The organism is Providencia sp. (assembly GCF_052096715.1).
In the GTDB taxonomy this organism is placed as follows: Bacteria; Pseudomonadota; Gammaproteobacteria; order Enterobacterales; family Enterobacteriaceae; genus Providencia.
Map to the genome: position 1 here is coordinate 195,800 of NZ_JBQDNB010000003.1, position 92,711 is coordinate 288,510.

General features: G+C 39.3%; 89 protein-coding genes. 41 read left to right on the forward strand and 48 right to left on the reverse strand.

Annotated features, from left to right (window positions below; translation table 11 throughout):
• Positions 1-278: 278 nt before the first annotated feature.
• The 3 genes from ACTH6U_RS04000 to ACTH6U_RS04010 form a co-directional block, all read right to left on the reverse strand.
• Positions 279-779 carry a RidA family protein gene (locus ACTH6U_RS04000; protein WP_294103950.1) on the reverse strand — a complete coding sequence of 167 codons (501 nt, stop codon included), beginning with the start codon at positions 777-779 and terminating at the stop codon, positions 279-281.
• Positions 780-942: 163 nt separating this feature from the next.
• Positions 943-2,361 carry an NAD(P)/FAD-dependent oxidoreductase gene (locus ACTH6U_RS04005; protein WP_441831626.1) on the reverse strand — a complete coding sequence of 473 codons (1,419 nt, stop codon included), beginning with the start codon at positions 2,359-2,361 and terminating at the stop codon, positions 943-945.
• 970 nt (positions 2,362-3,331) lie between these two features.
• Complete coding sequence (locus ACTH6U_RS04010; protein WP_294103948.1) at positions 3,332-3,985, reverse strand: DUF1028 domain-containing protein; 654 nt, start codon at positions 3,983-3,985, stop codon at positions 3,332-3,334.
• Between the two features lie 206 nt (positions 3,986-4,191).
• On the opposite strand from ACTH6U_RS04010, the gene ACTH6U_RS04015 reads away from it, so the two are divergent.
• From ACTH6U_RS04015 to ACTH6U_RS04040, 6 genes are read left to right on the forward strand one after another with little or no spacing between them, the layout of a single operon-like run.
• The gene (locus ACTH6U_RS04015) at positions 4,192-5,751 is read left to right on the forward strand and encodes an ABC transporter substrate-binding protein (RefSeq protein WP_294103947.1); all 1,560 of its coding nucleotides are present in this window, start codon (positions 4,192-4,194) and stop codon (positions 5,749-5,751) included.
• 60 nt (positions 5,752-5,811) lie between these two features.
• Positions 5,812-6,759 carry an ABC transporter permease gene (locus tag ACTH6U_RS04020; RefSeq protein WP_336429210.1) on the forward strand — a complete coding sequence of 316 codons (948 nt, stop codon included), beginning with the start codon at positions 5,812-5,814 and terminating at the stop codon, positions 6,757-6,759.
• Positions 6,756-8,555 (forward strand): ABC transporter permease subunit, encoded by a 1,800-nt coding sequence (locus ACTH6U_RS04025; protein WP_434719784.1) that lies wholly within the window; start codon positions 6,756-6,758, stop codon positions 8,553-8,555. Before ACTH6U_RS04020 ends, ACTH6U_RS04025 begins: the two co-directional genes overlap by 4 nt.
• On the forward strand, positions 8,555-9,358 hold the full coding sequence (locus ACTH6U_RS04030; protein WP_434719785.1) for an ABC transporter ATP-binding protein: 804 nt from the start codon (positions 8,555-8,557) through the stop codon (positions 9,356-9,358). Before ACTH6U_RS04025 ends, ACTH6U_RS04030 begins: the two co-directional genes overlap by 1 nt.
• Positions 9,359-9,403: 45 nt before the next feature.
• Positions 9,404-10,174: a FadR/GntR family transcriptional regulator gene (locus tag ACTH6U_RS04035; RefSeq protein ID WP_294104420.1), complete on the forward strand. Its 771-nt coding sequence runs from the start codon at positions 9,404-9,406 to the stop codon at positions 10,172-10,174.
• A 7-nt stretch (positions 10,175-10,181) separates the two neighbouring features.
• Positions 10,182-11,231, forward strand: coding sequence for an osmoprotectant NAGGN system M42 family peptidase (locus tag ACTH6U_RS04040; RefSeq protein ID WP_441831627.1), 1,050 nt, complete (start codon positions 10,182-10,184; stop codon positions 11,229-11,231).
• A 213-nt stretch (positions 11,232-11,444) separates the two neighbouring features.
• Here ACTH6U_RS04040 and ACTH6U_RS04045 read toward each other — a convergent pair whose 3' ends face one another.
• Both ACTH6U_RS04045 and dsdX read right to left on the reverse strand, forming a co-directional pair.
• A complete protein-coding gene (locus ACTH6U_RS04045) occupies positions 11,445-12,779 on the reverse strand; it encodes a D-serine ammonia-lyase (RefSeq protein WP_441831628.1) in 1,335 nt (444 codons plus the stop codon).
• 12 nt (positions 12,780-12,791) lie between these two features.
• The gene (dsdX, locus tag ACTH6U_RS04050; RefSeq protein ID WP_294103938.1) at positions 12,792-14,129 is read right to left on the reverse strand and encodes a D-serine transporter DsdX; all 1,338 of its coding nucleotides are present in this window, start codon (positions 14,127-14,129) and stop codon (positions 12,792-12,794) included.
• A 220-nt stretch (positions 14,130-14,349) separates the two neighbouring features.
• Between dsdX and dsdC the strand changes: the two genes are divergently transcribed.
• Both dsdC and ACTH6U_RS04060 read left to right on the forward strand, forming a co-directional pair.
• Positions 14,350-15,303 carry a DNA-binding transcriptional regulator DsdC gene (dsdC, locus tag ACTH6U_RS04055; protein ID WP_441831629.1) on the forward strand — a complete coding sequence of 318 codons (954 nt, stop codon included), beginning with the start codon at positions 14,350-14,352 and terminating at the stop codon, positions 15,301-15,303.
• Between the two features lie 126 nt (positions 15,304-15,429).
• A complete protein-coding gene (locus ACTH6U_RS04060; protein ID WP_441831630.1) occupies positions 15,430-16,458 on the forward strand; it encodes a LacI family DNA-binding transcriptional regulator in 1,029 nt (342 codons plus the stop codon).
• A gap of 110 nt (positions 16,459-16,568) precedes the next feature.
• Here the strand turns inward: ACTH6U_RS04060 and ACTH6U_RS04065 are convergent, their stop codons facing one another.
• Genes ACTH6U_RS04065 through ACTH6U_RS04080 form a run of 4 tightly spaced genes read right to left on the reverse strand, consistent with a single transcriptional unit; the run spans position 16,569 to position 20,590 of the window.
• Complete coding sequence (locus ACTH6U_RS04065) at positions 16,569-17,546, reverse strand: NAD(P)-dependent oxidoreductase (RefSeq protein WP_294103932.1); 978 nt, start codon at positions 17,544-17,546, stop codon at positions 16,569-16,571.
• A gap of 11 nt (positions 17,547-17,557) precedes the next feature.
• On the reverse strand, positions 17,558-18,838 hold the full coding sequence (locus tag ACTH6U_RS04070) for an MFS transporter (RefSeq protein WP_294103930.1): 1,281 nt from the start codon (positions 18,836-18,838) through the stop codon (positions 17,558-17,560).
• 14 nt (positions 18,839-18,852) lie between these two features.
• Positions 18,853-19,836 (reverse strand): sugar kinase, encoded by a 984-nt coding sequence (locus tag ACTH6U_RS04075; protein ID WP_441831653.1) that lies wholly within the window; start codon positions 19,834-19,836, stop codon positions 18,853-18,855.
• A 4-nt stretch (positions 19,837-19,840) separates the two neighbouring features.
• On the reverse strand, positions 19,841-20,590 hold the full coding sequence (locus ACTH6U_RS04080) for a sugar phosphate isomerase/epimerase family protein (RefSeq protein ID WP_441831631.1): 750 nt from the start codon (positions 20,588-20,590) through the stop codon (positions 19,841-19,843).
• Positions 20,591-21,113: 523 nt separating this feature from the next.
• On the opposite strand from ACTH6U_RS04080, the gene ACTH6U_RS04085 reads away from it, so the two are divergent.
• Entirely contained in the window at positions 21,114-22,460 is a 1,347-nt protein-coding gene (locus ACTH6U_RS04085) for a phosphoethanolamine transferase (protein WP_441831632.1), read from the forward strand.
• Positions 22,461-22,547: 87 nt separating this feature from the next.
• On the opposite strand, the gene ACTH6U_RS04090 is transcribed toward ACTH6U_RS04085, so the two are convergent.
• The 7 genes from ACTH6U_RS04090 to ACTH6U_RS04120 all read right to left on the reverse strand — a co-directional run bounded on the left by ACTH6U_RS04090 (position 22,548) and on the right by ACTH6U_RS04120 (position 30,789).
• On the reverse strand, positions 22,548-24,020 hold the full coding sequence (locus tag ACTH6U_RS04090; protein ID WP_441831633.1) for an FGGY-family carbohydrate kinase: 1,473 nt from the start codon (positions 24,018-24,020) through the stop codon (positions 22,548-22,550).
• Positions 24,021-24,033: 13 nt separating this feature from the next.
• Entirely contained in the window at positions 24,034-24,897 is an 864-nt protein-coding gene (locus ACTH6U_RS04095; RefSeq protein ID WP_434719793.1) for an L-ribulose-5-phosphate 3-epimerase, read from the reverse strand.
• A gap of 19 nt (positions 24,898-24,916) precedes the next feature.
• The gene (locus tag ACTH6U_RS04100) at positions 24,917-25,951 is read right to left on the reverse strand and encodes an ABC transporter permease (protein ID WP_294103920.1); all 1,035 of its coding nucleotides are present in this window, start codon (positions 25,949-25,951) and stop codon (positions 24,917-24,919) included.
• Between the two features lie 13 nt (positions 25,952-25,964).
• Positions 25,965-26,954: an ABC transporter permease gene (locus tag ACTH6U_RS04105; protein ID WP_294103918.1), complete on the reverse strand. Its 990-nt coding sequence runs from the start codon at positions 26,952-26,954 to the stop codon at positions 25,965-25,967.
• Positions 26,947-28,464 (reverse strand): sugar ABC transporter ATP-binding protein, encoded by a 1,518-nt coding sequence (locus tag ACTH6U_RS04110; RefSeq protein WP_441831634.1) that lies wholly within the window; start codon positions 28,462-28,464, stop codon positions 26,947-26,949. Before ACTH6U_RS04110 ends, ACTH6U_RS04105 begins: the two co-directional genes overlap by 8 nt.
• Before the next feature lie 316 nt (positions 28,465-28,780).
• On the reverse strand, positions 28,781-29,773 hold the full coding sequence (locus tag ACTH6U_RS04115; RefSeq protein ID WP_294109708.1) for a substrate-binding domain-containing protein: 993 nt from the start codon (positions 29,771-29,773) through the stop codon (positions 28,781-28,783).
• 203 nt (positions 29,774-29,976) lie between these two features.
• Complete coding sequence (locus tag ACTH6U_RS04120) at positions 29,977-30,789, reverse strand: DeoR/GlpR family DNA-binding transcription regulator (protein ID WP_336430985.1); 813 nt, start codon at positions 30,787-30,789, stop codon at positions 29,977-29,979.
• 456 nt (positions 30,790-31,245) lie between these two features.
• Here ACTH6U_RS04120 and araD point away from each other — a divergent pair, with 456 nt between their 5' ends.
• Positions 31,246-31,944 (forward strand): L-ribulose-5-phosphate 4-epimerase, encoded by a 699-nt coding sequence (araD, locus tag ACTH6U_RS04125; protein WP_441831635.1) that lies wholly within the window; start codon positions 31,246-31,248, stop codon positions 31,942-31,944.
• A gap of 388 nt (positions 31,945-32,332) precedes the next feature.
• Here the strand turns inward: araD and ACTH6U_RS04130 are convergent, their stop codons facing one another.
• The 7 genes from ACTH6U_RS04130 to ACTH6U_RS04160 form a co-directional block, all read right to left on the reverse strand.
• Positions 32,333-33,376 carry a tyrosine-protein phosphatase gene (locus ACTH6U_RS04130; protein WP_441831636.1) on the reverse strand — a complete coding sequence of 348 codons (1,044 nt, stop codon included), beginning with the start codon at positions 33,374-33,376 and terminating at the stop codon, positions 32,333-32,335.
• Between the two features lie 13 nt (positions 33,377-33,389).
• Positions 33,390-34,220 (reverse strand): PTS system mannose/fructose/sorbose family transporter subunit IID, encoded by an 831-nt coding sequence (locus ACTH6U_RS04135; RefSeq protein ID WP_336430984.1) that lies wholly within the window; start codon positions 34,218-34,220, stop codon positions 33,390-33,392.
• The gene (locus ACTH6U_RS04140; protein WP_336430983.1) at positions 34,217-35,002 is read right to left on the reverse strand and encodes a PTS mannose/fructose/sorbose/N-acetylgalactosamine transporter subunit IIC; all 786 of its coding nucleotides are present in this window, start codon (positions 35,000-35,002) and stop codon (positions 34,217-34,219) included. The genes ACTH6U_RS04135 and ACTH6U_RS04140 overlap by 4 nt, the downstream gene beginning before the upstream one ends.
• 45 nt (positions 35,003-35,047) lie before the next feature.
• Positions 35,048-35,521 (reverse strand): PTS system mannose/fructose/N-acetylgalactosamine-transporter subunit IIB, encoded by a 474-nt coding sequence (locus tag ACTH6U_RS04145; protein WP_294109691.1) that lies wholly within the window; start codon positions 35,519-35,521, stop codon positions 35,048-35,050.
• A 10-nt stretch (positions 35,522-35,531) separates the two neighbouring features.
• The gene (locus ACTH6U_RS04150) at positions 35,532-35,963 is read right to left on the reverse strand and encodes a PTS sugar transporter subunit IIA (protein WP_441831637.1); all 432 of its coding nucleotides are present in this window, start codon (positions 35,961-35,963) and stop codon (positions 35,532-35,534) included.
• A 213-nt stretch (positions 35,964-36,176) separates the two neighbouring features.
• Positions 36,177-37,028: a MurR/RpiR family transcriptional regulator gene (locus ACTH6U_RS04155; RefSeq protein WP_294109688.1), complete on the reverse strand. Its 852-nt coding sequence runs from the start codon at positions 37,026-37,028 to the stop codon at positions 36,177-36,179.
• A gap of 135 nt (positions 37,029-37,163) precedes the next feature.
• The gene (locus ACTH6U_RS04160; protein WP_294109686.1) at positions 37,164-38,654 is read right to left on the reverse strand and encodes a UxaA family hydrolase; all 1,491 of its coding nucleotides are present in this window, start codon (positions 38,652-38,654) and stop codon (positions 37,164-37,166) included.
• 249 nt (positions 38,655-38,903) lie between these two features.
• Between ACTH6U_RS04160 and exuR the strand changes: the two genes are divergently transcribed.
• Positions 38,904-39,665, forward strand: coding sequence for a transcriptional regulator ExuR (gene exuR / locus ACTH6U_RS04165; protein WP_294109684.1), 762 nt, complete (start codon positions 38,904-38,906; stop codon positions 39,663-39,665).
• Between the two features lie 35 nt (positions 39,666-39,700).
• Here the strand turns inward: exuR and ACTH6U_RS04170 are convergent, their stop codons facing one another.
• The 5 genes from ACTH6U_RS04170 to ACTH6U_RS04190 form a co-directional block, all read right to left on the reverse strand.
• Positions 39,701-40,435, reverse strand: coding sequence for a Crp/Fnr family transcriptional regulator (locus tag ACTH6U_RS04170; RefSeq protein WP_294109683.1), 735 nt, complete (start codon positions 40,433-40,435; stop codon positions 39,701-39,703).
• 225 nt (positions 40,436-40,660) lie between these two features.
• Positions 40,661-41,983, reverse strand: a complete 1,323-nt coding sequence (locus ACTH6U_RS04175) for an MFS transporter (protein ID WP_294109681.1) — start codon at positions 41,981-41,983, stop codon at positions 40,661-40,663.
• A 200-nt stretch (positions 41,984-42,183) separates the two neighbouring features.
• Positions 42,184-43,296, reverse strand: a complete 1,113-nt coding sequence (locus tag ACTH6U_RS04180; RefSeq protein WP_294109680.1) for a mandelate racemase/muconate lactonizing enzyme family protein — start codon at positions 43,294-43,296, stop codon at positions 42,184-42,186.
• Between the two features lie 472 nt (positions 43,297-43,768).
• A complete protein-coding gene (locus tag ACTH6U_RS04185; RefSeq protein ID WP_441831638.1) occupies positions 43,769-44,248 on the reverse strand; it encodes a GNAT family N-acetyltransferase in 480 nt (159 codons plus the stop codon).
• Positions 44,245-44,514 (reverse strand): type II toxin-antitoxin system TacA family antitoxin, encoded by a 270-nt coding sequence (locus tag ACTH6U_RS04190; RefSeq protein WP_336430982.1) that lies wholly within the window; start codon positions 44,512-44,514, stop codon positions 44,245-44,247. Before ACTH6U_RS04190 ends, ACTH6U_RS04185 begins: the two co-directional genes overlap by 4 nt.
• 186 nt (positions 44,515-44,700) lie before the next feature.
• Between ACTH6U_RS04190 and ACTH6U_RS04195 the strand changes: the two genes are divergently transcribed.
• Positions 44,701-46,020, forward strand: a complete 1,320-nt coding sequence (locus ACTH6U_RS04195; protein WP_294109677.1) for a polysaccharide deacetylase family protein — start codon at positions 44,701-44,703, stop codon at positions 46,018-46,020.
• A 56-nt stretch (positions 46,021-46,076) separates the two neighbouring features.
• Here the strand turns inward: ACTH6U_RS04195 and ACTH6U_RS04200 are convergent, their stop codons facing one another.
• From ACTH6U_RS04200 to ACTH6U_RS04230, 7 genes are read right to left on the reverse strand one after another with little or no spacing between them, the layout of a single operon-like run.
• Entirely contained in the window at positions 46,077-47,186 is a 1,110-nt protein-coding gene (locus ACTH6U_RS04200) for an acyl-CoA desaturase (RefSeq protein WP_434719800.1), read from the reverse strand.
• Positions 47,176-48,300, reverse strand: a complete 1,125-nt coding sequence (locus tag ACTH6U_RS04205) for a sterol desaturase family protein (RefSeq protein ID WP_441831639.1) — start codon at positions 48,298-48,300, stop codon at positions 47,176-47,178. The genes ACTH6U_RS04200 and ACTH6U_RS04205 overlap by 11 nt, the downstream gene beginning before the upstream one ends.
• Positions 48,297-48,908 (reverse strand): phosphatase PAP2 family protein, encoded by a 612-nt coding sequence (locus tag ACTH6U_RS04210; protein ID WP_441831640.1) that lies wholly within the window; start codon positions 48,906-48,908, stop codon positions 48,297-48,299. The genes ACTH6U_RS04205 and ACTH6U_RS04210 overlap by 4 nt, the downstream gene beginning before the upstream one ends.
• Positions 48,905-50,179, reverse strand: coding sequence for a F390 synthetase-related protein (locus ACTH6U_RS04215; protein WP_441831654.1), 1,275 nt, complete (start codon positions 50,177-50,179; stop codon positions 48,905-48,907). Before ACTH6U_RS04215 ends, ACTH6U_RS04210 begins: the two co-directional genes overlap by 4 nt.
• Complete coding sequence (locus ACTH6U_RS04220) at positions 50,179-50,982, reverse strand: MBL fold metallo-hydrolase (protein ID WP_441828873.1); 804 nt, start codon at positions 50,980-50,982, stop codon at positions 50,179-50,181. The genes ACTH6U_RS04215 and ACTH6U_RS04220 overlap by 1 nt, the downstream gene beginning before the upstream one ends.
• Positions 50,976-51,983, reverse strand: coding sequence for an NAD-dependent epimerase/dehydratase family protein (locus ACTH6U_RS04225; RefSeq protein ID WP_441831641.1), 1,008 nt, complete (start codon positions 51,981-51,983; stop codon positions 50,976-50,978). Before ACTH6U_RS04225 ends, ACTH6U_RS04220 begins: the two co-directional genes overlap by 7 nt.
• A gap of 46 nt (positions 51,984-52,029) precedes the next feature.
• The gene (locus tag ACTH6U_RS04230) at positions 52,030-53,028 is read right to left on the reverse strand and encodes a 3-oxoacyl-[acyl-carrier-protein] synthase III C-terminal domain-containing protein (RefSeq protein WP_294109667.1); all 999 of its coding nucleotides are present in this window, start codon (positions 53,026-53,028) and stop codon (positions 52,030-52,032) included.
• Between the two features lie 1,538 nt (positions 53,029-54,566).
• Here ACTH6U_RS04230 and ACTH6U_RS04235 point away from each other — a divergent pair.
• From ACTH6U_RS04235 to ACTH6U_RS04260, 6 genes are all read left to right on the forward strand, one after another.
• On the forward strand, positions 54,567-54,803 hold the full coding sequence (locus ACTH6U_RS04235) for a helix-turn-helix domain-containing protein (protein WP_294109665.1): 237 nt from the start codon (positions 54,567-54,569) through the stop codon (positions 54,801-54,803).
• A gap of 240 nt (positions 54,804-55,043) precedes the next feature.
• Entirely contained in the window at positions 55,044-55,607 is a 564-nt protein-coding gene (locus tag ACTH6U_RS04240) for a fimbrial protein (RefSeq protein WP_294109664.1), read from the forward strand.
• 82 nt (positions 55,608-55,689) lie between these two features.
• Positions 55,690-58,185: a fimbria/pilus outer membrane usher protein gene (locus ACTH6U_RS04245; RefSeq protein WP_441831642.1), complete on the forward strand. Its 2,496-nt coding sequence runs from the start codon at positions 55,690-55,692 to the stop codon at positions 58,183-58,185.
• Between the two features lie 12 nt (positions 58,186-58,197).
• Positions 58,198-58,926 carry a fimbrial biogenesis chaperone gene (locus tag ACTH6U_RS04250; protein WP_294109662.1) on the forward strand — a complete coding sequence of 243 codons (729 nt, stop codon included), beginning with the start codon at positions 58,198-58,200 and terminating at the stop codon, positions 58,924-58,926.
• 10 nt (positions 58,927-58,936) lie between these two features.
• On the forward strand, positions 58,937-59,488 hold the full coding sequence (locus tag ACTH6U_RS04255; protein WP_294109660.1) for a fimbrial protein: 552 nt from the start codon (positions 58,937-58,939) through the stop codon (positions 59,486-59,488).
• Positions 59,489-59,503: 15 nt separating this feature from the next.
• Entirely contained in the window at positions 59,504-60,469 is a 966-nt protein-coding gene (locus ACTH6U_RS04260; RefSeq protein ID WP_294109659.1) for a fimbrial protein, read from the forward strand.
• Between the two features lie 121 nt (positions 60,470-60,590).
• On the opposite strand, the gene ACTH6U_RS04265 is transcribed toward ACTH6U_RS04260, so the two are convergent.
• Positions 60,591-62,237: a fumarate hydratase gene (locus tag ACTH6U_RS04265; RefSeq protein ID WP_294109657.1), complete on the reverse strand. Its 1,647-nt coding sequence runs from the start codon at positions 62,235-62,237 to the stop codon at positions 60,591-60,593.
• 635 nt (positions 62,238-62,872) lie between these two features.
• Between ACTH6U_RS04265 and ACTH6U_RS04270 the strand changes: the two genes are divergently transcribed.
• The 5 genes from ACTH6U_RS04270 (at position 62,873) to potD (ending at position 67,004) form a co-directional block, all read left to right on the forward strand.
• Positions 62,873-63,067, forward strand: coding sequence for a hypothetical protein (locus tag ACTH6U_RS04270; RefSeq protein ID WP_336430979.1), 195 nt, complete (start codon positions 62,873-62,875; stop codon positions 63,065-63,067).
• Positions 63,060-64,169 (forward strand): spermidine/putrescine ABC transporter ATP-binding protein PotA, encoded by a 1,110-nt coding sequence (gene potA / locus ACTH6U_RS04275; RefSeq protein ID WP_434719810.1) that lies wholly within the window; start codon positions 63,060-63,062, stop codon positions 64,167-64,169. Before ACTH6U_RS04270 ends, potA begins: the two co-directional genes overlap by 8 nt.
• Positions 64,156-65,019, forward strand: coding sequence for a spermidine/putrescine ABC transporter permease PotB (potB, locus tag ACTH6U_RS04280; protein WP_336430978.1), 864 nt, complete (start codon positions 64,156-64,158; stop codon positions 65,017-65,019). Before potA ends, potB begins: the two co-directional genes overlap by 14 nt.
• Entirely contained in the window at positions 65,016-65,807 is a 792-nt protein-coding gene (gene potC, locus ACTH6U_RS04285; protein ID WP_294109653.1) for a spermidine/putrescine ABC transporter permease PotC, read from the forward strand. The genes potB and potC overlap by 4 nt, the downstream gene beginning before the upstream one ends.
• A 147-nt stretch (positions 65,808-65,954) precedes the next feature.
• Positions 65,955-67,004 carry a spermidine/putrescine ABC transporter substrate-binding protein PotD gene (potD, locus tag ACTH6U_RS04290; protein ID WP_434719812.1) on the forward strand — a complete coding sequence of 350 codons (1,050 nt, stop codon included), beginning with the start codon at positions 65,955-65,957 and terminating at the stop codon, positions 67,002-67,004.
• Between the two features lie 64 nt (positions 67,005-67,068).
• Here the strand turns inward: potD and ACTH6U_RS04295 are convergent, their stop codons facing one another.
• Positions 67,069-67,626, reverse strand: a complete 558-nt coding sequence (locus ACTH6U_RS04295) for an NADPH-dependent FMN reductase (protein WP_294109649.1) — start codon at positions 67,624-67,626, stop codon at positions 67,069-67,071.
• A gap of 324 nt (positions 67,627-67,950) precedes the next feature.
• On the opposite strand from ACTH6U_RS04295, the gene ACTH6U_RS04300 reads away from it, so the two are divergent.
• The 18 genes from ACTH6U_RS04300 to ACTH6U_RS04385 all read left to right on the forward strand — a co-directional run bounded on the left by ACTH6U_RS04300 (position 67,951) and on the right by ACTH6U_RS04385 (position 83,198).
• On the forward strand, positions 67,951-68,523 hold the full coding sequence (locus tag ACTH6U_RS04300) for a TetR/AcrR family transcriptional regulator (protein ID WP_294109702.1): 573 nt from the start codon (positions 67,951-67,953) through the stop codon (positions 68,521-68,523).
• A 42-nt stretch (positions 68,524-68,565) separates the two neighbouring features.
• Positions 68,566-69,408 (forward strand): transcriptional regulator, encoded by an 843-nt coding sequence (locus ACTH6U_RS04305; RefSeq protein WP_336430977.1) that lies wholly within the window; start codon positions 68,566-68,568, stop codon positions 69,406-69,408.
• Positions 69,405-69,923 (forward strand): FidL-like protein, encoded by a 519-nt coding sequence (locus ACTH6U_RS04310; protein ID WP_441831643.1) that lies wholly within the window; start codon positions 69,405-69,407, stop codon positions 69,921-69,923. Before ACTH6U_RS04305 ends, ACTH6U_RS04310 begins: the two co-directional genes overlap by 4 nt.
• 700 nt (positions 69,924-70,623) lie before the next feature.
• The gene (locus ACTH6U_RS04315) at positions 70,624-70,902 is read left to right on the forward strand and encodes a BMC domain-containing protein (RefSeq protein WP_294109642.1); all 279 of its coding nucleotides are present in this window, start codon (positions 70,624-70,626) and stop codon (positions 70,900-70,902) included.
• Positions 70,903-70,922: 20 nt separating this feature from the next.
• Complete coding sequence (locus ACTH6U_RS04320) at positions 70,923-71,207, forward strand: BMC domain-containing protein (protein ID WP_294109640.1); 285 nt, start codon at positions 70,923-70,925, stop codon at positions 71,205-71,207.
• 14 nt (positions 71,208-71,221) lie between these two features.
• Positions 71,222-71,500 carry a BMC domain-containing protein gene (locus ACTH6U_RS04325; protein WP_006658501.1) on the forward strand — a complete coding sequence of 93 codons (279 nt, stop codon included), beginning with the start codon at positions 71,222-71,224 and terminating at the stop codon, positions 71,498-71,500.
• Between the two features lie 75 nt (positions 71,501-71,575).
• Complete coding sequence (locus tag ACTH6U_RS04330) at positions 71,576-73,216, forward strand: acetaldehyde dehydrogenase (acetylating) (protein WP_441831644.1); 1,641 nt, start codon at positions 71,576-71,578, stop codon at positions 73,214-73,216.
• Positions 73,217-73,242: 26 nt separating this feature from the next.
• Positions 73,243-73,506 (forward strand): EutN/CcmL family microcompartment protein, encoded by a 264-nt coding sequence (locus ACTH6U_RS04335; protein WP_294109617.1) that lies wholly within the window; start codon positions 73,243-73,245, stop codon positions 73,504-73,506.
• 6 nt (positions 73,507-73,512) lie between these two features.
• Positions 73,513-74,643, forward strand: coding sequence for a 1-propanol dehydrogenase PduQ (locus tag ACTH6U_RS04340; RefSeq protein WP_441831645.1), 1,131 nt, complete (start codon positions 73,513-73,515; stop codon positions 74,641-74,643).
• A 66-nt stretch (positions 74,644-74,709) separates the two neighbouring features.
• Positions 74,710-78,141 carry a choline trimethylamine-lyase gene (cutC, locus tag ACTH6U_RS04345; RefSeq protein WP_441831646.1) on the forward strand — a complete coding sequence of 1,144 codons (3,432 nt, stop codon included), beginning with the start codon at positions 74,710-74,712 and terminating at the stop codon, positions 78,139-78,141.
• An 83-nt stretch (positions 78,142-78,224) separates the two neighbouring features.
• Entirely contained in the window at positions 78,225-79,178 is a 954-nt protein-coding gene (cutD, locus tag ACTH6U_RS04350; RefSeq protein WP_294109700.1) for a choline TMA-lyase-activating enzyme, read from the forward strand.
• Positions 79,179-79,191: 13 nt separating this feature from the next.
• Positions 79,192-79,653 (forward strand): BMC domain-containing protein, encoded by a 462-nt coding sequence (locus tag ACTH6U_RS04355; RefSeq protein WP_336430975.1) that lies wholly within the window; start codon positions 79,192-79,194, stop codon positions 79,651-79,653.
• A complete protein-coding gene (locus tag ACTH6U_RS04360; protein WP_294109611.1) occupies positions 79,650-80,294 on the forward strand; it encodes a phosphate propanoyltransferase in 645 nt (214 codons plus the stop codon). The genes ACTH6U_RS04355 and ACTH6U_RS04360 overlap by 4 nt, the downstream gene beginning before the upstream one ends.
• Positions 80,295-80,308: 14 nt before the next feature.
• Positions 80,309-81,001, forward strand: a complete 693-nt coding sequence (locus ACTH6U_RS04365) for a hypothetical protein (RefSeq protein ID WP_441831647.1) — start codon at positions 80,309-80,311, stop codon at positions 80,999-81,001.
• 63 nt (positions 81,002-81,064) lie between these two features.
• The gene (locus ACTH6U_RS04370; RefSeq protein ID WP_294109608.1) at positions 81,065-81,484 is read left to right on the forward strand and encodes a DMT family transporter; all 420 of its coding nucleotides are present in this window, start codon (positions 81,065-81,067) and stop codon (positions 81,482-81,484) included.
• Positions 81,485-81,507: 23 nt separating this feature from the next.
• Positions 81,508-81,834, forward strand: a complete 327-nt coding sequence (locus tag ACTH6U_RS04375) for a DMT family transporter (RefSeq protein ID WP_294109606.1) — start codon at positions 81,508-81,510, stop codon at positions 81,832-81,834.
• A gap of 187 nt (positions 81,835-82,021) precedes the next feature.
• Positions 82,022-82,357, forward strand: a complete 336-nt coding sequence (locus ACTH6U_RS04380) for a tRNA-binding protein (protein WP_294109604.1) — start codon at positions 82,022-82,024, stop codon at positions 82,355-82,357.
• 127 nt (positions 82,358-82,484) lie between these two features.
• Positions 82,485-83,198, forward strand: a complete 714-nt coding sequence (locus ACTH6U_RS04385) for a helix-turn-helix domain-containing protein (RefSeq protein ID WP_294109602.1) — start codon at positions 82,485-82,487, stop codon at positions 83,196-83,198.
• Positions 83,199-83,592: 394 nt separating this feature from the next.
• On the opposite strand, the gene ACTH6U_RS04390 is transcribed toward ACTH6U_RS04385, so the two are convergent.
• From ACTH6U_RS04390 to ACTH6U_RS04440, 11 genes are all read right to left on the reverse strand, one after another.
• Positions 83,593-84,000: a DUF2628 domain-containing protein gene (locus ACTH6U_RS04390; RefSeq protein ID WP_294109599.1), complete on the reverse strand. Its 408-nt coding sequence runs from the start codon at positions 83,998-84,000 to the stop codon at positions 83,593-83,595.
• Between the two features lie 257 nt (positions 84,001-84,257).
• Positions 84,258-84,593 (reverse strand): helix-turn-helix domain-containing protein, encoded by a 336-nt coding sequence (locus ACTH6U_RS04395; RefSeq protein WP_294109597.1) that lies wholly within the window; start codon positions 84,591-84,593, stop codon positions 84,258-84,260.
• Between the two features lie 17 nt (positions 84,594-84,610).
• A complete protein-coding gene (locus ACTH6U_RS04400; protein ID WP_294109595.1) occupies positions 84,611-85,435 on the reverse strand; it encodes an MrpH family fimbial adhesin in 825 nt (274 codons plus the stop codon).
• 21 nt (positions 85,436-85,456) lie between these two features.
• On the reverse strand, positions 85,457-85,987 hold the full coding sequence (locus ACTH6U_RS04405; protein ID WP_294109592.1) for a fimbrial protein: 531 nt from the start codon (positions 85,985-85,987) through the stop codon (positions 85,457-85,459).
• Positions 85,987-86,478 carry a fimbrial protein gene (locus ACTH6U_RS04410; protein ID WP_294109590.1) on the reverse strand — a complete coding sequence of 164 codons (492 nt, stop codon included), beginning with the start codon at positions 86,476-86,478 and terminating at the stop codon, positions 85,987-85,989. Before ACTH6U_RS04410 ends, ACTH6U_RS04405 begins: the two co-directional genes overlap by 1 nt.
• An 11-nt stretch (positions 86,479-86,489) precedes the next feature.
• Entirely contained in the window at positions 86,490-87,035 is a 546-nt protein-coding gene (locus tag ACTH6U_RS04415) for a fimbrial protein (RefSeq protein WP_336430974.1), read from the reverse strand.
• Positions 87,028-87,609 (reverse strand): fimbrial protein, encoded by a 582-nt coding sequence (locus ACTH6U_RS04420; RefSeq protein ID WP_441831648.1) that lies wholly within the window; start codon positions 87,607-87,609, stop codon positions 87,028-87,030. Before ACTH6U_RS04420 ends, ACTH6U_RS04415 begins: the two co-directional genes overlap by 8 nt.
• A 12-nt stretch (positions 87,610-87,621) precedes the next feature.
• Positions 87,622-88,374, reverse strand: coding sequence for a fimbria/pilus periplasmic chaperone (locus tag ACTH6U_RS04425; protein ID WP_294109584.1), 753 nt, complete (start codon positions 88,372-88,374; stop codon positions 87,622-87,624).
• Between the two features lie 26 nt (positions 88,375-88,400).
• Positions 88,401-91,070 carry an outer membrane usher protein gene (locus ACTH6U_RS04430; protein ID WP_441831649.1) on the reverse strand — a complete coding sequence of 890 codons (2,670 nt, stop codon included), beginning with the start codon at positions 91,068-91,070 and terminating at the stop codon, positions 88,401-88,403.
• Between the two features lie 20 nt (positions 91,071-91,090).
• Positions 91,091-91,624, reverse strand: coding sequence for a fimbrial protein (locus tag ACTH6U_RS04435; RefSeq protein WP_336430972.1), 534 nt, complete (start codon positions 91,622-91,624; stop codon positions 91,091-91,093).
• A 77-nt stretch (positions 91,625-91,701) separates the two neighbouring features.
• The gene (locus tag ACTH6U_RS04440) at positions 91,702-92,226 is read right to left on the reverse strand and encodes a fimbrial protein (protein ID WP_294109578.1); all 525 of its coding nucleotides are present in this window, start codon (positions 92,224-92,226) and stop codon (positions 91,702-91,704) included.
• Positions 92,227-92,711 lie beyond the last annotated feature (485 nt).

The following is a 92,711-nucleotide window of genomic DNA, read 5'->3' on the forward strand; positions in this document are numbered from 1 at the left end:
AGTATACCGAGTAAGCGCAAGGCTATCAGTTTCGAATGAAATACTTGTGCAGTAAAGTTAATTAATTTTGAGTATGTTAACGATAAGCGGGAGAGCTGGAAGCCTTCATTGAGGCTTTAAATGCAGGATGCGAAAAGCATAAAGAATAAACGTAGATTGAAAAAAAACGGCACCTTTATTCTTGAATATAAAAAATCCTATCAATAATTAATAAAGCGAACCGTTTTGAGTTGTACAGCTAAAATGGAGGCTCAACAAGTTGGGCCCCCATTAAAAACTTATTTTTTAGGTGTGCGTACAGCAGTGACTTCAATCTCTACACGCCAAGCTGGATTCGCCAGTTTAGCGACTTGGAAAGTAGAGCGAGCCGGTAGGTTAGTGACTTTTTCAGCTTCATAGAACTTGTTGTAACCTGCCATAAAGCCAGCAAAGTCCATTGCGCCTTTAGTTTCGTCGCCACCGACTAAGAAAACTTGCATTTTAACAACGTCATTCATCGTCAAGCCCATATCTGCTAGGGTTGCTTGAATTTGTTTCAATACGTTGATTGTTTGTGCTTCGGTATTACCGTAAGACGCTAAAACGCCTTCAGGTGCATCTTTAGTGATTTTTGAAGGCACTTTTCCACTTAGGAAAATGATGTTGCTGTTAGCGCTGATTTCTACTGATTCAGAGATAGGAAATCCTTTTACAGGTACGCGTTTAACATCTTCTGCTGCATTCGCACTTGCTACACCTAAGATCAAAGGCAGAGAAAGTAATAAAGTTTTATAGCGCATATATATGTAGCTCCTTAACATTATCAAAGTGTTACTCTTCATATTTCAAGCTGCCGCATTGCTGATTTTATTTACCAACTAGCGACAACTTGAATTATTTTGAGTAGCCGTATGGTTTACTTGTAAAATTTAACAGAAACCCAGTAAAAACCGCGTCATTTTATTAATTAAAACGAGAAAGCTTGTATGGCGTAGGGTCGATAAACGGTTTTTCACCCATAAGCAATTCCGCTGTTAATCGACCTGCTGCTGGGCTTTCTGTCATGCCCCAACCTGTTGCGGTATTGATAACGAGGCCTGGGTATTGCTCGATTGTTGAAATAATTGGAATTTCATCATCAGTCGGTGCAACTGTACCACCCCAACGTTCAACAACTTTAGACTCTTTAAAGACAGGGAATTCATTTCTCAATCTTTCAAGAACCGCATCAAGATGTTCATTGTTTGGTGTGTTTGTTGCTGTACGGAATTCTTCGAATGGTGTTTTTTCGTCTAAATTCCATGAAGTTGCCATCATAAAGGAATTAAATAGATCTTTACCGATAGAGAATTCTAATGGCAGCTCACCACCTTGTAACAGGTGCATGAATCTAGGGCCTAATAAGAAACTATCTTTCACGACTGAGCTAGTGAATATACGTGGTGCAACCGCATAAGTCCCATCTGCTTGTTCACGGAAGTGAATTCCGTTTGGCAGATGTACGTTGCCTTTTGGTGCGCCTGCAACGCCACTAATACGTTGCTGTGACAGGTACACATTCAGTGTCGGTACATCGACACCTAAATTACCCATAAACAGGCGAGACCAGATACCACCTGCTAGCACCACGTTTGACGTTTTGATTGAACCTTTTTCAGTCACAATATCAGAGATTTTTCCGCCCGCAGTTTCGATGCCTCTAACGGCACAATTGGTGTAGATCTTAATACCAATTGATTTTGCATAGTTAGCCATCGCAGGTGTCACAGTTTCAGGGTCAAGACTACCTGAATCCTCTTCAAAACCACCTATTTTCCACGGCGTTTGCGCGTTCACTAGGCGTTTAGCTAGCTCTTCGCCTTCAATCATTCGGGTACGTAATGGTGTATCGAAACCTGGATTTTCCGCAGCGTTTTTGATCCACGCTTTAGAGATTTCAAGGTCTTCTTCGCTAGAAGGGACTTCTACTCGACCTTGAGTACGGTAGCTTGTATCAGCACCGATTTTTTCATTCATTCCTGTCCATTGAATTTTTCCATAGTGGTGTAATGGAAAAATAGCTGGAGCTGTTTTGTAACTAATTATTTGGCTATATGCACGACCTGATTGCTCACCGCCGACAACGCCTTTTTCACAGATAACAACGCTCATTCCTCTTTCGGTAAGATTAATGGCAGTCATTATCCCTTGGAGGCCCGCACCAATAACAACTGCATCAGCTGTTTTTGGTAATGCACCTTCTGTTCCTGCTACCGCTGGTAAGCGAGATGGGGTCGATTCAAAGCGACCTTCTCTGCGTACCATTGGAATAACTGTAGCGCCCCCTGCTAATACGCCAGCAGCACCAACCCCTAATAATAGTTTTCTTCTCGAGATTTTCATCTATAACCTCAATAATAATCTTAGTTTTTATATAGTAAATAATTTCAAAATGCGATTATTATATTATCATATATTTAGCAATTGTTAAGTGAGGTTAGCATTTGTTAATAAAAGTGAGTCAAATGAATGTCTGAGTAAATTGATTTGGTCAGTGCTGTAAAGGGTTTGCAGGCAATTAAGAAATTTCATTCATTAAGTAAATATATTTTTTAAATTGCGACTGTAATTAAATGTGTACAGTTATTTGTGTTATTTTTGACAAAGTATCAGCTGATATTTCATTAAGTTTATTAGGATGGCTAATATTTGTCCTCAGAAGAATATGCTAAATTTAAATTAAGTCACTTAGGAAGGAACAGTTAATTAAATTTGTTATTTTAGAAATGATTAAGCTATTTATTGAAAATTGATGAGTAAGTAGTCATTTAATTTAAATTATACTTCAGCTGTAAAAATACTGTTTAAAATACGAGCATTTATCTGTTTTAATTTAAGGTAAATAAATAACATATTGATTTTATTTGATTAAAATAATAAACCTCATTTATTTTGTTACTATATTAGTTCACTGTTCTTACCATTATTCTATTTGTTTATTTTTCTATTTAGTGCTGATTAGTGAAAAAATTAAATAGTGGTCAAAAATGGCACAAAAAGGTGAATTGTAGTAGTTAATTTGAGTTTTTTATAATTAGCTGAATCGATAATGTTATTTAAATAATAAAAATATAAAGGATAGGGTTATTTATCCTTAGTGTTGATGGGTTTTTAACAATAAAATCAAGAGTCATTGATTCTGTTAAAACGACTATTTTGCATGATAAATGCTCAATTTAATCCTTGGGTTTAATGTGGGGTTGTATTTTAAATGTATTAATCGTTAAGTCGAAAATTTTATTTAACATTAATAATGTAAATCATTAAAGATGATTAATTGAGCAAGCGATACAGACCATTTATTATATTTGACTTAGTTGGTTTCATTCCCAGTCGGAATTTGTGCAAAGAAATTGGCATAATCCTGAGAACGTACACGATGAATAATAGTCGTTAAATGGGATATGGGCTGCTCAGACCAATCTGCTCGAATATCAATATCCGCATATTTACGGTTGTGCCAGATTTTTAATGCTGCGGATCGAATACCGCGATAATCCCCGCCTTCATCTGCACCTGCTTGCATGGCAAGCAAGAGTCTATCGGCAAAATCTAAGTGCGGGTTTTGTTGGTAAGTTGCATAAAGTGCGAATAAAACTTGTTCACTTGCTAACATATTCCCTGCAATGGCTAAATTTGCCTCGGACAAACTACCACACCAAGGTAGACATTCTTGCCCCGTCCAATTTGCACTTCCTCCTTGTGCATCAACTACTATTAGTTGTCGTATCGCGGGGTTAGTGTCATGGCTTAATTGAGTATCAAGGCATGCTTGGGCGGATAGTTTTTCTTGTAATCGCTCAATTCCGTTTATTCCAGCCATTGGATTGGTCATTGCTTGCGTTGCTATTGCACCTAATTGGCTTGCACCATGTAACACTAAGGCGCCAACAGCAGGCCCTCCTGTCGCGGTTACTGCACCAATTTTTCCTGTTTTTGGGCAGCGAGCCACAATAGAAAAAGTCATTTTACACCCTATAAATTAGACATTGATCAAATTTATCATTATAAATTATTGCATGAAAGTTAATTTATCATCATAAATAGAAAAATCGAAATGATAATTAACAAAATAGACACATTTCATGCGATAAATTTCAAACAATAAATTTAACATCATAAAAAGCATGAAAATAAAAACACACAGCGAAAAGTACACCAGGGAAAATCAATATGAGAATGCGTTCGTGCAGTTGGGTAGCCAGTATTTTGCTTCTCTTTGCCTTTTCAACATCAACATGGGCAGTAAAATATAGTGATGTTTTATTGTTGGGTCAGGTTGCAGAGCCTCAATCGCTAGATCCTCAAGTGGCAACGGCGGCAAATGACTCTCGAATACTGGTGAATATTTACGAAGGACTTGTGCGTAATGGTGATGGTTCATTGTCTTTGGAGCCATCTCTCGCACAATCATGGACGGTAAGTGACGATGGGAAAATATACACCTTTAAATTACGTGAAAATGTCAAATTCCACGATGGCAGTGATTTTAATGCTCAGGCGGTTAAATTTACCTTTGAACGGATGCTCGATAATACACATCCGTACTATCACACAGGGCCTTTTCCACTATCATTTTTCTTTTCAGCAATAGATAAAATTGAAACGCCAGATAACCAAACCGTGGTGTTTAAACTTAAAGAGCCGTTTGCGCCTTTTTTATCAAACTTAGCCACCCCTGCCGGATTGATTGTCTCGCCGAGTGCAGTGAAGCAATATGATAAAAATTTTAGTCGTCACCCAAGCGGAACTGGTCCCTTTAAATTTACTGAGTGGATAGCAAATCAACGTGTCGTTGTCGCCGCGAATGAGAATTATTGGGACACTCGCCCTAGCTTGAATTATGTGGTTTTTAGACCGATTACCGATGCGAATACTCGTATCGCAGAAATGCTCTCAGGGGGAATAGATGCCATGGTTGAAGTACCTGCGGATAATGTTCCATTATTTGCAGGAGATAAGCGTTTTCGGTTATATGAAGCCACAGGTCCCCATGTCTGGTATGGCATGTTAAATACGTCATTGCCGCCGTTTGATGATGTTCGCGTTAGGCAAGCGGTCAACTTTGCTGTGAACAAAGACAATATTGTTAAATATATCCTTCAAGGATCTGCGGATGTGTCTGAGGGGCCAATTCCATCTGCTTTTGACTGGGCATTTGATGAAGAAACAACGGCATATCCTTATGATCCAGAAAAAGCGCGAGCATTGATCAAAGCTGCGGGTGCAGAAGGGCAAAAAATTGTTTTCTATGTCACGGAGGGGGGGTCTGGCATGTTAGACCCAATCCCGATGGCAACGGCTATTCAGGCAGATTTAAAAGCTGTGGGATTAGTTGTTGAAATTCAAACTTTTGAGTGGAATACCTATTTATCGAAGGTTAATTCAGGGCTTCAACAAGCCCATATGGCTGAAATGGCTTGGATGACTAATGACCCTGATACGCTACCATTTTTGACCCTTCATTCAGGTTCATGGCCTGATAAAGGCGGTTTTAATTCAGGTTATTACAGCAATAAAGAATTAGATGCGTTATTGGACAAAGCACGAGTGAGTAACGATCTGGCTGAGCGCGCTCAGTTATATCGTCAGGTGCAAAAAATAGTTCATCGTGATGCCCCTTGGTTATTTGTTGCCAACTGGAAACAAAATGCAGTTGCTAGCGAGAGGATTAGCCACTTTAAGCTACAGCCAAATTTTAATTTATTACTCAAAGATGTACGCAAAGACTAATCGATAGGTTGAAGTCTCAAAGGTATCGCGGTCGTGAGTTGATTTTCAGGGGAAAAGCCTATGTGGTTATATTGTTTAAAACGTATTCTTGCGACCATTCCTATCTTGATTGGTCTCACATTAATTGTCTTTCTTATTATGGCGATGATCCCAGGGGATCCGGCTCAAGCATTACTTGGGCCTTGGGCAACGCCAGAAAATGTGGCTAGGGTAAAAACAGAGCTCGGTTTGGATAAACCGCTCTATCAGCAATATTTTATTTGGATGAAAAATTTGCTGTCTGGGGATTTTGGTCGTTCATTTGTATTGAATCGCCCCGTTGCTGATGAAGTGTTGGAGCGCTTTTCTGCCACTCTGATCCTTGGTGGATGTGCGTTATTACTTAGCTCAATTTTAGGTTTATTGGCAGGAATTATTTCCGCTACTCGCCAATTTAGTTGGAGTGATAGATTTATCACTTTAGCAGTGTTACTTGGTATCTCAATGCCTTCATTTTGGATTGGTTTGTTGATGATTATGGCTTTTTCGGTGCAATTACAATGGTTTCCTGCGTCGGGTATGTACTCAATTTGGCAGGGGGGTGGCTTAGGTGACTTATTGCATCATCTTGTGTTACCAGTCATAACGCTTTCTTTAGTCGCAACAGGGGTTATTGCACGGCTTACACGAACGGCAATGTTGGAAGTTTTACGCCTTGATTTTATTCGTACTGCCAGAGCAAAAGGGTTGAGTGAGCGCAAAGTGATTTTTCGTCATGCATTTCGCATGGCGCTAGTGTCGGTGATCCCCGTTATTGGTATTCAAGCCGGATTTGTATTTGGTGGCGCGGTCTATATTGAAACCGTATTTCAGTGGCCGGGGCTCGGAGCAATGCTAGTGAAGGCGGTTGCAACTCGTGATTTGTTCTTAGTTCAAGGTGGGGTATTGATTGCCGCGGCTTCCTATGTATTTATTAATATGTTTGCTGATTTGATGCAAGCATTGCTAGATCCGAGGTTGAAATCATGAGCTCATTAATGACACCGGTTATTCAACATCGCCAGCGCCAGTCAATCGGAGCGCTGTTATTAGCGAATCGTTTAGCCTCCATAGGACTCGCTATTTTACTTGTCATCATGTTTTGTGCGTTATTAGCACCTTGGCTACCCTTAGCTAACCCAGACCAAACGGATTTAGTGAACCGATTACTACCGGTATTTTCCTCAGGGCATGTTTTAGGCACTGATCACCTTGGTCGTGATATTTTATCGCGGTTATTGTGGGGAACTCGAGTTTCCTTAATGGTCGGAATTTCTGCCACTTTAATTGCGGCCGTTTTTGGTACGCTTATTGGTTTAATCGCAGGCTATGTAGGCAATCGAACTGATACATTATTAATGCGTTGTATTGATATGTTGATGGCATTTCCATATATCTTATTAGCATTGGCGATTGTAGCTGTCTTGGGTCCTGGTTTATTAAATGCTTTGTATGCGATTGCCTTAGTCAATATTCCTTTTTTTGCGCGTAATATCCGTGGATTAACCGTAGGGTTGCGAGACCGAGATTTTATTCAGGCGGCGAGACTTTCAGGGAAAAACCATTTTCAGGTGCTATTAACTGAGGTTTTGCCCAATGTGCTACCGATTATCGTTGTGACTATGTCGACAACGATAGGCTGGATGATATTAGAAACGGCGGGTTTGTCATTCTTAGGGCTAGGTACTCAGCCACCGAATGCCGATTTAGGATCAATGTTAGGACAAGGCCGAGCTCAAATGTTTGTGGCACCTCATGTTGCTTTAGTGCCTGGTGTGATGATTTTTCTTATTGTGATTAGTTTTAATCTATTAGGCGACGGTATCCGTGACATTTTAGATCCACGATTAAAATCTGGTGCATTGCAACGTTCACAACCCATGACTCAAACGCAGCGCACTGTTATTCCACCGCAAACATCAAACAGTCCAGCAGTGCTTGAAGTCAAAGAGCTCAGTATTGCATTTCGTCAAGGAGATGAACTGCGACCAACAGTGAATAATATTAGCTTTATGGTCGAGCCCGGTGAGTGTTTAGGGTTGATTGGTGAAAGTGGTTCAGGCAAAAGCGTGACTGCATTGTCAATCATGGGGTTACTAGCATCACCGCCAGCCGTGGTAACTTCTGGGGGCGTTTATGTCAGTGGTGAAGAAATGCTATCACTACCATTATCAAGCTTACAGCAGCGGCGTGGGGCTCGCGTTTCTTATATTTTCCAGGACCCACTAACAACATTGCATCCACAATTTACTGTGGGCGTCCAATTACAAGAAGCGATAACTGCACATCAAACCATTTCTAACCAAACCGCAAAAACTAAGTCTATCGAATTACTTGAAAGTGTTGGCATTCCAGATGCCGCTCAGCGTTATCATGCTTATCCCCATGAGTTATCTGGCGGTCAACGTCAACGCGTTGGTATTGCGATGGCACTCGCCAATGATCCGGTGCTGATTATTGCTGATGAGCCCACAACGGCACTGGATGTGACCGTACAGGCTAGAATTTTAGAGTTATTAAATACCTTACGCCGTGAACGGGGAGTCGCCTTGTTATTTATTACCCATGATTTTGCTGTGATTAATCAGATTTGTGATCGTGTGGCCGTCATGCAGCAAGGCTCGATTGTCGAAACAGGACAAACTCAAACGGTGTTGCAACAGCCGCAACATCCTTATACGCAGCGTTTAATTGCTAGCGTGCCAAAACTTGGGGAAGGAAAGGCATTTCTTGAGCACGTGGCAGAGATTTACAATCATAAACCCAAACCGATTAAGGGGGCTTGATGAACAAAGTTATTGAAGTTAATCAATTGGTCAAAACATTTGGTCATCCAGCCGGATTATTTCATCCTAATCGCCGAGAAGTTCATGCATTAAAAAATATTTCATTAGAGCTCTATGAAGGTGAAACGCTGGCGGTAGTGGGTGAAAGCGGCTCAGGTAAGAGCACATTAGCACGTATTTTAGTGGGTTTAGAAAAAGCGACATCGGGTGACATGACTATTTTAGGCCAGACCCAACGTGAATGGCAAAAGCAGGGAGCCCGTGCTTTTGGGCAAGCAGTTCAGTACGTATTTCAAGATCCCGTAGCTTCACTAAATCCACGTAAAACGATTGGTGAAACTTTGTCTATTCCGCTGAAATATTTAAAACATATGAATAAGGCGCAACGGCAAAGGCGGCTCGAAGAATTACTGAATGCCGTTAATATGCCGATAGATTCGTTAAGTTATTATCCTCATGAATTTTCTGGTGGGCAGGCTCAGCGCTTAGCGATTGCTCGGGCGTTGGCGGCGGAAGCACGGATTCTAGTTCTTGATGAACCCGTGAGTGCACTGGATGTTTCTGTGCAAGCCCAAGTGCTTCTGCTATTACAGGATCTTAAACAACAGTTTTCGTTGTCATATTTGTTTATTAGTCATGATTTAGCCGTGGTGGAATCCATTGCTGACCGAGTTGCCGTACTCTATCTCGGTGATTTGTTAGAATGTCGTGATACTAATAGCCTTTTTGCTCGTCCTGAACACAGTTATACCCAAAATTTATTAGCCAGTGCGCCACGAATAACGATGGACTCATCCGTATGATGCGAGGCTAACAACGTTTTCTATTTTACACTGTCGGAATACAACATGAATATAGATAAGCCGCTGATAACAGAAACAGTTCGAATAAAACGTACTGATGAAATTGTGAATGCGATTAAAGAAACTATTATGGCGGATAACCTCATTCCCGGTGATAGATTGCCACAAGAAAAAGATTTGATTGAGCGATACAGTGCAAGTAAAAGTACCGTTAGGGAGGCGTTGAAATCTCTGGAAGTTCAAGGATTAATTAAAACCAAAACAGGGCCAGGTGGCGGGGCATTTATTGATTCAATGACTGAATCTCGGGCAATGAGTTTACTATCTAATTTCTTATTTACGCGAGATGTTTCAATCAAAGATATTTATACGCTGCGTAAATTATTAGAGCCTATGGTTGCTATAAGCGCAATTGAAAATATTGATAGTGCTGGGATTCAGAAATTATATGACACTATCGCTATCTATGATCATGAGCCAGCCGATGAAGAAGAACGTTGGAAACAACGAATGGCAGAGCTAGATTTTCACGCCGTTGTTGCTAGCTATTCTGACAATGTGCTCTTGGTCTTTATTTGTCATTTTCTTCAACGTTTATTAAAGGATTTAGCGGTTTGCAAAGATATTTATTTGAAACCTGAACCGGTGGAACGTCGTCAAGGTATTGATTACCAATACCAATTGATAGATGCCCTGCGTAGAAAAGATGCATTAAAAGTAAAAACGATTATGGAAGCACATATGGATTACGCAGAGCAAGCCATGCTGGCATTGCAAGCTACATTACAAGAACGTTTTTTAAGTGAAGATAGGTAAATAACGAATGATAGATAAAGCATATCTGACCTCAGTATTGAAAACACTTTTACTGACACCGAGTCCGGTTGGTATGACCGAACTGGCGGTGGCTCAAACCCATCAATGGCTTACTGAACTAGGTTTTACACCACAATACACTCGCCGAGGTGTATTGCATGTCACATTAGGGGAAAGTGTGCCAAAACGTGCACTTGCTGCGCATTTAGATACGCTTGGTGCGATGGTGACTCAGCTCAAGCCTAATGGGCGTTTAGCTCTACGTAACACGGGAACATGGGCAGCGCGCTTTGCAGAAGGGGCTAGAGTCACTGTATTTAGTGATGACCATCAATATCGCGGTACCATTTTACCCCTAAAAGCTTCAGGACACCGTTTTAATACTGAGGTTGATACGCAAATAGCAGATTGGGATAACTTGGAAATTCGCTTAGATGCACTTTGTTATAATGAATCTGATTTAAAAACGCATGGTTTGAATGTGGGGGATATGGTTGCCGTTGATGCTCAGCCTGAGTTTATGGATAACGGTTTTATTGTTTCTCGCCATTTAGACGATAAAGCGGGCTGTGCCGTGATGTTAGCAGCATTAAAATCATTGATTGACGATAAGGTGGTACCTGCGGTTTCTTGCCAGTTGATGTTTACTATCTCTGAAGAGGTGGGGATTGGCGGTACTCATGGTTTTGGTGATGAAGTTCAAGAATTATTAGCGATTGATAATTCTGTTTCAGGGCCTGATCAAACCACGCGTGATGATTCACTGACTTTAGCCTTTAGGGATAGAACGGGGCCTTTTGATTTAGCGATAACACGTCATTTACTAAAATTGTGCCAACAACATGACATTCCTCATGTTAGAGATACTTTTAAACATTATCGTTCTGATAGTGCAGCAGCCATTGATGCAGGGTGGGATATCCGTGCTGCACTTGCTTGTTTTGCTTTAGACAGCTCACACGGTTGGGAAAGAACTCATATTGATTCACTCATGGCGCTCGCGACATTAGTACGACATTATATTGAAAGCGATTTGGTACCCCTACCGGGACAATAAACTTAAAAAGACATTATCTCTATACAGTGCCCCCATTTAAGGGGGCTGTGCAGAGATAATGTGAGTTTTATCGAGGAAGTTAAGGCCTTTTGTTCCTATATTAACTATTTAATACTCTTTTTATTCAATAATTCCACCGTCCCCTTCTTCTCTAGTGAATCAAGAAGAAAGGGCACTAAGCTAATCATCTTTATATTCGTGACAATTTATCAATTAGTCCAGTTTTGCTTGGGCTAAATATTGTTGCATTTCAGCCTGAGGCACCATTCCCCCCCCGGTAGCCCAAACTAAATGTGTTGCATTTGCCATTTTTTCAGCAGTTAGCGATTTAGATTGCAGATAATCGCTATGTTGAGTGACATGAACAGCACCTGGCATACCTGCGAGTGCGGATGGCTCTAATTTGATGGATTCCGTCTGATTGAGTAATCCTAATAAATTATACATTTCGGTGTCATCGATGGTGTAGTAGCCATCAATCAAACGCTCCATGGCTCGGCCAACAAAACCTGATGCACGACCTACAGCTAGACCATCGGCAGCGGTGACGTTATCAATGCCAATTTCTTGTACACAAATGGCATCGTGCAGACCAGTATGAACACCTAATAGCATACATGGGGAATGAGTCGGTTCTGCAAATAAACAGTGGACGGCATCACCAAATACCAGTTTTAGACCAAAAGCCACACCACCAGGGCCGCCGCCGACACCACAAGGTAAATAAACGAAGAGTGGATGATTGTTATCAACCACAATACCTTGCTCTGCAAACTGTGTTTTGAGGCGTAAGCCCGCAACTGCATAGCCTAAAAATAAGGTGGTTGAATTTTCATCATCAATAAAGAAACAATTGGCATCTTTTTCGGCTTCTTTACGGCCTTCTTCGACAGCAATACTGTAATCTTGCTCATATTCAACAACATTAACACCATGGGCACGTAATTTATCTTTTTTCCATTGCCTCGCATCTGATGACATGTGCACGCTGACACTAAAGCCTAATTTCGCGCTCATGATACCAATCGACATGCCTAAGTTACCCGTTGAGCCGACTGCGATACTGTATTGACTAAAGAATTGACGGAATTTATCAGAAAATAAAATTTCATAGTTATCCGTTGTCGATAACAATCCTGCTTTTAAAGCCAGTTTTTCGGCATGAGTGAGAACTTCATAAATTCCACCTCGTGCTTTTATTGAGCCAGATATCGGTAAATGGCTATCTTTTTTAAGTAAAATTTTCCCGGTGATTGGCGTGTTATAGCGTTTTTCAAGTGCGGCTTTCATTGTGGGAATAGCCACAACTTCAGACTCAATAATGCCTTGAGTCACTTGTGTTTCAGGAAAAGCTTTCATTAAGTAAGGTGCAAAGCGATTAAGGCGAGCTTGTGCATCTTCAACGTCCTTCACTGTTAAACCTACATAAGGTAAGCCGGCTTCTGTCGTTGTCACTTTAGGGTTAAACCAAGTGACTTGTTTTAAATCGATTAAGTCCTGAACTAAAGGGTAGTCAGTAATTAACTTATCCATGTTTATCGTCGTCATATTCAATCTCTTCTAAATCACAAATGAAAGTAAGAACGTGCCGCCGAGTGCCACAAATGAGGCGATAAGGGTGGCGACACTATAAAAACGGAATGTTTCGGCTAATGTGGCATTACAGTATTGTTTTACCAGCCAAAATAGAGAGTCTGTCACGATGGTACAACCAATAGCGCCTGAACCAATTGCTAACGTCATAATCTCAGGGCTTATTTCTGGATACATTGGCATTAATGGTGCAACAATCGCCGTCGCGCCCATCATTGCTACGGTGGCAGAACCGACAGCAGCGTGAAGAATAATTGCAACCAACCAAGCGAGTAAGATTGGGTGCATATCGATGCCAGACAGAACGAGGGCTAAAGAGTCACTCAATCCACTGCCTTTTAAAATGCCATTAAATGCGCCACCCGCACCAATAATCAGCAAAATGTTGGCTATTGAGCTAAAGCTTTCTTCTGTTTTACTTAGTAGCACGCTCATGCCCATATTACGGCGAATACCTAGCATGTAATAAGCGACGAATGCGGCAATAAACATGGCGGTAATTGGGTTACCGATAAATTGCAAGAACGTATATAACGAATTATCTTTACTCATATTTAAGTCTGCTGCTGTTTTAATTAGCATCAGAACAATAGGAAGTAAAACGGTAAATAATGTTGCACCTAAAGAGGGTAAATCTTTTTCTTCGCGAACTTCCATATCTGAAAATGCTTCAGGTACAGTTTTAAAGGGTAAGCGAGCACCAACTATTTTAAGAAATAGAGGGCCACCGATTAATGACGCGACTAAACCAACGGCAAGCCCTGCGACAATAACCGTGCCGATATCAGCGCCTAGTTCGTTGGTGACAAACAGAGCTGCTGGATGTGGCGGCACGATACAATGCACTGCCATCAGAGCGGTACATAATGGAATAGCGAGCTTGAATAAAGAGGTATTGGTCTTTTTAGCAATAGAGAAAGCCAGTGGAATTAATAGAACAACACCAACCTCAACAAATAGTGTGATACCACAGATTAAGCCAATTAATACCATGGTGACGTCGGGAGTTAACCAACGGCATTTTTGTAAGGTGACGCCAATGCGCTCCGCCGCACCGGAAATCTCCATCATTTTGCCAAGAATAGTACCGAGACCGATAATTGCTGCTAAAAATCCGAGTGTGCCGCCAATTCCATTTTCAATCGCATTCACCATTTCGAGTGGATTCATTTTCATGGAAATGCCGACAAAAAAGCTGGCGAGTAAAAGGGCTAAAAAGGGATGAAACTTAAATTTAATTATTGAGATTATGATCAGTAAGATGCTGATAACTAAGGTTGCTAGCATCCAAATTGTTGAGTCCATATCCTACCCCTGATTGTATTGTTGTTGTTCATCTATTGGATAATAAATATTCAGAGGTGACAAACGATGAAACTCAGCGTTTAGATGAAATAGATTGATTCAAATGGGTGATATCCATCATATAAATCAAGTTGACTGTACTTTGCACCATATGAATTCATCTTAAATAGGTTATTCTCACTTAATATTGTGCGTTTATATGATGATAGAGTAAAAAAATATGTCGATGACCCCAAGCCATTTTGAACAATCTGGTTTTATTCAATGGAATAAACGTTTATCTAGCCATCAATTATCGCGCCTTCATACATTTGAAGCCGCGGCGAGGCATAGTTCTTTTGCACTTGCTGCGCAGGAATTATCATTAACCCCCAGCGCCGTCAGTCATCGTATAAATACATTAGAATCTGAGCTAGGTTTCAAGTTATTTGCGCGTTTTCATCGACGTATTGAGCTAACACTGGATGGTGAGCGAATTTATTGGGCATTACGTAAAAACCTTGATGATATTAATCAGGAAATTATTGATATTAAAAATCAGGAAATATCAGGTGAGCTAACGGTTTATTCACGACCTTCTATTGCTCAGTGTTGGTTAGTGCCGAAAATTGCTGATTTTGCTTATCAATATCCGTCCATTCAATTGAATTTACTGACGGGAAACGATGAGGTAAATTTCCGAGGATATGGTATTGACCTAGCTATTTATTACGATGATACCGTTCACAGTAATCTTTATTGTGAAGACTTAATGCAAGAGTCGATAGTGCCTGTTTGTAGTCCAAAATATGCGCAACAACATGATTTACTGAATAACCAGCATCAGTTGAAAAATTGTACTTTACTGCATGACAGGCAAGCTTGGAGTAATAACTCTGATTATGATGAGTGGCGGGCATGGAGTGAATATTCCGGATTATCAATTATTTCCCATCGTAGAAATTTATGTTTTGATCGCTCTGATCTTGCCATTATTGCTGCCATCAATCATGCAGGTGTTGCCATGGGTCGTAAGCAGCTAGTTAAAAAGCGCTTAGCAAGCAATGAGTTAATAATGCCTTTTGGGGATAAGGCATTACAATGCCAACAGCGCTATTATTTCGCGACATTGAATGAAAAACGTAATCCGAAAGCTGATATTTTTATCCAGTGGTTAAAAAATCAAGTGGGTTAAAATAGCGTCAATTAATAGTGCGGTATCATTCATGTAAATTAGTTTAATCACGCTTTTACGGGTAAAATTGCTCGAACTTAGGTAATATGTTGTGATTATAACGTTTTCTTTTTATGGACATAATCTGTGGCTATTGCACCCAAATCAACAAAAGTTGCGACCATAAAAGATGTGGCTGCCAAAGCGCAGACAGGCAAAACAAGCATTTCCCGTTATTTAAATGGCGAATCTCATTTATTGTCAGATAACTTACGTCAACGTATTGAAGCCGCTATCCTCGAACTCAATTATCGTCCTAATCAAATGGCTCGCAGTCTAAAGCATGGGCGGACTGGGTTGATAGGGCTGATTATTGCGGATATTGGTAACCCGTTCTCAGTTGAGGTGTTAAAAGGCGTTGAGGCGGAATCTATCAAACAAGGTTTTATGACGGTAGTGTGCAATGCCAATAATAGCATTGAGTTGGAATGCCAATTTATACAGTTATTAAAAGGCTATCGAGTTGATGGATTAATTATTAATTCAGCAGGGGTGAATGAGCAATTTATTGACGTATTACAATCCACTACATTGCCGTTTGTTTTACTTGATAGAAAAATTGATAATTTCCCCTGTGACATGGTTGGACTAGATAACCCAGCCTCGGCAAATCTAGCTTTTAACCATCTGATAGAACAAGGCTTCGAAGCTATCTGTTTTGTGACTGAACCTATCGTCTACAACAGTGCGCGCGAAGAACGTTTGCAAACATTCCAACAGGTTTTAGCAAATAATCCGCAAATTAAAGGGATATTTCACGAAATTTCATTACCCGCACCAGAAAGTTTATCTGCGATTATTACTGAGTTCTGTGCTAATCACCGAGGGATGCGTAAAGCCATTGTGGCGGCGAATGGTGTGCTGACATTGCAAATAGCCTATGCATTGAATCAGCAAGGTTTGCATTGGGGCGCCGATATCGGTTTTCTCAGTTTTGATAACTTAGAGTGGGCATCTTTTGCAGGACAGGGAATAACGTCGATTTCTCAGCCGACTGCTCTGATGGGACATAAAGCCGTTGAATGTTTGCTCGAAAAACTGGAAAATCCAGAAAAACCACCCGCTCAGCACCTCTTTAATGGCGAACTGATTGTCCGTAATTCGACAACACTTTAATGATATCACCGTGTAATGCGACGTTTATTGGCCCAAGAGACAGATTTAAGATCGGTTTCTTGGGCTTATTTATTCGTTACATTTAAGCTATTCAGTAAGTGAATTTTGACTTACTTTTTACTGACTTCAGGATTGGCGCAATTATGAGTTAGACAGCCATTGAGTGCGGCGATTAAGTTATCAACGGCGCATTCAACCATTGCGTAACGGGTTTCATGAGTCGCAGAACCAATGTGAGGTAATGCAACAACATTTGGCAAAGTCAGTAATTTTGAATCAATTGGCAAAGGCTCAACCTCGAAAACATCAAGGCCCGCACCGCGGATCACGCCCGTTTCTAAGGCATCGATTAACGCGGCCTCATCAACAATTTTTCCTCTAGAGCCATTAATTAAGAACGCACTTGGCTTCATTTTTTGTAGTTCTTTTTTGCCAATCAATTTTTCGGTTGAAGGTAATAAAGGTAATACCACGCAAACAAAATCAGATTGAGCGAGTAGTGTATCTAAATCACAACGGCGTGCATTAAGCTGACTCTCCGCTTCTGGATGGTCGTAGGTGTTATAATAGAGCACTGACATGCCAAAACCTGCATGGGCGCGCTTTGCAACTGCATAACCTATACGCCCCATGCCGAGGATACCAATGGTTTTTCCACTCACATTCCAGCCATAATGATTTTCACCAATACTTTTGGTCCATTGACCCGCTTTAACCATTTCCGCCATTTCAATAATGCGTCGTGCACTGCATAAAACCAGTGTGAAAATAGTATCTGCGGTGGTTTCAGTGAGCACACTGGGGGTATGCATTAATGGGATACCACGCGCTGTCATGGCAGAAACATCAAATTGGTCAACCCCGACTGAAATCGTTGAGGCTGCTTTTAGTTTGGTGGCGATTGCTAAATCATCGGCAGTAATCGGGGTACTTGCGCCGATAATTCCTTCGGCATTTACAAGGGCTCGCCGAAAATCAGCATGGTTGCTCTGATTGACGGAATCAAAAATTGTGACATTAAAATGTTGTTGCAAGCGCTTAAGTTGGTCAGCAGGTATTGTTTTATATAGAACGATATTTTTTTTCATCATAATCTCCCTTAAGCATGTTTAGCGATGACGGAATCGCTATTTTTTTCTTGATTTGGTTTGACAATAATCGTGAAGAAAACGGATGCCAACAGTGCGAGTCCCATAAACATATAAGATGCACTTGGGCTGCCCGTTGCACCATTGAGATAACCGACAAACCAAGAGCCAAAGAACGATCCTAAAGCGCCCATACTATTGATTAACGCCATTGCACCGCCGGCAACATTCTTCGGTAACATTTCAGGGATAATAGCAAAGAACGGGCCATAAGGGGCATACATCGCGGCACCAGCAATGACTAATAAAGTGTAAGAAAGCCAGAAGTTAGAGCTGCCCAGTAGGAAGGAACCTAAGAAACAGATGGCGCCAATTAACAGCATTGGCCAAACAAATAGTTTGCGGTTATTCATCTTGTCAGACGCCCAAGAGACTAAAACCATTGATACAGTCGCAGCAAGGTAAGGAACCGCAGAGAGCCAACCCGTTTCGACCATATTTAAATCTGACGCACCACGAATAATAGACGGTAACCATAATACAAAGCCATATACCCCAATACTCCAGCAGAAATATTGCGCGCACAGTAACACAACATTGCGTGATTTAAAGGCTTCACGGTAATTACGAACGGGTTTGATATTTTTTTGTTCATCACTGAGGATTTTTTCGAGATCGTCTTTTTCTTGTTGGCTTAACCAGTTAACTTGACTCGGTTTATCACGTGCAGTTTTCCACCAGAAGAATGCCCATAAAATAGCGGGAACACCTTCAATGATAAACATTTGGCGCCAGCCAAGCGCTTGGATTAAGTAGCCAGATAACACGGACATCCACAATACAGTAACGGGATTACCTAAAATCAAAAAGGTATTGGCGCGTGAGCGCTCAGATTGGGTAAACCAATTACTAATGTAAATAAGCATTGCGGGCATGACGGCGGCTTCAACGACGCCCAAACTAAAGCGAATAATGACCAACATCGGAATGTTGCTAACCATTCCTGTTAGGCTGGCAAATAATCCCCATAAGAAAATACAGGCAAAAATAAGCTTTCTAACACTGCGTTTTTCGGCATAAATTGCCCCGGGAATTTGGAAGAAAAAATAGCCTAAAAAAAACAAGGAACCGAGTAGGGAAGACATTCCTTTGCTGATCCCTAAATCTGCGTTGATCCCTGCTGCTGCTGCAAAACTATAATTGGCTCTATCTAAGTAAGCTAAGCTGTATGTGATGAACACAATTGGCATGATGTACAGCCAACGTGATGCAGCCGGTTTTTTCGTTGTCATAATCAATTCCTTTCTTAGCCAAAGACTGGAGAAGTTGATGGGGATAACAGTGACATTTCTTGCTGTAACTGCGCTTTAGTTGGTAGTCCTTCACTGTCGCCAATTACTTGGATAGCTCTGGCACCGACAAAATTACCTCTTTCAACGGCGCGCTGGAGTGATTCACCTTCGAGTAGCGCACTTATCACGCCAACAGCGAAGCCATCACCAGCGCCCACAGTATCAACCACGTGTTTTACTCGCAGGGCGGGAACGATACCTTTTTGATTTTCTGAGGTTTTATAGTAAGCCCCTTGCTCACCTGTTTTGATAACAACGACATCAACACCTTGTGATAAATAAAAATCTGCAATATCTTCTGGTTTATCATAACCGGTTAAAATTTTGCCCTCTTTTAATCCCGGTAGGACCCAATTAGCGTGGAATGCAAGTTGGTTTAATTGCTCGACCATTTCAGCTTCACTTTTCCACAGGGAAGGACGCAAGTTTGGGTCAAATGACAGTGTTTTTCCTGCATTTCTCATCCATTTAGCGGCATATAATGAAAGTTGATAGCTGGTGGATGAAAGCGCTGCGGCAACACCGCTTAAATGCAAATGGCGAGCTGATATAAAATAGTCCTCGTTAAAATCAGTGAGATCTAAGTGACTTGCCGCAGAGCCTTTGCGGAAATACTCCACAGTGGGATCGGTTCCATTTTCGGCTTTAGATTTCAACTGGAAGCCCGTAGGATGCTCTGCGTCAATGAGTACACATTCGTAATCGACATTTTCTTTTTCTAAGGTGGATTGAATAAAGCGACCGAATGAGTCATTACCAAGGCGACTAACCCAACCACTGCGTAGACCAATACGCGATAAACCTATCGCGACATTGAGTTCTGCACCTGCGGCTCGGCGTACAAAATTCTCAACATCATGTAATTCACCGGCTTTTGTCGCGACAAACATCATCATGGCTTCGCCTAAAGTGACAACATCTAATTTATTATTGTTCATCATGTTAGATAGCCTTTAATAGAGAAACATAGTGTTCGGTGATGGCACACAGATCATCGCTAACTAATGGAAATTCAATACCTCGTGGCACATTTGTTGGCAGCGCTTGCAACACGGGTTTCCATGAACCATCACTATCATCAAGGGAAACGGCAACAATTTTTCCAGCTTTGGATTGGCATGCTTTGACATGAATATAAGCGACTAAAGGGGCGAAATACTGAGCAGCACTGAGTGCATCCTCACCTTGCCAAGCCCAATTCGCCATATCAAAAGCCATTTTTATGGGCATTTTTTTTGCTGTTACTTCTGCAAAAAAACGTTGAAGAGGTTCGATGTGACCACCTACTTCAGTTTGGTCATTTTCAATCACTAACTGAATAGGGTAGCTATTTAGTAAATTAATGATTTCTGTTAAATCATAATTATCAGGTAGCTCGCCTAAGGAGAGCTTTAATAGTCGTGCATCGAGTTGCTTGGCATCTTCTAAATAGGTTTTCATTTTCTGGCTACTGATAGGGGTGCTATTTTGAAATAACGTATCAGGCACCGAATATACTGCGGTGAGCTGTTTTGCTTTGAGGGCGTTGTTGATGGTTGTTAAATGGTCACTTGCGAGGAGTAGCTCTTGGCGAATTTCAACACCATCAGCTTTCCCTGCCTTGATAGTTTCTAATAAGGCTAGCTGCCCGCCTAACTGTGCTACAGTTTGCGCACCATAAGCCGCGGTTACAACAATCACTTCTTTATTCATGACTTTCCTCTACGACAAATATGAAAGGGTAAGACCCTAATTCTTGCTAATAACCTATTATGGAACCGGTTCCATTTTGATTTCTAGAGGCGAAAGATGAAAATCAGAGCTGTATCACTAATCAATATTAACTAAAGATTGAATAACCGATCTGCATCACAACTAAATGTAATCGATGAATTGCAGTATTTATTGTTTTTAATAACTAAAACCGAATATTATTAATTTGGATTGCACTTTAACTATTTGTTTATAAACAATATTTGTAACTTATTTTATATTTTATTTGTTAAAAACAGTGAGATTACAATGAAAAATCGATAATAAATTATTGTTATCAGTGTCTCAATTTCTTCATTTACGTCTTTTAATGAAATTTTATTTCAATATATTTATATGAAATTGAAATATTTATTCTTGATATTTTATTGCTATGACGATTTGAACGTTAGTTATACACCATTAAAGAATCTTTAACCTATTAATAAAGAATAATAATGTCATAAAGATGAGGGAGTTGAGTATGAAGTTAATCAAAATTACCGCACTCTATAGTGCTCTTTTTTTAGTTGTGACCTCATATGCCCAGGGAAAGGCTAATGAGAATTCGGTAGCATATAAGAAGGCATGTTCTCCAGAGCTGATTAAAGCTGCAAAAAGTAATGCGGATATCTGTTATGGTGTAAATGTTGCTGATGATATTAAAATAACTAAGAAAAATAATTCAAAATATAATATTAAAGTTGTGATTATCGGTGAAAGTACCAATAAGAATTATATGCATGCTTATGGTTATCCATTAGAAAATACACCTTTTCTATCTTCTGTTAATGGTCGATTTTTTAATAATTTTATCAGTGCAGCTTCTAATACTGTACCGACCTTGACGCGAGCTTTGGCTAAAAATGATTTAAATACGATTACAGAACATCATGAAAAGCCGTATTACAATAATAATTCTATTGTCGATTTAGCTAATAAATCAGGTTATGAAACATATTATATTGGTAATAATGGGAGTTTTGGTGATGATGAAATCGGTTTTACTAATTACTTTTTGAAAGCGAACTATTTTTTACCGGTTAGGGATAATAAAGTAGGGTTTGATAATTTATTTGTTCAAGAAAAATTTATTGTTGATGATAGTGTCAATAAATTAACTAATGATTTTAAAATGTTACCTGCATTTAAAGCTGCACTTAATAATAACAAAGATAAAGAAAAAGTTATTTTTATTCATATGTGGGGGCCTCATCACGATGGCTGGCCAAAAGGTTCCTGTGATTTAGTGAAAAATAACTACAGTATGAATCCAGAACAATTTGATACCGGTTGGGGTAGCTTGGTGAATTGTTATGTTTCAGCAATTAAGCTCAGTGATGATTTTATCGGAGAAGTTTATAGCTCACTTCAAGAGAATAATAAAAATGGAGAACACCCGTTCTCTATTTTATATTTTGCCGATCATGGGCAAGGGTTAGTGAAAGCCAATAAACAGCATGTGGCAGCACTTGAGGCTGATTATAAAGGGTTCATTAAAGAAGGTAGCCTCTATATTCGTCATGGGCAGCTGGTTAAAGGAGCTTATCAAATACCACTGGTTATTATTAATTCAGATGATACTCAACGTGAGTTCTTTGATGAGACTCTAAGTGAATGGAATTTGTTTGATTATTTCGCCTCTTGGTTGGGGGTTGAAACCAATTTAACTGCTCCAGAAAAAAGTATTGTGTCTGATAAAATTAGATCCGAAAAAGATATTGATGTTTTTGTTTTTCCAAGAGATGAGTTTGTGAAGTACGATTCGCTTAAACAAGACACTGTTTTGTCTCCCAAAAATGTAGGTATTGAGGTTGTGGCAGATAACTAATTCAGCCATGGCAAGATATCAATAGAAAAGGCTGAGTTTCATGTTGATGAACTCAGCCTTTTTAACATGTTGACCCAAATATAAACATTACTGACTTAATGCATCTGCGACTGCTTTAAAGCGAGCAAACTTCTTGCGTAATTGCTGGTGTGCAATGGCATTAGGTTGATAAGTGGTGATTTTAGGTGTGCTTGCGGCAATCGCGACATCAAAACCTGAGTAATATCCGGTGCCGACCGCAGCACATAAGGCGGCGGCTTGGCAACCTGATTGCTGCACATTGACGACATCCAAGGGGAGATTACTGGCATCGCAAAACATTTGCATCCATAGGGGGGACTGGGTTGGACCACCCGTAAATCGAATGGATTGAGTGCTGTTATCAAGGCCAACAATTCTGTCTTGGTGCAATAAGTGGGAGAATACAATACCTTGATAAATAGCATAAATAATGTCGGCATCTGTATGATGAGAACTTAAACCGAGTAATCCACCTTGTAAATTGCTGTGATAATTTGAACCATAGAGCCAAGGAAAAAATAGAATATCATTTTGTCTAGTGGCACCCTCTGCTACGCATTGATTTAACACATCATAATCTTGAAAACGTTGATTAAAGAAATGACGGGTAAACCACGCAAGGTTACTTGCGGATGTTGGGCTGCCTTCATGTACAAAATAGGTGCCTGGAATGCAATATTTACTCCAAACATAAGGGTAATCGGATGGGACGATTTCATCAAATACGCGAGTAGAGATAGTCCAAGTGCCCGCAACCGCACTTAATTTGTCTTTTTGACTCACACCTGAAGAGAGCGCAGCAGCAACAACATCAAAAAAACCACCGAAAACGGGGGTTCCTTCGGTTAATCCACTCTCTTTAGCCGCTTGCTTGGTGACACTACCCGCTTGTTCGGCCGAATTAATGACAGGCGCGAGTTTATCGGTCACTTCATCAATGCCAAAAAGTTGGCATAATTTCGGGTCATAAGCCGATTTTGCTGGGTTATACAGTTGGCTACCGGAAATATTGGTTTCTTCACAGGCTATTTGGTCGGTTAATCGATAGCGAATATAGTCATGAACCATCAATATATGACGAGTGTCTCGGTAGTTATCGGGCTCATGTTCTTTGAGCCAACGCAGCAGAGCAACAGGGTGAGAGGGCCATAATTGCTGTAAGCTAAGAGGATAGGCTTTCTCTGCTGTACCGTCTTTGTGCCATGAGTCGACGATAGATTGGGCGCGAGAATCGGAAGACACAATCCCATTTCTGACCGGTCTGCCTTGTTCATCGAGTAAGTATAATCCCTTGCCGTGGGATGAGAAACTGACACCTGAAATTTGTGATACATTCAACTGGCTGTTATTAATGGCTTCTTGTATAACACCGCAAGTGGCTTGCCACAAAACATCCATATTGCGCTCACTAAAACCCGCTTCTGGGCTTTCAGTGGGAAAGGCATGCTCTGCAACAATAATTTCTTGTCCTTCAGGCGTATAGATCCCAGCTTTAATTACTGTACCACCAAGATCGACCCCCATAAAAAATGTATTCATCACATGCTCCTTTTTAGGCGTTATACCAGCCAGCTTGCTGCATTTTGTCTTCTATCCAATGGCGCGCTTTGATGATTTCAATGAGTGGCTCATCCGCTTTTTCTGTCCACATCTCAATTAAGAAAGTACCACGGTAATTTAAGCGTTTTAAGATTTTGAATAAATTGACAAAATCTACACATCCTTCACCAAAAGGGACGTCACGGAATTGACCTTCGCAGGTTTCAGTCACCGCATAGGTATCTTTCAAATGTAGTGCGACGATATGTTCAATTCCGTTGACTAATTCATTTTCGACATCACTTCCCCATGCAGTTAAGTTACCGACATCGGGATACACTTTAAACCATGGAGAACGTATTTTGTCGGATAAGGCTTGCCATTTAGTGATTGAGTTCATAAATGGCGTATCCATAATTTCGACTGCGCACATTACCTGCGAGGCTGCAGCAATTTCAGCAACCCATTGCATCGCATCTTCGAAACGTTGAATGGTTTCGGCATCTTGTTGCTCGTAATAGACATCGTATCCGGCTAATTGAATGGTGCGAATGCCTAAGTCTTGTGCCAACTTTATGGCTTTTTCCATTAATTCATGGGCTGCTTTTCGGGTATTAACATCATGGCTACCAAAGGGAAAACGACGATGGCCAGACAAACACATGGTTGGGATGCGAACGCCGGATTTTTGGATTGCATCCACCAATTCTAAACGTTGTGCTTGAGTCCAATCTAATCTTGCAAGTCGTTCGTCAGTTTCATCAATCGACATTTCGACAAAATCAAAACCCGCCGCCTTAGCAATTGCTAACTTTTCAGACCAACGACTCTCTTTTGGTAAGGCCTTTTCATAGATACCCATTGGGTGTTTGCGCATGATGTTTTCCCTGTGAAATTTAAGTTTGTGGTGATGCTTTATTTAGACGCTGGTTGCGATTCATCGCACGTTTTGCGCTCCATTTTTCTTTGAAAAATTTGAAGGCAAGCGCCAGTATTAATGTGATCCCCCAGACCGCAAGATTGAAGTGTAAGCTAACGCCTAACAGGCTTAAGCCAGTTGCGATGACTTGCAAAACAAGTAGCGCGCAAAAAACACGACTGACTTTACCTACACCGCCAAAAGGATTGGTTCCACCGAGTACGATTGCTAAAATAGTCAGCAATAAATAGGAGTCACCGTAACCCATACGAGCAGAGTTAAAGCGTGCCATCATGATCAAACCGGCAAGGACACACAGCAAACTGGAAATGGTATAGATGGCAATCATGACTCGGTCAGTACGTATGCCACTGAACCACGTTGCATTGATATTACTGCCACTCATATAGATATTTTTACCTAAGCGAGTGCAGCCTAAAAAGAGCGCTAAAATTATCGCGGTAACGATAAAAATGATCATGGCGATTGGCATACCGAATAACGTATCTGAACCGATAGCTCTGACGATAGGTGGCATGCCACTCAAAGCCGCCCCTTTTGTGAGATAAACACCTATTCCGCTAATGATAGTCATGGTGCCGAGGGTGACTAAAATCGGGTGAGCACCAATATGAGAGATCATCAACCCAGTTAAGCAACCAATAATTACGGCAATCACAGTGGCACCAATGAGAGCAAAGCCTAGCCACATTAATTGGGTGCCTGTGCCTGCATCAACGGGTAAGTAATTGATAAAGACCCAAGCCATAAATAGACCTGTTAAGTTAGCGGTACTGATAATGGCGAGATTCAATCCACCGCTTAACATTGGAACAAACATGGCGAACGTGAGTAAACCCAGCTCAGGTAATTGGAATGTGATACTTAAAAATGTGTTTTGCGTTAAAAAGTGCCCCGGCATGGCAATACTAAAAGCCGCGACTGCCAGTAACAAGATTGAAAGCAGTCCGATAACCGCGCCATCAATTTTAAAAAGAGGTTGTTTTTTCATGGTGATATTCCTGTTAAACAAAACCTACGTCCGTCTCTTTACGTTTTTTGTAGTGAGTAATACAGATGGCAATCAGAATAACCATACCGATAACAATATTGACGAAGTAGTTAGAGACACCAATCAAGTTAAGGCCATTTTTCAAAATACCGATAAGAAAAACGCCCATCAAAGTACCGATGACTGTTCCACGCCCGCCCGATAAACTTGCACCGCCCAGTACCGCTGCGGCGAGAACATCAAGTTCTCCCCCCACCAATGCACTTGGCACCACTTCACTCATACGGTAGGTTTGTAGCATTCCGCCGATAGCCGCCATCGCACCGAGGTAACCATAAGCAAAAAGGTAGATAACCGAAACACGGATACCAATACGGGATGCGGACTCTTGGCTACCACCAACGGCATAAAGTTGGCGCCCAATATGGGTTTTGTTCATCAAGATCCAAGTAAGAAATGCGATGCCTAGCATGACTACAAGCGGAAGCCCAATTTGATAGGATTCACCATCGACCTCAAACGGTAGGATAGTCACAGGATCGACCCACCAATCAGGTAAGTCATAAATACTGTGGCCGTTGGTCAGCCACATCAACATACCGAATAGTAATGACTGCATACTGATGGTGATGATGATGGAAACAACATTTAGCGAATAAATTAAAATGGCATTAATTAAGCCAAAGGTAATACCAATCAAGATGGCAAGCGTAATACTTAATGTCGGGCTGGCAATGAAACCTTGTAGCAGCCAAGTGGCAATCGCATATTGCACAACAGAGGCGACAGCTGCGAACGAAATATCAATTCCGCCCGTTACTAACACAACGAAAAGCCCGAGCGCAAAAATACCCGTTACCGCATAGCTTTCACTTAAATCGAGTAAGTTTTGAATGGTCAGAAATTGTGGGCTCATTACTGTAAAGAAAATCACCATGATAAGAATGACCCAGGTTAACCAACCTTCGACAGATTGTGGTCGAAGCTTTTTCCAATTAGCCATTGATGATTACCTCTAATTGTTGCTCATTCATGGAGTCCACCATAATTTCATTGACGATAGACCCTTGTTTCATATGTAAAATCCGGTCACAGTTGTAATAGGCTTCAGAGGCTTCATCTGTAATTAATAAAATTGAAATACCGACACCGGATAAACGATGGATAAGCTTATAAATGCTGTCTTTGGCACCAATATCAACGCCAACCGTTGGGGAGTCTAAAATCAATACTTTAGGGCGAGTTAAGATCCATTTAGCTAACACTACTTTTTGCTGATTACCCCCTGATAATGTCGAAAGTGCATTATTAGGGTCAGTAACTTTAATATCTAAGTCGGCGATCCATTCTTGAACAATTGCTTGGCATTTTTGTTCATCAATTAAATGAAAAGGGGTTTTTAACCGATCTAAAATAGACAGAACCATATTGTCAGCAATAGATTGGGGTAAAATGGCGCCGAGTGTCAGCCTATCTTCTGAAACATAACCGATACCCTGCTTAATCGCGTGAGTGTTGTTTTTTAAAGTGACAGGTTTATCTTCAATAAATAACTCACCGCTATCAGGACGAGTAATACCAAACAGCGACAAGGCGAGCTCAGTACGACCGGCGCCTAGTAAGCCACAAAGGCCAAGTACTTCACCGCGTTTTAATTGCAATGAAATATTATTGTATTGTCCTGCACGACTTAGATTCTTTAACTCAAGCACTGTGCGACGGTCTTCGGCATTATTGGGTGGCTTACGTTCGTGAACAATGTCTAATCCTGTCATTAATTCAGTGATTTTTCGGGTAGTTAAACCTTCTGCAGGCCAAGTTCCGACTTTTTCCCCATCACGAATAACGGTAATGCGATCAGATATTTCTTTTACTTCTTCCAATCGATGGCTCACAAAAACGACAGTAATACCTTTATCTTTTAGATAATTAACGGTTGATAATAGTTGATTGACTTCTGTTCGAGTTAATGAGGCTGTGGGCTCATCCATGATAACCAATCGTGCATCAGCAACGAGAGCACGACAAATAGCAACTTGTTGGCGCTGTGCGATAGGCAGAAATTGCACGGGTGTATCGGGATTAATGGTAAAAGAGAGTTCATTTAGAATTTGCAGTGCTTTTTCACGGAGCAGCTTTTTTCGGAACCAACCAAAATAGCCTTTGAGATTAAGCTCAAATGCAATATTTTCAGCAACCGTTAAGTTAGGAAAAAGTGATAGATCTTGGTAGATCACTTGGACGCCCAGTTCACGTGCTTTATCTGGTGTTAACCGATTATAACTTTTTCCATCAATTTCAATTTGGCTACCATCATCCGGTGCATAAACACCGCTGATGGTTTTAATTAATGTGCTTTTACCGCACCCATTGGTGCCTGCTAAACAGTGCACCTCACCTTTATTGAGCGTCAAATCGATATTGCGCAATGCACGGTGCCCACCAAAACTTTTGGAGAGGTCGCGCAAAGTGATTAGGGGGGCTGATTTGTCGGCTTTGGAGGTGGTTGTCATACTTGCATTCCCTAAGCTGGTGTTGGCGAGTTCGTTATATTTCTAGCTCTACAAAGTTCTTCATACTTCGAGCTGTAGTGTTGTTGACTGCATTCGTTAACCCAAGTCACATACTTGTGTATGCTCCTTGGGGGTAACTCATTTGTCGCCTAACTACAGTTCGAATTATTTAGAACTCGTATTTTTCATATTTAGAACCCGTATCTTTCATATTCAGAACTAGAACTTGTCATATTTCGAACTAAAAAATGTCATACTTTGAATATGTATTTTTATGCGTTTATTTTTATTTTAAGTATTAATTGAGTCGTAGCGGTTACAGTCCGACATCAACCAGTTTTTTGGTGTTTTCGATATTCAATTCAACAGGGTTATCACTCAGAATCGTATTTCCGCTGACTTTGATTTGCCCCATATCACCGATAGACACGCCATCTTTGATTTCTTCACCATTCATCATGGCGGTGGCGACTTGAACAAACACTTGTCCTGCCACTTTCGGATTGGAAATATAGCCGCCGTCAATGGCACCTTTTTCGAGTAATTTAATGCCTTGGCCTGGCGTGAATGTACCGAACACACAGGTAGTATCATTTTTACGGCGTTTATCGATAGCACGACCAGCACCGATTGGACCTTGGGAACCAAATGACATAATGCCTTTTAAGTCTTTATGTTTTGATAGCAGATCATTAGCGGTACGCATTGAATCATCTACAGATTCGGCAACACCAAAGCGGTCATCAACCATTTGCATTTTTGGATAGTTTGCCTTTTGGTAGGCAATGGCAGCATCAGCCCATTCATTGACTAATGGCACAGTTAAACTGCCTACAAACATGGCGTATTTACCTTCCTCACCCATGCAAGCAGCCATATCTTTCATATGGTTAGCACCCATACTTTGGGTATCGAGTAATTCGAAATCCCAATCGGCATTTTGTTGGTTTGGTGATTCGTGAGTAATAACTTTGATACCCGCATCTTTAGCGCGTTTGAGAACAGGTTCAAGGACTTTAGCATCATTAGGAACCACACCAATGACATCGACTTTTTTGGCAATTAAGTCTTCGATAGCACGAACTTGTTCAGCAGGGTCAGCGGTGGTTGGTCCAACTTGGAAAGCATTTACACCTAATTTTTTGCCTTCTTCGGTAATACCTTGTTCCATAACATTAAACCAAGGAATACCACCCACTTTGACCACAACGCCCATGGTAAAGGGCTTCTGTGCTTTTTGTGTATCAGCCATGGCAACATTTGAAAACAGTGCCGCACTCATTAAACAAGGTAGGACTAATTTTTTCATATTCATCGTTGTATTCCTTAAAGTTGATGAAATATTAATGAGATAAATTTCATCAGCATGGTGTTGTGTATAATCGGATAGATATAATTAGCGTACGTTGATATTGCAGATAGCCGATATCATTGCACTGTTTTAAACAGCAACAGGATTTATTAATATTATTTTTACTGACTTAAATTATTATTAAAGTTTATTTATATAAATCATCTGTCACACTCAACGATATTTAAGTTGGGGAACTGTGATTTAAAATTATCATTATTAAGTTTATTTGTGATTAATACGTCAATATCATCAAAAGTACAGACTTGGCTAAAGGCATATTTATCTAATTTACTATTATCGGCCAGTAAGACTTTATTTTCTGATACTTGCAACATGATGTTTTTAAGTTTTGAATTTATTTCGCTGCCATCACGGATACCACTTTCAATGTTGAATCCTTGGCAGGATAAAAACAACGTTTTTATCTGAAAACTACGAATAATACTTTCTGCAATTGGGCCGTGAAAGTCGTCATGACGTTCTGAATATTCGCCTCCAATGCCAATAACTCTAACTCTGTCACGACAAGCTAATGCTTGGATGATCTTCACTGAATTAGTCACTACTGTAATATCAATATCTGGTATTTGTCGTGCTAAAAACCAACAAGTGCTGCTGTTATCTAACATAATGCAGTCGCCGGGTTGAATCAGTTTAAGCGCAGCTTTAGATATTTTCATTTTTGCATCAGGGTGTTCTTCGGTTCTTTTGCGAAACGACTCTGCACCATCAACCATTTGACTGAGTTTGACCGAAGAGGGCAGAACATTGAGGACGGTTGTTTCTTCTTGGTCAATGGCAACTGCACCACCGAAGCTACGAATAATTTTATTTTTACGTTCAAGCGCAGTTAAATCGCGGCGGATCGTTTCTTGTGAAACTAGACATAATTGAGATAATTCACGCACTAACGCCGAACCATTTTGGTATACATGGGAACAAATTAGTTTATGGCGTTCGGCTTGTAACATTTTCAGCTCCTATTCTTTCCACGATATTTATTCTGCCAGAGCCACTTTTTTTTTGTCGTGATTAGATTCAAGTAATACTCGCGTAGAAAAAAGAAAGATTTTTATAGTGATTGAAGTCACTAATAAATAATGGCTAATTCATTGGTTACATTTTGTTTTGTGATTAAAATCACTTAAATGGCGTTTTAATATGACCATCTCATCTAAGCATAAAAAAAAATCGGTCATATTCAGGCGTTGTAATAGACCTTGAAATTGACTTTTCATGACCATTTACGCCCGAATATGACCGAGTTAAGGGGGTTTGTTAATTTTTTGTAAATACGCATGCTTTTTAAATCGTCTAAATCTGTTTACCTTAATACTAAGAGATGGGTTATCAATCAGCAAAAGACAGACAAGTTATTGTTCTTTTCTATTGATACTTAAGGTGATTTATAAAATTAGGGGGCTGGCATGCTCGAAAAACTCAAACAGCAAGTCTTTGATGCAAACCTTGCATTACCAAAACATAACTTAGTGACCTTTACATGGGGTAACGTCAGCGGTGTGGACAGAGAAAGCGGCTTGATGGTGATTAAACCGTCAGGGGTTGAGTATGAAACGATGAAAGCTGAAGATATGGTGGTGGTTTCATTGAGTACGGGTGATGTCGTAGAAGGAAAATATCGTCCATCATCGGATACCGATACTCATCTGGCCCTGTATCAAGCTTTTCCTGAAATCGGCGGGATAGTGCATACTCACTCACGTCATGCCACCATTTGGGCGCAAGCTGGCCTGCCATTGAGTGCGTTAGGTACCACCCACGCAGATTATTTTTATGGTGAAATTCCCTGCACTCGAAAAATGACTGAAAACGAAATCGCATCAGACTATGAGAGAGAAACAGGTAACGTCATTATTGAAACCTTTGTGCAAAAAGGTATTTCTGCAAAAGATGTTCCAGCAGTTTTAGTTCATAGTCATGGCCCTTTTGCATGGGGAACAACGCCAGACAACGCAGTGCATAATGCCGTAGTTCTCGAAGAAATTGCGTATATGAATTTGCATACGCGCCAGTTAGTGCCACAAGTTGATGCCATGCAGCGAGAGTTGCTCGATAAGCATTATTTGCGCAAGCATGGAGTTGACGCATACTACGGGCAAAAATAATCTTCCCCTTTTTTACCCGTCATACTTCGCGCTGTCGGGGTGTTGACTGCTCTCGGCTACTCGGGTCACATACTGATGTATGCTCCCCGAGCTATCCTCGCTTGTCGCCTACCGACAACCCGAATTGTTTAGGGTAAATTTTGGATTAAAAGATTAAATAGAAAACCTTGTTATTAGGGTGACGATTGTTGGAGTATAACTAGCCAATTTTCACTATTTAGTTTGTATTTTCTATTATTTGAGTTAGTTAGGATGTATGTGATTTTTTATATTAGAAAAATAAATAGCCATATAAAGTAATAAATATGGCTATTTCTATTATTTAAATAATAGGAGTTCATCGGCTTATGAAGTAAACCTATTTTTTAAAATATGTATTTATATGAGATTATATCAAGTAAATTTCTTTTAGCTTATTAAAATCAGCCTCAGTAAAATTAAGTTCATTTTTAATATAATTTTCTACTGTTCCAGATGTCTCTTCCATTGCATTAAATACTTCAATAATAAATATCTCTTTTGTATCAATTAATGAAAGTAAATAATCTAGAACATTTTGGTCTTGTGTGATTTTTCGATAAGCGGCCATCTTAATTTCATTACGCGCCAAGCGATTATGATGGGTTAACATATAGTCTTGTATAATAGTTGCTTTTGGTACACCAAGCATAGCAAGAACCAATAACGCTCCGTAACCTGTTCTATCTTTTCCTCCCCGGCAATGCTGAAGGCTTGGGCTATTATTGGGCTCAAGTAAAACGTTTATCATATGGCGAAAGGCTAGTTTAGATTTATCACTGACAACAAATTGGCGGTATTGCTCTAATATTTGCTGCCCTTCACCATTGATTAATTCTTTTGGGATATTATTGAGTATCCCTTCAATTAAGGCTTTATCTTCATTGCTCGGCGCGGCAGCAAATTGTGCTGCTAATTCAGCGGTTTGTGCCGTTGCATCCAGATGATATGTATTTTTTTCGCCGATGTGGCAATTGGGCGATTTATTAATTTCATTTTGCGTGCGGTAATCAATAATGCTTTTTATACCTAAATGAGATAGGTAGCTAATCGCTTTATCACTAAGGTTAAATAGATGATTTGAACGGTATAAAACACCCCATTTTACCTGTCTATTGTCCTCGGTGGTATAGCCGCCAAAGTCACGAAAATTATTCATTCCATCAACAGGTAGCGTTCTTTCAGCAAAAAGCGTGCGAGACTCATCTTGTTGTAGAATAAAATAAACACGTTGTTTAGCCGCTAATGGATCTTGCACTGTTAGGTTATTTTCGATGCAATCAGTAATGAAATTATTAGGGGTAATTTCAGTATTAGGTTTATCCGTCCAATAGAGGGCGAGTTTACCTTTAGGTATTTCATCAAATTTCAGTTCAAGTGTTGACTCATTAATTCTATTTACGACGATTTCCATATATTTCCCTTTTTCATCCTAAAATGCCGAACATTGAGCAGATAACACCAAGAACCATCATGGCAATAATCAGCGCAACGGTATGTTTACCTTGCAACTTGCGAACAAGAAAAAATATTCCTAAGGCAAACAACAGAGTGAGTAAATTAGGAATAACTTTGTCAAACATCTCTTGGACTTTAATTGTTTGCTCACCAACTGAAATTGTCAGAGGTGTCGTTAACTTGACTGTTGTGGCGATTAAAGACCCGAGGACCATGACCCCCACGACGTTAGCTATATTGGTAATTCGTTGAATGATATTAGATTTTTTCGATTGCTCGATTAAATCAACACCTTTGTTATAACCGTAGTGAATAAAGAAATATTTAGAGCCGATATTGACGATATTGAATAAAATAAACATTAATATTGGGCCAATAATATTGCCTTGCAGTGCAAATGCAGCACCAATACTGCCGCATATCGGTAACCAGGTGAATTTTAATAAACTATCACCGAGGCCTGCAAATGGCCCCATGAGTCCAGCTTTAACAGATACAACTGCATCTTTCTCTTCTTCAGTTGTTTTTTCTTCTAATGCTGCGGTTACACCAAGAATTAATGCACCCGCATTGATTTGCGTATTAAAGAATTCAAAGTGTCTTTGCATGGCTTTAATTCGAGTTTCTTGATCAGCTTTTTCGTAAAGTTTATCAAGCACGGGCACCATACAATGCGCAAAGCCAATTGTTTGCAGCTTTTCATAGTTATATGAAAATGACATTGTTTGAATTCGCCAAAATATGCCGTTTAACTCTTTCTTGGTGAGTTTTTTATTTTCAGGAGTGGTGACGTCGTTCATAGGTCATATTCCTCTTCTTCATTTTTATTGGAAGCTGGTTGTTCTTCTGGTGTTTGACGCGTGCTATTGGTAAATGCCATGTCATAGAGGACGGCAAATGCGAGAGCAATAAATGTAATAGGAATAATCGGTAGTTTTAGATAAGTGGTAAGCATGAAACCGAGCAAAAAGAAAAACCACATTCTGCCTTTTAGTAACATCAGTAATAATATGCAAATACCGACCGCAGGAATTAATTTAGAAGCAACCCCCATCCCTGTGAGAATACTTTCAGGTACAGCATTTAGAATGCTATTAACGAGTTCACTACCGAAATAAACGGCAATAAAACAAGGAATCGCACGGATAAGAAACCACAGTGGTGTTGAAAAATAATGAACCTTAGTTAGGCCACTATAATTACCATCTAGAATCGATTTACTTGCCCACACATTTAAAAAACTGGCAAATGAACGCCAAATAATGAGTAATTGCTGGCAAAGTATAGAAACCGGAACGGCGAGTGCAATCCCTGCGGCAATACCGCCATTTGATGCAATACCCAGCGCCACACCAATAATTGAGCCGGCAATAATATCAGGAGCAGAATATGCCCCGACGTTGCCAATCCCCATCCACATCAACTCTAAAGTGGCACTTATAGCCAGCCCTTGAACCATGTCACCCATGATGATCCCAGCTACGGTTCCCGTGAGCAGTGGGCGTCTTAACATTTGCGGACCGACATCATCTAAAGAACATATTCCAGCCCATATTGCGATTAGAATTGCTTCAACTAACATAATAAACTCCTCGCTTATTGATAAAAATAAGCCTCAGCAAATGAATTAATTGAGCAATGTTTTCAATTCAACAATGGAATCTTTTGGAACCATTTGAATTTCAACTGCAATGTTATGATTAATAATCGATTGGAATGCTTGTTCTTCTTCGGGCGTGACAGCAACTGCACGAGATAAATTGCGGCGTCCTTCTTGCATTCGCATGCCACCCACATTGAGTTTTTGAAGTTGTAAGCCATTTTCAACCAACTTATTCACATCGACGCTATTGGTAAATAGCAACATAGTGCGTCGTTTTATTTCGGTTTTTTTCAGGACATCGATAAACTTATCAACTGCAAAAACCACCACTTTTAGATCCGGTGGTGCCGCCATGGTGAGTACAGACTGTTGAACTTTGTCATCTGCGACTTTGTCATTCACAATAATGATTTGTTCAATGTCAAAATTTTTAACCCAAGTGGTAATAACTTGGCCGTGGATCAATCTATCGTCTATTCGAGCTACATTAATTGGCATAAATGATCCTCTATAATTCACTGTCGAATTGTTCTGTTGGTTTTAGATTTTCCCCGACTTTGACGCAGCTATCAGGGAATACTTCAATAATGATTTGATGAAGTTCATTCAGTGATAAATCGCGGTTACCTAAAATTTCGAGCAATGTTGGCACATTGATACCGCAGTACAAGGCAACATCATTTTGTGTTAACACTAATTCACTGGCTAAATTACAAGGTGAACCGCCCAATAAATCGACTAAAATTAAAACGCCGTTTCCTTGATTTATTTTTTGGTATGTGTCGAAAAATTGTTCTCTAACTTGGTTAATATTGCTTTCTTTTTGGATGGATATGACGGCAATATTTTCTTGTTCACCAATTAACATTTCAGCACATTCAAGTAGCCCTTGAGCGAAAGGCCCATGGCTTGCCAATATGATAGGAATTTCAGAACTCATTTTTTTCCCCTTTATCGCTATTTGTTTTTCGTTATTTTTATTAGTAATAAAATTACTATATTATTTTTAATTCAAAGTAACAATATCACAAAAAATAACAATAAATAGTCTTAGTCGTGAAAAAGGATCATTTTTGTGAGCAAGATCGAGGCTGCAACAGCAGCCAGTGAAGAAAAAGGGAAATGAAATATTTTTAATAAATGCAGGGTATCGTTAGTTATTACTATTTAGGCGAGAAAAACGTTCTGCTCTGGTGCTTATCTGCTTGGAAATTCGCTCATCATATTGACCAACAAATAAATTAGTTATTAGCATGTTGATTACGGTTAACTGTGAAATTTTAGAGCGTATAGGAATAATACGAGAAATATTTTCAGTTGAGGTGGTGTGTAAGATAATTTCAGCAAGCGAAGATACAGAGCTTTGTCCCATTTTGGTGATAGCTATTGTGGGGACGTTAAGTTCTCGAGCTAGGGTTAATAGCTTAATGCATTCATGATTTTCACCCGAATGTGAAATAACAATAACGAGGTCATTTTCATTTAACGTATTAACGATACTAAATTGGATGCTGTAATCAAGGTGGCAGTTAACATCTTTTTTGATTTTGATTAGCTGATATTCAAATTCCTTTGCCACTAAGCCGCTGCTCCCTGCACCATAAATAACAATTTTTTGACCTTTACGAATTAGTTCATTGGCTTGCGCAAATACATTTAAATTAACGAGTGCGCAGGTTTCTTCAATGGATGATTTTTCAATTTGACTAACTTTGTAGTTAATCGTTTCCATCGGATCATTAATATCGATATCTTCTTGAAGAAAGGTGCCATACGATTTGTGATTAATAGAGGAAATTAAATCTATTTTTAATTCACTAAAGCCTTGGTAACCCAGTTTGTGGCATAAGCGTAAAATTGTGGTCGTACTGACTTTATTTTCTTGCGCAAGAGATTGGATACTCATGCTCTGAATGTCTCTCTTATTAGCAATAATGTACTCGGCGACTTGTTTTTCTTTGGTTGAGAGGCTATCTCTAGATTCTCGAAGTTTTAGATCTATCATCGTATACCCTGCTAATAAGTTGAAAATAGTCATACCAACGGTAATCCTACCATATATCAAAAATAGCGATACGATGACTTTTATCTGTTTGCGCTGATAGCACTCATATATTTAGTGCTATCAGCAAGTCGCGTATTAAAGTGTCACGCCCATTTTAAAAATAGCTAATTCACGAAAATCATTAATTTCATTTTTGGCTTGTTCACCATTAACAATTTTCACGACATGCTGAATAAAGTCATTTAATAACTGGTCCATGTTTTTACCTGTTAATAGTGCGCCTGCATTGAAATCAATCCAATGTGGTTTTTTCGCCGCTAGTTCATTGTTGGTCGCTATTTTAAGCGTTGGGACAAATCCACCATAAGGGGTTCCTCGGCCTGTGGTGAATAACACCATATGACAACCAGCTGCGCCCAATGCACTGGTTGCTATCGCATCATTTCCGGGAGCGCTGAGTAGATTGAACCCGTTAACGGCTAACCGCTCGCCATATTTTAAGACATCCATCACCTGACTGGTACCTGCTTTTTGGGTACAACCTAATGATTTTTCTTCTAAAGTTGAAATGCCACCCGCTTTATTGCCCGGTGATGGATTTTCATAAATAGGCTGGTCATGTTCAATAAAATACTGTTTGAAATCATTTACCATATTGACAGTTTTTTTGAATGTATTTTCATCATGGCAGTGATTCATTAAAATTTGTTCTGCACCAAACATCTCAGGGACTTCGGTTAATACGGTGGTACCGTTATGGCTAACCAGAAAATCAGAGAAACAACCCAGCAGTGGATTAGCGGTAATACCCGATAATCCGTCAGAACCCCCACATTCAAGGCCAAATTTGACCTCACTGAGCTTGCCTGTAACGCGTTTGTCCTGTTTGACAACTTGATAAAGCGTGTTTAAGTGTTCTATACCTACTTGGATTTCATCATCAAGTTGCTGACATACCATGAATTTTACGCGTTCGTTGTCATGTTCACCGAGGGTTTCTTTAAAGGCGGCGACTTGATTGTTTTCACAACCTAAGCCAATAACTAATACGCCACCTGCATTCGGGTGTTTCACTAAATCTTGTAAAATGGTGCGTGTGGTTAAGTGGTCGTCCCCTAATTGAGAACAGCCTAAGGTGTGGTTATATAAATAAACACCATCAATACCTAATTCATCACAATGCTGTTTGTTGAATTGGTCGATCATTTTTCTGGCGAGCGCATTGACGCAACCGACGGTTGGGATCACCCAGATTTCATTGCGAATCGCCACATCGCCATTTTGACGACGATAAAGTTGCACGTCTGGATCAATTCGCGTTGCCGAAAGAGTATTATGTGCAGGGTGATACTCATACTCACTTAATGCGCTTAAATTGGTAGCCACGTTATGGGTATGCACATGTTCACCGACGGTAATTGCGGTTGTTGCATGGCCAATTGGTGCGCCATATTTGAGAATATTTTCGCCTGTTTCAATGGCGGTTAGTGCGATTTTATGTCCGCGATCAACTGCATTTTTTAGCGTAATGGTTTGATCATCAATAGAAATACTATCACCTGCTAGCCTATCAATGAGTGTTACTGCGACATTGTCATTTGGGTGTATTTTAATAATATCTTTCATTATGTTTTTAATCCCTAGCTTTAAATCAGATTTGAGGAAAAAAGTGCTATTCAGGGTTAAGTGATTTCAATTTTAGTGGTTAGTTTTCACACATTATATGCCATGGTTTATATCTTTAAAAGTTATTATACCAATTTTGAGTGAATTTATTTATGGGTCTGTGGTTATTTAACCCATGATGATAAAATTCGTTATAATTGAGCTATTGTGTGCTGGCTATCATCGATAGCAACGTGAAAGGGGAAATGAATGAGCTCACCAGAGAATGAACAGCGTCTGTATCAGCAAATTGCAGCGTTAGTTAAGGAACGGATTGAAAACAATGAATATCCTGTAGGCACCAAACTACCTGCGGAGCGTTTGTTATCTGACGAAATGAATGTCAGCCGCACAGTGATCCGTGAAGCGATCATCATGCTAGAAGTCGAAGGCTATGTGGATGTTAGAAAAGGTTCTGGTATACATGTCATCAGTAACCTGTCCAATAACTCAGTCAAAGCAGAGAATGGACTTGAGTTTAGCCATTGCGGTCCTTTTGAGTTACTGCAAGCAAGACAATTGATTGAAAGTCACATTGCTGAATTTGCCGCGACTCAAGCCACAAAAGAAGATATTTTGAAATTGGTTGAGATTCAAAAAAATGCCCGAAAAGAGGACCGATTTCGTGATTCTCAGTGGGATCTAAAGTTTCATATGCAGGTGGCGGCATCGACACACAATAGTGCGATGGTAGTGATTGTTGAACAGATGTGGAGCCAGCGTTTACGTAATCCTTATTGGATAAAACTGCATGAGCACATTGATAATCGTTCTATTGAGAGTTGGTGTGATGAACACGATAAAATTCTTCAAGCATTGGCGCATCGAGACCCTAAAGGCGCTCGACAAGCAATGTGGTTGCATTTAGAAAACACTAAAAAGATGCTATTTAATGCAACCAGTGATGATTTTGAATTTAATATGGATCGCTATATTTTTGCTGATAGTCCGATTGTTGATAGTCATGATTAACGTGGAAAAAGGCGCATATTAATTATAAAAATAGATTAGTCTTCATCATCTTCTGAAATTTGCTTTAAGGCGGGAAGGTTGACGAGCACAATTTTTCCGTATTTTGCATCTATCCAACCTAACTTTTCCCATGCTACAAGACGTTTGTTAATGGTCTGTCGCGTGGTATTGATGATTGTAGCTAAATCATCTTGCGTGAGATACAAACTTAGTTGAGTACCTTTTTCATGGGGTTCGCCATAACCCTCCGCAAGGCTGAGTAAGCGTTTTGCTAAACGAGCAGAAACAGAAAGTAGCGCAGAGTCGTTAATAATGGTAAATGCATTACGAATAACTTTGCAGAGTAGGATATTTAATGATTGATAAAAGACAGGATATTTTTCTAAGATAAGTGTCAAATCTTTAGGGGTAATCGTTAGCAAGATAGTCGGGCTAATCGCTTTAGCATCATGGGTGCGTGCTGATTTATCTAACATTGCTATTTCACCAAACCAATTGCCTGGCGATAAGTAGCGAAAGACACATTCACGTCCATCAGTCGAAATTGAACTGACTTTAACCGAGCCTTGGATAACGGCATATAATCCACGAGCGGGATCGCCTTGGTAGTGAACCATTTCACTGTCATTATAAAAACGCAGCGTTGCACATTGCATCAGGATATCAATTAAATAACTGGGTAAATTACTAAACCAGCTATTTGTTTGTAATACATCAAGAATATTCTCATGAGTTAGAGCAATATTACTATTTTGTACGGATATGTTCACTTGAATGCTCCCTGCATGAATAGGTTGTTCTTATCATGACATTAGGTGGGGTTATGTTCAATGTTGAACTTATCTATTTGATATTGATTTACAGAAAATAAAAATAACATTTATATTATCAACATAATTTTAAGCGTGATGATTTTTGAATCGATAAAAAAGTGATAAATAGAAATCTCCCAAGCAATATAAAATTGCTTGGGAGATTAATTAATTTAATAAAACTTAATATTCAAATTTCTTTTCAATCCCGAATCTTTTTAATGTCAGAATTAAAAGTCCGCCAATAAAGGCCACTAAGGCGATGAAATATAACCCTGCACGCGCAGATTCAAATGTTGTATCAGCCCAAACTCTCAGATTAGGTGCAACAAATCCACCTAGATTACCGACTGAGTTTATAAGCGCGATACCTGAAGCGGCGGCAGTTCCCCCTAAATATGCGGATGGGAAGGTCCAATACAGTGGTTGCATCGCTAAGTGACCCGCTGCTGCAACACAAAGAGCAATGATAGCAATAATTGGGATGCTATCAAATAACCCTGATACTGCGATGCCTGCGGCACCTAACATAAAGGTAACTGAAGCCACTTTACGTCGTTCTTTTAAGCGCTCTGAAAGACGAGGAACATAGTAAACAGCGATGGCGGCACACAGAGGTGGAATTGCGGTAACAAAACCCACTAATAATCCGACTTTAGTACCTAATAAGGTGGCGATTTGTGTTGGTAGGAAAAAATAAATTCCATAGCCACAAACTTGGACAGTAAACCAAATTAAGCACAGATAAAGTACGCGAATATCTAGCAGTGCGCTCAATGCACCCTTTGGACTGTGACCTTTTTTTGCATCTTCTTCTTGAGCTAGTTTCGTTGAAAGTGCCTTTTTTTCATCGTCAGAAAGCCATTTTGCTTTTTCTGGGCGATCATCAAGGTAGAAAAATACCCAAACACCGACAATGGATGCTAATAAACCTTCAACAACGAACATCAATTGCCAGCCATGTAATCCGAACGCGTAGGATGTACCATCCAATGCCAGTAATGAACCGGATAGTGGCCCACCAATAATAAAGGCTAGAGGTGCGCCAAATAAGAAGTAACCAGTGACACGGGCACGGATATTTTGTGGAAACCAAAAGGTGAGATATAAAATAACGCCTGGGAAGAAACCAGCTTCACTTACCCCGAGTAAGAAACGCAACACAATAAAAGTCGTTTCATCGTGAGCAAACATCATGGCAGCTGAAATGAGACCCCAAGTCACCATAATACGTGACAACCAAACTCGAGCACCTATTCGATATAATAAAATATTACTTGGAACTTCAAAGAGTGCGTAGCCGATAAAGAAGATACCTGCACCGAATGCATAAGCGGCATCGCTTAAACCTGTTGATGATTGAAACGCTTGTTTAGCAAATCCGATATTTGAACGGTCTAAATAAGCGAGTATGAACATTAATACCACCATCGGTATTATTTTTCGAATAGCTTTGCTGGTAGCCGATGATAAATGTTCAGTATTGGTGACAGTATTGGTGGACATGGTTCACCCCAGTATTGTTATAAGGTAATGATGCTATCTATCCATTAATTAATTATGACGAATCCAACTCTCCCCCAAATATAGGCGGAGTATAGAGTAAAATTTATTGAAGACGTCAATTAAAATGAATAATTCTATTTTTATTTATTTTCCCTTTTCCTCGGAGAATAATTATTTAATAAAGGAAAAGGGAATTATCATTATTTAACGTTAAATTTAGCTAATGCTTCTGGTTTTAATGTTGTACCTGCTCCCGGTGCTGTCGGGGTGGTATAAACACCATCAACAACGGCGACAGGGTCGACGAAACAATCTAGTGTCCAAGGAATAAATTCCAATAATGAGCAAGCTGGATGCGCCATAACTAAATGCAATTGCGCTTGCATCATATCGCCATGGTGTGGTGTGACAGGTAAATTAAAAGCTAAACCTAAATCAGCAATTTCCCACACTGCGGTTAAACCACCACAACGAGTTGCATCGGGTTGTAAATAATCTACCGCGCCTGCGAGCACAAATTCTTTAAATGAATCATTGTGATACAGTAATTCACCAAGTGCTATTGGCGTATCCATATAGGCGGCGAGTTGTTTATGGCTAGACACATCATCATGCCATAGTGGTTCTTCAAACCACTTAATATTGAAATCATTTAAACGATGACCATATTGTTTAGCAATACTGATATCCCATTTACCGTTTGCATCAACCATTAAGTCAATGTCGTCACCGATAGCATTGCGAACGGCTTCGATACGCTGTAAATCTTCGCGCGGATCAGGTTTGCCAATTTTCATTTTGATGGCTTTGAAACCTTCTTCAAAGATCATTTTTTTACAATCATCGACAAGATCGTCTTGGCTACGAACTAACCAGCCACAGTCGGTGTTATAGGCGTTTACTTTGTTGTGCTTAGAACCGCCAAACAATTGCCATAATGGCTGATCTGCGGCTTTTGCTTTCAGATCCCACAGTGCAATATCGATAGCAGATAATGCCATTTGCATTAAACCGCCACGACCAACCCAAATATTGGTTGAGCTACGAGATAATTTTCTATGCAGATAGCGAACTTCAGTAGGATCTTCGCCTATTAGCATTGGGCCAAAGACATCTTCCATGATCGTCGTAATTAAACGGTCGGTGGTGATGTCAGCATGTGTTCCCGTGTGGCCGTAACCGACTAAACCACACTCAGTTTTGATCATCACACCCGGCATTCCCCAATGTGTGATGCTGTGAGTTGAATCGCCGATAAGATCATTAGTGACTGGCACATGCATGATAAAGGTACTGATTTCTTTTATTTTCATGGTAATTCCCTGGTGTTAAAACTGGTTGAGAGCCAATCTAGCAGCGGGGATCGTAATTAACTGTCAAATGATTTACAGATTCGGTTTGGAAGTCACTTTTTACTGATAACTATGAGCTAGATCTCTTTATTTTGTATGATAGCTCATGAAAAATTGAAGTAGTGGTTATACCAAGTAGGTGATTTTGACATAATTGGTATAATAACTTTGTGTGATTTAGTATGCGGATAATTTAATTACTTAATTATTACTCAGGTGAAGAGTGTGATGGTTATCAATTATGCATAACCTTATGACATATATGAATTTGTGATAATTTTATTTATTGGTTTTCTTATCTTTATCGTTTAAATGATAGACTATCATATAGATTACTTCGGAAATAATACCAAACATAAAAGCCTATCCAATATTTAAAACTTAAATTAAATTAGTAGTAATTAGTGTTTAGTTATTTTTAATATCAAAAAAATTATAATTTAAGCATCAATGTCATAGGGCTAATAGGGGATGTTGTAAAACCATAATATTCGTAAAATTGTTTTGCTTTATCATTAAGAGCATGAACAAGTAATGCACGGACCCCCGCATTTTCAGCTACCGCTCTAACTCGAACTACAGCATCTTGTAATAAAGAAGCGCCTACCTTTCTGCCTTGAACTCGTCGGTCGATAGCTAATCTGCCGAGTACAATAACAGGAATTGGCTCTGGCATATTTCGACGAATACTGCCAGTCGCTTCATTGTGTGATATTGCTCCAGTTGCTAAGGCGTAATATCCCAAAACATATTGAGATGGATCGATAGTCACGAAGGTCCGACTAGCTCCGTTTAAATGGTTAGATAGCGCTCGACGTTTCAGCCAATCCTCTAATGAGGATTCCCCGCAAAAGAAGTCGTCAAGTCGATGAGATGAAGATAATGGTTGAGGGGCTGATAGTTGCGGAATCATTTATCTTCCTTCCATGGTGTTTCTATTGACATTAAACGTTCAAGACCTGAATTACTATTTACAGGGGCATCAAGTAATGCGCTAAATTGCTGAAATTTATCATTATCTAACTGGAAAAAAATTTGATCGAGTAATACTGCTTGGGCTCGCTCGCAAGCGACTTCAAGCATAAAATCAGATCTATTCTTACCAAGGATACTGGCAGCTTCATCGATTAAGTCACGTTGTTCTGGATGCGCCCGAAGATTTATTGCCGCATTACGCATATTCATAATTCCTAATTTTGTGTGTACATTGGATATACAATAATTTAGTGTGTATCTATTGTCAACACGCTATAGCTAATGTAAATGGGAATACTTTTATGATTAAAATTTTATCTGGGGTATGGGGTTCAATCGATTGAAGAGGTAGAATATGTACGACAATATCGCAATTATCGCGGATAAAAAATGTATAACCGATTATTCATGCTGTTTTTTGTCTTATTTACGAGTTATTTTCCATCAGCTTTTGCTACTGAACTTGAAAACAGTACTGAAAATTGGAAGTTGGCGGATATCCCACCTAAATTGGTTCAAACTAACACGACAGAAACTATTTTTGCCTCTGTTGCAGGTGAAATGCGTCCCGTTGCTGATTTAAACCCTGACCATGGTTTTTATGCTTTTAACCCTGCGGGTGATTATTGCGCAATGCAGTTTGGTAATGATTATGCTTTTGTTAAAACAGCACAATTATCAACGAAGAAGCCTCGCTATGTGCCAGAAGCTGATAGGCTGAATGATTTACAAAATCCGATTTATGACAATCTGATCACTACCCAAAAAACCGCGGTATATAATTCAACGAAAAAAAATGGCAAACAGATCGCCACGTTACGAGAAAATCTACGTTATCCCGTTTTAGTTCGTATGATCAAAACAGATAAAAAGGGTGAAAAAACAGGGTGGTTAACTATCCGTTTAGGGGATAGGCTTGGCTATATTCGTTTAGATGATGTTTCTCTTGATAAAGGGATCCCAGTCTTAACTTACCATCATATTCTTAAAAATAGTGAAAATAAGCATTTTAGAGAGACATCAACGACCACTTCAGTCGAAGCATTTCGTGATCAAATGAATTATTTGAAAACAGAAGGTTTTCAAACATTATCGTTAGCAGATTTAGAAGATTATTTAAATAAATCAGCCAATTTGCCAGGTAAAGCGGTAGTATTGACTTTCGATGATGGCCTCAAATCGGTTCATCGGTATGCATTACCTATTTTGCGACATAATAAACAACAAGCGACACTGTTTGTAATTTCCTCTCGTATTAAAACAAAACCGCAGAATTGGTCAGCCGATACATTGCAGTTTATGACGAAAAAAGAAATCAAAGAAAGCCAAGATGTATTTAATATACAGTCACATACCCATTTTCTTCATCGTTTAGATATACGTGGTACGCCCGTTGTTTTTAGCCGAAAAGAACACACTATTATGTTGGACTTTAGGCATTCAATGGACATTTTGCAGAAATTTGAGCCAGAGCAGCGTTATTTGGCTTATCCATTTGGTGCTTATAATCAATCTGCTGTAGATGCTGCAAGAGATGCTGGAATACATATTGCTGTGACGACGATCCAAGGAAAAGTTCGCTTAGGCGATAATCCATTTACCTTAAAAAGATTGTACGCCTATAGCACTGACCCGATTAGTAAATTCGCACAAATGGTCGGTAATAGCGAGAAAAGTGTATTTAATCAAAATGTTATTGTAGATAATTAATACCTGAATTTATCTAATGGTGTTGAGCTTTATGATTTAGTTAGTAAAACTCAACACTAATCCACCTGTTTACCTGAGCCCATCTCTTTTAAAAAACGTTGTTGATAGATAAACAATTCTTTTGCATCGATACAATGATAATCCATGGAAAACTGCTTGGCTGTTTGCTCAATGATTTTAGCAAGGGCGGGGTAATGACGGTGGTTCCAATTTGGGAATAGGTGATGTGTGAGATGTAAGTTTAAGCCTCCTAGCCAATAAGTCAGCCATTGTGGCTTAGTTTTCCAATCGTAAGTTGTTGAAAATGTGTGAGTATAAAATCCATGAGGCATATTGCCTTCTTTTGGTGCGGTATAAAATGTCGCTTTTGCCCAATGGGTGCCAAGTATCAATACGACGAATATTAAAGAAGCAAACATTTGGCTAAGTAGGTAGGTGAGTAGCAAAGTGCCGATGCCAATACTTGTTCCCATCAATACATAAGCAGGAATAATAATTGCGACTAACAGGTGCAATAACTTAGCTAATAGAAATGAAAATAAACCTTGTTTACCTTGATGGCGTAAATGAGGTGCGACTCGCGTAAACTGGAATCTATCCATCCAATCAAAAAACCAAATCAGCGCAGGAAAGGTCATCGCAGCCACTAGCGGCCAATACAAGTGCTGAGCACGCATGAAAGGATACCAACGCTGATAAGGGGTCTGCCTCAGTATATAATTTTCTTCAATATCTAAATCATAACCGCGAATATTGGTATGGGCATGGTGGAAAATAATATGTCTAACTCGCCAACATTCAGGGTCTAAGCCGAGTGGAATAGTGACCCAGAAGTTAAGCCAATAATTGGCTTTGGCATTTTTAAAAATCGCATTATGGGATGCGTCATGTACAAGGTTGATTGCAAGCAATAGGGCGAAACAGATAAACAGAGGATAAAAAACAAAGAATATCCATGGTTCTGCTTCACCCATAAACAGCGCCATGCTGTAGCTGCCTAGGCAACAAAAGAGTAGCGTTAAGCTTTTTAAATAAAATCGCAGATCAGCGAATCGATGATCTGAATTATCTTTCAGATATTGGGTCGCCGCGTTAGTTAAAGCGCGGCTAAACGCTTGATCATGACGATGCTGATAACCTAAAGGTCTTAAGGGTTTAGACGGCATCTAGCACCTTTATTGGTTGTCTACCTATACCGAATAACATAAGTAGGCTATGTAGCCATAGCCCACCGGCGGCAATGATCCAAAATGCATTGACCCATTGCCAAACAAACAATAAGCAGACTAATAGTAAAGTAGCGATAGAAAACCAACTCCATAAGCCGATTTTTCTGCCGTCAGAGATAGCCGATAGTGCTACGGTACCCAGCGCTAAAAGAACAAATAAAATCACTTGTTGGGTAGTGGTGCCTTGGTAGCCATACCCATAGAGATAGACATAACCGATTACCAAGGTAAATAGTAGTAAGGTACCGATAACTAATGCCAATTGATTAACGCGATATAACGGCACAGGCTTGTGTGACGGAGCTGCTTTTCGTCTGAAAATCCGCCAAAAAGGCAAGTTGCTATCGATAAACGGATTTTCCGATGGCGGAGCACCTTTAATACCAAAGTGATGCTCTGTTTCGGGTAATTTAGCAAATGTGCCAAATAGTTTGTCCCAAAAAATAAAGCTACCTGCAAAATTGCGATTTGAGTAATGTCCTTCTTTAACGTGGTGCACGCGATGATGTTGTGGTGTCACCATAACGGCTTCTAACCAGCCGAGACGTGGGATAAGGGCGCTATGGTTAAAGAATTGAATCGTATAGTGCAAAATGGAAACCGTTAAAAAAATCTCAAGGGGGATACCCATCAAAGCAAGTAACATAAAGAAAGGGATTGAGGTCAGCGAGGAGTACCATGAGTTGCGTACCCCAAGGGATAGGTTGTAATGCTCCCCTTGATGATGAACCACATGCACCGCCCATAATAGGCGATATTTATGGTGTAAGCGGTGTAGCCAGTAAAAACCAAAATCCCACGCAAGTATCGTAAAGATCCAAACCAGTGCTGTAGGCCAGCTTTCCACTAAATTAAAGGAATAATGTGTCACAACAAAGCCATAGCAAAAAATTTCGAGTCCACGAAATAACCAAAGCATGATATGCCCAGAGTTTAAGTTGAAGACCAGCTCTTGCCAACTGACCGTGCCTTTTTGAGTTTTGGCAATCACAACCCCTTCCGCAATCACCACAAACAGCATAAAGACAATCGGAAATGTTAATTCATTCATGAAGATTTTCTCCATAGGCGGTATTGTGCAATGCGCACAATCCATAACGCGCTAAAAGCGGTGACAGCACCTGTCACTACATCAATAAACAAATGACGTTTTAGCACCAATACCGATAAACAGATCGCAATGGCCCATAATAAATAGAAAGCCGTCCGACATTTTTGTTGTTTTGACCATAATGCAACGAGTACAACAAGAGTCAATGAGACATGTAGAGAAGGTAATAAATTTTGTGGACTATCGATACCAATTAGTGCCGATAACACGCGACTCGCTAAAGAAACATCCGCAAAATTGGCATAAACCATCGTGGTTGGAAAGAGAAGATAAACACAACCTGAAATTAGTGCACATAACTGCATGGCGACCATTAAGGGTCGTACATTTTCTGATTGACATAATAAGTAGCCAAGTGGAATAAAAATAAAGAAAGAGAGATAAAACCAAATTGCATTCACTGAAAAGTAGAATAGGTTATCAATAAAACCAGGTGTTAATAAATCTGCTGTAGGAGATGCTTGTCCTGTATAACTATAGACAACACCAACAGTTCCCCAACCTATTAAACAGCACAATAGTCGCTGAAGTATTTCCTTCATCTTCATTCGGTTACCTCGCGTGTTATCCGACGCTTTTTAGTCGCTAAAGGTTGGATAATCTCCTTCGCAATGGTTGTCCAACTGAGAGCTTTAATATCTACGTGCTGGCTTGAAAAATAGTGTTCAAGCTGTATTCGGCAATGTTCTAGCTCAGCGTCACTACACTCCCCTTGTAAACAAAGGTGGCTGCCTTGTTGAGTTAATCTAAAATCCGCAGTAACCGGTAGGTTATTGACGATAACTCGGGCGCAAGGATCGGCAAAAAGGGTAACTATGTTGCCGTTCAAACCCTGTAATTGCAGTAAATCATCACAGCGTCCTTCAATATGTTCAATGGCTAATTGAGGGTCTCCACAAGGGCAAGGCGTGTCTTTTATTACTAGAACATCATCAAGTTGGTAACGCACAATAGGCTGCGTTTTTCGCGTAAAATCGGTGATGATAGGTGTAAATCGCTTATCATCAAGCCAATTAGGTTCAATATATAAGAAGGCTTCATTTAGGTGCAGTGTGCCGTGTGAGCAGGTACAGCCTAGAAAACCTTCCGTTGCTTGATAAACTTCACCAACCGTTGGGAAGCAACGTTGTAATTTTTGTTTATCGTGTTGCTGTAGAACTTCTGCCACAGAAATCACTTTTTGAACATCAAGGCTTATTTGCTTCGCTGTGATAGCATCCGCAATGGCGCAAAGTACTTGTGCAGGGGCAACAATAATTGATGGTTGGTAGCTTTCGAGCGCTTGTAATTGCGATTCGAAATCCGCGAAAAGGTCATAGAAACGCAATGAAATCCAACGGTTATTGACACTTTCATATAAATTATTATTGGCGCGTAAAAAGAGTGCCACACGTTCACCATTAAATAATCCATTGGGCAGCATTTTCGCTAGCATACTGCCCGACCATATATTCTGTTCCTGTGGGCTGACAACAAATAAGCCACGGCGACCGGATGTACCGGATGATAACCCGACACTGTATTTACCAATTTTTGGCTCGAAATCACGAGATTGTTCACTTTGTTGCGCACAAGCGAGTAAAGTCAGGCTTGATAATCCTGCGGTGTTCATGGTGTCAAAGTTTTCCATCATGATTTGCTTATTCATGAGTGGGAATTCATTGAGAGCTTTACCAATAAATGGCTGAAAATAAGGGCTATGGGCTAATGTTTTTTGCATAAAACTAGCCAGTTTACGTTGTTGATAGGCTTCAAGTTCGGCTCTATGGTTAAAACGCAAATGTTGGGCGCGCCAATAATGCCATAGCATGGGTAAAATCAAATTAAATCTCCCTCATGGCATAAATGAATCGCAATATTTTGCTTATCAATTTCATGCAGCTTATTTAAGGTTTGATAATAAGCTTGCGTATCATCCATGATGATATTGGCAATCGCCATCGGGCCACGTAGTTCACGGTAATTGGTGGGTGACCATGCGGCATCACCGGCAAGCAGTATCCAACCCGCTTCAGTTAAAACACAAAGACCAATATGCCCTGCGGCATGTCCGGGTAAGGGCACAACTAATAATGTTCTTTGTGAGTTTATTGCATAGCCTTGACCTAGAATTTGTAGCTCAGCGGGTAAGCTAACTTGATCGAACCCTTCATAAAAAACGGTTCTCTGTTCGAAATCCTCTGGAATTAACCCGCGAACAAACGCATTTTTAAGTGCCGAAAAACCGGTTAAGCCTCGCGTTTTTGCCCAGCCATCACCAGAACAAATAACTGAAACATCAGGGAAATCCCGCAGTCCTGCAATATGGTCGCCATGGAAATGGGAGAGAATAATGCCATTAATATCAGTGGTATTGATGCCATCATTGGCAAGCTGATTAACAAGGGCATCTTTACTTTCAAAGTAGACGGGAGTCACCGCCCGATATAACCGCATGATACCGTGGCGTGTGTGATCGTAAAAATGGTTGGCGTAGCCGGTATCAAATAACCAGCGCTGCTCTTCATCTTCAATTAACCAGGCTCTTGCCGGAAATTTACAGGCTTTGAAACTAGCGCCTTTCAATGCGACACAACCGGGATGGGTACAAAAACCGACTTCATACTGATGAATGGTTAACATGTGCTTTCCTGTTGTTTGAGCCATTGTGCCGTTAAGTGAATCGCCTGCTCCATGCTATATAAAGGATAGTAACCTAATTCTTGTTGTGCTTTTTGGTTATCAAGGGTCATAGTGAAATAAGCGGCGCCTAAGCTATATCGAGTCAATAAAGGCTCTTTGCCCGTTAGATTGGCGACCCCTTCCATAATGGTGGCAACAGTGTACAACAGCGGATAAGGCGCAGAACGAATTTGACAGTTTATCTCTAACTGGTCAAATAGCCGTTGTAACGTTTGTTTAAGCGGTAATGGCTGCTGATTGGTAATGTTATAGATGGCGCCACTCAGTAAGTTTTCTTTTATTGTCGCCAGTTGCATTGCGTGAACCACATTACCGACATAAGTCAGATCAAACGGATGTTTCCCCCCCGCCGGCAGAATTAACTTACCACTGCGTTCTTTGATTTGCGCTAATAAACGTGGCAGTAGCACTCTGTCATGAGGGCCAAATAATCCACGTGGGCGTAAAATAATATATCGGGTTGATGGATAACGAAATACACGCTGTTTAATTGCGATTTCGGCTAAATATTTTGTGCGTGCATAGTGATTGGCAAATTGCCGATTTTCCGTTGATTCAACAATATTTTGCTGGTGGGTAAAGTTAAAATAAATCGCAGGGGTTGATATATGAATAAAGTGTGCAATTTGCATTTCGCCTGCGGCATCCGCAAGCACCTGAGTGGCGTGATAATTGATATTTTCAAAATCTTCACGTTTTCCCCAAGGGGATGATAATGCAGCACAATGCCATACAGCATCACAATCGGTCATGAGTGTTTTTGCATCGATTACTGATAGATTCGCCAGTTCAATAGCATGAAATTGTGCCCCTAGCTGAGTTAACTGTTCGCCAGCTTGTGGGTTGCGCCCGCAGGCAACAACCTCCATCCCTTGGGCTAAGAGATATTCAACAGCATTTCGCCCGAGTCCACTAGTTGCACCGGTCACAAGTATCTTCATGAAATAGCTACCTTTATCAAATAGGTTCTTAATAAAATAAGTTCTTTTATGGGATAAGTACCATGGCGCATAGTGCGAGACCTGCGGCTGTTCCAATTAGCATAACGCTTGATCTTTCATAAAAACGGCCACTGATAATTGCTTCATGTAATGCTGAAGGAATTGACGCTGCGACCTGATTTCCACGATGACGATAAATATCGATGAGTTGCTCCGTGCTAACGCCTACGCGTTGACGCATATGTTCTAAAGATAAATGGCTGGCTTGATGAGGCACGACAGTACCAATCTGATTGAGTTGTAAGCCAGATTCCGTAAAGACTCTTTGCATAAAATCCTCAATCAATGACGATGCCATACGAAATAATTTTTTACCTTGCATATGAAATAAAAAATCATCATCAGTCATGCCTGAACGTGGATTACATCGCGTCCCACCAGCACGAATTTCACAAAAATCGATGCCTTGGGTATGCGTCATATGGGTGTATGACACAATGCCACTTTTTCCATCACCTCTTTCAACTATTACGCAAGCTGCGCCATCGCCAAAAATCAAAGAAGATTCTTTGTCTTGCCAATCGATACCACGAGAAGCGAGATCAGCAGACACAATGGCAATACGTTGATATTGACTGGTTGCTAAGAGACCCGCTGCCACTTGCAGTGCAGTGATAAAACTGACGCAACTTGCGTTCACATCAAAACACGCAATACCTTCATTTAAATGAGATGCTGCAAGGATATGAGCCGCAGAGCAAGGTAAGGCTTGCACGGGGATTGCAGAGGCATTAATAAGTACATCAACACTTGCCGCATTGATTTGCTTGGACTCCAAGGCTTGGTGGATAGCATCGGCTGCTAATTTAGCTTGCGAGTCATGATTATCGGCGTGGAACCGGTATTCAATACCTGAGTGCTTTTCAACAAATCCTTTGGTTTTGTTTAATTTTTCATCCAACATGGATGAATATATTTGGTTTTCAGGAACAACAGCGCCTGAAGCAATAATTTTTAGTGGTGCAATTGACCTATTACCGGACATATAAGGCTAGCCTATCTAACATAGATGGTCTGAATAAATATCAGAGAATAGCAGGTTAATATATAGGATTTAATGAGTCTTCATTAACTTACTAATTTGCAGCGTATTTTTTGGTTGTTTTAATGAAGACGTGTAATTCGTCTTAGACTGCTTGTTCTGCATTTATTTGATTAACTATCAAATAGTTATCTTTTATTCTTAAGGTTTTTTTTAAGATGCAAAATAAATCACTCTATATCTATAAATATTTAGTGGAAGATGGTGGGATTTTTGTTATGGTTTTTTCTTCAGAAGGTAAATGCAAATATAGGTATGAAAATTGGCAATAGATCTTCCATTATTGTTTGGCTTTGGGCTCTAATCGATTGTGTATAGATAAAATGCTAGTTAGGTATGCGTACTGTATTATTAAACACTTATATTTAAATTTGAAACCCTATATAATACGGAAAGTCCAAAAAAGATGGTCTAATACTGATGTGTTATTTACTCGTATTTGATGTAAATGCTTCGAATTAGCTTTAGTAAAGGGCACTATTCTTGGCATTAGCTCTATTTTTTTAGCGTAGAATTTTTGATTAAGTTGTATATAAGAAAAAAAATATCATTTTTTTCTGATTCTTGAACCCGATTTTCAACTAAAAATACTGTCATTACTCGTTTTTCATTAGTTCTGCGTCATATTATTTCTCGTTTAAAGTGTAACCATTTGTTTTTGACTTTTTTTTCATTCATATTAGATCGTGTTTTGTTACAATTGGAAATAAAAGTAACTCATTGTTAAATAACGTATTTGTTGTTTTGTAAATAAGCTATTATCCCGTCAAAAGGTATTATTTTACTACTTCATCGATAAAATGAGACATTAGTCTTATAATCACAATACTCACATGGTGAGTACGATTGAATTTCGTTAATTTATTATTTCTTATATTCCGCACTCGCCTGCTGAGTAAATTAAATGATCTGCATTTTAATTTTGCAATCTATTAATTGAGCTAAAAAACCACCATGAGTGGTATTATCATTATAAAATAAATATTGTTAATTTAAGGGACTTTAATTGTTAATTATTAATTAAATCCATTTTAAATCAATGGTTATTAATTTATATATTAATAAATACTAATTTAGGATATTTATTGCTGTGTTTGTATTATTTATACATATTACCATTCTAAATGGTATATATTTTAACTCTATTAAAATCAATGTATTGCCATGACATTTTACTTGGAAATAAGAGATCTCCATCACACTAATTATGAGTGAAGTCATTTGGTTTAGTCATTATATCTCAATGTGCTATTTTTGATAGGTTTTATCTAATTCAATCTATGGTATCGATCGTTTTAAACTGTTTTACTTTTAAATATTGAAAACTATAATTAACTCAAATTCTGAGTTGACGTTAAATTATGGTTTTTTGATTTAGCTTCATGAAATGAGAATAAGAATATTATTGGTGCACTAAATTTTTAGCTTCTATTAAAATGGTTTTGCAGTGTTACATTTTAATTTATCTTAGGTTATCAAAAATGATAAATGTAAATTGGATAGTCGGTAGAGAAATTAGAAAGAGACGAAAGAATTTAGGTCTTTCTGGTATAGAATTAGCGAACCTTGTTGGTGTTAGTCAGCAACAAATATCTCGTTATGAAAGAGGCGAGTGTAATATTAATATTGAAAATTTACACGTTCTTGCCGATGCGTTAGAAACAAATCTAATTTGCTTTTTTATTGATGATGTTTTTATAGGTAAAGAGAGCTTTTAAATTTAATAATCATAATTAGGAGTGGTCTTATTTTAAACCTTCATTAAATACTTGATTGTTTATTTAAATAAGATTTTATCAGGAATTAATAAATATTGATTTCCAAGTAATCACTATGCCTAGTGATTATGTTTGGCTATATTTAATTAAAAACTTCCTCAGCAAAATAATATCAACTTAATAATTATTTAATCGTTAAGTGATTGTACATGTGTCGTCTTTTATTATAGGAAAATATAAATGAAATTAACTAAAATTGCATTAGCTACAATTATCGCATCTTCATTCGCAGCTGGCATCGCAAATGCAGCAACTGTTGATCAAGGAAGCGGTGTTATTAACTTCACTGGTAAAGTGATTAACGCACCTTGTTCACTACCAGGTGATGGCACTGTTAACGTTGACCTTGGTCAAGTTGCAAATAAAGTACTTGAAACTGGCAACAAATACAGCCAACAAGTTCAGTACACTATTGCTTTAGAAAACTGTGACTTAGGTGAAGTTAAAGACGCTAGTGATGTTGTACTTTTCCCTGCTGTAAGTAAAGTTAAAGTAACATTCACTGGAACGCCAGATACAACTAAAAAAGATCTGTTAGCGAATACAGGTACTTCTAAAGGTGTTGGTGTTCGTTTAATTAACGCTGATGGCGCAACGATGAAAGTAGGTGATACTAGCGTTGAAATGCCATTAACAGATGGCCCAAATAAACTGACTTTTAATGCTCGCGTTGAAGCGAACGGAAGTAAAGTAGAAACTGGTAGCATTATTTCTCAAGCAACTTATGCATTAAACTACCTATAAATATATATTTATATATAACAGGCATTTATTTGCCTGTTATTTTCTGCATTTTTATAGTGCTATATTTTTGACAGGGATACTCATGTCTTTATTGCCTCAATTCAAAATAAACAAAATATTATTTTCTATTGCATTTGCGCTCTCATTTTCTGGGGTGTCAAATGCGGTAGAATTTAATATGAATGTTATTGATGCAAAAGACCGAGATAATATTGATCTAAGTCAGTTTTCAAATCCGGACTTTATTCCAGCAGGTGAATACCTAACAGATATTACATTAAATGGTCGGAAATTATCAGGACAGTATTTAATTCAATTTATTGAAGAGAGTAAAGATAATTCAGTACTCTGCATTACGCCAGAGATGGTTGATCTGTTTGCATTAAAAAAGAAAGTACGAGAAGAGCTTTTTTTACAAACTGATAATCAGTGTGTTGAATTATCTAAGAATTCCGATATAGATTATCGCTTTGATAAAGCAAATCAAAATATTTTATTTTCGATTCCACAAGCTTGGTTGGAATATGATGACCCTTATTGGGTTCCACCTTCTCAGTGGGAAAATGGTATTACGGGTGCATTCCTAGATTATAATTTATTTATGAATTATTCAGCGCCTAAAAATACGAGTGAAACTTATAGTGCGAGTAGTAACGGAACTACCGGCGCTAACTTCGGCGCTTGGCGTTTACGTGCAGATTATCAATATCAATATAATCGTTCACAGGGCAAAGTGAATGAGCGTTTTGATTGGACTCAAATTTATGCTTATCGTGCTTTACCTGAAATTGGTGCCAAGGTACTTCTTGGTGAATCTTATTTAAGGACAGATTTATTTGATAGTTTCCGTTTTATTGGTGCTTCTTTCTTTAGTGATAACCGGATGCTTCCACCATCTTTACGTGGTTATGCACCACAAGTCACTGGTATAGCAAAAACCAATGCTACCGTTATTGTTTCGCAAAATGGTCGTGTTATTAAACAGACTCGAGTCGCTCCAGGTCCTTTTAATATTCAGGATATTACGGAAGCAGTACAGGGAACATTAGATGTCACTGTGGAAGAAGAGGATGGCTCTAAAACGAGTTATCAAATTACGGCAGCATCGTTACCATTTCTAACACGACAAGGCCAATTTTTGTATAAGTTGTCAATGGGGGAGTCAAGTCCATTTGGTCGTTCGCAAAAAACAGATCCACGGTTTATAGCGGGTGAAATTTCTTATGGGATATTGAGTAACACTTCTCTATTTGGTGGCTTAATTGCGACTATTGATAATGCTAATTACCAAGCCGTGAATATAGGAATTGGTCAAAACATGAACTTGTTTGGCGCTATCTCATTTGATATCACGAGAACTCATGCCAATTTAGATAATTTTGGTTCTTATTCAGGTAACAGTTATCGACTAAATTATTCTAAGCGTTTTGAATCAACGAATTCACAAGTGACGTTTGCAGGTTATAAATTCTCAGAGAAAGAGTTTTTAACTATGCCGCAGTATATTGATGCAGCCAATGGCGTTCTTGATTTCAGACGTGATAAAAACGTTTATACAGCATCGTTTAATCAATATATCAGCCCGTTAGATTTGACCTTGTATTTGAATGCATCTCATCATCAATTTTGGAATAGTGAATCAACAACTAACTTTGGTATGAGCCTAAGTAAATTGTTTAATATTGGAAATATTAGAAATATATCAGGCACATTGTCATTAAATAAAATTAAGTATCAAGAAACGGATGACAACCAAATTTATTTATCATTTTCAATTCCATTAGAAAGTGGTGCTTCAGTAAGCTATGACGCCCAATATGCGGATGGCGATCATAGTTTCGGACAATCTGTTGCATATTATAGTGAAAATGTTGATAACAATTATTGGAGTATGAGGGTTGGTGGTGATAAACGCGAGTTAGGCGACTTAGAACCGAATATTAGTGGTAGTTACCAGCGTTCAACGGCCTATGGTGTATTAAATGTTAATGCAACTGAAAATGTAAATTCATACCGTGCATTGGGCGGAAGTTGGTATGGCTCAATGACGGCGACTAAATATGGTGCAGCGCTTCATCGTAATGGTACAAATAATGAACCACGAATTATGATAGATAGCGATAATGTCGCTGGGATCTCTATTGATAATGGTCAATCAGTGACAAACCGTTTTGGTATTGGCGTGGCAACAACATTAAATAGTTTTTCTAATTCAGATGTTTACATTGATATGAATACGTTGCCTGATGATGTTGACGTGAATGAAAATATTATTGGAAAAACTCTAACTGAAGGTTCGATTGGTTATCAAAAGATAAAGGCTAACCAAGGTAAACGTATTTTAGCAGTAATTCGTTTAAGTAGTGGAAAATATCCACCACTTGGAACAAGTATTATTGAAGTCAGTAGTGGTAGAGAAGTGGGTATCATTGCTGATAATGGAATTGTGTATTTAACGGGTATTAACCCTCAAGAACATTATATTATTAAATGGGCAGGTGGTGCTAATCAGTGCAGTTTAGATCTATCTAATATACCTGAACAAAATCAAGGCAAAATTTTGATTCCCTGCCATTAAAGGAAAGTTTTTATGCGTAAAATAAATAACGTTATTTTAAGTTTGTCATTAATTTTTATCGGTATGCAGTATGCTTCCGCTGCAATTAACATTGACCGTACTCGAATTATTTTTCCGGGCAAAGATAAGTCCATTAGTTTGGTTATTAATAACCAAAGTAAAACCATGCCATATTTAGCTCAATCATGGATGGAAGATGAAAAAGGAAATAAAATTGCAGAACCTTTTACGGTATTACCGCCAATGCAACGTGTTGAGCCAAATGCCAAAAATCAAATAAAAATAGTGCAAACTGAAGGGATTGACCAACTCCCTCAGGACAGAGAATCTTTATTTTATTTAAACGTACGTGAAATTCCCCCAGTTGCTGATAAAGAAAATGTTGTTCAAATTGCTATTCAAAGCCGTTTGAAAATGTTTTATCGCCCAGCTCAGATTGAAAATAATAGTGACAAAGTTTGGGCTAAAGAATTGAAATATACGCATTCAGGAAATCAATTACTGATTGAAAACCCGACTAAATATTATGTCACTTTGGGTTATTTAAGTAATAACAACAAACAAAATTTTACTGGATTTGACAGTGTGATGATAGCGCCATTATCAAAAGAAAGCGTGACAGTACCCACTGCGGGTTTCGGTCAACTTTATACCGGTTATATGGATGATTACGGTGGAATGAAAATGCTGACATACCAATGTGCAGCCTCTTCATGTCAGTTAGATAAAGACAGCAAATAGGATTTTAGAGATGAGAAATTGCTCTGCTTCAATGTGCCTTTTTATGTTATCACTGCTTTGTGGCAATGCTTATGCAGACAGTAGCATGATGCGAGGAGATCTTAATTTTACAGGAAATGTTGTTTCTCTACCTTGTAAGATTAGCTTTTCGTCAATGGATCAAAATATTGAATTTGGGCCAATTTCTTTAAATTATTTTAATGAAATAGGCGATAGAAGTCCTAAGCAAGAGGTCAAATTAAAATTTGATGATTGCATTTTTCCAAGTCGTGGGCGAGATGATAGAGAACCTGTTGTGCGTATTATGTTTATTTCAGAGCCAACAGGCAGCACAGATCGAAATTTATTCGGTGGTAAAACAATATTGAATGGGTACGGGCTTCGATTAACTGATAAAAATGGCAATATTATTCCAAATGGTGAATATCGAAACTATCCGATTTATTTTGATGATAATCAGCAAATTACCGTTTACTCAATGTTGGAAAGCTATCTTGCTAAAAATGAATTAACAGTGGGTAATATTAAAACGCAGATTACCTTAAATATTACTTATCTTTAATAAGGTGTATAAATCATGATACACAAATTTATAAAACAATATGGTTTTTATTTTTTATTTGTTTTGGCATTTATTAGTCCTAAAACATTTGCATTAGACTGTGTTGAAGCGGGTACTGGTGATGTTATAAAACCAGCTGTACCTGTTGGGCAATTAGCTATTCCATCTGACATGAAAGCGGGTTCTGTTATTTGGCAATCTGATCCTATGACAGTCACGGTGTATTGCGATAATGTTCTTGGTAATATGGTTGACGTTGTTCATATGTATTTTAATCCGACATCTCAACGTTTAGGAACTGGATTATTACTTGGGGCTAACTACCAAGGGCAACAATTAGAGCAAAACCAACAGCGTGTTAATCTTGGCACGGCGCCAATACGTAAAGGTCAGAATGTGACTGTCACCGTAACTTTCTCTTTATATATAAAAGTGACTGGCGTGGTACCGCCATCGGGGAATTATACGGGCGATAATCAGTTTACGGTTTTCCAATTTGATGGAAGCGGGGGGATTAATACAACGCCAGGTGCTAAAAATCTGCGATATTCTATCTCTGGATTACAAGGAATTCGTTTTTTAAAGTGTGGTGCTGACATTAAGGTTTTCCCTGAGTCGCAGCAAATTGATTTTGGGCAGCTGATGATTACCGATCTTAATCAGGGTAAAGAATTTAAAAAAGATTTTCAGATACAAGCGGTAAAACGAGGGTGTTTAGATAATTTTTCAATGAATGTTAATTTTGAAACTACCGATAAACTGAATGGCGATTATGCGATTAATTTAAATAATGGTACTAATTTAACAATCTTAGATGATAAAAGTAACCAAGTGAAATTTAATTACTTTCAATTCTTTGGTAATTTACCTTTAGGTAGTACTTCTGTGACTCGTAGTTATAGTGCGTCTGTTAAAAAGGTGTCAGCGGTGAAAACCGGACCTTTTACAGCCTCAACAATTGTCCGAATAAACTATTATTAACATACATTTAGTATGAGTCTTAAAAGCAGGCATTGCCTGCTTTTTTTGAATAAAGCATATTACTTGTAGAAATCAGAGCATTCCCTTGCTCCTTGTGGCAAATCCTATTTAGTTATGTATGCTACTTAATACATTTCTTACAGCTTTCATCCTGAACTTGTTCAAAGAAGTTATTACCTTTGTCATCAACTAATATAAAGGCAGGAAGTCCTTCAACTTCCATTTTCCAAATAGCTTCCATCCCAAGTTCTGGGTATTCAAGGCAATTTAAACTTTTGACATATTCTTGCGCTAAAATTGCGGCGGAACCCCCAATACTACCTAAATAGAAGCCCCCATGTTTTTTACAGGCATCCGTTACCGATTGGGTACGATTTCCTTTGGCTAGCATTAGCATACTACCGCCATGGGACTGAAATAAATCGACATAGGGGTCCATTCGATTACCTGTTGTTGGGCCTAAAGAACCTGAAACCATATCTTCAGGTTTTTTTGCAGGGCCCGCGTAATACACCATATGATCTTTAAAATACTGTGGTAATTCTTCGCCATTATCTAAGCGTTCTTTTAGTTTAGCATGGGCGATATCACGTCCGATAATAAGGGGGCCACTGAGTGAAACACGTGTCGATACTGGGTGTTTACTGAGTTCGGCTAGGATATCTTTCATTGGCCTATTGAGGTCAATATGCACAACGGAGCCTTCTTGTTGTTGGCGCATAGACTCAGGAATATACTGAGCTGGATTGTGTTCCATTTTCTCAATCCATAAGCCTTCTTTATTTATTTTTGCTTTGATATTGCGGTCAGAGGAACATGAAATAGCCAAACCAATTGGGCAAGAGCCACCGTGACGAGGTAAGCGAATAATTCTTACATCATGTGCAAAATATTTCCCCCCAAACTGGGCACCAAAACCAAAGTGACGGGATGCTTCCAAGAGAGCATCTTCAAGTTCCACATCGCGGAATGCTCGCCCATACTCATTACCTGTAGTTGGCAGGTTGTCATAATATTTAGTTGAGGCTAATTTAGTGGCTTTCAATGTTGCTTCTGCGGATGTTCCCCCTATTACAAATGCAATATGGTAAGGCGGGCATGCTGTAGTCCCCAAAGATTTCATTTTTTCAATTAAGAAAGCTTTGAGTTTTGCGGGTTCCAAAATTGTTTTAGTTTCTTGAAATAGCGCTGATTTGTTGGCAGAACCTGCACCTTTGTTAACGAATAGGAAATGGTATTCGTCGCCTTCAGTGGCAAAAATATCAATTTGAGCAGGTAAATTGGTCCCTGTATTGACTTCGTTATACATATCTAAGGCGGCATTTTGTGAGTAACGTAAATTTTCTTGTGTGAAAACATTGTATACACCACGTGATAAGTACGCTTCATCGTTACAATCAGTCCATACTTGCTGGCCTTTCTTCGCTAAAATAGTCGCAGTTCCTGTATCTTGGCAGTTGGGTAAAATACCTTTAGCCGAAATTTCCGCATTACGTAATAACTGTAGTGCAACATATTTATCGTTCTCACTAGCTTCGGGATCGTGCAATATGGCAGCAACTTGTTTTTGGTGTGCGGCTCTTAGGAAAAATTGAGAATCGTAAATAGCTTGTTGAGCCAGTACCGTTAGAGCTTCAGGCTCAACTTTGAGGATTTGCTTACCTAAAAATTGTTCTGTTGAAACATATTTATCTGATACTTGATAGTATTCAGTTTTATCCGCAGATAAAGGATAAGGTTCTTGGTAGAAAAAGTCTTTATTAGCCATTTTGTTCACTCACATATTAATTTCAGTGGAATATCCAAAAAATAATCGCCGGTAGGCTTATGTTTATTCTTAATATAATTCACTCTTGAGGTGCAAAGTGAATACTTATAGGAGGCATAATGAAGCGAAAAATAAAAAAATAGTATTTAAAATGATATCAATTTGACCATTATATTCAAAGAGATGCAGGGAATAATATGATGCTGGTTAAACTTATGGGGATAAAAAAAAGGAGGGCGTCAAAGTTTGAGATAAGTCACATTATAATATAATTAACTGTTATTTTAATTATTTGTTATAAATGTTATTAAATTCCTACTGTTTTTAGCGTTTAATTATGAAATAGACTTATAAATAACTTATTTGGTTATTTAAATTTATCATTTTAATATCCTTAGGAATAAACGGGATTCATAAATAACGGGAATTTACTTATCAGGTAAATAATAATTATTTAAATTGGAATTAATGATGTTTTTTATTTTATAGCCTAATGTGATGAATTTAATGATATTAAATATTATTATTTAAATTGAATACGTCATGAAAACTAACGGATAATGACAAGCCAATAACTTATGCTGCTATATTGGTTGTTTTTATCAAAAAGGTATTTTATTTGTTGGCAATTCATAATGAAAGCCAAACGAAATGCTGAAAATGGCTTTCAATTTGCAGAAACAGTGTTTATCATGCTTGGCTTAATGAACTTTAAATGGCGCTACTGGTTTGGGCTTTGCTGGGGAAGATCCGACAAGCTTATACAGTCTTTAACGGTGGCGGTTCTATCTGCATTATTCTTCGGGATAGAGTGTATTATAAATGACTGAGACAACCTCTCTGACACCACTTGTCGAATTAAAATCTTTAAGTAAAGGTTTTGACGGCAAAAAAATTATTTCTGAACTTGATCTAACTATTCATAATGGTGAATTTTTAACCATTCTAGGCCCTTCTGGTTGTGGTAAAACGACAGTTTTACGCCTGATAGCAGGCCTTGAAGATGTGGATGATGGTCAAATTATCCTTGATGGGCAAGATATTACAGATATCCCGGCGGAGCAGCGTTTCGTCAATACTGTATTTCAAAGCTATGCATTATTTCCCCATATGACCGTTTTTGATAACGTTGCATTCGGTTTGCGTATGCAAAAAACGCCAACAGCTGATATTCAACAGCGGGTTGATCAAGCATTACGTATGGTGCAACTTGACGAATTTGCGACACGTCGACCTAACCAATTATCAGGCGGGCAGCAACAGCGGGTTGCTATTGCGCGTGCAGTGGTTAATCGACCTAAAATCTTATTGTTGGATGAATCTTTATCTGCTTTAGATTATAAACTGCGTAAACAAATGCAGAATGAGCTAAAAGCACTTCAGCGAAAACTGGGGATCACCTTTGTTTTTGTGACTCACGATCAAGAAGAAGCGTTGGCAATGTCTGACCGCATTATTGTGATGCGAGAAGGTAAAATTGAGCAAGATGGTACGCCTCGTGAGATTTATGAGGAACCTAAAAATTTATTTGTTGCTCAATTTATTGGCGAAATTAATATTTTTGATGCGAATGTTTTATACCGTATTGATGATAATCGTATTCGAGCCAACGTTGAGGGGCATGAATGTGATATTTTCACCTCTCTTTCCGTTCAAGAAGGGCAACACGTCAATGTGCTATTACGCCCAGAAGATCTACGTGTTGAAGAAGTCAACGATGCAGAAAATCATCCTGGCCTTATAGGTTATGTGCGTGAACGTAACTATAAAGGAATGACTTTAGATTCCGTGGTTGAAATGGACGATGGCAAAATTATTATGGTGAGCGAATTCTTCAATGAAGATGACCCAGATGTTGACCACTCTCTTAACCAAAAAGTTGCAGTAACTTGGGTAGAAAGCTGGGAGGTAGTTCTGGATGATCATTCGTAAACATAAAATTTTGCAGAATGTCATCATCATCGGTGTGGTTGCTTGGCTGGTGTTATTTGTGTTTTTGCCTAATTTGATGATTATTGGCACCAGTTTTCTGACTCGTAGTGATGCTAACTTAGTCGACTTAGTTTTTACGTGGGATAATTATATTCGCCTATCCGATCCCATGTACGCTGAAGTGATGTTGCACTCACTGAATATGGCTTTAATTGCCACCTTCTTTTGTTTGGTTATTGGTTATCCATTTGCCTTTATGTTGGCAAGGTTACCTAAGCGCATACAGCCGTTGATGTTATTTTTGCTTATTGTGCCATTTTGGACCAACTCATTGATCCGAATTTATGGTCTAAAAGTTTTTTTGAGCACCAAAGGTTATTTGAATGATTTTTTGTTGTGGATTGGCATCATAGAAAAGCCTATCAGGCTGATGTACACACCAGAAGCTGTTATTTTAGGGCTGATTTATATTCTGTTGCCATTTATGGTGATGCCGCTCTATTCCAGCATTGAAAAACTGGATAAATCATATTTGGAAGCGGCAAGAGATTTGGGTGCTAACAAATTCCAAACCTTCATTAAAATCATCATTCCATTAACCATGCCGGGTATTATTGCAGGGTGCTTGTTAGTGTTATTACCCGCGATGGGATTGTTCTATGTCGCTGATTTAATGGGCGGTGCTAAGAATCTTTTAATTGGTAATGTGATTAAAAGTCAATTCCTTAATATTCGAGATTGGCCATTTGGGGCAGCAACCAGTATTTTCCTCACACTGATGATGGGATTATTGCTGTATGTGTATTATCGGGCTGCTAAGCTTTTGAATAAAAAGGCCTATGAAGAATGATCGGACGTACTTTTCGCGGTGGCTTCATGGCCATTATTTACGCTTATCTTTATATCCCAATCATTATTCTGATTGTTAATTCGTTCAATGAGTCTCGCTTTGGCATTCAGTGGCAAGGGTTTTCAACCAAATGGTATGAACTATTAAGCAATAACGATAGTTTATTAGAAGCGGCTGGGCATTCGTTAACGATGGCGATACTTTCAGCGACGTTTGCGACAATTATCGGCACATTAACTGCTGTTGCTTTATTCCGTTATCGCTTCAGAGGAAAACCTTTTGTTGGTGGAATGCTTTTTGTCGTCATGATGTCCCCAGATATCGTGATGGCAATATCGTTGTTAGTTTTATTTATGATCCTTGGGGTTTCCCTTGGTTTTTGGTCATTATTGTTTTCTCATATTACTTTTTGTCTGCCTTTTGTGGTGGTGACTGTTTATGCGAGATTGAAAGATTTCGATGTGAAAATGCTAGAAGCCGCACGAGATTTAGGTGCGGGAGAATTTACTATTTTACGTAAAATAATTTTACCTCTAGCAATGCCTGCGGTTGTGGCGGGCTGGTTATTGAGTTTCACGTTGTCGATGGATGATGTGGTTGTTTCTTCCTTTGTCACCGGACCAAGTTATGAAATTTTGCCGCTGAAAATATACTCTATGGTGAAAGTGGGTGTTTCTCCTGAGGTAAATGCTCTGGCGACAGTACTGCTGCTGATGTCACTACTTCTTGTTTGTCTCAGTCAGTGGGTAATGAGAGATAAGTATTCAAAACGCACAAATATTAAATAGATTAATACGATAAATAGTTGATGTCGTTATAAATGCAAGAGTCATCGATGCAATACGACATTATTTTTCACTGCCATTAGGCGCGAGGGTGGGCTCCAATTGGGCCTATAAGATATAAGAAAGCACTGTGTTGAGGGAAACTCAGGAATGAAAAAATGGTCCTATCTGCTGGCCGCAGGTGTAATGGCTGCAAGCATTGGCACGGCAACTGCCGCTGACGATAATAAAAACGTACTGTATTTCTATAACTGGACAGAGTATGTTCCCCCCGGTTTATTAGAGCAATTCACGAAAGAAACTGGCATCAAAGTGATTTACTCTACCTATGAATCAAACGAAAGCATGTATACCAAACTCAAAACCTATAAAGAAGGGGCTTATGATTTGGTGGTTCCGTCGACTTATTTTATTTCTAAAATGAGTAAAGAGGGGATGCTGCAAAAAATTGATAAAGATAAGCTTAGTAACTTTAAGAATCTTGACCCAAATCTCATCCATAAAGAGTTTGATCCGCAAAATGATTATTCAGTACCTTATATTTGGGGTGCTACAGGTATTGGTATCAATGGTGAGGCAGTTGATCCGGGTTCGGTTACATCCTGGGCCGATTTCTGGAAACCTGAATATAAAAATAGTTTGCTAATGATGGATGATGCGCGAGAAGTCTTTCAAGTTGCGTTAACTAAATTGGGTTATTCGGGTAACACGACGGATCCGAAACAAATTGAAGAAGCCTATAAAGAGTTGCAAAAACTGCGCCCAAATATTTTAGCCTTCAACTCAGATAATCCAGCGACGCCTTTTATTGAGGGCGAAGTGGATGTCGGTATGCTGTGGAATGGTTCTGCTTTTGTAGCAAGACAAGCGGGTTTACCAATTGAAGTCGTTTGGCCAAAAGAAGGCGGTATTTTTTGGATGGACAGTTTAGCAATTCCCTCCAATGCGAAAAACGTTGAAGGGGCACATCAGCTGATTAATTTCCTGCTACGTCCTGAAATTGCTGCACAAGTTGCACAGTCTATTGGTTACCCAACACCAAATTTGGCCGCGAAGAAACTGTTACCTGCTGAAATAGCTAATGACCCATCACTGTATCCTAGTGAAGCTGTGCTACAAAAAGGTGAATGGCAAAGTGATGTTGGTAATACCAATATTATTTATGAAGAGTATTTCCAAAAATTAAAAGCAGGACGTTAATTCGTCTATGTTCGGAATTTAAGCGCATCCTCATGATGCGCTTAACACTTGAATGGTAAATTATTTATTTGGCTACATTGTGGCTTACAAATTTTGCAAAAGTATCAGCCCAAGGTTGAAGGAAATCTTTGCTTTTTGGTGAGATGTTGCCTTGTGCATCTACCATGTCGTCATACCATTTCAAGAAACATTCAGGTTGATTCATCGTTGGCATGTTTAAGAAGGCAAGGCTATTACGCAAATGCTGTTGCGCGATAGCTGTACTAATGTTACCAATAGATACGCCTAATACGCCCGCAGGAATACCATTCCACGAATTATCTCCCCATGGGCGAGAGCCTTGGTCGATAGCATTTTTTAATACGCCGGGAATTGAGCGGTTATATTCAGGTGTGGCAAAAATGATGCCATCACAGGATTTGATTTGAGCTTTGAAATTGGCGACAACAGCTGGAACTTGTTGATCAGCTTCTTGGTTATATAGAGGTAACTCACTAATATTAATGAATTTAAAAGAGTAGTTGGTTGGAAATAATTTGGTGATGGCTTTAGCAACTTTTAAATTGTATGAATCTGCACGTAAACTACCGACAATAACACCAATATTATATTGATTAGACATGATGGAAACCTCTTTTTTCGTGAGTTAAATACAGATGTTTAATACATACTGTATTTAATAAGGATTATATTTCACTCTAATTATTAAACATCATAATTCATTTATCTGCAAAACTAAGTTAAATTAAGTTTCATTTTATTTATACCTAAATGTCTTTTTTCTTATAAACTTTATTTTAATTTTTAAACTAATTAGGTAGTTAACGGAAATTATTAATAAATATTGTGAGGCAAATTACAGTATTTAGATTTAACCTTTATCAAATTAGGGTTACTTGATTTGAGTCAACATGAAACATACCGACTGGTCGGTATCATTCGTGTCATGAATAATTCGGTGCAGCATAGAAAAAAAGATCCTATAAAACGACAAGAGGAGTTGCTCAAGGCGGCACGAATTATTGCCGGTAGAGAAGGTATTGGTTCACTTTCTCTTAATGCGGTGGCACGTGAGGCGGGAGTGAGCAAAGGTGGCCTATTGCATCACTTTCCCAGTAAGCAGGAGCTTATTCATGCTTTATTCATTCAATTATTAGAGATTATGGATGAGCGCATTAATATTATTATGGTGAATGATTCAAATTGTTATGGTCGGTTTTCTCGGGCTTATCTGCATTATATTGGTGAGTTAAAAGAATCTGATGAAAGTTTTCAGCTCGCATTATTATCATTAGCGATGCCTACTGAGCCTGTATTGCGTAAATGTTGGCGAGATTGGGTACTCGGGCATTTAGAAAAAGGCGATGAGTTTGATAATAGTTATTTAGGTGCATTAGTTCGCTATGCGGCGGATGGATTGTGGCTTTCTGCTCTTACTGAGGGGCAAACTTTATCAAAACAAGAGTGTGATGCAATTGTCAGTCGATTAACCCAGATTTCATTTGAAAAAATTGATTAATACTCAAAATAAAAATTAATCTAAAAATAGAATGAGGCGGCAGTGAAATATAAAATAAATGCCTTAATTATTTATGACTCAGCTGATGGCACTTTATCTTTGAAAGAAGGTGAGGTGAGCACTCAGCTATCGATTACTGCCAATGCATTGTTATTTTATTTTATACAAAATCGTGGTGTTATTTCCCGTGATGATGTTTTAAAAGCAGTTTGGGATGATAATGGGTTAGTGTCATCTAATAGTAATTTGAATCAATATCTAAGCTTATTGAGAAAAGCATTCCGCCAGTACGGTATCGAAAACATTATTGTGACTGTGGCAAGAGGACGCTTAGAATTTAATCCGGAGATATTGGTTGAGGTTATTGATGACACAGCTTTTAATTCAACGAGACTGATCAATAATTTAAGTGAGATAGGTGAGGCCACTGTTGTTTCATCGCCAAATACTGAACCTATACCATTGCAAATTACACCTCAAAAAAGAACGGTTCCATTAACCAAAGAAAAAAAAGAAATTTGCTGGTATTTAGCCAGCGGTGCTTTTCTTTTATGCTCCTTATTGTTGGCTATTATGGCTTATTTTACAGATAAACCATCACAACCTATTAATTTGACTGTATTAGAGCATAGCCAATGTGATGCGCTATCGAATGAAAAGATGATTAATGGCACGGTTGCTCTCAAGTACGTGCAAAATTTTGATACCGTACGTAATAACTTAAATTTAAAGTGTGTTGAAAAGGAAAAATTTGTTTTCTTTTATGGTGATAAATTACAAACCAATGGCCTAGGAAGGGTATTTTTAGCGCACTGTGCGGTGAATGAAGATAATCCATTTAGCTACTGTGATAACTATTTTTATTATTCTTGGAAACCATCATGAAAATAACAGGGAAAGTACTGTGCTTAATAAGTGGCTTGTTGTTTATTATCGTGGCTATTTATACGCAGTCAGTGATACTTTCAAATAAAAATGATGGAATGATGTCTTGTTCAACGAAAGGCATTATGCGTTTTGAAAATATGATTGATGAAAACGTTAATGCAAATATTCACTTTAGTTTTAGTGTAAATGGGCAAGGGGCTATTGTTGTTGAAGGATATACCGATTCCAAGGCGGGTTGGCTTTATTTGCAGCGCTACGTGAAATTTAATTATACAACTAAACGGGTGTCACCCACAGAAAGGCATTATAATATTAGCCAATGGGAATCAAGTGCCTCGTCGATAGATGAATCTCCTAATGTTATCTTTGATTACTTTATGCGAGAAATGTCAAATAGCCATGATGGGCTATTTTTAAATGCACAAAAGCTGAATGATAAAACGATATTGCTTAGCTCTCTGAATTCTCCTCTCTATATCTGCACCTTAAAGCAAGGTAGCAAGTTCGATTAGCCTATTTATACTCTTCATACTTTAATTTGTGACGTTGTTGGCTTCTCTCGGCTATTCGAGTCACATACTCATGTATGCTCCCCAATACTCTTCATACTTCAATTTGTGGCGTTGTTGGCTTCTTTCGGCATTCTTAATGACCAATTATTTAGTGTATTTTCGGCATTCTTAATGACCAATCATTTAGCGTATTTTCGACATTCTTAATAAGCAGTTTATTTATAAAGTTAAGCTGTTAACCACTTACGTGATGATGAAAATATGCACTTTAAATATTTCATTTTGTACAAAAGCGATAGCAAGAGAACCTTATAAGTCAGTGACCGCTACCGCAGTTATCATCGCTCAAATTACGGTCTTTTTTCAGTTCAATAATATCCTGTTAACAATCCCTCCTATTATCCCTAAATCTACACTTTTGTTATTTCTCTCGATAATACAGATACGTGAATTATTAGAATTATCAGCATTGTTATGTGAATTGGTGAATTAATTATTTAATTTTTAGAGTATTAATCTAATTAATGTCTATTTGTGGATTTATATTTTGTTTTAATTTCCGAGGACTATAGTGAGTTTGAAGCCAAGCGCTGCGTTCAATGGAATCACCACGCAAGCACATTGGCTTGAGTTATCTCGAACTCTTTCTCGAACTCTTTAGCACAAGAAACCGTAAAACGGTTTCTCGGAGGAAATAACAATGGGTGATGCATTAGGTCTTATTGAAACTAAAGGTCTGGTGGCTTGTATTGAAGCAGCTGATGCAATGTGCAAAGCCGCGAATGTTGAGCTAATCGGCTACGAAAATGTCGGATCTGGTCTGGTGACCGCGATGGTAAAAGGCGATGTTGGTGCAGTTAAAGCGGCTGTTGATTCCGGTGTTGAATCTGCTCAACGTGTTGGTGAAGTGGTGACTTCTTTAGTTATTGCTCGTCCGCACAACGACATCAGCAAAATTGTCATTAAACACAAAGCATAATTTTTTCCGGAGAAAAATATATGGGTGACGCATTAGGTCTTATCGAAACTCAAGGGTTAGTAGCTTGCATTGAAGCGGCTGATTCTATGTGTAAAGCCGCAAATGTCGTGCTGATTGGTTATGAAAATGTTGGGTCAGGTTTAGTTACTGCAATGGTGAAGGGCGATGTTGGTGCGGTAAAAGCGGCAGTTGAATCAGGTGTTGAATCAGCATCGCGCATCGGCACCGTGGTGACTTCTTTGGTTATTGCACGTCCTCATAGCGATATTCAAAAAATCGTCGCCCAATATAAAGTCACGGAATAAAAAGGAAATTACTGATGAAAGAAGCACTTGGTCTAATCGAAACTAAAGGTCTGGTAGCGTGCATTGAAGCTGCGGATGCCATGTGTAAAGCGGCAAACGTTGAGTTAATCGGTTATGAGAATGTGGGTTCTGGGCTAGTTACGGCGATGGTAAAAGGTGATGTTGGTGCAGTGAATGCCGCAGTGGAATCTGGCGTTGAAGCAGCAAAACGTGTTGGCACAGTGGTGACTTCACGCGTTATTGCAAGACCACATAACGATATCGGCAAAATTGCACAGCAGCACAAAGCCTAAGTTGTGGGCTGAGACATCGTCATTCTAGACAACAAATTTATTTAGTTAATTTTTGACTCCGGTACGGGGGAAGACATGGTTGCATTAGATAAAGATTTGCAATCCAGACAACTGGCAAGAGAGCTAGTTAGAAACGCGAAGCAGGCGCAGAATATTTTTGCTACTTTTTCGCAGGAAAAAATCGACAGTATCGTTAAACACATCGCTATTGAATCGGCGCTTCACGCTGAAGAGTTAGCGAAAATGGCAAATGAAGAGACTGGTTTTGGGAAATGGCAAGATAAGGTCCTGAAAAATACATTCGCTTCACTGCGTGTCTATGAACACATAAAAGATCTAAAAACCGTTGGCATCATTAGTGATGACAAAATCAATAAAGTCATGGAAGTGGGCGTTCCATTAGGGGTCATTACGGCACTTGTGCCATCAACGAACCCGACATCGACCATTATCTATAAAACATTGATTGCCTTAAAGGCAGGTAATGCAATCGTCTTTTCCCCACATCCAAATGCGAAGGCTTGTAGTTTTCGTACATTGGAAATTGTTAAAAAAGCGGCTTTAGAGGCTGGTGCGCCTGAAGGTATCGTCGATGGCGTTACTATGCTGACATTAGATGCCACCAAAGAATTAATGCATAGCAAAGATGTTTCATTAATTTTGGCGACAGGCGGTGAAGCAATGGTACGCGCTGCCTATGCATCAGGTACACCAACTATCAGTGGTGGACCGGGTAATGGCCCAGCTTTCATCGAACGCAGTGCTGATATCAAAAAAGCAGTTAGCGACATTATTACCAGTAAAACGTTTGATAATGGCGTTATTTGCGCATCTGAGCAATCCATCATTGTTGAACGCTGTATTTATAACGAAGTGCACCGTGAGTTGTTAGCACAAGGCGCTTACTTTATGAATGATGATGAAGCTAAGCGCATGGCATCAATGCTATTGCGAGGTAATGGCACCATTAATCCAGAAGTTGTTGGAAAGGATGCTCTTTATCTTAGCCAACGTGCAGGCTTCACTATTCCTGCTAATACCCGTGTATTGATTGCACTACAAGATACCGTTTCACCTAAAAATCCATACTCTCGCGAAAAACTATGCCCAATTTTAGGCATGTACATCGAAGAAGATTGGAAATCAGCTTGTCACCGTGTGGTTGATTTACTCACTAACGAAGGCCTAGGTCATACCTTAGTGATCCATACGCAGAACGAAGATGTCATCCGTCAGTTCTCGCTTGAAAAACCGGTTAACCGAATTTTGATCAATACCCCTGCATCATTGGGTGGCATTGGTGCAACCACTAATCTGACTCCGGCATTGACGCTCGGTTGTGGTGCTATCGGTGGTGGTTCAAGTTCTGACAACGTTGGACCGATGAACCTGCTAAATATTCGTAAAGTCGGTTATGGGGTACGTTCCATTGACGATCTTAAACAGCCGACTCAAGCGCCGAGTTGCTCAGCTTCACCAGTGGTAGCGGTGAATGTTAGCCAGTCACCTGTGAGTATTTTGGATGATGAGCGGTTTTTTAACTCATCCGTTGCGACAACCTGCGCCTATTCACCTGCCAGCAATCATGGTGATGATAGATTCGGTAGCGCAATGAATACTGCCCCTAGAGCCGAAACTACCGTCGCACAAAGTGACATCACTGAAGAGAATGTCGAGCAAATTATTAAGGCAGTTCTTGGACGTCTCAGTAAGTAACTCATTGAAATAAGGCGGTATAAACCATGATCCTTGCAAAGGTAATCGGACATGTTGTCGCAACGCAAAAATGCCAAGAGCTCAGCGGTAGTAACTTACTGATGATCTCTGTACTGGGTGATGACCTTGAACCGTTGAAAGACAAAACGTATGTCGCGGTTGACAGTGTCGGTGCCGGAATTAATGACATTGTCTTAGCGGAAGCTTACTTCGCTTTGAATAAAGATAGATACAAAGCCATGTCAGTGGTTGCCATTGTTGAGAAGGTTTATCGGGATAACAGGGAGTAAAGCAGCATGAATCAGTTTTTGATTAAACCCAAAGTTCAATTTGGTGCGAATGCGCTGGATTTTATCTCTCAAGTCAGTGCTAGGCACGCATTTATCGTGACGGATAAAGCGATGGTGAAGTTTGGTTTGGCCGATGAAGTCACCCGTCGGTTGCAAGATAGCGGCGTCACCTTTTCTATTTATGATGATGTTGCACCAGACCCGGACATTGCTGCCATTGTGAAAGGGATGAAAATCATGGATATGCAGTATCCAGATTTAGTTATCGCACTCGGTGGTGGGTCTGTTATCGATGCTGCAAAAGCTGTTATTTACTCCCTTTGGCATACACAAAAAGATTTGAATAGAGCAAAGCCACAGTTTATTGCGATCCCAACAACCAGTGGTACTGGCTCTGAAGTAACGTCATTTTCAGTGATTAAATCAAAGTCAGAAAAATTGGTTTTGGTTGATGAATTTATGTTGCCAGACGTTGCCATTCTTGACCCTGCATTAGTGAAGTCAGTACCCGCTTCGATTACTGCGGATACTGGAATGGATGTGTTATGCCACGCTTTAGAGGCTTATGTCTCTCGTACCGCATCTGACTTTTCAGATGCACTGGCAGAAAAAGCGGTTCAATTGGTCTTTGGACATCTGATTGATTGTTATCGCGAAGGCAGTAATTTGCTTGCTCGAGAAAAAATGCATAACGCGTCTTGTATCGCAGGAATGGCTTTTACCAATGCATCTTTAGGTATTACCCACAGTTTGGCACATGCATTAGGCGGCGTATTTCACATTCCCCATGGCCGTGCTAATACCATTTTAATGGCGCAAGTGGTTGCTTTTAATGCAGATATTAATGGGCAATGCAGTAATGAAGCTGCTAAACGCTACGCAAGATTAGCAAAAAACTTGAATTTGCCATCATCAACCGTTCGTGAAGGTGTTGAAAGCCTGATAGTGGCGATTAACGTACTAAAAGATGAGATGAATATGCCAAAAGGCATTCAGGCAACGGGTGTCAATGAAATAGATTTTAATACCCGCTTAGCGGAAATGGTTGGGCAGGCGCTGCGTGATAGTTGCACACCGACTAACCCACGGGAAGTGAATTCGATGCAACTAGAAGCGCTGTATAAACAGTCTTTTTGACGATTAACGCTTTTATATGATGAACACAAACTAGAAAGAACATAACGAACATCAGGAGAGGCTAACATGGCCAAATATGCTTTGACCCCACGCGTGAAAATGCTGGCTGACCGTTTAAGTGCCCGCAATAGCTCAATCATTACTGAACGTGCCAATATTCTTGAAGCACTGGGAAATCAGTTGACCGGTGTCCCGCAGGCGATTAAACCTGCTCAGCGTTTTTATGAATTTATGCGTAATTTTCCGGCATTTATCGCACAAGATGAACTGATTATTGGTAGCCAATCATCAACCCCACGCGGTGCGATTTTCCATACGGAAAGTGAAATTCACAGTAACAGTATTTATCAATTTCTTGCTGGTGATAGCGCCATCGCTGCACCTGATTATTTAACCGTTTTAAATGTGGGTTTTGTGGCTCTTAAGGGCAAATTAGAAGACCGAGTGCGTAACATTGGTAGCGCTGTTAGCCGTAATAGTATTGATGAGGCAAATAATTGCCGCTCTGCTATTTATGCATGTGATGCGGCTATCTGTTTTGCACAATCGTTAGCGGCTAAAGCCGATAACATGGCCGCCGCAGAAGGTAATCAATATCGTCGCGCGGAGCTACAAGATAGCGCTGAAATTTTACGTAATGTGCCTGCAAAACCGGCTCAAACGTTCAAAGAAGCTTGCCAAGCTTTCTATTTATTACAACTGATTTTGCATTTAGAAAATGGCAGCTATGCGGTCAACCCAATGGGCTTTGATAAAGCCGTTTATCCATTCTATCAGCGTGATATTGAACAAGGACGCTTAACACAATCGCAAGCTTATGAAATTGTTGAAAGTCTATGGTTGAAATTAGCTGAATTATCTGAGGTTCGTTCGACAAAATCTATTGATGGCTACCCAATGTTTGATGGGATGTCTCAAGGTATTTACCTTAATGATCCTCGTCTGTGCATCAATGAATTATCGGCAATGTTGCTGTCTGCTCATGAAAACTTATCGACATTAACGGCTAATTTCAAAGTGCGTTTATACAGCGGCCAAGCCAGTAGTCAGCCGCAGTATGGTGCACCTCAAGCGGGATATATTGCTCCTGCTGAGCAAGCTAATCACGAATTTAAAGTCATGGAAGGCCTTACGCCGCGTTTACAGCGTCTACGCAATAATTACTTAGAAGCACGTCCAAGCGTTTCAATTTATCGCGCACTGACGTTTACTGAAGTTGCTAAAAACAATCCGGGTTTACCAACCATTTTATTACGTGCGAAAGCATTCCGCCGCGCTTGTGAAACGGCACCTATTCTTATCCAAGATGAAGAATTGATTGTTGGACATCCATGCGGTAAGCCGCGTGCGGGTGCATTCTCACCGGATATTGCATGGCGTTGGGTTGTCGAAGAACTCGATACGATGGGCACACGTCCACAGGACCCATTCTACATTTCAGAAGAAGATAAACGTACGATCCGCGAAGATATTGCACCTTTTTGGGAAAATCGCTCATTAGATGAAATTTGCGAAGCGCAATATCGTGAAGCGGGTGTGTGGGAATTCAGCGGTGAAACTTTTGTCAGTGACTTGTCTTATCACCAAATCAATGGTGGCGGTGATACTTGCCCAGGCTATGACGTGTTGTTATTCACTAAGGGCATGAACGGTATCAAGGCTGATGCTCAAGCCAAGCTTGCCCAATTGAATATGGAAAACCCAGAAGATATTGACCGTATTTATTATTACAAAGCGTCAATTGAAACCTGTGAAGGTGTGGTGGCTTATGCACATCGTATCGCTGAACGTGCTCGCGAATTAGCGGCTAAAGAAACGGATCAGAAACGTCGCGAAGAGTTACTGACGATTGTTGAAGTTAACCAAAACGTACCTGCAAATCCACCGACGACGTTACAAGAAGCACTACAAAGTATTTGGACTATCGAATCACTGTTTGAAATCGAAGAAAATCAAACCGGTTTATCTTTAGGGCGCGTAGACCAATATTGCTTCCCAATGTATGAAAACGACATCAAAACAGGTCGTTTAACACAAGATCAAGCATTGGAGATGATGCAAGCATTTATCATTAAATGTGCTGAGTTAATGTGGATGTCAAGCGAGCTAGGGGCGAAATATTTTGCGGGATATCAACCATTTATCAATTTAACCGTTGGTGGACAAAAACGCTCTGGTGGCGATGCCTGTAATGAGCTGACTTACTTGATTATGGATGCAGTACGCTTCGTTAAAGTGTATCAGCCATCACTGGCTTGCCGTATCCATAACCAATCACCACAGAAATACATGGAAAAAATTGTCGATGTGGTTAAAGCAGGAATGGGCTTCCCTGCCTGCCATTTCGATGATTCACACATCAAAATGATGTTGCGTAAAGGTTTTGATTTTGAAGATGCTCGAGACTATTGCTTGATGGGCTGCGTTGAACCACAAAAATCAGGCCGTATTTATCAATGGACTTCAACGGGTTACACCCAATGGCCAATTGCAATTGAGTTTGTATTAAACCGCGGTCGTATGGTGCTATTTGACAGCTATCAAGGCCTTGATACCGGCGATTTACGTGACCTAAAAACTTTTGAAGATTTTGACCGTGCAGTAAAAGCACAAATCTCACACATAGTTCGCTTATCTGCCATCGGTACGGTGATTAGCCAACGTGTCCACCGTGATGTTGCGCCAAAACCATTAATGTCTCTCTTTGTTGAAGGTTGCATGGAGCAAGGTAAAGACGTTGCGGCTGGTGGTGCGATGGTCAATCACGGTCCAGGCTTAATTTTCTCTGGTCTAGCAACTTATGTTGACTCTATCGCCGCTATTCGCAAGCTAGTTTATGAAGATGGTCGATATACCCTTGAACAAGTTCGTGATGGTCTATTGGCAAACTTTGAAGGCTATGAAGAATTGCGTCGTGACTGCTTAAATGCGCCTAAATTTGGTAATGATGACAATTATGTTGACCAGTATGCGCTGGATATTACCGAGTGGACGGAGCGCGAATGTCGTCAATACAAGATGCTTTATTCAACATTGAGCCATGGGACATTATCTATCTCGAATAATACGCCAATTGGCGAGTTAACTGCGGCGACACCGAATGGTCGTTTAGCGTGGATGCCTTTATCTGACGGTATTAGCCCAACACAAGGAGCGGATAAACAAGGTCCAACGGCAATTATCAAATCTATCAGCAAAATGAATGTTGAAACCATGAATATCGGTATGGTGCATAACTTCAAGTTCCTGAAAGGTTTGTTAGATACACCAGAAGGTCGCAATGGGCTGATTACCTTACTGAGAACCGCATCGATTCTCGGCAATGGTCAAATGCAGTTTAGCTACGTTGATAATGAAATGTTGAAACAAGCACAGAAAGAGCCTGAAAAATATCGTGACTTAATCGTTCGTGTTGCCGGGTATAGCGCTTACTTCGTTGAATTATGTAAAGAAGTTCAGGACGAAATTATTAGCCGTACGGTAATTGAGAAGTTCTAACTTTAGATTGGCAGATGAAGGAGATTCATCTGCCTTTTCATAATAAAAACAATAAATTTTGATTGTAATTTGGAGGCGTGATGATGAATACAGCAGCGGCGGACATTAGAGGACGGATATTTAATATCCAAAAATACTCTATTTATGACGGTGATGGTATTCGTACTCTGATCTTTCTTAAAGGGTGCAACATTCGTTGCCCTTGGTGTTCCAACCCTGAAGGACTTAGTAGCCAATTTCAAGTGATGTTTTCCCATGATAAGTGTGTCAGTTGTGGCAAATGTGTGGATGTATGCCCTGTCGGTATTCATTACATGACAAACAATGAACAAGGGGAACAGGTTCATCGGGTGAATAGGGGCATTGATTGCATTGGTTGCCGTAAGTGTGAAGAGGTTTGTATCGGTGATGCTTTAGACATTATGGGAAAAGATGTCACGGTAGCAGAAATGATGGAAATCATCATGCAAGATTATGATTTTTATATTTCTTCGGGTGGCGGTGTGACGATCGGTGGTGGTGAAATGAGCCTACAAACTGATTTTGCGGTTGAGCTATTGCGTGAATGCAAAAAAATGATGATCAACACTGCTGTGGAAACACAAGGAACAACCTCATTAGCGAACTATGAAAAGTTAGCGCAAGTTGTCGACCTATTTTTATTCGATATTAAACATATTGATACTCATCAGCACAAAAATTTATTTGGTATTGGTAATGAAAACGTACGCCGTAATCTCGAAAGGCTGGTGGAATTAGGGGCAAATATTGTTGTCCGAATGCCTCTAGTTCGTGGTTATAACGATTCATTCGATGCTATTACCGGCGCTATCAAATATGCGATGGAGTTGTCAAAACGGGGCAATGTGAGCCGAGTGGATATCCTCCCATATCATCAATTAGGTCGTGGTAAATACGACAAACTCGACATGATTTATCCCATGAAGACAGACCCGACTTATAGCGCTGAAGAGTTAGACAAACTAGACGCTTTCTTTAAAACGTTTGATTTCGATATTCGACTTGTTCGTCACTAAGTAGGAGAGACAAATGAAAAGTTTAGGTGTGATTGAGACTAAAGGATTGGTATCTGCAATAAAAGCCGCAGATGCAGCATGTAAAGCCGCGAGTGTAGAAGTCGTCGGTTATCGAAAAATAGGTTCTGGGCTGATTTCTATTTATTTTCAAGGTGAAATTAGTGCTGTTCACACAGCCATTGACCATGGCATTAGTGTGATAGCTGATAGCCAATTATTAGTGGGTTCGCTGGTGATCGCACGACCTGATCCGAGTGTTATCACCAAGCTATTAGCAGTAAAAAATAGCCAAGGTGAGTTAGACAAAAGTACTGAGCTAGCTTGTGACATGGCAAAAATAGAAAAGCCGAAAGAGATTGTTGTTGAAAAACAATTATTGGTTGAGGAAAAAACGGCGGCGAGCATCGTTGATGTGAAAATTGACAGCATCAGTAAAGAGCAGAAAAGTGGACTGAACAAAGGTAAGAAATCATGATTAATCAGCAATTGATGGGGAAAATTCTCTCTCGTCTTTCAGCGCACAATTCGGTGGTTGGAATGGATGCTGATATTGCTATTCCTGTGGGCATTTCTAATCGCCATGTTCATCTTTCGCAAGCGGATGTCGAGATATTATTTGGCCAAGGTTATCAATTAACACCTTTTAAAGAGCTAAAGCAGCCGGGGCAATTTGCGGCAAAAGAATGTGTCATTGTCGTTGGGCCGAAAGGCTCGATTAGCAAAGTGAGAGTGCTCGGGCCTGTACGTCCCAAAAGTCAGCTTGAAGTGTCAAAAGCCGATTGTTTTGTTTTAGGGATCAAAGCGCCAGTGCGTGAGTCGGGAGATTTAAATACCTCGGGAAGTGCGTTATTAATCGGGCCGGCAGGGCATGTTAATCTGGAAGAACAAGTGATTTGTGCTCAACGCCATATCCACATGAATATGATGGATGCTAGAGCATTGAATGTGGCAAATGGCCAAAAAGTGCATATTCGTACTGAAGGAGAACGCAGTTTGACTTTCGATGAGGTTGTTGTTCGAGTCGATGAGCGATTTTCTCTTGAATTTCATATTGATACTGATGAAGCTAATGCGGCTGGTTTGCGTAACAATGATAGTGTCTTTGTTGTTAGCTAACAAGAAGGTGCAAGATGAACGAAAAGTTAATTGAACAGATCGTTGCACAAATTTTATCGCGGTTGAAAAAACAGGTACTTGTTGTGTTATCTCCTGCACAAAGTCATGAGCAGGCAATATATCAACGGTTAATGCAGATGACTTCTGTTTCCTTTACTGTTTATGCAACCGATATGATGTCGACTCATGAAAACATAGCACAATGGGCATCTCTTGGTAACATAATAACAAAAGAGACTATTAATATTGAAGGTCTTCATCAGTATCATTGTATTTTCCTACCTTTTATTGGTACGAAAGCAGTAGGTGAAGTCGCTAATGGGTTGTTTATCAGTGAAGAGAGTCAATTAGTTTTGCAGGGGCTATCGCAGGATATACCGATAATGGCACTAAAATATCATTGTTGCCCTGAGAGTGAGTTAAATCAAATTTTAGGTTTGAATAAGAATGAACAATACAACAATCTTATTAAAGATAATATCAATAAAGCAATATTATTAGGTGTCCAGTTTGATTCATTTAATAATATTGAAGAGAAATTGCTAATAACTAGATGCGAACAAAATAAAAAATCTAATATAAAAAGTACCAATCGGGAACGTTACATTACTTTAAAAGAGGTAATGGATGACCCTGGCATATATTGTTTGAAGAGGAACAAGCTCACAGATTCAGCGATAGATTATTTGAAATCATTAAATAAATAAATTTATTTAAATTAAACCTCATTGTATTTAAATATAAAAATATTAATAATAGGAGCGTTACCCATGTCCCCTAAAGCAAAATCATGGCTTTGGATGCTAGCGGTTATTATTTCTGAAACATCAGCAACATCAACATTAAAAATGTTTGATAATAGTGAGGGAACGACTAAATCATTATTATTAGCTTTAATTATTGTTCTATATGTTATTTGCTATTACTCCCTTTCGCGGGCGGTTAAAAATATTCCAGTTGGATTAGCGTATGCAACATGGTCAGGCACCGGTATTTTGATGGTTTCAACACTGGGAATGGTATTTTATGGCCAACATCCTGATACCGCAGCCATGATTGGTATGGCAGTTATTGCGAGTGGGATTGTTATTATGAATCTATTTTCCAAAATGGGCGCTGAAGAAACGGATGAAGTTAAAGAATCGACAGCAGAATCTTCACTACCAATTAACAATAAAGCAGCTCATTAATTATAAATGTTGAGGGAAATACTATGTTTACAGGATTTTTATGGCTAGCATTATCTATCGGCTCTGAAATAACAGGTACGTCGATGATTAAAAAAACCAATAGTTTTAGTAAATTAGCGCCATCGATATTAGTTATTATTGCCTATTGTGTCTGCTATTTTGCATTAACCCGTGCAATGGGTTATATCCCTGTAGGGGTCGCTTATTCACTGTGGTGTGGGTTTGGGATTGTTGGCGTCACTTTAGTTTCAATGATTTTATACAAGCAGAAACCTGATTTTCCAGCAGTGTTTGCAATGGGCCTGATTATCTCAGGTGGTATTATTATGAATGTTTTTTCTACCATGTAAAAAGCTATCTCTCTTTCTTATTATTTTTAATATAATTGCCTTCAATTTTTGAGGGCATTATTTTCCAATGTTAAATATTAATATATTGACTGTTTCACAATATAAAATGCATGTTTGGCGACAATAGTTTTAATTATTTCTATGCTAAATTAATTATTAATAATGATAATGTTTAGGAGTCGATTTTATGCAAACTATTGGATGGGATGATTTCACGCGTGTGGAGATGAGGGTGGGGACAATTATAAGTGTACAAGTAAATAGTAAAGCTAAAAAGCCCGCTTATATTATAGATGTTGATCTTGGTGAGCTAGGTGTTAAGCGTTCTAGTGCTCAAGTTACGGTTAATTATACACCAGAATATTTGGTAGGTAAGTGCGTATTATGCGTTTGTAATTTTGAAGCAAAGCGGATAGCTGGCATTAAATCTGAAGTACTCATTACAGGCGCTCCCGATGAATCAGGGGCAATTGTATTAGCAGAGTTTAATTTACCACTTCCCAATGGGGCACTGCTCGCTTAATAGTAATTTGAATTATTTATAATTATGTTTTTATATTGGGGTGAGGAAGAACTTCTAAACTTTGTATTACTGCCTTTCACATATAAAAAGGTTATACTTCTAGCTTATATTGATTAGGAGTATTCCGTTGCAATTACCTGAACTTCATTTCCGTCAGTACTCAGACGAAGTCATTTCTCATCAACATGATGAGCATTGGCAAGTTGTATGTGCATTATCAGGTGAAATGGAAATCAATATGGATAGGCAGCATTTCTTATTAAGTATGGGGAGTGGGATGGTGATCCCGCCAAGTGTTAGTCATGCTTTTAGTGGCCGAATTGGTAATCAGAACTATGTACTTGAAATGCCCGCGACAGCACAATGGGCATTGAATGAAAAGATAAGCCAATTTACATTAACGCCTGCTGCAAATGGCCTTTTAAGCTGGTTACATCGTTTTCCTCAACCTCCAGAGCAAAGTTTTACTGTTGCACAATTATTATTTGCACAATTAAAAACTGATAACCGATGGATTGATGAACTAATTAAATGGATTAATTCCCGGTTACATTTACCTCTTAGCTGCCAAGATATTGCTAGTGCTTTTTATATGTCTATCAGTACATTACAGCGGAAAGTCAAAGCCGAAACTCAATTAACACTGATGCAATTATTATTACAAAAGAGAATGGAGGCCGCTGGGCGTTTACTATTAGCCAATCTTTCCATTGAACAAACAGCATTTTCCATTGGTTATGAATCTCATTCTGCATTTAGTCATGCATTCCGTCAATATTATGGTAAAAGCCCAACGGATTACCGTGCTCGGCTATTAAATATAAGCACTAAACCACAGTAGCTAATTTAATTTTAGTTTAAAATATAATGAGTTAACTAAATATATAAAATTAAATAGTTGAAATTTATATATTTAATTTTTTAGGTCAGTAAAATATTATTTAAATAGATTCAAGCTGTTTCATTATATTTATTTTAAATGTAATGATTTTATTTAAAATGATTTTTTAATTTTACTGGAGTGGTTAATTTTGTCATCTTGTGCTATTTGGTTATTATTAATATTTATGTCTTATTTATGTCAATTTATTTGAGTTTAAACTAACGACTGATATTAGGTATTTCTATTGATGATCTTTCTGATTTTGATTAAAAAGGCGCTTATTGAAAATAAGATGAACAGCAATAGGCGCCTTTTCATAAAAATTACTACATACTAAGTATGGTCATGAAATTTAAACCATTCTAATGCCTTCAAATGGATTCCAGCTATCCAACCCTTTGGTTTCTTTTAGATAATAAGCATAATTTGCAATCATAGCCCAGAGCGCTGATATCCCTACTGATAATCCGGTGTAAACGCCATTAGGGAAAACATCGCCAAGTAGCATATCAATCGTGCCAACAATAATACCGATACCGATAGAAACACCGAGCAGTACAAGGCCTTTTTTCCATAAACCTAAAATTAAAAAATAAATAATACCAAAGAAAAAAGCGAATATATTCATATTGATAAGGATTCTTCCACCAAATGACTCCGCTTTTAATGCAGCTTTAAATTCGGGTGTGCTTGGTGAGCCGTATTTATCAAAAAAGGCAAAACGCTTCTGCCATTTTGGTGAGTATTGTTTTTGTTCCATTTTAATCCCTGTTGAAATCATCAGATAGATAGCTAGGTTAATCATACAGTCTTATGTTATCTAACACAGCCGTAAATATTCCTAATAATATGAAAAATAAAAATACTTATCTAATTGATTATTTGTGGGAATGTTAATTTTTAATATCACAGTACAGTTGTCTGTATTTTGAATATTATTTCAAGATGTCATAATTATAATAGGCGCTGCCATTTTTAAATTGACAACGCCTATTAAGCTATAAATATCATGATATATTATAGCCGCTTTATCTCATTCGCTAATTGGACTGAGTCGTAAGACTGTATAAAATTATATTTAGCGTTTATGGGTTCTTCTTCTAAAATAGTATCAAGCTGATTACTGATGTCCTCTATAAACCAATTCATCGGTGTTTTTAACGCAACGGCTATTTTGAATAAGCTAAGTAGGTTAATTCTATTTTTTCCTCTTTCATAACGAGAAAACTGTTGCTGGCTTATATTCAATAATTTCGCTAATTGTGAACCGGTATAGCCGAGTTCTTTGCGTTTTCTCAAAATGCGCTGACCTATATAGTAATGTATTCTGTTACTATCGTTTCGTATTGACATAGTGATAACCTAATTATTTATGGCACCGTTAAAATAAGTGAACCAGCCCCTTGAAAAGGCCCCGCTTTAACACGCCCATTAGTTTCTAGTTTGGAGGTGATCCCTACTTTGACGCCTCCACCTGCAGGCACTCGAACCGAGACACCTGTTTGGCCTGGAACAGTATTATTGAGAAATAAACTGGCTTTTAAACTGCCGTCATCACGTAGCCTGACTTTTCCGTTATCCATACCTGATGCGATGACAAGTACATCCATTTGAATATTACAAGTAACTGTAAAAGAAGAGGATTCTATAGCGTTAGGTAGACTAACTTCATCAATATTACCGTAGTTAATATCGACACTCGATTCTGAAATTCGGCAAGCGCCAACAGGTGGTGGCGCAATCCCACATAATGAACCTGGTAGTAGACGACCTGATGATTCAACTAATCCACTGCTTATGTTTTGATAAAACAATCCGACACACTCTTGGTTTTTAGCCAACGGATCTCCAACATGGTTAGTTCTTCCATTAATGGGAAAACCGGTGCTTCTTATGACTGCCGCACGCACTTCTTGCATAGTTCTTAAGCCACTGACATCGACTAATGACCGAGCCACGCTTCCGGGATTACCTGATGCGGTATGTTTATGATTAATATTGATATAACATCTTGGCCAGCTCGCACAGGGGCTGGGTGTTCCATCATTTTCTTCATCCCAGCGCTCAATGACGTAGGTATATTGTGCATTACTGGAAGAGCCAGTAGCCTCTGTAATGTAAGAGAAAATTGCAGCACTCGCGGGTAAAGAGATTGCTGCCATACTGGTGAAAAATATATACGATAACCATTTCATGTTAGCTAAGTACCTTATTTGTTATTCGTAATCTAATTTGAAAGTCGCAATTGCATTAAAAGGACCTCGCTTAATTTTTTGCTGAGCAATCGCATCAGGTTCACCTTTTAAATAGGCTTTAAATTTCAGCTGCGTTGAGCCATCTGATAGCGGTAACTTCTCCCCTTTGGTATTGATGGGCAAAAAAGTCCCTGTTTCATCTTCAATACCGATGGCAAATCCATCTGCGCGACTATTGTCTTGCAGTGCAAGGTAGCCCGGTAATACTAGACTTGGTGTTCCTGAAAAGGTGACATTGACGGACTTGCCAATACTGGTATCACATTCAGCTAGATTGATAGAAAATGCTTCGCTGACCGTTCTTCCGTAGGCATAGATATTTTTATCGGGTACGTTACCAAAATCTAAACGAATGGATTCATCCCCAGGCTTAATTACGCAAGGTTCTGATACTAATATGCCGTGGAAATATAAATTATCCGGAATAGCCTGCGCTAAACCATGATAGGCTAGCAGTATCATGAATAAGCATTTTGTAATGAACTTGTTCATTATTGATACTCCGCTAACAATGTTGCCGTCACTGAAAAAGCGCCTTCAGGTAAGTCACTTCCCGGGCGTTTTATGGGTACTGCCTTGAGTAACGGAGGGCGGGTTGGTGTAATTGTTATGCGCTTATTAATTTCAAAGGGCTTGCCATCTTGAGTTAAACGAATCGCTAAATTATTCACATTCGTTTGTAATGCAGCGCTATCAAAATTACTTTGAGGCCCAATGACAGAAAGGCCGAGAACCCAACCTTTGATGTTATCAACGCACACCAATTTATAGTCAATTTCTTGGGTATAATTGATGCCATCGATTCGATGTATCCCAACATTTTTACCAAAGAAAATATCAATGACGTTATCGTCTTGAATTTTACATGCAGGCGGCTCAAGCAAAATACCATGTAGTTTCATGTTATTTGCTGATGAAATATTGCTTGATACCAACATTATCAAACTAATAATGAGGGTATTATTTAGTGTTGATTGAAACATAAGCGCGCCTCTCACTGATACTCGATGAGTAGGGTAGCAATGGCTTCAAAATAGCCACCCGTTAAGGTTTGAGTCATATCTCTTACAGGTACTACCGAAAATTGTGGTGCATTCGGGTAAGTGAAATTGACGGTTTGACCAACTGGGAGTTTGCTGTCATTACGCATAATAGCGATGCCTAACCCTTCAATATTTGTTGATAATGAGTTGTTGTCGAACTTGGCTCTATTGCCTTGTACTGACATTTTCATGGCTTTACTGGGCATTTTTTCGCATTTAATGTTGTAATTGACAGGCATTTTGTATGCTGTTCCATCAATACGTGTTGACATGACTTCACCGAAATTAATATCAATCATATTGCCGTCATTGATGACACAAGGAGGCGGTGCAAGTACGATGCCTCTAATGTTCACATACACAATCCCCGGAGTCGCACGCGCATTGCTTGAGGGTAATATGCGTGACTCAGGTAAGTTGGCATTGGCTGTTGAGGCCCATATTATTGCGACTAAACATAATTTTTTTGTATGTGGCCATTTTTTCAAATCAGTCATAATTCACCCTAAAATCCATTACGGCTCTGAATTGGCCTTCACTTAATTTCTCGGGGGTTCTCACGGGGGTAACGTAATAAGTTAGTATTCCTTGTGGATATTCGAGAAATTGTGGTTTGCCTCGAGCACCTAAGCGAATGTCATTCCTTTGTTTATCTGTGACTTTTAGCGCTAACCCTGTCACACCTTTAACCGCTAACATTTGTGGATAATAATTATCGGCTTGCGCCACGAATGACACTGTTGCAACGGGTTGCATCGCATCCCATGTCGGGGTGTCCGTTCTTTGGTCATAAATCACACTCTGTGTCCGAATACAGTTACGAAACAGTAGGGTGAAGGGTACCGGTTCCGCTTGATCTCCCGGTTTTCGTAGCCGATATGCAGGAACATCACCAAGCGAAACTTCCTGCCATTTCGACGCCATATCGAGCGTACAGGGCGCTTCAGTGAGCTGCCCATTAACACGAATTTGTCCGTGTAGCCCCTCGACTTCCCAGCTATCTATCGCGAGTACTATTGACGGCAGTATTGTGCAGAGCACAACTGTGCAATATAGATGTGTCCTTTTCATACCAGCCTCCGCTTAATTGTCTGAGGCTGAGGCCACGGTACAATTGACCCCATTGCAGCTAAATGTCAGCTTAGGCCTACCACCATAGTCATTGATATAAGTCAGCACAGGCGCAGTGCCCAATGAACTTGTGTTGCCTTTGAGTAGTTGGCTACTTCGAGGATCAATCATCACAGGCTCAAAATTAGCGATCGTGTTGCCGTTGAGATCTTTTGCCGCATCCACAATCGTGATGTAGTAAGGGGTAGGATTATTCAGTTCATAACCATCACCTTTACGGGTGATAGTGAGTTTTTCTTGCCATGGCGAATCCAAATCTGTTCGCGAGGCATAAAGTGCTTTTGGTCGATAAAACAATTTGATGCGTGTTTGAAGCGCGATTTGCAAAACGTTTGGTTGTGAGCTTTTTGGCGGAATTTCACGCAAATTAAAATAGAACACGCTTTCCCTATCTTGCGGTAATTTGCTGATGTCAGGCAGTGATTGAATTTTGACTTGGCTTTTTTCACCAGCTTCAATGCGTTGCACTGGGGGTAATACAGTCAGTGGGGATTCCACTTTTTCACCTTGCACGTTTTCTATCCAGCCTTGGGCTAGATAGGGGAGGTCAACGTTCTGGTTTGTGACGTTTAAACTAATGGTTTTTTCTGTGCCATTAAAGATGACGCGAGTTCTATCAAGGGCAATGGCAGCATTAGCGCCACTGCTCGCAAGTGTAGATAAACTGATTATTGTGGTAATCAAGGCACTTTTTTTTATGTTCATAAATATCAACTCTTTTTCCATAAACTTTATAGTGAAGCATCATCAGTGGTGTAAGTAATATCTGGTCGCGATAATAACCAGCGTTGCTTTGGCTCTATTGCCTGTTTAGGGGCAAGATTGTCAGTTGCCGTTTGCGTCGTCACTGGAGGCACATTCACTGTGGTTGGTTGAGCCCCGCAAGGGAGTAATAATGAATTAAATTCTGTTGTTTCAATTTGTGCCGGAATTTGTATCTGGCATTGCGTTTCACCATTCCAAGTGACATTAAGTATTTCATTTGGATTTACGCCAGAAAGATAAACAGAGCCGTTATCATTAACGATCCCAACTTCATATTTTTTACTGTTGAGGACTGATGCGCCAAACGGTGGGTAGCTTCCATCTGCAAGTGCAAGTCTTACCATGGTTTTCAGACCCGAAAGCACATCGAATTTACGATAAGCAATCGCCCCTTCGGTAACAGTTAATTGTTTAACAGACTTGGTGGCTTCGACATTATCGGGAAGCTTATTCAGATCAACGCTGGTACTGGTGCGATAGTAATCGTTGATATCTGAAATAACGGCTTTACCATATCGATTGGTTTTCACGTTGGCGCCAAAACCTTTGATAGGGACATCAGCAACACCTTCGGTATCAACCATGATCCGGCTTGCGCCAGGCATATTGATGCGATGAAGAGCTGCACCATATGGGGTTATGGTTGCTCCACCTTGTAAAGAAAGTGCGGCTGAGGCGTAGTCTCCGGCAACATAACTTGCATTAGTGGTTACCGTGGCGGAATCACCATAATGGAGGAAATAGCCGTTTCCTGTCGCTCTGCCTCGAGAGCTCAGTCCGGTCCCTAAGCGATAACTATTTTTATCATCTAATCGGTCATAATAACTTACCGTATGTGAGTTACCGGTCCGGTTGATAATGCTGTTATAACTGATAGTTGCGGCATCACCCCATGGCATGGAAAAGTTTAAGTAAACGCCATCATCATTCTTTTTGCCTTCATATTGATTGCGAAAAGCAGATAAACTGGCATTGATATTTTTAAATTTCCCCAAATCAAAGTATTTAGATAACGACAAGTTATAGCGCTTGGTATTAGGTCTATTCCAATAGGTTTCATGGCTATAATTTAAATAAGCACTCAGCCCAATATCAGTGAACTGCTTGTTCAACATGATGGTATAAAGTTCTTTTGTATTTTCTTGAACAGAGCTGCGATAACGGCGATCAAGATATTGGTTCATGCTCATGAAATCACGTTCAGAAAAGCGATATCCCGCAAAAGTGATTTGGCTGTCATATTGCTCAAAGCGTTTGGAATAACTTAAGCGATAGGAACCACCTGTATAGGTTTTACTATCTAAAGGCAGCTTGGCTCGCGATTCAGTGACATCAAATGAGATTGCACCAAACATCATTAAGTCACGACCGACCCCCACCGAAAGCGCATTGTAATCACCAGCACCGAGCGCACCGCCATATAGTGACCAACCATTAGATATCCCCCACGAAAACTCACCTAATGCGAATCCTGGGCCTTCAGTATGGTGGCGTATATTACTTGGACGCCCTCCTGCAAGTTTGAACTGTACGCGGCCTGGGCGGGTCAAATAAGGGATTGTTGCGGTATCAATTTGAAATTCTTGAGTGGAGCCATCTTGTTCTTCGACTCTGACGTCAAGTTTACCGTTAACCGCATCATTTAAATCTTGAATGCGAAAAGGCCCAGGAGCCACTTGCGTTTCATACAACACACGACCTTGTTGGCTAACTGTGACTTTGGCATTTGTTTTTGCTACACCACTGACCTCGGGTGCATAACCTCGCAAATTGGGTGGTAGCATGTTGTCATCTGACATCAAGCTCGCACCAAGATAACGAAAAGACTCAAAAATACCTGAACGCAGATATTCCTCACCCAAAGTGAGTTTGGCGCTTAATGATGTAATGGCACGATAAGCGTAATATTGACTCCAATCCCAGTGACGTTCAGTGGATTGGCCTGATGTATCATTATAATTAGCTTGCCAATTTGCACGAAAACGCCATACACCAAGATTCATCCCCGCAACCCCATTACCACTAATTTGACGGCTAGATTTGCTATTTTTAGGGTCAGTGAGCTGTGTATTTAAGTTGTAATCAAATAGTGCGCCAGCGACACCGTTATCCCAACGAGCAGGGGGATCCCAGTTATCTGAAGTGAACTCAAGATAGGCTTGTGGAATAGTGATAACAATGGTTTCAGATGCTAGAGATCCACTTGCCGTCATTCCGGGCAGTGAGTCGACTTTTAGGCACTGGCCATCGTTCCACCATTGTAGTTTTTTTTGCCATTCATCTTGCAATGCAAGTTGTGACATGACCTCTGGTGATAAACAAGGAACGGTTTCCTGAGGATTACTTGCGGATGTGATATAGGCAATATCATAAACCGAAGGAAGCGTATTAGTATTAAGACTGATGTAAAAAGGATAAGTACCGGGCATAATATAGCCCGCATGAGTAAATTCACTTAAATCAATATTACTACGATCGTGAACATCTAGAATATCTGTATTGAATTCAATATTGGTATTCGCAAAGGTATATTGATTTTGCGTAATGGCAATAATAACCATTAATGCCAAAGGATTAAAAATATAACGCGCTGAGTCAGTGAAGACTTTATTTTTCTTATTTAATAGCAGAGTCATAATAGTCCCTTCGCAATAACTCAGTAATAATCCATTTTAAATTGGATTGTTGTTTTATAATTTCCTGCTTTTAGACGTTGGTTATTACTGACTAAGCGCATACCATAATTAAGTGTCATCGTGCCAGGCTCTATTGCACGAGCAGGTAAAGGTTTTCCGGGAAGTGCATGATTCCCGAAAGCATCAATAATTTTTAATGAAACACCTCTGGCTTTACCGAATAATTGAAAATTGTCACCGTCTAGTGAACCATCAAAAGTTATTTCAAAAGATTGCCAATCAGGTTTTCCGGGTGTTAATGGTGTCAGGGTGCAGTTAATCAAACGGATAGAGAAAGGGCGAATTGGCCCTTCTCTATCATGTATCATTTGACTAACGGGGATCGTCATTAATTCAATAGTCTGATCACGACTTCCGGCATCAATAGCGCAAGGGCTATCAATAATAGAGCCTTCTACTGAGACATATCCGTTTCCCTGCTCTGCATGAGATGCCATTGCAGGTATAACCATTATTCCTGAAAACACCATGACAAAAATGCCAAAGTGATTCATAAATACTCCGTGTTAAAACAATATAATTAAATGATGTAAATTTAATTAGGCCATACATCCGTGTTTAGGCCTTTTTATTATTGGTAAGCTAAAGCGAATGTTGCGATAGCTTTAAATGCACCAGGGGTTGCTGCTGTTTTGCTATCACCTTGCAGATAAGCTGCAAAGTTTAAGTCATTATTACCGTCACGCAGTGTTTGTGCATCAGAGGCTGTGCCTAATTTAATTTGCTTACCACCTGCGTTAGTAATAACAATAGCGGCATTTTGTGCTTTACCATCAATGGCTAAAGAACCGTCAGCGATTGTGCTGCTTGCGCCAGTAAAGGTTGTTGTTACTGTTTTTAATGTTTCAGTCGTACAGTTTTCTAATGCGATTTTAAAATCACGGGAGTTACTACGACCACCATCTTTTAATTCGGCAGTAGAAATTTGTCCCATAGGAACTGTTTGCTCAGAGGTTTCAGGTGTGATTGAACATGGTGCATCAATGATAGAACCTTCAAATGTGACAGTTCCGTGTCCTTGGTCGGCGGCATTAGCTGCGCCTGCAGTAATAGAGAGTCCTAGACCTAAAATTAAAGCAAGTTTATTAAGATTCATTTTGTACATTTCCATTAAATAAATAAGACATTAAATATTTAAATAAAACAGCACGCTTACCACTGTTTTATTATTAGTGCTTTCCTTTGTTTCATCTTAATTTGGTACAATATTGACGTTCTTTAAAAATATCTTTAATGAACAAAAAACCGAACAATATGCATCAAATTGACCAGTTTGGTTTTTCATTGAGTGAATGTTAATCTGATGGTTTTTATATCTTTTTTGAAGCATGTAAATAGTATTTTATTTTGTTTTTTATTTGTCTGGAGTGTGTTACTAGGTAGTAATACTTTTTATTCTATAAATCATTTTTTACACTGAAAATGATTATTGAATAATTACTTAATTATCAATTGGTTATTGTTAAACGCAGATTTAGAGTAGCGATATTTGACTTAAACTTGTAATCGAACAATAATACGAACAGTTTGATGCAAAGTGTTAATTTAAATAGTAAAAAAACACCTGCATATTGTATTTTA

What these genes read in the sequence shown, in the direction of transcription:
- ACTH6U_RS04295 (WP_294109649.1), bottom strand. Translation starts at nt 67,626, where the DNA reads ATGTCTAATCAATATAATATTGGTGTTATTGTCGGTAGTTTACGTGCA.
- potD (WP_434719812.1), top strand. Translation starts at nt 65,955, where the DNA reads ATGAAAAAATGGTCCTATCTGCTGGCCGCAGGTGTAATGGCTGCAAGC.
- ACTH6U_RS04410 (WP_294109590.1), bottom strand. Translation starts at nt 86,478, where the DNA reads ATGTTTCAATCAACACTAAATAATACCCTCATTATTAGTTTGATAATG.
- ACTH6U_RS04100 (WP_294103920.1), bottom strand. Translation starts at nt 25,951, where the DNA reads ATGAAAAAACAACCTCTTTTTAAAATTGATGGCGCGGTTATCGGACTG.
- ACTH6U_RS04415 (WP_336430974.1), bottom strand. Translation starts at nt 87,035, where the DNA reads ATGACTGATTTGAAAAAATGGCCACATACAAAAAAATTATGTTTAGTC.
- ACTH6U_RS04230 (WP_294109667.1), bottom strand. Translation starts at nt 53,028, where the DNA reads ATGTCCGGTAATAGGTCAATTGCACCACTAAAAATTATTGCTTCAGGC.
- ACTH6U_RS04205 (WP_441831639.1), bottom strand. Translation starts at nt 48,300, where the DNA reads ATGAATGAATTAACATTTCCGATTGTCTTTATGCTGTTTGTGGTGATT.
- potB (WP_336430978.1), top strand. Translation starts at nt 64,156, where the DNA reads ATGATCATTCGTAAACATAAAATTTTGCAGAATGTCATCATCATCGGT.
- ACTH6U_RS04340 (WP_441831645.1), top strand. Translation starts at nt 73,513, where the DNA reads ATGAATCAGTTTTTGATTAAACCCAAAGTTCAATTTGGTGCGAATGCG.
- ACTH6U_RS04180 (WP_294109680.1), bottom strand. Translation starts at nt 43,296, where the DNA reads ATGAAAATAAAAGAAATCAGTACCTTTATCATGCATGTGCCAGTCACT.
- cutC (WP_441831646.1), top strand. Translation starts at nt 74,710, where the DNA reads ATGGCCAAATATGCTTTGACCCCACGCGTGAAAATGCTGGCTGACCGT.
- ACTH6U_RS04150 (WP_441831637.1), bottom strand. Translation starts at nt 35,963, where the DNA reads ATGAGTTCTGAAATTCCTATCATATTGGCAAGCCATGGGCCTTTCGCT.
- ACTH6U_RS04195 (WP_294109677.1), top strand. Translation starts at nt 44,701, where the DNA reads ATGTATAACCGATTATTCATGCTGTTTTTTGTCTTATTTACGAGTTAT.
- ACTH6U_RS04365 (WP_441831647.1), top strand. Translation starts at nt 80,309, where the DNA reads ATGAACGAAAAGTTAATTGAACAGATCGTTGCACAAATTTTATCGCGG.
- ACTH6U_RS04315 (WP_294109642.1), top strand. Translation starts at nt 70,624, where the DNA reads ATGGGTGATGCATTAGGTCTTATTGAAACTAAAGGTCTGGTGGCTTGT.
- ACTH6U_RS04080 (WP_441831631.1), bottom strand. Translation starts at nt 20,590, where the DNA reads ATGAATAAAGAAGTGATTGTTGTAACCGCGGCTTATGGTGCGCAAACT.
- ACTH6U_RS04045 (WP_441831628.1), bottom strand. Translation starts at nt 12,779, where the DNA reads ATGACGACGATAAACATGGATAAGTTAATTACTGACTACCCTTTAGTT.
- ACTH6U_RS04390 (WP_294109599.1), bottom strand. Translation starts at nt 84,000, where the DNA reads ATGGAACAAAAACAATACTCACCAAAATGGCAGAAGCGTTTTGCCTTT.
- ACTH6U_RS04375 (WP_294109606.1), top strand. Translation starts at nt 81,508, where the DNA reads ATGTTTACAGGATTTTTATGGCTAGCATTATCTATCGGCTCTGAAATA.
- ACTH6U_RS04300 (WP_294109702.1), top strand. Translation starts at nt 67,951, where the DNA reads ATGAATAATTCGGTGCAGCATAGAAAAAAAGATCCTATAAAACGACAA.
- ACTH6U_RS04185 (WP_441831638.1), bottom strand. Translation starts at nt 44,248, where the DNA reads ATGATTCCGCAACTATCAGCCCCTCAACCATTATCTTCATCTCATCGA.
- ACTH6U_RS04120 (WP_336430985.1), bottom strand. Translation starts at nt 30,789, where the DNA reads ATGTTACAAGCCGAACGCCATAAACTAATTTGTTCCCATGTATACCAA.
- ACTH6U_RS04255 (WP_294109660.1), top strand. Translation starts at nt 58,937, where the DNA reads ATGAGAAATTGCTCTGCTTCAATGTGCCTTTTTATGTTATCACTGCTT.
- ACTH6U_RS04115 (WP_294109708.1), bottom strand. Translation starts at nt 29,773, where the DNA reads ATGAAAAAATTAGTCCTACCTTGTTTAATGAGTGCGGCACTGTTTTCA.
- ACTH6U_RS04190 (WP_336430982.1), bottom strand. Translation starts at nt 44,514, where the DNA reads ATGCGTAATGCGGCAATAAATCTTCGGGCGCATCCAGAACAACGTGAC.
- exuR (WP_294109684.1), top strand. Translation starts at nt 38,904, where the DNA reads ATGAGCTCACCAGAGAATGAACAGCGTCTGTATCAGCAAATTGCAGCG.
- potA (WP_434719810.1), top strand. Translation starts at nt 63,060, where the DNA reads ATGACTGAGACAACCTCTCTGACACCACTTGTCGAATTAAAATCTTTA.
- ACTH6U_RS04395 (WP_294109597.1), bottom strand. Translation starts at nt 84,593, where the DNA reads ATGTCAATACGAAACGATAGTAACAGAATACATTACTATATAGGTCAG.
- ACTH6U_RS04210 (WP_441831640.1), bottom strand. Translation starts at nt 48,908, where the DNA reads ATGAAGATGAAGGAAATACTTCAGCGACTATTGTGCTGTTTAATAGGT.
- ACTH6U_RS04355 (WP_336430975.1), top strand. Translation starts at nt 79,192, where the DNA reads ATGAAAAGTTTAGGTGTGATTGAGACTAAAGGATTGGTATCTGCAATA.
- ACTH6U_RS04435 (WP_336430972.1), bottom strand. Translation starts at nt 91,624, where the DNA reads ATGAATCACTTTGGCATTTTTGTCATGGTGTTTTCAGGAATAATGGTT.
- ACTH6U_RS04320 (WP_294109640.1), top strand. Translation starts at nt 70,923, where the DNA reads ATGGGTGACGCATTAGGTCTTATCGAAACTCAAGGGTTAGTAGCTTGC.
- dsdC (WP_441831629.1), top strand. Translation starts at nt 14,350, where the DNA reads ATGTCGATGACCCCAAGCCATTTTGAACAATCTGGTTTTATTCAATGG.
- ACTH6U_RS04330 (WP_441831644.1), top strand. Translation starts at nt 71,576, where the DNA reads ATGGTTGCATTAGATAAAGATTTGCAATCCAGACAACTGGCAAGAGAG.
- ACTH6U_RS04085 (WP_441831632.1), top strand. Translation starts at nt 21,114, where the DNA reads ATGAAGTTAATCAAAATTACCGCACTCTATAGTGCTCTTTTTTTAGTT.
- ACTH6U_RS04005 (WP_441831626.1), bottom strand. Translation starts at nt 2,361, where the DNA reads ATGAAAATCTCGAGAAGAAAACTATTATTAGGGGTTGGTGCTGCTGGC.
- ACTH6U_RS04135 (WP_336430984.1), bottom strand. Translation starts at nt 34,220, where the DNA reads ATGAACGACGTCACCACTCCTGAAAATAAAAAACTCACCAAGAAAGAG.
- dsdX (WP_294103938.1), bottom strand. Translation starts at nt 14,129, where the DNA reads ATGGACTCAACAATTTGGATGCTAGCAACCTTAGTTATCAGCATCTTA.
- ACTH6U_RS04030 (WP_434719785.1), top strand. Translation starts at nt 8,555, where the DNA reads ATGAACAAAGTTATTGAAGTTAATCAATTGGTCAAAACATTTGGTCAT.
- ACTH6U_RS04000 (WP_294103950.1), bottom strand. Translation starts at nt 779, where the DNA reads ATGCGCTATAAAACTTTATTACTTTCTCTGCCTTTGATCTTAGGTGTA.
- ACTH6U_RS04065 (WP_294103932.1), bottom strand. Translation starts at nt 17,546, where the DNA reads ATGAAAAAAAATATCGTTCTATATAAAACAATACCTGCTGACCAACTT.
- ACTH6U_RS04140 (WP_336430983.1), bottom strand. Translation starts at nt 35,002, where the DNA reads ATGTTAGTTGAAGCAATTCTAATCGCAATATGGGCTGGAATATGTTCT.
- ACTH6U_RS04370 (WP_294109608.1), top strand. Translation starts at nt 81,065, where the DNA reads ATGTCCCCTAAAGCAAAATCATGGCTTTGGATGCTAGCGGTTATTATT.
- ACTH6U_RS04020 (WP_336429210.1), top strand. Translation starts at nt 5,812, where the DNA reads ATGTGGTTATATTGTTTAAAACGTATTCTTGCGACCATTCCTATCTTG.
- ACTH6U_RS04225 (WP_441831641.1), bottom strand. Translation starts at nt 51,983, where the DNA reads ATGAAGATACTTGTGACCGGTGCAACTAGTGGACTCGGGCGAAATGCT.
- ACTH6U_RS04380 (WP_294109604.1), top strand. Translation starts at nt 82,022, where the DNA reads ATGCAAACTATTGGATGGGATGATTTCACGCGTGTGGAGATGAGGGTG.
- ACTH6U_RS04270 (WP_336430979.1), top strand. Translation starts at nt 62,873, where the DNA reads ATGAAAGCCAAACGAAATGCTGAAAATGGCTTTCAATTTGCAGAAACA.
- ACTH6U_RS04360 (WP_294109611.1), top strand. Translation starts at nt 79,650, where the DNA reads ATGATTAATCAGCAATTGATGGGGAAAATTCTCTCTCGTCTTTCAGCG.
- ACTH6U_RS04430 (WP_441831649.1), bottom strand. Translation starts at nt 91,070, where the DNA reads ATGACTCTGCTATTAAATAAGAAAAATAAAGTCTTCACTGACTCAGCG.
- ACTH6U_RS04260 (WP_294109659.1), top strand. Translation starts at nt 59,504, where the DNA reads ATGATACACAAATTTATAAAACAATATGGTTTTTATTTTTTATTTGTT.
- ACTH6U_RS04200 (WP_434719800.1), bottom strand. Translation starts at nt 47,186, where the DNA reads ATGCCGTCTAAACCCTTAAGACCTTTAGGTTATCAGCATCGTCATGAT.
- ACTH6U_RS04070 (WP_294103930.1), bottom strand. Translation starts at nt 18,838, where the DNA reads ATGACAACGAAAAAACCGGCTGCATCACGTTGGCTGTACATCATGCCA.
- ACTH6U_RS04010 (WP_294103948.1), bottom strand. Translation starts at nt 3,985, where the DNA reads ATGACTTTTTCTATTGTGGCTCGCTGCCCAAAAACAGGAAAAATTGGT.
- ACTH6U_RS04035 (WP_294104420.1), top strand. Translation starts at nt 9,404, where the DNA reads ATGAATATAGATAAGCCGCTGATAACAGAAACAGTTCGAATAAAACGT.
- ACTH6U_RS04440 (WP_294109578.1), bottom strand. Translation starts at nt 92,226, where the DNA reads ATGAATCTTAATAAACTTGCTTTAATTTTAGGTCTAGGACTCTCTATT.
- ACTH6U_RS04145 (WP_294109691.1), bottom strand. Translation starts at nt 35,521, where the DNA reads ATGCCAATTAATGTAGCTCGAATAGACGATAGATTGATCCACGGCCAA.
- ACTH6U_RS04310 (WP_441831643.1), top strand. Translation starts at nt 69,405, where the DNA reads ATGAAAATAACAGGGAAAGTACTGTGCTTAATAAGTGGCTTGTTGTTT.
- ACTH6U_RS04325 (WP_006658501.1), top strand. Translation starts at nt 71,222, where the DNA reads ATGAAAGAAGCACTTGGTCTAATCGAAACTAAAGGTCTGGTAGCGTGC.
- cutD (WP_294109700.1), top strand. Translation starts at nt 78,225, where the DNA reads ATGAATACAGCAGCGGCGGACATTAGAGGACGGATATTTAATATCCAA.
- ACTH6U_RS04250 (WP_294109662.1), top strand. Translation starts at nt 58,198, where the DNA reads ATGCGTAAAATAAATAACGTTATTTTAAGTTTGTCATTAATTTTTATC.
- ACTH6U_RS04405 (WP_294109592.1), bottom strand. Translation starts at nt 85,987, where the DNA reads ATGAACAAGTTCATTACAAAATGCTTATTCATGATACTGCTAGCCTAT.
- ACTH6U_RS04245 (WP_441831642.1), top strand. Translation starts at nt 55,690, where the DNA reads ATGTCTTTATTGCCTCAATTCAAAATAAACAAAATATTATTTTCTATT.
- ACTH6U_RS04075 (WP_441831653.1), bottom strand. Translation starts at nt 19,836, where the DNA reads ATGAACAATAATAAATTAGATGTTGTCACTTTAGGCGAAGCCATGATG.
- ACTH6U_RS04130 (WP_441831636.1), bottom strand. Translation starts at nt 33,376, where the DNA reads ATGGAAATCGTCGTAAATAGAATTAATGAGTCAACACTTGAACTGAAA.
- potC (WP_294109653.1), top strand. Translation starts at nt 65,016, where the DNA reads ATGATCGGACGTACTTTTCGCGGTGGCTTCATGGCCATTATTTACGCT.
- ACTH6U_RS04105 (WP_294103918.1), bottom strand. Translation starts at nt 26,954, where the DNA reads ATGGCTAATTGGAAAAAGCTTCGACCACAATCTGTCGAAGGTTGGTTA.
- ACTH6U_RS04025 (WP_434719784.1), top strand. Translation starts at nt 6,756, where the DNA reads ATGAGCTCATTAATGACACCGGTTATTCAACATCGCCAGCGCCAGTCA.
- ACTH6U_RS04175 (WP_294109681.1), bottom strand. Translation starts at nt 41,983, where the DNA reads ATGTCCACCAATACTGTCACCAATACTGAACATTTATCATCGGCTACC.
- ACTH6U_RS04015 (WP_294103947.1), top strand. Translation starts at nt 4,192, where the DNA reads ATGAGAATGCGTTCGTGCAGTTGGGTAGCCAGTATTTTGCTTCTCTTT.
- ACTH6U_RS04400 (WP_294109595.1), bottom strand. Translation starts at nt 85,435, where the DNA reads ATGAAATGGTTATCGTATATATTTTTCACCAGTATGGCAGCAATCTCT.
- ACTH6U_RS04235 (WP_294109665.1), top strand. Translation starts at nt 54,567, where the DNA reads ATGATAAATGTAAATTGGATAGTCGGTAGAGAAATTAGAAAGAGACGA.
- ACTH6U_RS04160 (WP_294109686.1), bottom strand. Translation starts at nt 38,654, where the DNA reads ATGAAAGATATTATTAAAATACACCCAAATGACAATGTCGCAGTAACA.
- ACTH6U_RS04155 (WP_294109688.1), bottom strand. Translation starts at nt 37,028, where the DNA reads ATGATAGATCTAAAACTTCGAGAATCTAGAGATAGCCTCTCAACCAAA.
- ACTH6U_RS04265 (WP_294109657.1), bottom strand. Translation starts at nt 62,237, where the DNA reads ATGGCTAATAAAGACTTTTTCTACCAAGAACCTTATCCTTTATCTGCG.
- ACTH6U_RS04090 (WP_441831633.1), bottom strand. Translation starts at nt 24,020, where the DNA reads ATGAATACATTTTTTATGGGGGTCGATCTTGGTGGTACAGTAATTAAA.
- ACTH6U_RS04420 (WP_441831648.1), bottom strand. Translation starts at nt 87,609, where the DNA reads ATGAAAAGGACACATCTATATTGCACAGTTGTGCTCTGCACAATACTG.
- ACTH6U_RS04040 (WP_441831627.1), top strand. Translation starts at nt 10,182, where the DNA reads ATGATAGATAAAGCATATCTGACCTCAGTATTGAAAACACTTTTACTG.
- araD (WP_441831635.1), top strand. Translation starts at nt 31,246, where the DNA reads ATGCTCGAAAAACTCAAACAGCAAGTCTTTGATGCAAACCTTGCATTA.
- ACTH6U_RS04110 (WP_441831634.1), bottom strand. Translation starts at nt 28,464, where the DNA reads ATGACAACCACCTCCAAAGCCGACAAATCAGCCCCCCTAATCACTTTG.
- ACTH6U_RS04095 (WP_434719793.1), bottom strand. Translation starts at nt 24,897, where the DNA reads ATGCGCAAACACCCAATGGGTATCTATGAAAAGGCCTTACCAAAAGAG.
- ACTH6U_RS04220 (WP_441828873.1), bottom strand. Translation starts at nt 50,982, where the DNA reads ATGTTAACCATTCATCAGTATGAAGTCGGTTTTTGTACCCATCCCGGT.
- ACTH6U_RS04425 (WP_294109584.1), bottom strand. Translation starts at nt 88,374, where the DNA reads ATGAACATAAAAAAAAGTGCCTTGATTACCACAATAATCAGTTTATCT.
- ACTH6U_RS04240 (WP_294109664.1), top strand. Translation starts at nt 55,044, where the DNA reads ATGAAATTAACTAAAATTGCATTAGCTACAATTATCGCATCTTCATTC.
- ACTH6U_RS04335 (WP_294109617.1), top strand. Translation starts at nt 73,243, where the DNA reads ATGATCCTTGCAAAGGTAATCGGACATGTTGTCGCAACGCAAAAATGC.